The organism is Mesorhizobium sp. BAC0120 (genome assembly GCF_033542235.1).
Lineage (GTDB): Bacteria > Pseudomonadota > Alphaproteobacteria > Rhizobiales > Rhizobiaceae > JAWRCU01.
Map to the genome: position 1 here is coordinate 1 of NZ_JAWRCU010000001.1, position 113,564 is coordinate 113,564.

The following is a 113,564-nucleotide window of genomic DNA, read 5'->3' on the forward strand; positions in this document are numbered from 1 at the left end:
CTTCTCCTCAACCCTCCAGGTTCAGGTGGATGCGATCCGACGATCGGCGCCAATGGCCGGGTGGCCACCCGGCCATTGGCGTCCCTTGCGAGACCCGTCTTCGTACACAATTTCCAATGCAAGGTGGATCGGCGCTTTAGCGCCGAGACGGATGAGGGGTCCTCCAGCAGGCGTGTCGGATCGCGGACTAATGTCCACAGATCCTTACCCCAGGCGCTTGGCCAGCACCTGATAGGCCGCATCGATGTCGGCACGCACCGCGTTCCTGAGCGCTTCAGCGTCGCGGTCGCGCATCGCCTTGAACATCTTCTGATGGTGTTCGTTGGCGACCGTATACGAGCCATGCAGCATGTTGAAATAGGGGCTGATCTGAAGCCACAGATTCTCGATGATCTTGAGCAGATTTTCCGATCCGGCGGCACGGTAGATCGCGAAATGGAACGCGTGATTTCCGCGTAGATAAGCCTTCACATCGCCGGCCGCGATCGAGTTCTCCATATCGTTGAGGTGTCCGGCGAGTACTGTGATGATCTCATCATCGCGCCGTTCCGCCGCCCAGCCTGCGGCGATCGCCTCGATTTCGATCCGAACATTACGAAGATCCACCAGCCGCGTTAGATTTAGCGGCGGTATTCCGATCGAGCGCCCTGAAACGACGGTCAGCGCATTGGCCGCGGTCAGGCGACCCAAAGCCTCGCGCACAGGCATGGGACTCACCCCGAAGAGATTTGCGAGACTTTGCACCGTGACCATCTCTCCGGGCACGATCGTGCCGTCCAGGATCAACTCGGTGACGCGCCGAAAGACCTGTTCCTGAAGGGTCTCCCTGGTGAGTTGGGGGATCTGCAGCCCCCGTTTGTCAAATGCAGCTGCGGACATCGAGCGTCCCTGTGAATGTGTCGGCCCCACGCACATGGAAGCTTACCACTTTTGCCGTCAAGCGTCAGGTGAATGATCTTCAATCATTGATCTTCGATCAAATCGTCCATAAGGTCGACATGCCGATTGGAGGAAGCCTGCCGGGCATGCAGCGGCGTAAATTTGGGAGGAAAGCTATGAGCATCGGAATCCGACGCGCAGTGCTATTGGCTGGAATGGCCGTAAGCATACTCTGCGCGGTCTCTGCCGCGCAGGCGGAGGGCAAACACAAGATCTTTCTGAGCATGAGCTACATCGGCAACGACTGGCAGGCCGAAGCGGCTAACATGGTCAAGGCCATCGCCGCTCACAAAAGTCTTGCCGACAAGGTCGACCTGCAGGTGCAGGTGGCCGGCCCCAACGCCCAGCGCCAGATCCAGCAGGTAAATGCCAGGCAAGCCCTGGTATCGGCGACGACTACCCGCTGCCTTTCATCGCCGTTGTCGTAGTCAGCAGCGCGCTGATCGCCGGCGGCCGGGGTCACTATCTCGGTATGCTTGGGGGCGTGCTGCTCTTGACCGCTGCAGATGCTGCTCCCCTGCACCACCCTGCCCTATGCGGCACGGGCAATCCTCTACGGTCTTGTCGTTCTCGGCGCCGTCATGGCGCTACCCGAACGGCGCTGGCAATGAAGGAAATGACGGAATGAGTACACGCGCGCCGAACTCGGCGGAAGACTTTCTGGGCGGCCTGAAGGGCCAGCGAGTGGTGATCACCGCAGGCGCCGGAGGCATCGGGCTGGCGATCGCCGACACGCTGGCGAAGCTCGGCGCTCGCCTGGTCATTTGCGACGTGTCGGACGAAGCCCTGAGCTCGGTCGGCGGCAAGGTCCGGATCGAAGCAGGGGTGAAGGCCGACGTGTCCAGCGAAACCGATGTCGAGCGCCTGTTCGAGACTGCCCAATCGGTGCTGGGGGGCCTCGACGCGCTGATCAACAATGCCGGTATTGCCGGCCCGACCGGCGGGGTCGACGAGATCTCGCCGGAAGATTGGCGCCGCTGCATCGACGTCTGCCTGACTGGGCAATTCCTCTGCGCCCGCCGCGCCGTGCCGATGATCAAGGCTGCCGGCGGCGGCTCGATCGTGTCCATGTCCTCGGCCGCCGGGCGGCACGGCTATGCCTTCCGCACTCCGTACTCCGCCGCGAAGTTCGGTGTTGTCGGCTTCACCCAGAGCCTCGCCAAGGAGCTCGGGCCGCACGGCATCCGAGTCAATGCCATCCTGCCTGGCATCATCGAGGGTCCGCGCATCGAGGCCGTGATCGCGGCGCGCGCTGGGCAGCTTGGCATCAGTCACGAGGAGATGACCGGGCGCTATCTGCAGAACATCTCGCTGCGCCGCATGACCAGCCCATATGACGTCGCTGCCATGGTGGCGTTCCTGCTGTCCGACGCCGGAGTAAACATCTCCGGCCAGTCGCTGGGCGTAGACGGAAATGTCGAGACTTTGTGAGGGGCTATGTCCGAGGTAGCCATTGTCGGTAGCGGTTTCATTGGCCGGGCTTGGGCGATCAGCTTCGCTCGTGCGGGTCACGAGGTGCGCCTGTGGGACCACCTGCCAGAGGCCACGCGAGGCGCTCGCGCCTACATAGCCGGCGTGCTCGGCGACCTTGCCGTCAACGGCCTGCTGCGCGGCGAGACACCGGATGAGGTGCTTTCGCGCATCTCGGTCGCCGCCGATATCGAGAAGGCGCTCGACGGCGCGGTGCACATCCAGGAGAACACGCCAGAGAAGCTCGAGATCAAGCGCGATGTCTTCTCCCGCATCGACGCCGCCGCGGGGCCGGCCGCCATTATTGCCAGCTCGACCTCGGCGCTGCTTCCCTCCACATTCACCGAGCACCTCAAAGGTCGGCATCGCTGCCTCGTCATTCATCCGATCAACCCGCCTTATCTCGTCCCGGCCGCCGAGGTCGTGCCGGCGCCCTGGACATCGCCGGAGACCGTGGAACGAACACGTGCCTTCCTGGTGTCAGCCGGTCACGCGCCGCTGGTGATGAAGCGTGAGCTTGACGGCTTCATCATGAACCGCATGCAGGGCGCTCTCCTCGAAGAGGCCTTCCGTCTCGTTGCCGACGGCTATGCCACGGTCGAAGACGTCGACATCGGCATCCGTGACGGTCTTGCGCTGCGCTGGTCCTTCATGGGGCCGTTCGAGACGATCGACCTCAACGCGCCGGGCGGCGTGCGCGACTATGTCGAGCGCTACCAGGGCATCTATTCCAACATCTTCCCGCAGATGCTGCGACGGGTCGACTGGGCCGGCGAAGTCATGGAGGCGGTCGAGTCCAGCCGGCGCGAGCGTCTTCCGAAGGAAAAGCTTGCCGAGCGCCAGGTCTGGCGCGACCGCCGCATGATGGCGCTCGCCGCCCACAAAAGGAAATCGGACGAGGAGTTTGGCAAATGAGCGAGACCACCCGCAAGTCTAGCGGCACGACGTCCAAGGGCAAGGTCATCATCACCTGCGCGGTGACCGGCGCGATCCACACGCCGACCATGTCTCCCTATCTGCCGATCACGCCCGACCAGATCGCCTCCGAGGCGATTGCGGCGGCGGAAGCCGGGGCCGCGATCCTGCATCTGCACGCCCGGGACCCCGAGACCGGCAAGCCCGACCAGACGCCGGAGGCCTTTGCCCGCTTCCTGCCGCGCATCAAGCAGGGCACCAGCGCGGCGATCAACATCACCACGGGCGGCAGTCCGTATATGAAAGTCGAGGAGCGCGTGAAGCCGGCCGCCCAGTTCAAGCCGGAGGTCGCCTCGCTCAATATGGGCTCGATCAATTTCGGCCTCTATCACCTCGTCGACAAATACGAGAGCTTCAAATTCGACTGGGAGAGGCCGCATCTCGAAGCCACGCGCGACCTGATTTTTCACAACTCATTCAAGGACATCGAGTATATTCTTTCGACTTGCTATGACAACGGCACCCGGTTCGAGTTCGAGTGCTACGACATCGCCCACCTCTATAACCTGGCCCATTTCGCCGACCGCGGCCTGGTGAAGCCGCCTTTTTTCGTCCAATCGGTATTCGGGCTGCTGGGCGGCATCGGTACACATCCGGAAGACGTGGCGCATATGAAGCGCACGGCCGATCGGCTGTTCGGCGCCAATTTCCGCTGGTCCGTTCTTGGTGCCGGCGCAAGCCAGCTGCGCATCGCGGCCCAGGCCGCTGCGCTCGGCGGCAACATCCGCGTCGGACTTGAGGACAGCCTCTGGGCGGGGCGCGGCAGGCTCGCAAAATCGAATGCCGAACAGGTGACAATGGCCCGCAAGATCATCGAAGGGCTGGGGCTCGAAGTCGCCACGCCCGACGAGGCCCGCGCCATCCTGGAGCTGAAGGGAGGCGACAAGGTCGCATTCTGAGGTTGTCGGTGTTGCCTGGGCCTCGCGGCCGAGGCGGCAGCACGCCCGCTCAATCCGTCTCGATCTGGACCGTCGCCGTCATGCCGGCGACCAGGCGGACGCCGTCCGGCACGTAGTCGATATGGATACGGACTGGCACCCGCTGGGCGAGCCGCACCCAGGCGAAGATCGGGTTCACTTCAGCGAGCCCCGAGGCGCCGGGCTGCGCGTTCGGCACTACGATACCGCGAGCGATGCTTTCGACATGGCCCCGCAACACCTCTCTCGACCCCATCAGCTTGACGGTCGCCGGGCTGCCCTCGCGGATGCGCCCGAGCGCGGTCTCCTCGAAATAGCCATCGACCCAGAACGTTTCGGCGTTTACCAGCGCCATGACCTTGTCACCGACATTGACGTAGGCCCCGCGCTGCACCAGCAGGTTGGTCACATAGCAGTTGCACGGCGCGACGATGCGCGTGCGCTCCAGGTTCACACGCGCCTGGTCGCGAGCCGCCTGCGCCTGCTGCTTCTGGGCCTGGGCTGCGAGCGCGGTTGCATCGAAGGTCTGCCGCTCCTCCTGGGTCACCGTCAGTTCGCTAAGCCGATGCCGGCGTTCCGCCTCGGCCTGCGCGTTCTCTGCGTTTGCGTCGGCCTGCTTCACCGACGCCTCGGCAAGGCCGAGGGCAAGCTTGAAGTTGGTGGGGTCGATGACCATCAGCAGGTCGCCCTCGCGCACGAGCTGGTTATCCACGACCGGCAGTTCGACGATGCGCCCGGCGACCTCGGGCGCCATCGTCACGACGTAGCTGCGCACAGTACCGTCGCGCGTCCACGGCGCCGCCATATAGGTCTGCCACATCCACCAGCACAGCGGCGCCGCCACGGCGATGGCGACAAGCGTTACGAGCACCGGCACCACGCGGGCGGCGAGCCGTCTGCGGACGCGCGGCTCGGCCGCCGCCAGCGGCGGAATCTCGACGTCCTTGGATTTCCCGACGTCCTGGTCGGGATTTTCGGGCTCGGTTTTGGCGATGGACATCGACGATCTCCGAGACAGTCTCGAGATACATAGGGCGGGCGATGACGGTTACTGCGCCCGCATCTTCGATCCCACCTGTCCTAACAGGCCGGTCGAGCAAAGCTAGATCAGCACGACTGGAATCGAAGGATGGCTCCAGTTCATCCTGCTCTGGCGGCAACGAGCAGAACGATGGAGGACAGCAGCATTAGGAATATGGCGAACCAGAACAGCGCCGGGTGCCAGATGCGGCGCGAGAGCAGGAGGAAGTGATCGTCCACGCGGCGCAAGACGACGAGCAGCAGCCATGCGCCGAGCAGCATCGGCACCATCGGCGAGATGTAGACGCCCAGAATGTCGATTTCGGTGAACCTCATCTTGTATCAGCTCCCCCGAAGAAGTCGGCATGCCGGGCGAGCGCGTCCGAGATGTGACGGACACCACCTCTGGCGCGTATCCCGATCGAACTGTCCGGCTCCCCGGCGGCACGGTTGACGAGTTCGCGATCGAGTGCGGCGAGCCCGCGGATGGCACCGGCGCAGTCGCCCACGGCGACGGCGTGAAGCGCGGCATTGGCATCCGGCTCCAGCCCGAGGCGACGCGCCCAGGGGCGCAGCCGAATGATTTCCGATCCGACGCCAAGGGCAGTGACCAAATGTGAGAGCTGCATAGGCGTCGCGGCGCCCGGCAGCACGCGCAAACGGGCGTAGATACGCCCCTCCCAATGCTCGGTCGTGGGCGACCTCTCGCCAGCTGCGATGCGGCGCAAATCGCGCAAGGTAAGCGAGAGCAACCGCCGGGCGGTCTGCTCCGGCGAAAGCGGCGGTATCAGCGCGAATGCCAGAATCGCAGCGATGACGCCTGCCACCATTGCCAGCAGGTTGTTATAGAACTGCTGCGGGTCGTAGGTCATCGGATTAGCTGGTGCAACCAGCACGATCGAGTAGACCGACATGGTGAGCAGCATCGGCCCGAGGCGGGGGTGGGTCGCCAACGTACCGAGCGGCAAGAGAACCAGGCCGAGAGCGAGGCTGAGGCCGACGAAGCCGTGCATGACGGGCAGCACCGTAAAAGCGACGATTCCCGCTACCACCGCGCTAATGCAGATACCCAGCAGCAGCGTTCTCGTCGCACTTGCCGCGCGGTCTCCTCGTGGCGACATCAGGATCACCGCGATGGCGCCGAACAGCATGGCCAGCCCGCCGCTCGGCCATGCGGTCACGACCCAAAAGACCTGGAGCGCCGCGACGGTGATAAAGACGCGCACTGCGTTGATCCAGGCCGGAAGCAGGTCGGGGACATGGATCCCGGCGATATGCGGAGCGGGAAGTAAGCCCTGCGAATGGCCGCCGAGCAGCGCCAGCGCATCGAAGACGCGCTGCAGTGCCAGCATCACCTCTGCCAGGGTGGTGGCCATGAGCTGCAGCGAGGCCGAGCGCACCGGCAGGGCGGTCAGCGAACGCACCCCGGCCCGAGAAAGACGATGCAGGCTGAGTGGGTCGTTGACCCAGGCACCCGCTCCGCCCTCGCTCGCCGTCTCGTGCAGCTGCCGCGGAATGCTGTCGAGGATGAGCTTCGCCTCGCGCCGGCGCTGCTCGTCGGGCAGCTGCTCCAGGCAGTCGGCAATCGTGCGCCAGCCGGAGAGCATGGCGAAGAGCCCGTCCATCGCCGCCTGCAGCGCCCCGGCTCGGTAGCGCAGGCCGGAGCTTTCGCCGATCGCTTCATCAACGACCGGGTCGAGGGCGATGATGCGGGCGAATAGTCCGCGCCCAATCAAGCGCCTAGCTGCCCGATCCTGCCCGAGTTGCGCGAAGGTCAGGGCGAGCTGCATGGAGATCTCGGCCGCGATAGCGGCCAGCTGCGGCCCGAGCCGGCGCGCGGCGTTACCGAGATCGGTTCCGGCGAGCACGATCCCGGCGCAGACGATGCCCACGCAGATCTCGCTGACGCGATTTACGGCGAGCATGAACACCTCGTCGCTGGCGCCGCCGGTCGCGCCGAGCACGTCGCTGGCGATGATGAACGCGGTATAGCCTGCCAGCGCCGCTCCATACGAGGCGAAATTGTGCAGGATGGTAGCGGCGAAGCCGCATGCGGCGCCCCACAGCGCGAGGCCGAGGAGGAAACCGACGCGGTGCTGCGGGAACAGAGCGGTCAGCACCACGATCATCACCGCGCCGACGACGGTGCCGATGATGCGGAACGAGCTCTTGCGCAGCGTCGCCCCGAGGCGCGGCTGGCAAACGATCGCAGCGCTGCTCCCCGCCCATTGCGGAATGTCGAGCTGCAGCCAGAAGGCAACGTACAGCGCCAGGCAGACGGCCGCCCACAGCCGCAGGCCGAAGAGCAATCCGGGAAGTGCCGCCCTGAGCCAGCCCGGCAGCAATGCGGCGTCCGGCCGGCGTCCAGTGTTGCCGGCGGACTGGCGTGAGAAGTCTCCAGACGTCATACGCGTTGCTCAGCGCTGCCCCGCCGGATGATACATTTGAGCAACCGCCACTGCCACGCTGGCGCGCTCATGGAGGCTCGATGCCGGTGGGCTGCCGCCGGTCCGAAATTCGATCTATTGCGCAGCGTATGGTGTTGGGCCGCCTTCGGGAAGGCAGCACCTCCCCTGGCCAGTCGCATGCCTGCGATGCTCGCCGGTGCGCGACAGCGGTACCTTCGCGATCCCGGGGCTGCGCATCAAGGGAATTGCCGAGCCGCGCTTCGGCATATAAGAGGCAGCCAGGCAGCATCCAGGCTTGTTACGCCTCCTATCCTTTGTCGAAATCCCATGAGCACTGTCCTTATCCTTGGCGCAGGCATGGTCGGGGTGTCCACCGCGTTGGCCCTTCGCGCGGACGGACACGACGTCGTGCTGATCGATCGCAGAGAACCGGGCCGCGAGACGAGCTACGGCAACGCCGGCATCATCCAGGCCGAGGCCGTCGAGCCATATGCCCTGCCGCGGGATATTCCGAGCCTTGTCCGCATCGCGCTAGGACGCGGCAACGATGTGCGCTATCAGCTCGCCGCGCTGCCTGGTCAGGCGCAGGCGCTGTGGGGCTACTTCCGCGCTTCGCGCCGCGACCGTCACCGCGCAATCTCGGCGGCTTATGCGCCGATGATCCGCCGCTCAACCACCGATCATCAGGCGCTGATCGCGGAAGCCGGGGCCGAACGATTGATCCGCCGCGATGGGTTCTATCAGATATATCGCAGCGCCGCCGCTCTCGACGCCTCTAGCCGGGAGGTCGAGCGGCTTGCCACTACCTACGGCGTAGGGGCAGAGACTCTGGACGCCCGTCAATTGGAGCGCAGGGAGCCCGCGCTCCGGCCCGGCCTTGCGGGTGCCGTGCGCTGGGCGGATCCCTGGACCTGCCGCGACCCCGGCGGCCTGGTGACCGCCTATGCCGAGCTGTTCCAAAGGCGCGGGGGCCGCTGCGAAGTCGGCGATGCGACGACGCTGCAACCTGCAGGTGCGGGTTGGTCGGTATCGACGCAGTCCGGCCGAATAGAAGCCGAACATGCGGTGATCGCGCTCGGCCCCTGGTCGCCCGATCTTCTGCGCCGTTTTGGCTACCGTTTCCCGATGGTCTACAAACGAGGCTACCATCGGCATTTCGCAAACACCGGCGGCCTTGCGATCACCCTGCACGATCCCGACTACGGCATGGTCGTGTCGCCTATGGAGGCTGGTGTGCGCGTGGCGACCGGGGCCGAGCTTGCGCGGCGCGATGCGCCGGCAACTCCGCGGCAGCTGGACCGGGCGGCCGCCATGGCACGGCAGCTCACCGAGCTTGGCGATCCGGTTGAAGCGGAAGCGTGGATGGGGCGTCGGCCCTGCCTTCCCGGCATGTTGCCCTTCGTCGGCTTGCTACCGAGGCACCGCACGCTGTGGGGCAATTTCGGCCACGGGCATCAAGGCTTCACACTAGGCCCGACCACCGGGCGGCTGCTCGCGGATCGGATGGCGGGTAAACCCTGAGGTCGGGATTAAGCGCCGCAGCCGGGTGCCAGCACCGAGAGACTGAATCCCCATTGAACTCGCAGATCAGGGCAGCGCGGTCTGCCGGACGAAATGCGTGGGCGAGACGGTGTTCATCGGCAGGCGTACCGGGACGAAATCCGGGCTACGCACGGCACTGGGGATTTCATCCGACATCGGCTCGCGGCCGACGGGCCGCTTTGCGGGATCAGCGACCGGAACCGTCGAGAGCAGCTTGCGAGTATAGGGATGCTGCGGGTTGCCGAACACCGAATGCCGGTCCCCCATTTCGACGATTTCTCCCAGATACATTACGGCTACGCGATGTGCCATGCGTTCGACCACGGCCATGTCATGGCTGATGAACAGGATCGCAATTCCCATGTCGCGCTGCAGATCCATCAACAGATTGATGACTTGCGCCTGGATCGTCACGTCCAATGAAGCAACAGCTTCATCAGCAATGATGAGGCGCGGGTCGAGCGCCAGCGCTCGGGCAATGCATATCCGCTGACGCTGGCCACCGGAAAAGGCGTGCGGATAACGTTCGAGATATTCAGCCGGCAGGTCCACCTTTGCCAGCAAGTCGGCTGCTCGCTTCCGGAGCTGCGCGCGCGAGCCGACATGGTGCACCCGCATGGGATCCGTCAGAGCCTGCGCAACCGTCATGCGCGGGTTGAGCGAAGAGAACGGATCCTGGAAGACCATCTGCACTTCGCGCCGGAACTTTGCGAGAGTCTTGCGCGACGCACCGATCATCTCGTTGCCGTCGTAGCGGATTGAGCCCGATTGCGGCTTGTCGAGTTGCATGATGCTGCGCGCGACCGTCGATTTGCCGCAGCCGGATTCGCCAACCAGCGCCAGCGTTTCACCCGGAAATATCTCGAACGATACATTCTCCACCGCATGCACACGCCCGGCGACGCGGCCGAACACTCCGCCTTTCAGTTCGAACCGGGTGACGAGGTCGCGAACCTCGACCAGGGGCTTCGTGTCCGCCAGTCGCTTGCTTCCGGTCATTGTTGGGCGGCCTCCGGCATCGCAGTTTCTGCATCGTAGACGACGAGCGGGAATTTTTCCGGCGAGTCTCTGCCGGCCATGCTGCCGAGCCGTGGCACTGCGGAGATCAGGGCCCTAGTGTAGCCGTGCCTCGGCTCGTCGAAAATCTGATTCACGGGACCGGTTTCGACGATTTCTCCCTTGAGCATCACGCAGACACGATCCGCGACCTCGGCGACCACCCCCATGTCATGAGTGATGAACAGAACCGACATGCCGATTTCTTTCTGCAGCGCCCGCACAAGGTCCAGGATCTGAGCCTGAATGGTGACATCGAGCGCAGTGGTCGGCTCATCAAGGATCATCAGCGACGGCCTGCAAGCCAGCGCCATTGCGATCATCACGCGCTGGCGCATGCCACCGGAGAGCTGATGCGCATATTGATCGAGCCGCCGCTCGGCGTTCGGGACGCGGACGAGCTTCAACACGTTCATGGCAATGTCGCGGGCTTCGCGGGGAGACTTGCCCTGGTGCCGGATCACCGCTTCGGCAATCTGGTCCCCTACCGTGAAGACCGGATTGAGGCTCGACATCGGATCCTGAAAGACGATGGAGAATTCGAAGCCGCGAAGGGCCTCCACCCGCTTTTCCGGAAGTTTGATCAGGTCGGTGACCGCGCCGTTCTTGAGGCGCATCAGAATTCGCCCACCCGTTATCCTGGCGCCGTCATATTCGGTAAGCCGCATGACCGTCATCGCCGTCACCGATTTGCCCGAGCCCGACTCGCCGACAAGCGCCAGCGTTTCGCCCCGCCTGATCTGGAAGGAGACGCCGCGAACCGCGCGGATTGGTTTTGCCGCTTCGCTCGCGAAGCTGACTTCGAGATTCTCGACGGACAGGATCACATCGGCAGGGAGGTCGAGCACACTGGCGCCTACAGCGGTCAAAACGAACTCCCTCTGCGCAAGGATTGATCGGGTGACATCGAACGCAATGAGCCGGCAAGCTGTCAATAGCGTGCATCTGGTCAAAGCTGACAGCAGCCGCACGGTTCGGCTGCGATTGCCGCCCCCGCCTCAGCGTAAGCCCGAGAAACCGCCGCTATGAAGGATCGGCAGCGGCGTTATGCGAATCCTGCATCGCCATCTTCCTTTTTGCATGGGGTGGCTGGCGATATGTCAGCGCATGGTCAGCGTCGAATCGACCATGCCGCGTCCGCGAATGTGTTCGGCTCTCTGGCAAAGATATTTCCACAGCGCCTCGCCCTCGCGGTTGCGCGTGCCCAGCCGCCGGAAGATCCTGATCTCAATTTCCAGAGACATTTGCTGTCCCCCTATCTGGACAAGTTCGCCTTGCGCGATCGACTTCTGGACACAGATTTGCGGCAGCCACGCCACCCCCCGTCCGGCGACCGCCATCTGTTTGAGGCCTTCCGCGAGCGACGACTGGAAGACGGTGTTGAGATTGAGCGGACGCCGCCCGCGCGACTGGATGAGTGAGATCAGCTTGCCCAGATAGCCGTCATTCCAGGAGTACGACAAATAGGGGATTCTTGTGCCTTCCGGCACGTCGATATCGAAGAGCGGACGACCTTCCGGACCGGCGCCCGACACCAGAACAAGCCGATCCTTGCCGATCTGCAGGGATTCGAACGGGCCTGCTTCCAGCACCGGTGGCCCATCCGGATGGTCATAGGTGATCGCGAAGTCGCATTTACCCGAGGAAAGATGCTCCACGCATTCGAGGAAATCGGCCGTGTGCATGCTGCTGCGGACGGGCGCGTTGGGCATGTCCGGGCTGCTGATCCATATGGGGAAGAAGTAGATCGCCAGTGTGTGCAAGGCGGCGAAAGTAAGCGGCCGAGACGTCTCGCCGGCCGAGTTTCGGCAGTCGGTCCTCAGGCGATACATGTCGCGGACCATTTCCTGGCAACGCCCAAAGAACATGTGCCCGGCAGCGGTAGGGTGGACCGGGTAAGTGCTGCGATCGATGAGGTCGGCGCCGACCCACGCCTCGAGCGATTTGATGCGCCGGCTGAATGCCGGTTGCGAGATGTTTCGCGATGCCGCCGCAGTCGAGAAGTTCCGCGTTGCGACGAGCTCCAGGAAATCCTCGAGCCAAGCCAGCTCCATTCGTCACCTCATGCATCCCCTGCATAACCGATCCTATCTACGCATTGGACGCCGAGGCAAGCATCCCCCTAGCTTTCGAGACAAGAAGAAGATCGAGCATGTAACTGCAGGGGAATATTAATGAAACGTACATTAGCATTGGCCCTATGCATGGGCCTTGGCCTGGCGATCATGCCTGCCACCGCCGAAACAAAGAACCCGGGAACATTCGTGTTTCTGTGGACCGATGACGTCCTATCATTCGATCCCGCCTATATCGCGAATACTCCGAGCAGCTACGGGGTGCTCAACGTCTACAGCCGCCTTCTGAACTACAACGGCTCCGAGATCTCGCAGTTCGTGCCCGCCATCTCCACCGAGGTTCCGAGCCTCGAGAACGGGCTGATCAAGCAGGATAGCGACGGATCGATCAGCTACACGTTTCCGATCCGCAAGGGCGTCCACGCCCACAAGGTCGGCATCAAGGGAGACGACGGCAAGATCAAGTGGGAGTATTACGACGGCCTGACAGACGAACAGAAGGCCAAGATCGAACCCGGCTACGGCGAGATCACTCCTGAGGACGTGCGTTATTCCCTGTTGCGCGCGATCCTCATGGGACAATCCTGGATGTCGAACGCGATCACCGAGGTGGTGACGGGAAGCAAGTACACCGACATCGCCAAATGGGCCGAAACGGAAGGCAACGTAAAGAGCATCAACGACGCCAGCCCCGAGACGCTGCGCAAGGTCTATGACGAGCTCGCATCGCAGATCACCGTCGACGGCGACAAGGTGACCCTGAAACTGCCCAAATCCTTCCCGGCCACGCTTGGCGTTCTGGCGTTGCCTTTCGGGGCATCGATCGTCGACAAGGAGTGGGTTGCCTCGGTCGGTGGATGGGATGGCGACGGCGACACATGGAAGAAATACTATCGTCCCGAGCTCGGTGACGATCCGCTTTTCGCGCAGGAGAACGGCACGGGTCCTTTCATGCTCGAAGAATGGGACCGCACCGACCGCCGCATCACGCTCAAGCGTTTCGACAACTATTTCATGGGCCCGGCCTCGCTCGAGCGCGTCGTCATGCGCACCGTGCCGGAGTGGACCACGCGTCGTCTCCAGCTTCTGTCGGGCGATGCCGATTTCGTCTGGGCGCCAGTCGAATTCCTCGACGAACTGAGCAAGACGGAAGGGGTGAAGGTCATTGACGGCCTGCCGAAGGTCTTCGGCCGCGGGCTCTACTTCGCCTGGCCGCTGGACGACGCAGACAACCCGGCAATCGGCAGCGGAAAATTGGACGGAAACGGCATCCCGCCCGACTTCTTCGCCGATATCGACGTGCGCAAAGGCTTCAACTATGCGCAGAACTACGATGCCTTGATAAAGCAGGTCCTGCTCGGCAAGACCGTCCAGTCGCGCGGACCGACGGTGCGCGGCATCATGGGCTATCGTCCCGACTCGCCGATCTATACCTATGATCCGAAGAAGGCCGCGGAGCATTTCAAGAAGGCGTTCGGAGGCAAGCTGTGGGATACCGGCTTCACCTTTACGGCCTATGTGCAGGAAGGCACGCCGCACGGCACCGCCGCGCTGTCCGCTCTCCAGCAGGGGCTGCAGCGCATCAACCCCAAATTCAAGATGAAGATCCAGTCCCTGCCCTGGGCGTCGATTTCTGACAAGCTGAACAATCGTGAAAAGCCTGCATCGCCACTGACCTACATGGGATGGGGACCGGATTATTCCGATCCGGGTGGCCCGCTGGGCGCCGCGACCTACTACCTGTCTCCGACCGGCCTCGTCGGCGGGATGATGGGGCAAGGTTATCGCGACCTGATGGCCGAGAAGTTCAAGCCGTTGCTGGATGAGGCCTGGGCCTCGAGCGATCCAGCAGTGCGCGAGCCCATCTACGCCAAGCTGCAGGACATGTCCTACGAATATGCAACCACCCAGTTCCTGTGGGAGGATTTCGGCTACATCGTCACCCGCAGCAACATCGACGGCTACGTCCACAACATGATCCTCTATGGCGCCTGGGACTTTTACCCGATCAAGAAAGGCAACTGAGCGATCCATGGACTTGCCGGGCGGCATTGCCGCCCCGCTGACTTCACCTCCCATGCAGCAGGCCTGAATGTGCTGAACTACGCCTTGCGGCGGTTGCTGATGCTGCCCGTCGTTCTCTTCGCCTTGTCGCTGATGCTTTTTGCGCTGCAAATGTCGCTGTCTCCGACGCAGCGCCTGGCCGCCTACGCACCATCACCCGACTTTCTGAAGGGTGGACAGGACAGCATTCGCAGGATGATCGAGCAGTATGGGCTGAACGATCCTTTCTACGTTCAGTACGGCCACTGGATCGGCAATATCCTGTCGGGCAACCTTGGATGGTCGGAGACGGCGCGCCAGCCGGTCGCGCACGCCCTCGCCTCGCTCCTGCCGGCGACGATGGAATTGGTGTTCCTGTCATTCATTCCGGGCTTCCTGCTCGCCGTCTACCTGGGCACCCGCGCAGGCATCCACGCCAATCGCTGGCCGGACCATGTGGTCCGCATTTTCACCATCCTCGGTTGGTCCTTCCCGGTATATGTCTTCGGCCTGCTGATGCTGCTGGTCTTCTATTCAGCCCTCGACTGGTTCCCGCCGGGACGTCTCAGCCAGTGGGCGCAGGCCGCCGTCACTTCCCCCGGCTTCATCAGATACACCGGCGCGAACACGATCGATTCCCTGCTCAACGGCGATCTGTCGATCTTCGTGGACTCGCTGCGCCACCTTGCGGCTCCGGTGATAACGCTGACCTATGTCAATCTCGCCAACATGACGCGCGTGATGCGCACATCCATGCTGGAGACGCTGCGTCAGGATTACGTGCGGACGGCTCGCGCCAAGGGCATGCCGAAGCGCGTGGTCGAACTGCGCCATGCCCGCCGCAATGCTCTTCTGCCGATAACGACGATCGCCGGAATGGAGCTGGCCACGATGATGGGAGGCGTCGTCATCACCGAAACGATTTTCGACTATGCGGGCCTCGGCCAATTTGCCGCAAAGTCTGCATCCAACCTGGACTTCCCGGCGGTGCTCGGCTTCGGCATGTACTTCGCAGTCGTGCTCGTGGTGCTCAATCTCATCGTCGACATGCTCTATCCGCTCCTCGATCCGAGGGTGAAGACGCGATGAAGGTCATTCGATACTTGCGGCGCAATCCGATGTCCGTCATCGGGATCCTGCTGCTTCTGGCATTCGTGCTGGTTGCCATATTCGCGCCCGTCCTCGCGCCTCCCCAGGAATTTCAGATGTCGGCCTACGACACGCCGCGAGCGGGCTTCCTGGCCACCCCGCAACCGCCTTCGGCGGACGCCATATTCGGGACAACCGAAGGCCAGTACGACATCTACTATGCCGTCGTCTGGGGAACGCGCACCGCCTTCAAGATCGGACTTGGCGTCGTCGCGATTTCCGTGCTGATCGGCACGATAGTCGGATCGGTTGCGGCCTATTATGGCGGGCTGGTGGACGAGGTGCTCATGCGCATCGTCGACGTCTTCATGGCCGTGCCTTTCCTGATTGCGGCCATGGTGCTGACGGCGCTGCTCGGCAAGGGAATAGGCCCGATCACCGTTGCGCTGACAGCCTTTGGATGGATGGCGTATGCCCGTGTCGTACGCAGCGAAATCCTGCGGATTCGCGAGATGGATTACGTGCATGCGGCAAGAAGCTACGGCGCGGGCGACCTTCGGCTGATCGTGCTGCATATCCTGCCCAACGCCTTCTTCCCCGTCCTGGTTCTGGCCACGATGGCAACCGGGTCGATGGTGCTCACCGCTTCCGCCCTGAGCTTTCTCGGCGTCGGCACCGAGGAAGGCTATGCCGATTGGGGGCAGTTCATCAATTATTCGCGTAACTGGATTGTCGGTCAGCCCGGCAATCCGTTCGAATACTGGTACACGCTCGCCTTCCCGGGCGCAGCGATTTTCCTATTCGTGCTGGCGTGGAATCTCGTCGGCGACACTTTGCGCGACATCCTCGATCCGCGCCACACAAGCTGAACCTCAAAGGGGGGATCGCCATGCCTTCGCTTTCACATGAAGCTGTCGAGCTATTGGAAGACCTCATCCGCTACGAGGTGGAAGACAAGGCCATTCCGTCCATTTCCTACGCACTCGTCGACAGGGATGGTCTCCTGGCTCAGGGACACATCCAGCGCCACGATCGCCGCTTCGATATGAAAGCGGACACCTGCTTCCGCATTGGTTCAATCACGAAGACATTCACTTCGGTCGCGATCATGCAGCTGGTCGAAAAAGGGCTGGTCGACCTCGACCTGGACGTTTCCGAATATCTGCCCGGCTTCCAGCCGCTCAATCCATTCGCGGGGCGTGAGAGCGGGCCGTATGGATCGCAGATAAGCCTGCGCAAGCTGATGAGTCATACGGCCGGCATTGTACGTGAGCCGAAGAGCGGACACTATCTCGATGCGCACAGGCCGCCTCTGGCCGATACCGTCGCCGAGCTCGCCACCTCCACGCTCAAACAGGATCCCAGCGCCGGCATCATGCACTATTCCAACGCGGGCATCGCTGTCGTCGGCATGGTCATCGAGCGGATGACGCGCAAGAGCTACGCCGACTACATCACCGAAAACATCCTGAAGCCGCTAGGCATGCACGACACCTCCGCCGGCATGGCGCCGGGCATTCGTGAAAGGCTGGCTCCGGCGGACATGTGGACACTGGAGGGCGACAGCCCGGCACCGGTGTTCAGCCTTGGCGGCTCGCCAGCCGGCAACATCTTCTCGACCACCAGCGACATGGCCAGCTACGCGCAATGCCTCCTCAGAGGAGGTTTCGCGCCCAAAGGCGACACCATCGTCAGCCCTGCTTCCCTGCGCGAGATGTGGACCCCCATCGGCAAGCGGCCCGCCGGCCATGACAAGGCGTTGAACGGTTATGGCCTATGCTTCGGCGTCGGCGACATGGACGGATGGACATCTGTCGGGCATGGCGGCGCGGTCTATGGCTATGCATCCCAGATGATGCTGTTGCCGCAGGCCGGTTTCGGCGTTCTGATCTTCGCTACCCTGGATTTTGCCAACCAGATCGCCTCCCGCCTCGCGGGGGACGGCCTGCGCATCGCTCTCGCGGAACGAGGCATGGGCAGGCTTCCACTCCGCACGCAGATCCCTCCTCCCATCAGCGAAGACCAGCTCGCGAAATTGCCTGGCCTCTACCGGCATGAAGCGAGCGGCGAGGTCGTGGAAGTGAAGAAGAAGGACGAGAAGCTCTATCTCATGGGCGATGGCGTGCCCCTGCAGATCCGGCCGGTATTGGGTGACGATTTCGTCATCGACGGACGCATCTATGGCCGCGGAGCAGACTACCCGCACATGCACGTCTCTTTCCCGGCGTCCGGCGGATTGGTCTGGAACGACCAGGACTGGTCACGCGTCGAATCCCTGGCCGCGGAACGGGTTCCCCCGGAAATTGCTCCGCATCTCGGCGAGTACGGCCCCGACTTCAACATCACCTACCTGACCTACAGCCATGGCGAACTGAAATGCCTTATCGAGTATTTCTGCACGCACAAATGCGAGCCGATTGACGCCTTGCGCTTCCGCATGCGTGGTCTGCTCTACGAAGAGGAGGTCCTCGAGCTCGACGCGGTCGATGACACCGGGCGGCGCGGCATCAGGGTAGGTCCGATGTTCCTCGAGCGTCGCCGCACCCAGGCTGCGGCTTGAACAAGCGGAATGAGGCTATGGCCACGCCTGTCTCGATGGAAAGCCCACTGGGCGCACGCATGCGGGTCAATGGCCGCGACGTCGACTACTTCTGCGGGACGAGCTATTTTTGCCTGCACGGACATCCGCAGGTGATCGAAGCCGCATGTGAGGCGACGCGGCAATTCGGCCTCGGTCCCGGAACGCTGGCGCACATGCCGGTCTACGGCGATCTGCAGCAGCAGCTCTGTGACTGGTTCGGGACCGAGCAGGTCGTGACAATGATCTCGGGCTATACCAGCCCCATGGCGCTGTTGCAGGGCTTGCGTGACAGCTTCGAGCTCATCTTCATTGACGAGGCCACCCATTACAGCGCGCGCGACGCGATACCTACGATCGACAAACCGGTCCATCGCTTCCGCCATCTCGACGCCGACAGCCTCGCCGATCAGCTCTCGCGTCACATGGCCTCGCACCAACGTGCGGCAGTGATAACGGACGGCGTTTTCCCGTCGACCGGCAGCCTTGCTCCGCTGGCGGATTACAGAAAAGTCATGGAGCCGTATGACGGCTCCATATTGTGCGTGGACGATTCGCACGGGGTGGGCGTTTTGGGGAGCAGCGGGCGCGGTTCCCTGCAGCATGCCGGATTAGAAGGCGAGGCAAACTTCTTTGCCGGGACCCTGAGCAAGGCGTTTGGCGCGCTCGGCGGCATAGTTCCGGCAAACGCGTCGCTTGCCGAAAAAATCCGAAGCAACGCGATGATCCTGCGCGGTGCTTCGCTGCCTCCGCCCGGAGCAGCGGCCGCCGCCATAACAGCGATGCGTCTGTTGCAGACGACACCGCAGATGCGCACCGACCTCGAACGCAATGTCAGGCATGCGCGCGAAGGGTTGCGCAATCTCGGCTTCGAAATCGAGGATACGCCGGTTCCCATCATTTCGATCCGCGGCAACGTCGATTTCGAGCACGTGCGCGCCGAACTCGACAAGCGCGACATCATCGTGAAAGTCACGCCCGCCTCGGGATATTCCGATGCGCCGGACGTGCCGACGATTCGCCTGGCCGTTTTTTCGCAACATACTCCGGAGCAGATCGACCGGCTGCTGTCGTCGATAGGCGCGGTCTTATAGGATTTGGAGGGACAAGGACATGAAGGTTTTCATCAGCGCCGACATCGAGGGCACAGCCGGTATCACCAACTGGGACGAGGCGAGGAAAGGCAATCCTGACTATGCCGAATTCCGGGAATACATGACCGACGAACTGGTCGCAGCCTGTGAGGGAGCAAAGGCGGCTGGAGCCGACGAGGTGGTTGTCAAGGATGCACACTCGACGGCGCGCAACCTCATCCTCTCCAAGCTCCCTGATTATGTGCGCATCGTGCGTGGCTGGAGCGGGCATCCGGATGCGATGATGTTCGGCATAGACGAAACCTTCGATGCCGCTCTCTATACCGGCTATCACAACAAGGCCGGTTCCGACACCAACCCGCTTGCGCATACGTTGACGGGCACCGTCTCCAGAATGCTGATCAATGGCGAGGTCGCGTCCGAATACACGCTGAACGCTCATTGCGCGGCCCGCTATGGCGTGCCCTCGGTCTTCCTGTCGGGCGATGCCGGCATGTGCGCTGAGGCAAAAGCCCTGGTACCGGAAATCGAGACCGTCGCCACCAGCGAAGGTTTCGGCCCTGCCACGCTTTCCCTCTCGCCCCAAGGCGCCGTCAAGGCAATCCGCGAAAGGGTGGAAGCAGCACTCTCCCGGGACCTGTCGAACTGCCTGCCAAAACTGGCCGACACGTTCGAGCTGGTCGTCGAGTACACCACGCCCATCGAGGCCTACCGCGGCGGCTGGTATCCAGGCATTGAGCACCCTGCCCCGCGCACGCTTCGGTTCAAGGCCGACAATTTCTTCGACATCCAGCGCGCGATACGATTTGTCGTCTGAGTAGAGGAGATTTTTGCATTGGTCCGGGGTGCGCATTGCGGCAACCGTGGCAGTAGCCGCTCATGAGGGCGGACTATGTTTGCGGCTGCGTCCGGCCCCGGTCTTCCAGCCTGCCGAGATGATCGTCCAGCCAGGCTCGGAACCGCGTCATAAGCTGGTCTTCTCTGCGGGACGGTGAAATGACGAGGTAATAGCCTCCCAGGCGGATATCGGTATCGAGTAGTTCCACGAGCTGATTATGGGCCAGATATCCGCTGGCCATCGGATAGAGAGCCAACGCGATTCCCTGCCCCGCCAGCGCGGCCTCAAGGCAAAGATCCGCGTTCCCAAGGTGCGGGCCTCTTAGCCTTGGGGTGTGCGCAAGGCCTGCCGCGGCGAGCCATTCCTGCCATTGCTTGTGACTTCCCTCGTGGATGAGCGGTCCGGCCGGCAGGTCCTGAAGGCTGAGAGGCGGTTCGTTCCTGGAGAGCCAGGCGGGGCTAGCCACCGGAAACATCCGAGGACTGGCCAGCAGCAATGCGCCCGCGGGCAGCTCACTCTGTCTTGCATAGACAATCGTCGCGTCAGCTTCCTGACGCGCGAAATCCGGTATCTGATCGATCGCCCGAATGACGATCTCCGTGCCCGGCAAACTTTGCTCGAGGTCGGACAATCTGGAGGTGAGCCATTGGGAAGCCAGTCCCGCCATGCACCACAGCCGTAGGCGGTCCTTCGTGGCGCGCGCCCGGATCCGTTCCGAAGCGGCGGCGATCTCACCGAATGCCTTGGAGACAGTTTCGAAAAAGTCGCGCCCTTCCTCGTTCAGCCTCGTTCCGGCAGCGCTTCGAAGAAGAAGCCGCGTGCCGAGCCATGCCTCCAGATTGCGAATGTGGTAGCTGATCACATTGTGGCTGACGCCGAGATCGTCGGCGGCCTTACGCATGCTTCCTGTGCGTGCGACGGCCTCGAACGCCCTAACCATCTGGAGCGGCGGCATATGCACTTTCGTCTGCCCGGACCATTTCGATGCGGTCCGGCCGTCCGACAACGGGTCTCTTGAATAATTGGTCACGACAGGTCGACCTCTGTGGAACATGCAATGTACCACAGCGACGGAAACAATCGACTGTCGGACGACCGGGGTTACAGCTAGAAATCGCGGGGATTTCAGAGGAAAGGTCTGCCCGATCGGGCGGAATGACGATCATGACCAACGCCACAATATCGTCACGCAAGAACGAGTCGATCGCACGCGGCGTCGGCATGACGACCCAGATCTATGCCGATCGCGCCGAAAATTCGGAGATTTGGGACGTCGAAGGACGCCGCTATATCGACTTCTCCTCCGGGATCGCCGTGGTCAACACCGGCCACCGGCATCCGAAGGTCATCGAGGCGGTCAAGGCGCAGCTCGACCGTTTCACCCATACCTGCCATCAGGTCGTTCCCTACGAAAGCTATGTGCGGTTGGCCGAGCGGCTGAACGGCATGCTGCCGGGAGCGTTCGAGAAGAAGACCATCTTCGTCACCACCGGCGCGGAGGCCGTGGAGAACGCGGTCAAGATCGCGAGGCACGCGACCGGCAGGCAGGCGATCATCGCCTTTTCAGGTGGCTTTCACGGCCGCACCTTCATGGGCATGGCGCTGACCGGCAAGGTGGTGCCTTACAAAGTCGGCTTCGGCGCCATGCCGGGCGATGTCTTCCATGCGCCCTTCCCGGTCGCGCTGCACGGTGTTTCGGTGGCGGACTCGCTCGCCGCCCTTGATAGGCTTTTCAAGGCCGATGTCGATCCGGCCCGCGTCGCCGCCATCATCATCGAGCCGGTGCAGGGTGAAGGCGGCTTCTACGAGGCGCCGCGTGAATTCGTATCGGCGCTGCGCAAGATTTGCGACCAGCACGGTATCCTCCTGATTGCCGACGAGGTGCAGACCGGCTTTGCGCGCACCGGCAAGATGTTCGCCATGGAACATCATGACGTCGCGCCCGACATCACGACCATGGCGAAGAGCCTGGCTGGCGGCTTTCCACTGTCGGCAGTCACTGGGCGCGCCGAAATCATGGACGCACCGGGGCCCGGCGGGCTGGGCGGCACCTATGGCGGAAGCCCGATCGGCGTGGCCGCAGCCAACGCCGTCCTCGACGTGATCGAAGAGGAAGGGCTGTGCGACCGCGCTAACGCGCTCGGCGCACGGCTGAAGCAGCGGCTGGAATCGTTGCGGGACGACGTGCAGGAGATCGTTGACATTCGCGGCCCGGGCTTCATGAACGCAGTCGAGTTCAACCATGCAAAAAAGGGCGTGCCCTCTGCCGAATTCGCCAATGCCGTCAGGCTGAACGCGCTCGACAAGGGCCTCATCCTGCTCACCTGCGGCGTCTATTCGAACGTTATCCGCTTCCTGTCGCCGATCACGATCCAGGACAATGTCATGACGGAGGCGCTCGACATCCTGGAGAGCGCCATCCGGGACGCGCGGGCCGGCTAAAGCTTTCAGATCGAGGAAATCGAGATGACCGCCATGACCATGAATGTGGATCTTCCGGCGCGCCTCAAGGATCCGACGCTGCTGCGCGAGGCGGCCTATATTGACGGCGAATGGTTGGACAGCACGGCTAGCCGCGGCTCCTTCGCGGTGACCAACCCGTCCACCGGAGATACGATCGCGACGCTTCCCGACCTCGGCGCCAGTGAGACCGCACGCGCCATCGAAGCAGCCTTCGCCGCGCAAAAACCGTGGGCCGCTCTTGCCGCGAGGGAACGCAGCATCCTGCTACGGCGTTGGCACGATCTGATCATCGCCAATGCCGACGACCTTGCGGCCATACTGACCGGGGAGATGGGTAAGCCATTCGCCGAAGCGCGCGGCGAGGTGCTCTACGGAGCGGCCTATATCGAATGGTTCGCGGAAGAGGCCAAGCGCATCTATGGCGATGTCATTCCCGGCCATCAGCGGGACAAACGCATAGTTGTGCTGAAGCAGCCTGTTGGTGTGGTCGGCACCATCACGCCGTGGAACTTTCCCAACGCGATGATCGCACGCAAGCTGGCGCCTGCGCTGGCAGTTGGGTGCACCGTAGTGTCGAAGCCAGCGGAACAGACGCCGCTTTCTGCTATCGCGCTCGCCGTCCTTGCCGAACGTGCCGGCATTCCGGCCGGTGTCGTCAACATCATCGTCGGTACAGACGGTCCTGCTATCGGCAAGGAGCTTTGCGGCAACGACAAAGTGCGCAAGATCAGCTTCACCGGCTCAACGGAAGTCGGCCGCATCCTGATGCGGCAATCGGCCGACCAGATCAAGAAACTCAGCCTCGAACTAGGCGGCAATGCGCCGTTCATCGTGTTCGACGACGCCGATATCGACGCGGCGGTCGAGGGCGCCATGATCTCGAAGTTTCGCAACGCTGGTCAAACCTGTGTTTGCGCCAATCGCATCTATGTGCAGTCGACGGTCTACGATGCCTTCGCCGAAAAGCTCACCAGGCGCGTAGCCTCGCTTAAGGTCGGCGACGGCTTTCTCGATGGCGTCACCACCGGGCCTCTCATCGACGAGGCGGCAATGGCCAAAGTGCACGACCATCTCAGCGACGCCGTCGCCAAGGGTGCCACCATTGTCGCCGGTGGTAAGCCGCATGAGCTCGGCGGGACCTTTTTCCAGCCGACCGTTCTCACCAACGTCGAGGCTGACATGAAAGTGGCACGGGAGGAGACCTTCGGCCCGGTGGCACCATTGTTCCGCTTCGACACCGTCGAGGACGTGATCCGCCAGGCCAACGACACGGAATTCGGCCTGGCCGCCTATTTCTATGCCAGGGATACTTCCAAGATCTGGATGGCGGCGGAAGCACTTGAATATGGAATGGTGGGCATCAATACCGGCCTCATTTCGACCGAGGTCGCGCCATTCGGCGGCGTCAAGCAGTCGGGGCTCGGGCGCGAAGGCTCGAAATACGGCGCCGAGGACTATCTTGAGATGAAGTATCTCTGCCTCTCGACGTGATTCCGGGCATTGGTCAGTCGCTCTTGTTCGAGGCTCGGCCATTCCAGATGCAAGTCGCCGAGATGAGCCGCCAGTCCGATGCGCCGCGGCGGTTTCAAGCCCGAAAGTGGCGGCAAAATTCAGCGACCGACAAGGCGAAGGTCGGCGGACAAATTCAAGCTGGCCGTCTGAAGACGTTCTCCCACCAATTTGCGGAGATGTGCGGAAGTTCCACCTCCGGTTCCCGCCCCAGGATCAGGCCGAGCACGCGAGGCGGCGTGAGCGGCGTCTGTTGCACCCGGCATCCGGTTGCGTTGGCGACGGCACAGGCGATGGCTGCCGGCGGGTTCATGATGGGGATTTCGCCGGCGCCCTTGACGCCCAGCGGGCCGATGGAAGGCGCGCCTTCGTAAAGCTCGATCTCGACCGGCAAGGTATCCTGCGCAAGCGGCACGCGATAGGTTTCGAGACTGTTCTGGCGGATGCAGCCGTCCTCGCCGATCGTGTGTTCCTCGTGAAGGGCGTAGCCGATGCCTTGCGTGACGCCGCCCTGGATCTGGCCCGCGATGGCGCGCGGATTGAGCGCCCGGCCGACATCCTGCACCACCTTGTAGCTCAGGATATCGACATGGCCGGTGTCCGGATCCACCGCGACTTCGCAGTCATGAACGTTGAAGACCGGAATATCGATGGCGTCGATGAAATGACCCGCGGCGCAGCCAGGGAGCGACGGCACGCCCGGATTGGTAAAGGAGCCGGAGCCGACGACAGGGCCGGCCGTCCTATGAAGGTGCTGCACGACCTCAGCGATGGTCATGCCCGATCCTTCCCTTCCTTCGATCTCCACGCGGCCGTTGCGCAAGACGAGCTTGTCGGGCTCGGTTTGCAGCAGTTCTCCGGCAGCGTTCAGGATCTTGCCTCGAATGTCCGCGGCGGCGGCGCGGCTGGCCGCGCCGACAGAGACGGTCGTGCGTCCGCCGCCGACGCCGAGGTCGAAGCCGGCCGCATCCGTGTCGGCTGGGCGGACGATGACATTGTTCGGATGAATGCCAAGCTCGTAGCCGACGATCTGCGGCAAGGCCTGCACCATCGTACCCTGGCCGAGTTCGACGCCTGCGGTGATGAGCGTTGCGCTGCCATCGGCATTGAGGTTGATCGTCGCCGACGACGGGCCGACAAAGATGAACCAGGTGCCTACCACGGTCGCGCGCCCATAGAGCCGGTTGCCGGCCAGATGCTCCTTCGAAGGCGACGCATCGCGCATCTCAGCCATGCGATCCAGCATGGGGCCGAGCACGTCGCCTTCGAAGACCTGGCCCGTTGCGCCGAGGTCCCCGTCCCCCAATACATTCAGCCGCCTGAATTCAAGCGGATCCATGCCGATCGCCTGGCAGATCTCGTCCGTGTGCCGCTCCAGCGCGAAAGTGTTGTAGACGCCGTTGCAGGCGCGGAAGGCGCCGTTGGGCGCTGTGTTGGTGTAGACGGCTCGGCTCGCCAGTTTGATGGAGCCGAGCTTGTAGTTGCCGCCGAGCGTGTGTGCGGTCATTGTCGTCAGGAATATCTGCTCGCCGCCATAGGCTCCGCAATCCATCAGCACCACCGCCTCGCGGCCGGCGATCTCGCCGCCGCGCGTGACCGCCGAACGGATCTTGATCTCGGCGTTCTCGCGGCACAGGCAGGTCAGCATCTCTTCCTGCCGTGAATAGACCAGCCGCACCGGCTGGCCGGCCTTGCGCGCCAGGATCGCCGCGTAGGGCTCGAGCGTGCAGTCGAACTTCTGGCCGAACCCACCGCCCACCGGAGGCACGGTGACATGCACCTGCGATGGCGGAACGCCAAGCAGTTTGGAAGTCTGGTTGCGGACCGTCCAGGGAACCTGGGTGGATGTTTCGATATGGTAGCGTCCATCCTCGTAAGCGGCGATCACCGCCCTGGGCTCCAGGGACACGTGGTTCTGCCTGCCGACCCGGAAGCAGCTTTCCACCACCACGACATCGTCGCGGGCAAAGGCTGCGTCCGTATCGCCGCGCACCACCGTCGCTTCCCAGGCCACGTTGCCGCCGCGCGCCCCGCCTTCGAACAGCACTTCGTAACTCTTCCAATCGGGATGGATCAGCGGCGCGCCGGGGGCCAGCGCCGCGGCCATGGTGAGCACGGGCGGCAAGGGTTCCAGTTCGACCTCGATAGCACGGACAGCGGCCTCAGCCTGCTCGTAGGTGTCAGCTGCGACCGCCGCGATCTGTTCGCCATGGAAGCGGATCACGCCGGAGGCGAAAAGCGGATGATCGGCTATGCCGATGCCATGCATGCCCGGTGCATCTTCGGCCGTCGCAATGGCGCGGACGCCCGGCATCTGCCGGGCGCGCGTCGTGTCGAGCCTCATGATGCGCGCCGATGCCACCTCAGCGCGCAGGATCGCGGCATGCAACATGCGCGGCAGCAGACGGTCGACCGTATAGCGCGTGCGGCCGAGCAGCTTGTCTCGCGCATCGCGCCGCGGAAGGTTCATGGTGACGGTCGAGGGATCTGGGCGCGCCATCGCTCAACTCCGCCTAGAGCAGGATGAATTGAATTTGAGTCATTGATCCTGCTCTACCCCTCTGTTTTTGCAGCATGATCTTATCCAAAAAGTCTGCAACTTTTTGGGATCATGCTCTAGCAAGGGCGACTGCCGCATCGACCAGCCGTTCGTAGCCGGTGCAGCGGCAGACGTTGCCGGCCAACGCCGCCTTGATTTCATCCCTGTCGGCATGCGGGCGCTCGCGCAGGAAGCCCGTGAGAACCATCAGGATGCCTGGGAAGCACATGCCGCACTGGACGACGTCGTGCTCCTCCATGACCTGCTGCAGGGGGGACGGCTCGCCGGCGGCCGCAAGCGACTCCACGGTGCATATCTCCCGCTCGCCGATGGTGCCGATCGGCACCAGGCAGGACACGACCGGCTGGCCGTCGAGATGGACCGTGCAGGCGCCGCAAACGCCTTCGCGGCACACCGACTTGGCGCCGGTAAGGAAGAACTCGTCGCGCAGCACGTCGACGAGGGGTGTCATCGGACCCCGCGAGGATACGCGCTGTTCGCCATTTATCGTCAGTATCGTCGGCATGCCTGCTCCCGGCTCGTCCTCAGGATCGACTGCGCAGGGCGGCCTGGGCCGCGCGGCGGACCAGGGCCGGCAGGACCTGCACGCGATACCATCCAGGCGCTTCGACGCCATCGCGCCCGGTGAAGGCGCCAAGCTCCGCCTCGGCCAACGCTTCGGCCTGCCGCGGGTCGAGCGGATGGCCCACCAGCTTTCTCTCAAGCCCAGGCCAGCGCCGGGCAGAAGATTCCACAGAACCCACGGCCACCCTCCCGTCTTCGACCACCCCGTTCTGGTTCAGCTGGACCGCAAGGCTTACGATCGCGACGGGATAGTCTCCGGCCTTGCGCAGCGGCAGTCTTGCGTGGCCGGTCAGGACCGGCCTGCGCAATATGGTGACTCCGGTCACCAGCGTTCCCGGATCGAGGTCGCGGCGTGTCGCGAGAAAACGTTCGAGCGGCAGGTTTTCGCGCCCGCCGGTCGTGGCGAGTTCGACCTCCGCGTCGAGGCACAGCAGAGCGGGTGGCAGATCGGCAGCGGAGAAATCCGAGGTGGACAGGTTTCCCCCGACGGTCGCCATTTCCCGTATCGCCGGGTTCGCGGCGCTGCCGGCTGCGGTGGCGAGGCCATGACATGGCGCGACCCCGGCCAGCTGTGCAGCCAGTCGGGCATGGGTGACGCTGGCGCCGATATGGATCCGGTCGGCGGCGACGTCGATCGCGTTCAGTTCGGGGATGCGACCCACGCCGACGTAGAAGGGAGCCTGCGCTTCACGCCTGATCGGCGCGCGCATGATCCATGTCCCGCCGGCAAATGGGGCGCCCTCGGATCCACGCTCGGCAAGAGCGGCGAGCGCATCGGCGACCGTGCCGGCCATGAAAAGCCTGTCATCGCCGGTGGCCGGCATGGATCTCTCCTTCTTCGGCTATGATTCCGGGTTGGCAGGTTCAGCGGTTGCCCATCAGCATGCGGTAGCGCACCTGGTCGAAGATGACGGCCAGGATCAGGAGCGAGCCGAGCAGGATCATCTGCAGGTAGGACCCGATCTGCGCCATGTTCATGCCGTTCTGCAGCAGCGTGATGAAGAAGGCGCCTAGCACCACGTTCTCGACACGGCCTATCCCGCCTCGCAGCGAAACCCCGGCGATGACACAGGCAGCAATCGATTCCAGCGCGATGGTGCCGCCGAGGTTGGTCTCGCCGGACTCGACGCGCGCCGTCATCAGAACGCCGGCGATCGAGGCGAGCAGCGCACAGGCGACATAGGCGAGAAACAATGTGCGCCTCGTGTGGACGCCGGACAGGTTGGCGGCCTTGAGATTGCCGCCGACGGCATAGAGATGGGCGCCGAAACGCGTACGGTTCATCAGCAGCCAGATGATCACGATCGCGGCGAGGGCGAAGAGGACGGGCACCGGCACGCCGAAAATCTTGCCGAAACCGAAGAAGTCGCCGAACTCGAAGGGAAGACCGGAAACCGGAACGCCGCCGGTCAGGAACAGCGCGATGCCCGCGCCGACGGACTGCACGCCGAGCGTCATGATGAAGGGCGAGACGCCGAACTGGGCGACGCCGAGGCCGTTCAGGGCGCCGATCAGCAATGCGGAACCAAAACCCGCAAGGGCGCCGAGCAGGATCGCGACCCAGACCATATCCGGCATCCACGCTGCAAGCGCCACCATGGCCATGGCCGATACGACCGATGTCACGGCGATTGCGGTTCCGACCGCCAGGTCGAAGCCGCCCGATATCAGGACCAGCATCTGCCCAAGCGACACGAGAACGAGATAGACGGACTGCCTGGCGACATTGGTGAGGTTCTGCAGCGACAGGAATTGCGTCGACACCAGCGCGAACACGATCAGCGCCGCGACAAGGAAGAACGGCAGGACGCCCAGCCTGAGGAACAATGCCTTCAGCAGGCTTGCCACGCCGCCAGGCTTGCCCGCGGACTGGTCTCCCATGGCCGTGTCGCCCCCTGAAACAGTCATGCCGAATCCCTCGCGTCTGTGAAGAAGTGCTTCAGCACGTTCTCCTCGGTTATCGATGGCCCTTCCAGCTCGGCCGAAATGCGTCCCTGCGAGAACACCAGCAGGCGGTGCGCGAGGTTCATGACTTCGGGCAAATCCGAGGATATCAGGACGACGGCCTTGCCTGCCTCGGCGATCTCCTTGATGAGCCGGTAGAGTGCCGCCCGCGTCCCCATGTCGACGCCGACCGTCGGCTCGTCGAAGATGTAGACGTCCTGGTCGCGGCCGAAGCCTTTGCCGAAGAGAACCTTCTGCTGGTTGCCGCCGGACAGGTTGACGACGGCACGCTTCATATACGCCGGCGAAATATCGACGCGCTGGCCAATATCGGAAGACAGCTGCTTTATCCGCCGGGGCGAAACGAAGCCGAGAGATCGCGATATGTCGGGGCGGTCGAGCAGCGACAATGCAATGTTGTCGCGCGCCGACGCCGTCAGCTGAAGACCCTCGTTCTTGCGATCGGGGGAAAGGTAGAAGACGCCGTCGCGCAGCAGCTTGCGGGTCGGCGACCCAGTGACGTCGCGCCCCCTGATGCTGACCTCGCCGGCGATGAGCGGCTGCAGTCCCAGTGCGCCACGCCACACGCGCGACTTGCCGCTGCCGACCAGGCCGGCGACGCCAAGCACCTCTCCCGCCCGTACCTCGACCGAGGTGCCGCGCACGCCCCAGGTCTGAATGTTGCGCAGCGACATCACCGTGGCGCCGCCCGGCTTGCGGGATATCTCCGGGTAAATCCGATCGATCGAGCGGCCGGTCATCAATTCCACCAGCTCACGCTCGCTGGTGCCGCGCGCCGCGACGGTTCCGATGAGCCTCCCGTCCCGCAGCACGCTGATCCGGTCGGCGATCTCAGCGAATTCCTGGATGCGATGCGAAATGTAGACGATGCCGACGCCGTTGGCCTTCGCCTTGACGATAAAGTCAAAGAGCTTGCGGGTTTCCTTTTCCGTCAGCGACGCCGTCGGCTCGTCGAGAATGAGCACGCGCGTCCTTGCCAGGAAGACCTTGGCTATTTCGACCATCTGCTGCTCGGCGCGCGACAGGCTGGAAACGCGGCGCCCGATGTCGACGTCGAAGCCAAGCTCCCTGAACACGCGGGCTGCTTCCCGGCGCATGGTCGCGCGGTCTATGAACAGGCCCTTGCGCGGCTCGCGGCCGAGAAACATGTTCTCGTAGACGCGCAGCGTCGGCACCAGCGAGAATTCCTGGAACACCGTGCCGATCCCGTGGGCGGCAGCGTCGTGGACCGAATGCAGGTCCACCTCGCCGCCGTCGAGCTTGAGCGTGCCGGACGTCTGCCTGAAGACACCCGACAGGATCGAGATCAGTGTCGACTTGCCGGCGCCATTCTCACCGAACAGCACATGCACTTCACCGGGTTCGAGGCGGAAATCGACGCCCGAAAGCGCCTTCACGCCAGCGAACTCCTTGGTGATGCCGGTCATTTCGACCAGAGGCGCCATAGCCGGATCCCAGTCCCTTGAGCGCGCGCCGGCTCACATGCGGAGCCGGCGCGTACCAATGCTAGTTAGTTGACCTTGAATACCGGCTTGTAGTTGTCCGGCGGCAGGATCGTGTCGTGTTCGACCGAGCCCACATTGCTGGGGTCGACGACGAAGATCTTCGGGCCTACGTGCTTGATATAGTCCTTGCCCTCGAGGATGCGCACGGCCTGGTCGATGGCGATACGGCCCTGGATGACCATGGAGTCGGCCGGCGACGCCAGGATGAAACCGCGCTTGATGCCCTCGTAGACGCCCGGCGTCATATAGAACGCCAGCAGATCGACCTTGCCCTGCAGGTCGCGCTCGCGGATCAGGCCCTGCGCAGCCTCGGCGGTCACGGCGGTGCCGACGACGTAGCGCATGTCCGGATTGGCCTGCAGCTCGTCCTCGACCAGCTTCAGCTGCACCTCCTTGCCGGTGTCGCCGTATTTGGGTTCCAGCACCTTCAGGGCGGAGCCTTTCACCGCATCGAGGAAGCCCTTGTTGGCGGCTTCGACCCATCCGGCTCCCGCCGGGCCCGGGAACCAGCCCACCTTCACTTCATCGCTGCCGGCGGGATGCTTCTTGGCCAGGTACTCACCCGCCGAATGGCCCATCGTGTAGAAGGAGACCAGCGACTTGGCGGACACCTGCGGTGAAGAAATCCCGTTGATGACGTCGATGACAGGAATGTTTTTCTTGCGGATCTCGGCCACCAGATTGTTCAGGCCGTCGAAGGAGATGGCACCGATGACCACGGCCTGGGCACCGTTGGCCACGCAGTCCTCGATCTGGGAGATCTGCGTGTTGAGTTCGGTATAGCCGCCCGCATCGAGCAGGTTCATCGACACGGCGAGACGCTTCGCCTCCTCGGCCACGCCGTAGTCGACGCCGAGCCAGTAGGCATCCTTCATGTGCGGGAAGGAGACGCAGATCTTCCACGGCTGGCTGGCCTTTTCGAGCGGCACGTAAGACACGTCCTCCGACTTTCCGTCCGCTGCGAAGGGCGGCTCGATCTTGGCCGCATCGTAAGGAAACCAGTCTTTCGCATATGCGGCGCCGGTCATGGCCAGGACCGAACCGGCAAGCAGCAATTTCACTAGCGTTTTCATTTCTTTCCCCTTTTGATGTTGGATTTCTTCCCGCGGGACACCCCGACGCGCCTGCACGCGCCTAGTGAAGCGCCTCGCGGACTCTGTTGAGCAATGCAGCCCGATCGGCGCGCGCCTGCAGCGCGGCGGCCATATCGATCCTGACGAATCGAGTAGGCGTGTTCGGCTGCAACTGGCCGATCAGGTCCATATCGGCGGACACCACCGTACCGACCATAAAGTAACCGCCGCCGGAGACAGCGTCGCGGTGCAGGATGATGGGCTCGGTGCCTCCCGGAACCTGAATCGAGCCATAGGGGTAGCAGCTGTCGACGATGTTGGACGGATCCGATCCCGCGCCGAAGGGCTGCTGGCGCTCGACGAATTCGAGCGGCGAGCCGCCGCGGAAGCGATAGCCCATGCGATCGGCCTCGGGCGCCACCTTCCAGGTGTCCTCGAAGAAGCTGCGATGCGAGTCCTCGACGATACGGTGCCAGTAAAGGCCCGGTAGCACACGCAGTTCCGCCGGCATGCCGGGACGGCGGCGCAGCGGCTCGGGCACGCTCCTGCCTTCGCGGGCGGACGACGCCTTGCCAACGGGGAGCGCGTCGCCCTTGGCGAGGGGACGTCCGTTGAAGCCGCCGAGCGCGCCGATGGGGTATGTGGAGCGGCTGCCCAGCACTTGCGGGACATCGATGCCGCCGGCAATGGCGATGTAGATGCGGGCACCGGCCTTGAGGAAGTCAAAGCTCAACACCTGTCCTGCCTTGACGCGTAGCGCCGTCCAGGAGGGCTGCTCCTGTCCGTCGATCTTGATCGGCATATCGGCGCCGGTGATGGCGATGAGCGCCTCGGCGGTGAACTCCAGTTCAGGGCCGATGAAGACCGCCTCGAGGCCGGCCGCGCTCTCGTCGTTGCCGACCAGGAGGTTGGCGGCGCGCAGCGCCAGATTGTCCATCGCACCGCCGATCGGGATGCCGAGATGGAAATAGCCGGGCCGGCCGAGATCCTGCACGGTGGTGGAAAGCCCCGGATTGAGAACCTTAACGGTCATTGAGCTTGTCCTCCAGGCTGCGGTTGTAACCGTCCTTGTCCTTGGTGAATTCGCGCAGATCGAAGGTCACGTCGCGCATCCGCGGCGCAAAGCGGCCGGCGTCGACGTCGGCGACGATTGCGTCATATTCGTCGCGGCCGACGGGCTTGAACTTCACGATGTCGCCGGGGCGGAAGAACACCATGAAATCGCGCAGATAGCTGGTCGTCTGGGTCGGGTCGTAGATCGGCATCGGCGTGATGCCGAACATCTGGTAACCGCCGGCGCCGCGCACAGAATAGATGCAGCCGAAGCAGCCGCCGTGCCCGACGGTCAGTTTCGGCGTGTCGGTCCGTGGTCTGAGATATTTCGGCACCTCGATCTGCCGCTGCCGCTCGACCATCTGATACATGAATGGCAGGCCGGCGACGAAGCCGACCATGGAGACGAACCAGGGCGAGCCGCTGTGGGCGGCAACGAAATCGTCGACGCCGGCAAAGCTGTTGATGTGGGCGGCATATTCCAGATCCGTCGAGCCCGGGTCCTGGTGGCGGTCGCGGAAACGCATCAGCGTCTCTTGCGTCCAGGGGTCCTGGTAGAAAACCGGAATCTCGACGATGCGTGTGCCGATGACCGGGTCGGACTTCTCTGCGTCGCGCTCGATCGCCTTGACTTCGCCAAGGAGGTCGTCGGGGGCGATGACATCGGGATCGAACTTCACCTGGAACGAGGCGTTGGCCGGGCAGATTTCGGTCACGCCCGCGATCCTGCTCTCGCGGATCGCGGTGGTCATGGAGAGGCTCTTGAAAAAGCTCTCGAGCGACATGCTCTCGTCGCATTCGACGAACAGGTGCTCGTCGCCACCGAACGCGTAGCGGTTCATCGCGCCACCTCCTTGCTGCCTTGCGCCGGGGCGAAGGCGGTCTGAAGCCAATGTTCCAGGAAACGGGTGTGATAGCGGCTCGCCGCCACGTCGGGATCGGCTGCGAGGCCCTGATGCAGCGGCACGGTGGTAGGAATGCCGACGATCTTCAACGCGGCCAGCGCATCGCGCAGCCTGTCGAGGCAATCGGTCCTGTCCTTGCCATGGACGATGAGCTTGCCGAGCAGGGAATCGTAGAAGGGCGAAACCTCGTAGCCGGCATAGAGCAGCGTGTCGAAGCGGATCCGGTCGCCGTTCGGCACCTCCAGCTCGTGCACAGGGCCCGGCGCCGGCATGAAGTCGCGATAAGGGTCCTCGGCGTTGATCCGGCACTCGATGGCGTGGCCGGACACCCGCACGTCCTCCTGCCGGATCGACAGCGGTTCGCCCCCGGCGATACGCAGCATCTCCTGAACGAGATCGATGCCGGTGATCATTTCGGTGACGGGATGCTCGACCTGGATGCGGGTGTTGACCTCGATGAAATAGAACTCTTCGCTGGCATCGTCGTAGAGATATTCCACCGTGCCCGCGCCACGGTAGGAAACGGCCTTCGCCAAAGCGACGGCGCTGGCGCAGAGCCTTTCGCGGACGTGCGGCTTGAGCGAGACCGAAGGCGCCTCTTCCCAGACCTTCTGCCGCCGCCGCTGGAGCGAACACTCGCGTTCGAAGCAGTGCACGAAGTTCTTGCCGTCGCCCAGGATCTGCACCTCGATGTGGCGCGCCCGTTCGATGACCTTCTCGATGTAGAGGCCGCCATCGCCGAAGGCTGCCGCCGCCTCGGCCGATGCTTGCGGAAACTGGCGCTCGAATTCCTCCATCGACGACACGATGCGGATTCCGCGGCCACCGCCTCCGGCCGCGGCCTTGATCATCAACGGGAACCCGATGCCGGCAGCCATGCCGCGCGCCTCTCCGATATCGGCGACGCGTCCGGCGCTACCCGGCACCGTAGGAACGCCCGCTTCGGCGGCGACGCGCCGCGCCGTCACCTTGTCTCCCAGCAGTCGGATCGCCTCGGCGGAGGGGCCGACGAAGGCGATGCCCGCTGCCGCCACTGCTTCGGCGAAATCCGCATTCTCGGACAGGAAGCCGTAGCCGGGATGCACGGCATCCACCTTCGCTGCCTTGGCGGCCGCAATGACCGCGTCGATGTTCAGATAGGATTTCCTGGCGGCCGGCGGTCCAATCTCGATCGCCTCGTCAGCTAACCGCACGGCAAGCGAGTTGACGTCCGCCTGGCTATAGACCTGCACGGTCCGCATTCCCAAAGCCTTCGCGGCGCGATTGACGCGAACGGCAATCTCGCCGCGATTGGCTATCAGCAGCGAGCGGATGGTCACTGCTCGACCTCCGCCAGCACCTGTCCTGCCATGACGGCGTCGCCGTCCTCCACGAGGAAGGAGACTGCCCGCCCTTCAACGCCAGCCTGAATCTCGTGGAAGGACTTCATCACCTCGATCAGGCCGACCACATCTGAAGTCGCCACCGTATCTCCGTCCTGCTTGAACGGCGGGCTGTCGGGCGAGGGCTTGCGATAGAATGTCCCTGGAAGCGGTGACCTGATTTCTGCCTTGCTCATCTTCTCGTCCCTCGCTTGACTGCGCGCCCTAAAGCTGGATTTCCGACAAAGGCGCGATCCGGATTCCATGCGCGATCAGTTCGCCGCGCATCCTGTCCACCAGATCCGCGGCGCCAGGCGTGTCGGAATGGAAGCAGATCGATTCGAACTCGATATCGATCCTGTCACCCTCGATGGTGTTCACCTTGTTCTCGAGGCAGGCACGGAGCAACTTGTCCGCTACTGCCTGTGGGTCGAGCTTCTGTGCCCGTCGGGTGAAGACGATGGAGCCGCTGTTGTCGTAGTCGCGGTCGGCGTAGAACTCCCGCGCGACAGGCTGGCCCGCCTCCTTGGCGATGCGGTAGGTCTGCGAAGCGCCCATGCACAAGAGCGCCGCGTCGGGCGCGATCACGCGCATTGCCTGCACCAGGGAGCGCGACAGCGGCTCGCTCGCGGCTATGTCCATATACATGGCGCCATGCGGCTTCACGTGCTGAATGCGAGCCGCATGGCGCCGCGCGAATTCGCGCAGGGCGCCCACCTGATAGACGATGTCGTTGATGACCTCCTCGCTGCTGGCGCTCATACGGCGACGCCCGAAGCCCTGGAGGTCACGATAGCCGGGGTGGGCGCCGATGCCGACACCACGCTCGGCGGCAAGGCGCACGGTAAGGTCCATCAGGTTGGGGTCGCCGGCATGGAAGCCGGTAGCGATATTGGCGGAACTGATGAATTCCAGCAGACGGCCGTCATCGGCGTCGGCAAGGCGCCATTGGCCGAAACCTTCTCCCATGTCGCAATTGATATCGACGATAGAAACCGCCACGCCGTTCCCCTGCGCTGTTCCCCGGCTGTTGGCCAGCCATTTGAAGCCATGCTAGCGCAGCGTTTTTGCATTGAATAATTCAATTACCGCAATTTGCTACTTCTGTTTTTCATATACCTCTGTAAACGAATGTAACGCGGCAGCAGCCTGACAATGCTGAAGAAGTGCCCGCGTGCGGTGCAATATCCGCAGCTGACTCAGTCGTAAGGGGTAATGCTGATATTGTTTTTTCAGATTGAGGGTGCGATTCACTATAGAAAAATGGATATCGGAAAATGATCCCGACCATTCGCCAGATACGCTACTTCGTCTCGACGGCGGAGCACGGACAGATTTCTCAGGCCGCGATCGATCTTGCGATCTCTCAATCCGCGATAACGACGGCAATCAAGGAGCTGGAGAACGCGACAGGGGTAGACCTGTTCACGCGCACCGCGCACGGGATGGAGCTCACTCCGGCAGGCCGCGAATTCCTTTTCCACGCCTACGACATCCTGAACAAGATATCTGAAGCCATGACGGTGAAGGTGCCGTCGGGCGACCTGGAAGGCCAGCTCAACGTGGCCGCCACCTATACGGTCCTCGGCTATTTCCTGCCTCACCACATCGACAGATTGTCACGCAGCTATCCGAAGTTGCAGATCCAGCTTTTCGAGCTGACCCGCGACGCCATCGAGGAAGGACTGCTGTCGAACCGCTACGACCTGGCGGTCATCCTGACGTCGAACAACGTCAATCCGGACCTCTCCACCGAAACGCTGCTCAGTTCGCGGCGCCGGCTGTGGGTCCCTTCCAAACATCCGTTGCTTTCGCGTGACAGCGTCGGACTGAAGGAAATATCCGAGGAGCCCTACATTATGCTGACGGTCGATGAGGCCGCGCACACGGCGCTCAGATACTGGAGCCAGACGCCCTATCGTCCGCGGGTCAAGCTGAGGACGTCCTCCACCGAAGCGGTACGCTCGATGGTCGCCAACGGCCACGGCGTAGCGATCCTGTCCGATATGGTGCATAGGCCCTGGTCGCTGGAAGGCAAGCGCATCGAGACCATTATTCCGCAGGACCCGGTCCCATCCATGGACATAGGATTGGCATGGCGCCGAAACGTGGATTTCACGCCGTCGATGATCGCATTCAGGGACTATTTCCGCCGGGCGTTCTCGATCGGACAGCATGCGCCGACATGAACATTCCGCCGACCAAGGCCGGCGGAATGTCGTGATTTCAAGTTGCAGGTTCCGGGCGGTCAGGATTTCCCGTTCTGCGAGACCGGCGCGATCCGGATCCCATTTTCCTCTAGCGCTTGGCGGATTGCCTGGACCAGTTCGGGAGCGCCCGGCGTGTCCGAATGAATGCAGATGGATTCGAAGCCGATGTCGATGTCGTCGCCCTCGACGGTCAGCACCTTGCCTGCCCGGCATGCCCGCACAACCTTGTCGGCGACAGCCTTGTTGTCGAAACGATCGACCTTCCTGGCGAACACGATCTTCCCGTCCCGGTGATAATCGCGGTCCGCGTAGAACTCGCGCACGACCGGCTGCCCCATCTCCTTGGCTATCCGATAGGTCACCGATGCTCCCATGCAGTAAATGAAGGCGTCGGGCGCGATGACCCGCATCAGGTCGACGAAGGCCCGTGACAATGGCTCGTTGTCGGCAAGCTCCATGTAGAGAGCTCCGTGTGGCTTGACATGCTGGAGGCTGCCGCCATGCCGGCGCGCGAATTCGCGCACGGCCCCGACCTGGTAGACGATATCGTTGACGAGTTCCTCGTTGCTGCCGGCGATCCGCCGCCGGCCGAAGCCTTGCAGGTCGCGATAGCCCGGATGCACGCCGATGCCGACCTTATGGGCGACGGCAAGCTGGATGGTCTGGTCGATGAGATTGGGATCTCCCGCATGGAAACCGGCGGCTATATTGGCGGAGCTGATCAGCGCCATCAGCCGAGCATCGTCCGTCTCGCCCAGCTTCCATTGGCCGAAGCCCTCGCCCATATCGCAGCTGATATCAATTCGCGACATCGCCATGTGCTGTCCTCTCCCTTGCAAGACAAGGGGAAGGATAGCCACCGGTGACGGGCTTGGAAAATTCTATTATCCCCGGTGATGTTTCTGAAAATCCGATAGCTCTACCGACGGCCGGGCATGAGCCTTCGGGGGTAGAACTGGCGGGATTCACTCTCGCCAGATGCTCAGGCAGCGACGTACACCTTTGATACAATCCGCCAGCCATCGGCACCGCGTATCAATCCGAGATGATCCTTGAACCTTTTGTCATGAACCCGCACGCTGACGGCGATGAGCGCGGCCTCGGCGGAAAGCGTCAAGATGTTGTCCAGCCTTTCCTCGCGGGGCTGACCGACACTAGCCGGGGACTGCCGCGCCGCGATGATTTCGCGATAGCGGGGCAGCGGCAACACGGTCTCTACGCCATCCCGCACCGTGAACAGGTGGCAGGATGGATGAAAAAGGGCGTCGAACTTCTCGAGGTTACATTCGTAGAGCACATCGAAATACAGTTGCGCTGCCTTTTCCAGTTCCGAAATCGTGCTCATGAGGACGTGCTTCCCAGCATTTGTGAACGAAGGGTGGAGCGATCACCGGCAGCACCTGGCAGGACGTCGTAGGGCCTGCTCGCCATCAGCGACGGTCGCGTCGTTTCGTTTTCAAGCCAGCGCGCGAGGCGAGGAGCTGTGTCGCGCCAATCGATGACGCCACGAAAATCGATGTATTCCAGCACCACAGCCGTCGCCAGGCGGTCGATCCGGGCTCTTCCGTCGCATATTTCCTCCGCCTGGGCTTCCAGCGCAGCGATGACTCTCGGTATCCGCTGGTCGTGCTTGGCCACCGCCGGCGTGTTGCGTTCCGACGCTTGTCGACGCATTTCCATCGTCCGAGCGACACTCGCTTCCATCAGCCCGACCGCCAGACTCCATCGCGTCTGGACCGCCCAATCAGACATCGGGATGATTTCAGCTTCGGGGCGGAGCGAATGGAAGTAGGTACAGATCACGCGGCTGTCGAAAAGGGCATGGTTCCCATCCAGGACCAGCGTCGGAATCTGGCGAAGCGGATTGAGGGCATCGAGGAAACCGGCGGAGTAAACGTCGATCACCCTGTTCTCGACTTCTATCCCGAGCTGCAGCGCCGTCACCCAAGCCAGGCGACCAAAGGGCGTGTTTGGGCCATTGAGCAGGGTCATCATGGAAACGCGCGGCCTCGACTTGGTTTCCAAAAAGCTACGAAGTCGGCCCTACCCTGTCCAATAGATTCACTGCCCGTTAGATTATCGAAATTTCTATGGCTGCAATGCATGCCGGGGTTGAGCCTATCGCCATATAGCTGCCACCGAGGCCGGGTGAGAATGATGGCGATGAAGAAGGCTACCTGGTCTCGAGCATGCCGCGCATTCACGCACCGCTTGCGCAGCGCGCCAGAGGGATTGTCCAACCGCTACTCGACAGGTCAGCAAGCACGCCTGCCATCATGGCCGAGACCGAGGCTAATGCTGCGGAGCTCGCTAGAACAGCGCCCACGCGGCTTCAAGGTTTAAGATTCGGATGCCTGGGGCCAGAGATTGCACGCAGAAAGCCGCGCTCAATGATCGAGACGCGAATCGTCAAACTCACGTCGGTGCTTACAGGAATGCGAATTGCAATCGCAGGGATGCTTTCACAGGCGAGTGCCGCTGCCAGGGCGTCGCTTTCGACGATACTAGAACCGTTGAACGCCGCGCTCGAACGAGGCAGCTCCTCGGCTCCACCTCTGTGCAGGAATGGCTCCCCGGGCCGGATTCGAACCAGCGACCAACCGGTTAACAGCCGGTTGCTCTACCGCTGAGCTACCGGGGAATGGCCTGCTCGCGCAAAACGTGGCGTGCCTATAGCAAACCCGTTTCGGCTTTGCAAAGACGCAATTCGAACATTTAGGCAGGTAATTTTTGCCGCCCTCGCGGATGCTGTAGATAGTCCAAAACCCGCATTCGCCCAGAGCGGGTGAAACTGCTCGCCCATTGCGCGAAATCAGGGCAGCCCTTAGCGTTCAGGCATGGCCGCGTCGAATATCCGTACCTATCGTCAGAAGCGCGACTTTTCCAGGACACCCGAGCCGGCCGGCAGCACTGCGCTAGCTGGCGCCGAGGGCAACCGATTCGTCATCCACAAGCATCACGCCACATCGGATCATTACGATCTGAGGCTGCAGGTCGGCGATGTGCTGAAGAGCTGGGCCGTCCCCAAGGGTCCGTCGCTCAATCCGGCGGACAAGCGGCTGGCGGTCCAGACCGAGGATCATCCGCTCGAATATATCGACTTCGAGGGCGTGATCCCCAAGGGCGAATATGGGGGCGGTCCGATGATCGTGTGGGACACTGGAGTGTGGGCACCGATGGAGGACCTCGAGAAAAGCCTCAGGACGGGCTCGTTCAAGTTTCGCCTCTCGGGCGAGAAGCTCAATGGCGGCTGGATGCTGACCCGCCTAAAGAAGTCGGACGAGAAGAAGCAGAACTGGCTGCTTTTCAAGGAAAAGGACCTCGCAGCCGATGACAGGATCGACATCCTCGAGACACGCCCGGAAAGCGTGAAGTCGGGCCGGCTGATCGAGGAGCTGGTCGAAAAGCCTAAGCCGGCGCGCAACGCCGTCAAACTGCGACCTGGCGCCCTCCCCGGCGCGATCAAGGCGCCGATGCCGGAACGCGTCGCGCCGCAGCTTGCCACCTCGTCGAGCGCTCCGCCCAAGGACACGGAGCGTGAGCACTGGCTGCACGAGATCAAGTTCGACGGCTACCGCACCATGGCGCATGTCTCCGGCGGCAAAGTCAGGCTCATCACCCGGGCCGGTCTCGACTGGACGAAGCGTTACGGCAGCCTCGGCCAGGCGTTCGAAGCGCTTCCTTGCCGTGAGGCTGTTATCGATGGCGAGATCGTCGTCCTGGACGAGAAGGGCATCAGCCGCTTCGCGGCCCTGCAGGACGCACTCGCCGAAGGGCAGCAGCACAAGCTGGTCTTCTATGCCTTCGACCTTCTCTATCTCGATGGCTGGGACCTGAGAAAAGTCCCGGTGGAGAAGCGCAAGGGTCTGCTCGCGCAATTCCTCGCGGGGCATCTCACCGGTCGCTCCGCCATTCAGGTCAGCGACCACATCGCCGGCGAGGGCCAAGCGCTTTACGACCGCGCATCGGAAATGGGCCTGGAAGGGATCATCTCGAAGCGCGCCTCGGGCGCTTACGAGGAAGGGCGCACGCAGAGCTGGATGAAGATCAAGGCCAAGAAGGTCGAGGACTTCGTTATCGTCGGCTACACCACCTCCGAAGCCGCCGAGGGACTCGCCTCGCTTGCGTTCGGCGAATGGGTGGACGGCGAGCTGCAATATCGAGGCAAATGCGGCACCGGCTTCGATGCGCAAATGCTGCATGACCTGCTCTTGCGTCTCGAGCCGCTGCGAGCCGGCGCAGCCAAGCTTGACGGCGCGCCCAAGGATATCATCTTCGTTCGGCCGGTGCTCTGGGCCCGTATCCACTACGCCAACCGCACCAACGACAAGCTGCTGCGCTTCGCCGTGTTCAAGGGATTGCGGGAACCGGAGCTGTCCGCCACTGCCGCAGCGCCCGTGAAGCGGCTGATCTCCGACGCCGATCTCGCGGCGATTTGGGTCACCAATCCGACGCGACGGATGTTCGGCAAATTGGGTCCCACCAAGCTCGACATTGCCGTCTACTATGCAGCCGTCGGCGATTTCATGCTCCCGCATATCATCGGCCGGCCTGTGTCGCTGGTGCGTTGCCCGACGGCAAAGCTCGAGGACTGCTTCTTCCAGCGCCACGCCTTCAAGGGAATGCCGCCGACGGTCACCTCTTTCGAGACCAAGAATTCCGAAGGCGAGATCAAGACCTACATCTCGGTCGAGGATGGCAAGGGATATCTGGCGCTGGCCCAGTTCGGCGTCGTCGAGTTCCACATCTGGGGCACGCTGCGCCAGCATCTCGAAAAGCCCGATCGGGTCGTCTTCGACCTCGACCCGGGCGAAGGCATCGCCTGGCGCGAGGTCGTGGAGGCAGCCGTCCATGTCAGGACCGAGTTGCAAAAGCTCGGGCTTGAGCCCTTCGTGAAGACGTCCGGAGGCCGGGGGATCCATGTAGTCGTCCCGGTCACGCACAAGCTGGGCTGGAAACAGTTCCATCGCGCAGCCGGAGAGATCGCCAAACGCATTGCTGCGACTGCCCAGGACACGTTCACGACCATCATGGGAAAGCAAAATCGCAAGCGGCGGATCTTTATCGATATCCACCGGAATGCGCGCAGCGCGACGGCGGTGGCGCCCTACTCGCTTCGCTCGCGCACCCACATGCCGGCCTCGACCCCGTTGAGCTGGACGGACCTCGAGTCCATCGACGCTCCGGAAGATTTGAATTATTCTTCGCTCCCGGGTCTTTTGGCGGCGTCCGGCGATCCCTGGATCGACATTAACGATTTTGCTCGGGATTTGCCGGTATTGTCGCCTTCCAGAAAGTAGTTGTGTGGTCGCGTAGGAGACGGAAATGGCGCCCAGGGCGAGCTGGAAAGGTTACCTCAAGCTGAGTCTGGTGAGCTGTCCGGTCCGGCTCTATCCGGCCACCAGTAGCAGCGAGCGGATCACCTTCAACCAGCTTCACAAGAAGACGCATAACCGGATCAACATGAAGCCGGTCGATCCGGAACTCGGCCTTGTCGAACGTTCCGACCTCGTCAAGGGCTATGAATACGAGCCCAAGCAGTATGTCATCATCGAGGATACTGACCTTGAAAGCGTCAGGATCGAGTCCAACCACACGATGAACATCGAGGCCTTCGTTGATGCGGGTGCGGTGGATGTGATCTATCAGGACTCGCCTTACTACCTCGCGCCGGACGGGGCGATGGCGGAAGAGACATTCGTGGTTTTGCGCGAGGCGATGCGCAGGGCCGGCAAGCTCGCTATCGCCCGCCTGGTGCTGTCGAGCCGCGAGCGCGTCGTCACGATCGGGCCCCGCGAGAACGGCATGTTCGTGTGCACGCTGAGGAACCCCAACGAGGTCAGGAGCACTGCCGAGTATTTCAACACGATCCCGGGCGGAAATCCCGACCCGGAAATGCTGCAGCTCGCAGAGGCGCTCATCCAGCAGAAGCAGACCGAGTTCGATCCGAAGAACTATGAAGATCGCTACGAGCTCGCGCTGATGAACATGATCAAGGAGAAGCTCAAGGGCCACAAGCCGATCGTCGCAGCGGCTCCGGAGCGCGGCAACGTCATCAATCTCATGGACGCCTTGAAGGCGAGCCTGTCGCAGGCGAAGCCACCGGCAAAGAGCAAGAGCAAGGTCGAGCCTGCGGCCAAGCCGGTCGCGAAGGTTGCCGCCGGCGGGAAAGTTGCCGCGGCCGGCGGCAAATCCGCCAGGGCCAAGAAGTGACCGAAGTTTCCGGCAAGCGATTTGGCATTATCGGACCGCTTGCCGCGTTTCCGCGGCGCATCGCGGCGCGCGAGGTGGAGCGCCGGAATGGACTGATGCGGCGCGGCGTTACGCGCCGAACCTCACATGTCGTGTTCGGTCGCGGGCTCATCGAAAAGGCAAGCCCGCAGGAAATCGAGACCCGCCTCATGCAAGAACTCCAGGCCGGTCGGCGCATTCTCAGTGAGAACGGGTTCCTGCGGCTGCTAGGGCTGCTTGAAATACCGGCGGCTCCCGCGATGACGGGAGAGGCGCTGCTGGAACAATCGCGGCTATCTCCTCGCGATCTCACGCTTTTGTCATTGTTCGATGCGTTCGAGCACGATGCCGAGCCTTACTCCTTCCGCGACCTGATCCTTTCCAGGAAGTATGCCGGGCTCATTGCCGGCGGCGCGACCTGGAACGCGATCGCGAAGTCGATCCACCGCTCCGGGCCGGTCGCTTCGCTCACCGCCCTGTCACTTCATGCCGAAGGTGCAGACGCGATCTATGCGCGCCACGACCAGGGCCTCAGCGAGCTCGACGGCCAGATCCTCCTTCCCCTGCCCCGTCCGGAAGATGCCGAGCTCGAGGACCTCTTCGTGCTCGCCGACGCCTTCGAGCATGAAAGGCGATATGCGGAGGCAGCCGCTCTTTACCAGCGCTGCCTCAGCCTCGACCCCAGCGACTCCGTGGCCGCGTTCAACCGTGCCAACTGTCTGAGGGCCACCGGCAAGCTCGACGAAGCCGCGCATGCCTATATGCTCGCCATCAAGCTCGACGCAGGCTTCGTGGAGGCGTGGTTCAACTTCGCCGGGCTAATGACGGAGCGGGGGCAGATCGACACCGCACGCAGATATCTGGAGAAGGCGGTCGCGCTCGATCGCGACTACGCCGATGCCATCTACAATCTCGCAACGCTCGAATATGACGCCGGCAAACTCGCGGAAGCGCGCCGCTGGTGGGTGAGATATCTGGAGCTCGACAATCGCTCCGAATGGGCCAGGAAAGCGTTGCGGGGCGTGCACTACATCGATCTTCAGCTCAACCGGAAAACCGCGGGCTGATGAACTTCCTCCATGACGGCCCTGAAGATGCCCGCGTGACCGTCCTTCTCGGCCACGGCGCCGGCGCACCGATGGATTCCCAATCGATGAACGCCACGGCCAAGGCGCTCGCCGCCGCAGGCCTGCACGTCGTCCGCTTCGAATTCGGCTACATGGCGGGCCGCCGCACTGCTGAAGGCCGCAAGCCTCCGCCGCGAGCCGAGACGCTCAATCCGGAATACATCGCCGCGGTCGAAGAGCTGGGTCCGACCCCGGGTCCGCTGGTGATCGGCGGCAAGTCGATGGGCGGACGCGTCGCCAGCATGGTCGCCGACGAGCTGTTCGCCGCCGGCCGGATAGCGGGGCTCATTTGCCTCGGCTATCCTTTCCACCCGCCCGGCAGGCCGACGCAGCTTCGCACCAGGCATCTTGCCGGCCTCGAAACACCGACGCTGATCTGCCAGGGAACGCGCGACGAATTCGGCACGCTAGACGAGGTCAAGGGCTACACGCTTTCTGACAACATCGAGATCCTCTGGCTCGAGGACGGCGACCACGACCTCAAGCCTCGCAAGAGCGTGTCCGGCTTCTCGGCCGCCGACCATCTGAAGACGGTCGCGAACGCCGTTTCCGCATGGGCGGCACGCATTGCCCCGTGAAGATCGCGACCTTCAACATCAACAACGTCAACAAGCGGCTGCCGAACCTGCTTGCCTGGCTGCGGAGCGCAGAGCCCGACATCGTTTGCCTGCAGGAGTTGAAAGCAACTGACAGGCAGTTTCCCCGCTCCGCGATAGAAAGAGAGGGATACGGCGCGGTCTGGCGCGGGCAGTCCGCATGGAACGGTGTCGCCATCCTTGCGCGCGGCACAGAGCCGATCCTCACCCGAAACGAGCTGCCGGGCGACGCCTCGGACACGCAGAGCCGCTACATCGAGGCGGCGGTCAACGGCATCATCGTCGCCTCGCTCTATGCGCCGAACGGAAATCCGCAGCCTGGCCCGAAATTCGCCTACAAGCTCGCCTGGTGCGACCGGCTGATCGCTCATGCGGCCGAGCTTTTCGCAACGGGTCTCCCCGTGGTTCTTGCCGGTGACTACAATATCGTGCCCGAGCCGCGGGACATCTATGCGACCGGATCGTATGACGACAACGCCCTGGTGCAGCCCAAAAGCCGGGCAGCGTTCCAGCGGTTGCTGGATCAGGGCTGGGTGGACGCCCTCCGCAGGCTCCACCCGAGTGAGACGATCTACACCTTCTGGGATTACATGCGGAACCGCTGGCCGCGAAACGCCGGGCTGCGGCTCGATCATATCCTGCTCAGCAGGAAGGTGGCGCGCCGCCTGATCGAAGCAGGGGTCGACAAGGAAACGCGCGGGGTGGAAGGCGCCAGCGACCATGCGCCTGCATGGGTGAGGCTTCGCGACTGACACCAGCAGGACATGGAACCGGCAATGCGCGTTTGCCGTTTCGCTCGTAAGTTGAAGCTAAAGAGGCTCCCATGCGCCCCAGTCGACTTCTCTGGTCAGGTTTTGCGGCCGTGCTGCTGTGCGCCCCGGCCTTCGCACAGACCACCACGACGGGATCTCCGATCCCGCCTCCCAATGCAATGAAGCTTTCCGAGATCATCGCCAAGGTCGAGCAGCGGGACCAGTTCGCTTATGTCAGCGAGATCGACTGGAGCGAAGAGGGCTACTACGACATAACCTACTTCACCACGGATAAGGCAAAGGTGGAGATCAAGGCCGACCCCGTGACGGGCAAGCCGAAATAGGAGCTAGCCCTTTACGGGCGCCCTGCCGAACGCCTTGCGCAATTCGTCCTTAGCCTTCTCCAGCGTCCTCTTGCGCTTTGCGGGCAGGTTCTTTCCGGCCCTGTTGATGTAAAAGGTAAGCATCGACATCGCCGAGCGGAACGGGTCCGCCTTTCGACGCCGGCTTTGCTCGGCGGATCGCTTCAGCGAGAGGGCGATCTTATGCGGATCATCGTTCTCGAAGACGTTCTGCTCGAGGTCGAGAGCATCGCTGTGGCGGGTGACCTCGGCCGACCATTTCTTGGATTCGGGCACGGCGACCTCCGCTGGATTTTCGTCTGGTACCGAGAAAGGAATGTACGTCGGCGCGAACCGTTCCGCTCGGCGCAATCCGTTTGGAACCGCAGCCGATGCTCCTCGTTCTCGACAGGGACGAGCAATCTCAAGGCGGGCAATCTTAATCAGGAAATCCCAATCGAATGAAAATGCCGACAAACCCAGATGCCGGTCGCCGGAGGTTTCTAGCTCTGGCGACGGACTATGACGAGACGCTTGCCACCGACAGCATGGTTTCGGATGCGACCTTCGCGGCCTTGGAGCGGCTGAGAGCAAGCGGCCGCAAGCTGCTATTGGTAACCGGACGCGAGCTGACGGACGTCCAGCGGATATTCCCGAGATGCGATATCTTCGACAAGATCGTCGCCGAGAATGGCGCGTTTTTATACACGCCGGCCACCGGCAAGGAGCGGCCCCTTGGCCCGGCGCCGTCGCCCGATTTGGTGCAGAGACTAAGAGAGCAAGGTGTGAAGCCGCTCTTTGTAGGGCGTTCGGTCATTTCGACCCACGAACCCCATGAAGTCGCCGCCCTTGAAACCATAAAAGAGCTGGGACTGGAGTTGGAGATCATCTTCAACAAAGGCTCGGTGATGATCGTTCCGAGCGGCATCAACAAGGCGACTGGCCTTGCCGCGGCCCTCGAAGAGATGGGGCTCTCGGCCGAGAACGTAGTGGGTATCGGCGATGCGGAGAATGATCATGCCTTCCTGGCGGCTGTCGGCTACGGCGTCGCCGTCGCCAACGCGCTGCCGAAGTTGAAGGAGGCTGCAGACCATGTGACCAGGGGGAGCCGGAGCGCAGGCGTGGTCGAGTTCATCGATGAGCTCATCTCGCAAGATGCGGCGATTCCCGATAGCGCCGACCCGCACGCCGAATCCGGCGCGGACAGCAGCGAAGCTCCGGCCTATTCTGCCAGACAGTCGATCGCGCGTTGAGCCAAGCTTTATTATGTCGGTTTCTCGGCGTAGCGTGTCAAACCTATGGTGCGGCGAGGTCTGCCGCGGGAGGAAAGCGATGAATGTAGCCAATCTCCAGCTTGAAGGCCTGCTCATGGCCATCGCATCCATCAACAACGTCCTGGTCCAAAAGGGTCTGCTGACGGTCGACGAGGTCGATGTCGCCCTGCGCAAGGCAGAAGCCTCACTTGCCGGAGATCAGCGACTTGTCGAGGACATGTCGCCAGCAAACCGGGATGCCGTCTGTTTTCCCCTCCGCTTCCTGCAGCTTGCCAATCGATCGCAGGCGGAGCCTAACGTGGTGCCGTTCGCTGAGCTTACCCGGATGGTTGGCCGCACCAAGGCTCCTTATAACGACCAGATGTAGCCGGTCCCGCTGAAGGACGGCGCAAGCGCGAGCTATCGTCTCGGCCCTGGATTGCCCGCCATCAGCTGCCACGCCGCATTGCCGCCGCGGGTGATTGGAGAAATGGCGGAACCAAATTTGCTTCCATGTGTTTGCCGAATATGGCTCGGGCGGAGGCGCTGGCGAGGTGTTGAGACTGTGGGTACTTTTGGAGAGCTTTTGCGCGAGATAATGCCGACATGGCTCAGCCGGCCGAATAAGGGTGCCGCGAGCCGGAACTTGGCGCGTCATGGCCGCAGGACTCGTCAGAACCCTACGGCGGGCGGATCCGGGGACGATCCTCGGATGTTGTCGAGGCAGGCGGACGCCGTTTGGCAGGAATGTATAGACGAGGACAGGCACGGCGAGGCTTACCCTGACCCTGTTGGCGACGAGCGGGCGGCAGCCTTGAGCAAGCGAAAACCCCGGAACGCTCGCCGGAAACCCGTCCAGCCGTCCCGCAAACAGTAGCTCGCACATGAGAATCGCCCAGATTTCGCCCCTATTCGAGGCTGTTCCGCCGCGTCTCTACGGCGGTACCGAGCGCATCATCTCCTATCTCACGGAGGAGCTGGTCGCGCGTGGCCATGACGTGACGCTCTTTGCGAGCGGCGAAGCCCGCACCAGCGCAAAGCTCGTCGCCACGCGCGAGCGGGCGCTCAGGCTCGATCCGGCTCCATTGAAGTCGGCGATTGCCGCGCATCTGACCATGCTGGACGAAGTACGACGGCGCGCTGCCGATTTCGACGTGATGCACTTTCACCTCAGCCATTTCCAGCATTTTCCGCTGTTCGAGCATATGGCGGAGCGAACGGTTACGACGCCGCATGGCAGATTGGACTACGTCGACTTGCCGGATGCGTATGCGCGCTGGCCGAATTTCCCGATGATCTCGATCTCGATGCGGCAGCGCCGGCCGCTCGCCATGGCTAACTGGCTTGCCAATATCTATCACGGGTTGCCGCTGGATATGTATGTACCCTTGCCGGATAGCGAGCGGGGCGGAGAACCTTATCTCGCCTTCCTCGGCCGGCTGTCCCGCACGAAGCGCCCCGACCGCGCGATCGAGATCGCCAGGAAGAGCGGGATGAAGCTCAAGATCGCCGCAAAGATCGACGAAGATGATCCGGCCTATTTCCACGACGAGATCGAGCCCTTGGTCGACGGGAACGAGATCGAATATCTCGGCGAGATCAACGAGCGCGAGAAGCCAGCCTTCCTCGGCAACGCGGCCGCGCTGCTTCTCCCGATCGACTGGCCCGAACCGTTCGGCCTGGTCGTGATCGAGGCTATGGCCTTCGGCACGCCCGTGATCGCCTGGAATGAAGGGGCGATGCCGGAAATCATCGACAGCGGCGTGACAGGCTACGTCGTCGACTCGATCGAAGAAGCGGCTCTTCGTGTCGGCGACATCGGCAGCCTCGATCGCGGCGAGGTACGCGCGACCTTCGAAAAACGTTTTTCGGTGAAGCGTATGGCAGCCGACTATGAGGCTGCCTACATAAAGCTGACCGGCGAAAAAATGCAGGAGAAAGGCGGGGGACGCACGAAACCGAGCGCCTCCTGCTCTAGGGTGATTTTCACGTCAGGCGAAACCTGAATAGAAAATGGGCGCCAAGCGAGCAGCATGCTGGAATTCGAGAATGGAGCGTAGGCTCTGGTGCGTCAGCACCGGCCTGCGGCGGCCTTAGACATTCTGGCACCGCAACCGCCTCGGCAGCTTCGGCCGCCGAACGCCATCGACCTGTCTTTTGCAGACCGTCATCACCTGAAACTCAACACAGTCTGATCATATGCTATTATATCTCCCGATTGTCCTGTCGAACGGAGGGTCGCCATGACAACGCAATTGAATGAACGACAGCTGGACCCGGCCGTGGCGCTTGCCGCGCTGGACGAGGCTGCCCCGCGCGAGCCGCACCGGCAATTCGCGCTCAAGCACGAGGATTGCTTCGTCGTTGCCGACAGCTATGGCGACATCCGCGGCACGGGCGATGGATTCTTCCGGGACGATACACGTGTCCTCTCCCGTTTCCGTCTGTTCATCGGCGGCAGAATGCCCTCGCTGCTCGGAGCTTCGCTGTCCCAGGACAACATCATCTTCACCGCAAACTTCACCAATCTGGCGATCGTCTCGCCGGACGGGACCGAGACCGCGCAGGGCGTCGTTCACATCGAGCGCACGCGCTTCGTCTGGCAGAACCGGATGTTCGAGCGCCTCGCCTTCACCAACTACTCCGCGCGCGACATCGTCATGCCCGTTCGGCTCGATTTCGGCGTGGATTTCCGCGACATGTTCGAGGTTCGCGGGACAACGCGCAGCCGCAGGGGCCGTTCGCACGAGGCTTTGGTCGGAGAAGACAACGTCACCTTCCAGTACGAAGGATTGGACAACGTCATCCGCAAGTCCACGATATCTTTTTCGCGGGCGCCGGAGGTGCTGCGCCCCGACTATGCCGAATTCCTGGTCGCCGTGCCCAAGCGCGATCGCAAATCGCTGTTCCTGGAGGTCGGCGACGAGTACGCCGTGCCGAACCGTGAGCGCTTCCGCGCTTCCGCGGCGCGCGCCCGGTTTGCAATGCGCGACAAGCGCCGCCATGGCGCTACGGTCCACAGCTCGGGCCGCGTGTTCAACGATTGGCTGCTGCGTGCCCGCGCCGATATCGCCCTTTTGACGACCGACCTCGAAACCGGGCCGTATCCCTACGCCGGAATACCCTGGTTCTCGACCGCATTCGGCCGGGATGGTGTCATCTCGGCCTTGCAGATGTTGTGGCTGAACCCTGCCCTGGCGCGTGGGGTCTTGTCCTTTCTCGCCAGCCATCAATCGACCGAAACTTCCCCCTTTGGCGATTCAGAGCCGGGCAAGATCATGCATGAGACGCGCAAGGGCGAAATGGCCATTTTGCGCGAGCTGCCCTTCGGGCGCTACTATGGCGGCGTCGATACGACTCCCCTCTACATCTATCTGGCCGCTCGTTATGCGGATCGAACCGGCGACATGGAATTCGTCAATGCGATGTGGCCATCGCTCTGCGCGGCAGCCGGTTGGATGGAGGACGTCGGCAAACGCAACGGGCACGGTTTCGTCACATATAGTCGTGCCGCAAGCTCGGGCCTTTCCAACCAGGGATGGAAGGACAGCGCAGACGCCGTTTTTCATGCGGACGGCCGGATTCCGCCTGGGCCGATCGCGCTGGTCGAGGTGCAAGGCTACGTATTTGCGGCCTATCGGGGCCTGGCTGATCTCGCGAGAAGGCGCGGAGAGGAGGAGCGTGCGGCCCATTGGACGGCCATGGCTGAGAAGCTTCGCGCGGCCGTCGAGGAACACTTCTGGATGGAGGATCTCGGCTTCTACGCCCTGGCGATCGACGGAAACGGCGAGCAATGCGCGGTGCGAGCATCGAATGCAGGCCACCTTCTCTATGTCGGTTTGCCATCGCCGGAACGGGCCAAGAGCGTCGCCGGCAATCTGCTTGCCGGGTCGTTTCACAGCGGCTGGGGTGTGCGCACGTTGGCCGACGGTGAAGTTCCGTTCAACCCGATGTCCTATCACAACGGGTCGGTCTGGCCGCACGACACTGCGATATGCGCGGCCGGGCTCGCGCGCTACCACGAGCGCGAAAGCGTCGTCAAATTAATGAGCGGCATGTTCGAGGCCGCCGTCCATTTCAATATGCGGTTGCCGGAGCTGTTTTGCGGCTTCGTACGCTCGACTGGCGAGGCGCCTGTTGCCTATCCCGTCGCCTGCCTGCCTCAGGCCTGGTCGGCAGGCTCGGCTTTCATGCTTATGCAAGCCTGCCTCGGCATCCATGTGGACGGCTGGAAGAAAGAGATCACGGTCGAGCGGCCGCGCCTGCCACATGGCATCGACAACCTGTCGATCCGCCACATTCAGGTGGGCGACGTCAGGGTCGACATCATGTTCGAGCGCGTCCGCGACAGGGTCGCCTGCTACCTTGACGATCGCTCCGAAGGCCTCGCCCCGCTCGTCGTTCGCTCGTGAGATCAGCCGAACCGAAGGACACGCAGCTGAAAGTTGCATGCCGCTTGGACAAGATCCCGGCGTGAACAGATAGCATCTCCACGGCTCGGCCAAAGCGTGGCGAAAATGTGGAACCGACCCGAGCCTTCGGAGTTTCCCAGACGTGCCGGCCGTTGCTGCCTGCCAGCGGCTCGGCACGAATAACGGGACCGCCGTCGCACCAATGTCCGTGCGGCGGCCAAATTCAGAAAAATGACGCCTGAGCCTATAAACCCGATACTTGCCCCCACCCTGTTCTGGACCATCATAGCCGCAAGCCTCATCCTGTCGGTAGTTGCGGTCAGCTTCTGCATCTACCTGATGCGGAGAACGTCTCGACGGGCGGCGCCGCCTCCCCCGGTGCAGACCCAGGCAAGACCGCTGCTGCGCGAGACCGAGAGAAACGGCAACTCCACCGATGACGCGTTGATCCACTGGTCGCCGGAAATGCTGAAGCAGATTCTCGCTTCGGAGCTCCCCGATACGGAACTGATCGTGGTGTCCAACCGCGAGCCCTACATCCATGAGCTCGTCAACGGTAAGATCGAGCTGCAGGTGCCGGCCAGCGGCCTGGTTTCGGCCTTGGAGCCCGTTACGCGCACTTGCGCGGGCACCTGGATCGCACATGGCAGCGGCTCGGCGGACCGGCTCACCGTCGATCCCGACGATCGGATCGCCGTCCCGCCTGACAAGCCGGCCTATACGCTGCGCAGGGTCTGGCTGACGGAAGAGGAATACAAGGGCTACTATTATGGCTTTGCCAATGAAGGTCTTTGGCCGCTATGCCACATCGCCTTCACGCGGCCGATCTTCCGCGCCGCCGATTGGGAATGCTATCAGGCGGTCAACCGCAAGTTCGCCGACGTGGTGATCGAGGAGGCCAAGAGCGAAAGGCCGATCGTCCTGATCCAGGATTATCATTTCGCGTTGCTGCCGCGGCTGATCCGCGAGAAGCTGCCCGAGGCGATCATCATCACCTTCTGGCATATTCCGTGGCCGAACTCGGAAGTCTTCAGCGTCTGCCCGTGGCGGGACCAGATCCTGGAAGGGCTGCTCGGCAGCTCGATCCTCGGCTTCCACATCCAGCTTCATTGCAACAACTTCACCGAAAGCGTCGACCGTTTCCTGGAATCGCGGATCGACCGCGAGGGCCCGGCCATCTCCTATGGCGGCCAGACGACACTGGTGCACTCCTATCCGATCTCGATCGAATGGCCCGACCGTCCCGCCGACCCGCAAGCCATCCAGGACGCCCGCGCCCGGATCTTCAAGCGCTACGGGCTGAGCGCCGACATCAAGCTTGCGGTCGGCGTCGAGAGGCTCGATTACACCAAGGGGATTCTCGACCGGTTCCGGGCGTTGGACGAGTTCTTCCATCAGCATTCGGACTGGATCGGGCAGCTGACGTTCATCCAGGTGGCAGCACCGAGCCGGAGTAACCTGCGCGCCTACAGGCAACTGCACCAAGAATGTCTCGACCTGGCGGCCGATATCAACGAGCGCTATGGCCGTGAGGGCTATCAGCCGATCGTCCTGCTCGATCAGCACCAGAACCATGAGCAACTGGTCGAGCTTTTCCGGGCAGCCGATATCTGCGTCGTCAGCAGCCTGCACGACGGCATGAACCTGGTGGCTAAGGAATTCGTCGCCGCTCGCGACGACGAATCCGGCGTCCTGGTGCTCAGCGCTTTCGCAGGCGCCTCGCGGGAGCTTCTCGAAGCGCTGATCGTCAACCCGTTCGATCCAAGCGCGCTCGGCGAGGCATTCTTCCAGGCGCTGACGATGCCGATCGAAGAGCAGCGCGAGCGCATGCGCCGCATGCGCGAAGTGGTGCGCAACAACAATGTCTACCGCTGGGCGGGCAGCATGCTGCTCGATGCCGCGCGGCTGCGCAAGCGCGTCATGCTGCACGACGTTTCCACAAAGAGCACCGATCTGTACGCGACTTCCCCGGGCAGGGCTGCAAGCGCCGAGACATATGCCGGCTGAGCTGCTGCACTCTATCGCGGTCGCGGTCGGCCGATGTCGTTGCCTCTTGTGGAACCCCGATGGCATACTATCGTTCTTGCCTGACCCGGAGAGACACCCATGAGCAGGATCACCTACGAGATTGTCGAGCATGACGGCGGCTGGGCTTACAAGGTCGGCGGCACCTACTCGGAGACTTTTGCGACCCACTCGGACGCATTGGCTGCAGCGAGAATTGCTGCTGCCGAGCAGCAGGTCGCCGGAAGCACGGAAGGCATCGAATACGAGGATACCACCGGCAAATGGCACAATGAGCTGTCGGAAGGCACTGATCGGCCGGAAGCCGGCGTGGAAGAAAAATGACGGCCAGGCGCGCTGTCAATTGTTGAGCGCCACCCCAATTCTGCCGGTTGGCCTCTTTGAAATCAGGCGCGCCGCGAAACGAAATCTGCAGAATAACGCAATTCGCGCAATGGGCGAACGGTCCTGGTCGTCTCGGCATAGATCGGATCGGCCTTCCAGCTTCTCAATGCCGCCTCGTCTCTGAACTCGGCATAGACGACGACGTCGATCTCGTCCGAAATCGGATCGATCTTCGCGTTCGGCGCCACTTCGAAGAAATCGGCGCCCGGAATCCGGCCCAGCGCATTGAGGCCGTTGATAACCGCGTTGAGGTCGGCATCGTGTTTGGCGCTGAAGAAAACAATATGACGGATCACGAGTGGCTCCTTGGAACCCAGCGTCCCCATTCTGCGAGCGAATGTCGAAATGAGGAACACGGGCAACGTATTGATTCCTGCTGCGGCCGCCTTTCCAAGTTCGCCCGAGCCTGAACTTCGTAGTCACGACCGGCGGGCCTTTTCAACCGGCTGTAGGGGCCGGTCAAGTGCACTTGGCGCTTCCGCGCCTAGGGGCGAAGGCGGCTCCATACCGCGCCCCTAGAAAGGCACTGCGTTATTTCGCCCACCGCTATTGCGAAGCGGGCTTGCCGACCGAATATAAGGACATGCGGCGGATGATCGGCCGCACCCAGTGCCGGCGGGCATGACCGGCAACGAGGAAGGTAATGCCCCTGAGGACGAAGATGGCTGTGCTGGCATTCGCCGTAGCAACGGCTGTCTGCGCCAGCAGTGGCGCTGCCTCCGCCGAAGAAGCTGACTATCTGCGGCTCCGTCCACTGAAGGAGCCGACCGGCTGCGCCCGGGCGTCGAGCGGCAACGTCAATTGCCCGGCCGTTTCCACGCCTCGGATCAATAGGCGCCATTCTACAATCCCCGGTATCCAGCATCCGGATCGTGGACGTCCTCCAGTCCCGATTTTGGGCCCGCCGAGCCCGCGGGCCACAACGGGTGGGTTCCGCTCGATTGGGGGCAATCCGGGTATTGTCGGCGAGTAGGATTGCGGCTGAACCAAACCGGCCTTTGATCGTTGCTTATGGATCGTGTCCGCGCATCGGACCGAACCGCGTCAGCAAAAATTGAACAGCGGTTTTCGGGCAAATCCGATGCGGAAACCAAGAGATGAGCGGCGTGGCGATCCGACGTGAACCCATGCCGCTGCAGAGCATCGGACCGAACGGCAGGACCGCGCCAGCTGCGCGGCGATTTTCGGACAGATTCGGTGCGCAAATACAAAGGTCAGGAGGATTCCATGATCAAGACATGTCTCGCGGCAACAGCAGTCCTGCTTGCCAGCGCCGGTGCGGCATCATCACAGTCCCTTATTGAATGCCTCGATCCGACCGGCCTGACCTGCGGAGGCGGATTCGGTTCCGGAGGCAGCCTCGGCACCTCTGGATCAGGTTCTGGAAGCAGTCTGAGGGGGCCTGCGACATCTGGCGCCCGAACCAATCTCGGCACGGCTGGAATTACCGCGACGATCACGCCCCCCACCTTGGGCGGCACCATCACGTTCAGCCCAGGCACTTTCCAGAACCAGGACACCACCTCCGCAATTCCCCAACCGCCCACCGCGCAAGGGATGCCAGCGCTGGTCATACCGAATGACCCGTTCGGCATAAGCGTCGGCCAAAGTCCGTTCACCGGCAGCAGTTCCATAGGCGCATTCCAGAACTCGTTCGGCAACGGCGGGATAAGGGCTACGGGGATTCGGTAGCAATTTGCGGCGTTCGAGATTTGCCACAGTCTGAATGCTATCGGCACATCGCCTGACGCAGGCGCAGGCGCTGCCCCTCACCCTCTCCCCGCGAAAGACGAGGAAAAGGTAAGGGTGAGGGGCGGCGCCAACCTGAAAACAGAAAGCTGTAAATGCCACTCTCCCCTTCCCTCGGGGAGCATGAGAGACGCCAGTCGGGGCGTGCCTTATCCCTCCCAAGCCTGTTCAAAGCGTGATGCGAAACTTTGCAAAGCCACCCTCGCCCTCGCCAGCGGGTTCGATCTTCAGGCCCTTGAGATCCGCCATATAATCCTTCGCCTTCGGTCCCGTCTCGAAGATGACGGTTGCGCCCGACAGCGGCGCGAACGACCAGTTGGCATCGGCGGAGGGATTGATGGTCTTCTGCTCGACGATATAGCGTACGATCACGTCGCGGTTGGTGTCCGGCGCTTCGAAGATGATCTTTGAGCTGTTGATCTCGGGGAAATTGCCGCCGCCGCCGGCCCGGTAGTTGTTGGTCGCCACCACGAATTTCTGCGCGGGATCGATCGGCTTGCCGTCAAACATCAGCTCGACGATGCGGCCCGAGGACGGGTTGAGCACTCCGCCTTTGGGATTGTATTTCGGTGGCTGCGACAGGTCTATTTTATACGTGACCCCGTCGATCACGTCGTAATTGTAGGACGGGAAGTCCAGGTTGATCAGCGCCTGGTCTGGCTTGCCCGGTTCGATCCTGTTGAAGATGCCGGCCGACATCTCCAGCCATTCCTTGACCTGCGCTCCGGTGATTTCGACCGCGCGCACCGTGTTCGGATAGAGGTAGAGATCGGCGACGTTCTTGATCGCCACGTCGCCTGCCGGAACGTCGGTGTAGTAGTCCGCCCCGCCGCGCCCACCGGCCTTGAAGGGCGCTGCCGCCGAAAGGATCGGCAGGTCCTTCCACTTGCTCTCCTTCAGCATCTGCTTGATGTACCAGGCCTGTGCCTGCGAAACGATCTGAACCGAAGGATCGTCTGCGACCAGCGCGAAATAGGAATAGAGCGGCGCGGTGGTTTTGCCGACTGGCCGGCGGACATAGGCGAGCGTCGCCTCATGATCGGCCTTCAGCGCCTCGACGATCCTCCGGTCATCGCCGACGGTCGCCTTGTTCTTGTTGTCGGCGCGCTCGTAGATCGGCCGCGCCTCGGAGGTCGCGGAGACGACCCGCCACTTGTTGCCGTCCTCTTCGAGCAGAAGGTCGATCAGGCCCATATGCGAGCCCCAGAAGCCGCCCATGACGGCCGGCTTGCCTTGCAGGGTGCCGGCCTTGGTATCAACGCCTTCGAGCTCCTGGAAATCCTTCTTGCCGGGAAAGACGAGATGCTGGTGGCCGGTGAAGACCGCATCGATGCCCTCGACGCCCGCGACAAAGAAGGAGGCATTTTCCATCATGTCGCTTTCCTTCACATCGATGCCCGAATGCGAGAGCGCGATCACGATATCCGCGCCCTCCTCCTTCATCTGCGGCACCCACGCCTTGGCGGCCTCGACGATATCGCGGGTCCTGACATTGCCTTCGAGGTTCTTGGCGTCCCAGATCATGATCTGCGGCGGTACGAAGCCGATTATGCCGATCCTTATTGGCTTCTCCGCGCCGGAGCCGTCCTTGAGCTTCTTGTCCAAGATCACATAAGGCTTCAGGTAGAGCTTGTCGTCGCGTGGACCAGCGGCGAGTTCCGTGCCGCGGATCAGGTTCGCGCAGACGAACGGAAAGTTGGCACCCGCCAGCACCTTGTCCAGGAAGGACAGCCCGTAGTTGAACTCGTGATTGCCGAGCGTCGAGCACTCGTAGCTAAGGAGGTTCATGCCCTTCATGATCGGATGCAGGTCGCCGTCCTTCATGCCCTTCTCATAGGCGATGTAGTCGCCCATCGGATTGCCCTGCAGGAGGTCCCCATTGTCGATCAGCATCGAGTTGGTCGCTTCCTTGCGCACCGCCTCAATCAGCGATGCCGTGCGTGACAGCCCCATCGTGTCGTTCGGCTTGTCGGCGTAATAGTCGTAAGGCAGCGCGTTCACATGGATGTCGGTCGTCTCCATGATCCTGAGATGCGCCTGATTGGCCTCAGCTCGCGCCGAGAAGGGATGCAGCATGATGAAGCCACCTGCTGCCGCGGACCCTGCCAGGAACGAGCGACGCGTTATCGAGCTGGAAAATTCGGACATGGATGTTACCTCACGAATAGCCGACGAGAGTCCCACCTTCCCAGTTTGGACATTTGCTTTGCCACAGTCCAGCAGTCCTGTGTTTCGCCGGGACGACGGTAGAGGGGTGGTGGGTAACCCCTGAGCAGGAGCCTTGCCGCGTGCGCTGCCTGCTTGGCGCGTGTCGCAGAAATGCAAGGCCTGCACGGCGGGTACGCTTACGATTGGGCCATGAGCGCAGGGAGTTGCCAGTGACTGCCGATGACGAAAACAGCCGACCCACGGACCCCGCGGATCCCGAGGACTTCGGCGGGCCGCTTCAGTGGCCGGACATCGCGCGCTGGCGCAAGGCCGAACGCGAACGGCTGATCGCGGCGCGCCTCGCAGTTCCGCCAGAGGAGCGCGCGAGAATGTCTACCACGATCGCTGCCGGCTTGGACGTCCTGATCGGCGATCCCAAGGGCCGCGTCGTCACCCTCTATTGGCCCTTCCGCGGCGAACCCGATTTGCGCGGCTGGCTTGCTTCGATCGTCGAGCGGGGCGCGACCGCTGCCCTCCCCGTCGTGATCGAGAAAGGCCGGCCGCTCGCGATGCGCGCCTACCGCCCCGGCGACCGCCTGGAGAAAGGCGTCTGGAATATTCCTGTCCCGGCTGATGGCGCATCGGTCCTCCCCGATGTCGTCATTTCTCCTCTAGTCGGCTTCGATCCGCAGAACTACCGACTCGGCTATGGCGGCGGATTCTTCGACCGTACGCTCGCCGAGCTGCCAAAAAAACCTCTGGTGATTGGCGTCGGCTATGCCTTGCAGGCCATTGCGACAATCCATCCGCAGCCACACGACATCCCGATGGACCGGATCGTGACGGAGGCGACGGCGGACGATGAGTTGGGTTAGCTCAGAAGCAGGACGATATTAGATCAGCGATCTTGTCGGAGTCACTTTGGTGCGTTCTGCCAATCACTAAGCTGACGGCAATTCGCTCGGCTCACCTACCCCACCCTCCCCACCAACCACGAAAGCGCATAGAGCCAGGCGAGTAGCGTTGCGACCGACAGCAGCGTCGTAACCGAGACGGTGGCCGCGATCAGCGCTTCCTCCGTCTTGTACTCGCCCGCGAGAATATAGACCGTCTTTGCGGTCGGCACGGCGGCGCAGATAACGGCGGCGATCGTGTAGAGCGAGTTGAGGCCCGATACCACGCAAAGAACATAGGTGACGAGCGGCATGATCACGAGCTTCACGGCGGCGAGCGCAACGGATGGGGTAATGTTCGAGCGCAGCCCTTCGGCCGATAGGCCAAGCCCTATGGCGAAGAGCGCGCATGGCGTGAGCGCACCGGCGAAGATGTTCATATAGGCCGCGACAGGGCCGGGAATCTGCAGGCCAGTGACCGCCCACGCCAGCCCGATCAGCGTGGACAGCATCATCGGATTGAGCACGATCCGCTTCAGGAGGATGGCCGATCCGGTCGACCGGGTGCCGCGCGCCTTGCTTTCGAGCAGGATGACCGCAGCAGGGAACATCACCGCCGCCACGAACACGGTGGCGACCGCGGCGGGCAGGACGGCCGGACGGCCGTAGATGGCGTGTAGTATCGGCAGCGCGACGAAGCCGGTGTTGGTCATCGCCGCGGCCGTTCCAAACATGGTGCTGCTGCCAAGATCGCGGCCCCACACCGTGTGAACGGCCAGGAACACCAGCGCGAAACACAAGACAGAGCCACCTCCGAATGCCAGCAGGAAGCGCCATTCCAGAAGATTGCGCGCCGGTTCCTGCGCGATGGTGACGATCAGCAGCGCGGGCATCGCGACATTGTAGGCGAAATGCACGAGCCCGTCGGCGAGCAACCGCGAAATGTAGCCGGACCACCCGGCCAGCCAGCCGGTCACGATGATCGCAAAGACAGGAAGGACCAGATCGGCGACTTCCATCCTTGTGTTCCCCTGGCAATGCCCTGAGCGGGAGCATTATACACGCTGCGAAGCATTTGCGCCGGGCATGTTTGCCGGTGTGGCGCACCGCCTGATACCGGCTGATGGGCCCCCGCGCCCTGGATGCTGAAAGCCTCTGTCAACTCAATGCTTGATGCCGCCAACATTTCATTCCACACCGGTCGCGATGAGCGAAGACATGCGGGATGAGCGCCGGGTGTTCAGGTGGGCCATGCCCGCCTCGTTCGTCGTTCATCTGGTCATCGCCGCGCTTTTGATATTCGGGCTGCCGGTTTCGCTCTCCGAGCCGCAGAAGGATGAGGCCATAGCGGTCGATCTGGTGCCGCCGCCGAAGCCGCCGGAGAGGCCCAAAACCGAACCGCCGCCGAAGCCGCAGGACAAAGCCAAAGTCGAACCGGCGCCGTCTGCCCAAGCACCCAAACCGGAAAAGCAGCAGGAAGCGAAGGTCAAGACACCGCCGCCAACCAGCAATGCCCCCTCCCCGCCTCCGCCCTCCCCTGCTGTGAGGTCCGTGTACCAGTTTGGCGAGAAGGACGCCGGCCCCCGAGAGTCCCTAGACGGCAACAGCGCGGAAGAGGGTCCGGAGTCGCCTGAGCCGGCGCCCGATCCGGAGAAACAAGATGTAGCAGAACCGCACGTTTTAACAGCGGTTGGGGTGATGAACCGAGCTTCGCAAGCCGGCGCGCCTGAGGCGCCCACACCGAAATCGGCAGACGCCGTCAAAATGCGGCAAGCCGTAAAGCTTGAAAAAGCGAAGAAATTATTTTCGCGCACAGCCACCGGCGATCCGACTGGAGCGACCGCGATCGGGAATTTGTCGCGTGGCAAGCGGGCCAGTCAGCTTTGCCACACGGAGCTGAAATATCAATTACTCAACACCTCACCGCCCTATTTTCCGGAGCTTTTACCTACCTACCAACCAAAGGACGGGACGGTCATTGAGATCACCAGGGGCGCCTTTAGCGCCCAGGGACAGTGGTACGAGGTCAGCTATCGTTGCGAGGTTGACATGGATGCGACGAAGGTCATCTCCTTCGCCTTCCACGTCGGCGATCCGATCCCGCGCAGCGAATGGAAGAGCCGAAGGCTGCCCTCGCCATAGGTAAACCACTCTCGACTGAGCAAAGCCACCGAACTCCGACGTTGTACCCTTTGATACGGCTGCCGCGTATGATGCACGCCACGTGATGTGGTCCGGTCTTCAAATGCCAGACTCAACGTCCGCGAACGGCGGCGCTATCCGACTCCTGCACCAAAAAGCGCGCCCAATATTTGATCCGGGTCGACGGGTTTTTCGCAGCGGGTTACCGTCGAAAACCGATCGGGCAGTGTCGATTTGTCGTAACCGGTCGTAAACACGAAAGGCACGCCGCGCTGGGCAAGTTCGTCAGCGACCGGAAAGACCATTTCCCCATGCAGGCAGATGTCGAGCACCGCTCCGTGCAGGGCCTCACCATCCATTACCAGGGCCAGGGCATCTCCGACCGTCTGCGCCGGCCCGATGACACTGGCACCGGCCGTCTTGAACATCTCGACGATCTCTTCGGCAATGAAATACTCGTCTTCGGCGACCAGGATCCGAAGCCCCTCAAGGCGATGGGAATTGTTCGACATGACACTCCTTGCCAGCGGGAGCTCAGCAGAAGGTTCAGAGAATAACGCGCGATGGCTCTGTTGGTTCGAAATCGCACACGCCAAGCACCCCGACACAGGATTGTTTTCGGACCGCATGGAACGCGATCTCGGACCACTCCCGTTTGAGCAAGGATGAAGGGGCTTGAGCACCTTCGAGAATCGTCAGGCCGCCAATGGGAGGAACTTTCGCCTGAAGGGCAGCACCGCAGCCTGCGTTGGTGAGGCACTATGCTATAACGGCAGTCGCGGACTGCTCTTCCGGGTCGGCCTTGTCTAGCCTCACCCAATGGCATCTGTTCCCGCTCCCCCCATTTTACCCCCTTCCGAAAAGAGCTAGAGTAGGCCATGACAGCCAGGCGGAGGGCTGCCCTTGCAGGCTCATTCCACTCGCTAATCGCCTGCACAGCGTCGAGGCATCAGAGGGCTTTGCGAGATGACGCCACAATGGGGAGCCGCCGCAGCAAAGGCCGAAATTGCGCGGGACCTCGATGCTCATCCGCTTACCCGCAAGCTTTCCCAATTTACGCAGCTGTCTGCGGAAGAGCGCAGCGCCATTGTTGCTGCAACGGGAAAGCTGCGCGACTACGCACCCGGCGATGACATCGTTCGGAGGGGCGATCTAACGGGCGGTATGAAGCTGATCGTTCAAGGGTTTGCGTGCAGATACAAGCTCCTCGACGACGGCCGCCGCCAGAATCTGGCGTACCTCATCCCAGGCGATTTTTGCGATCTCAACCTGTTCCTTCTCGATCGGGTCGACCACTCCACTGCCGCCATGACGCGCACCAAGGTGGCGATAATCTCGCAAAGTGACGTACTTGCCCTCACCGAGCATTTCCCGAACCTGACGCGCGCCCTATGGCGGTCGACGCTGCTCGACGAAGCGATTACGCGCGAGTGGGTGGTCAATCTCGGCCAGCGGACAGCCTACGAGCGGATGGCGCATCTGTTTTGCGAGCTTTTCTATCGCATGCGCTCGATTGGCGGCGTGACCGGCTCCAGCTATCCGCTGCCCATCACGCAGGCAGCGCTCGGCGAAACGCTCGGGTTGTCTAACGTTCATGTCAACCGCACGATTCAGGAACTCAGAGCCCAGGGGCTGATCTCCTTCAAAGGCGGCACCGTGACCGTGAACGATCTTCCCGCGCTGGAACGGGTGGGGTTCTTCACTGCCGATTATCTCCATCTCGGCGACGGCCCAAAATAGGATCGCGACGGAACTCGTCGGTAAACGGAGAGTTTCCTTCAAAGGTCATCGGAGCCCCGACCATGTCCAATCGAGATCTGGTGGTGATTGGAGGCTCGGCGGGCGCGGTCGAACCTCTGAAGACAATTCTTGCGAACCTGCCGGCGGACCTGCCCGCCACCGTGATTATAGTTCTTCACGTGCCCGCAGCGAGCACTGGCATCCATACGACCGTTGCCGCTCATGCCGGACCGTTGCCGGTGGAAACGGCAAGCGACGGCGCGGCGCTTGCACATGGCAAAGTCTACATCGCGCCGCCCAACCATCATCTGCTGATCAGTGACAGCCATCTTATGCTGGGCGACGGTCCCCGCGAAAATATGGTTCGACCCAGCATCGATCCACTGTTTCGTTCCGCTGCCGCCGTTTTCGGGCCGCGGACGATCGGCGTGATCCTCAGCGGGATGCTGAATGACGGAGCGTCCGGGCTGCAAGCCGTCAAGCGATGCGGCGGCATAGCCCTGGTCCAGGCCCCGCACGAAGCGCGCGCTACCGATATGCCGCTGGCAGCTCTCGAGGCAACATCGGTCGACATGAGTGCTGAAGCCGCGCTTCTCGCTCAGGCGATCAGACGTCACGTCGCCGAAAACGCGCCCCCACCTGCCCATGTTCCGGACGACATCATGCTCGAGATCGAAATAGCGGCCGGTCAGCAAAGCGGCAGCAGGACGACCGGCCAGATCGCAAAGCCGGTAGCCCTGACCTGCCCCGATTGCGGCGGCACGCTCTCGGAGGTCAACGGGCGGCCTCCTCTCCGCTACCGTTGCCAGGTCGGGCATGCCTACACCTCGAAGACACTTCTCCATGAGCAGGAGGCGCAGGTGGACGAGGCGATGCGGATAGCGCTGCGCATCATCGAGGAACGTGCAGAGCTGGTCGCCCGCATGGGCCGGGATGCAACCGAACTAGGCCGGGCGAGCACTGCCGACATGTACGCCAGGCGCGCCGCCGAATATCGCAGCCAGGCCGAAGCCATACGCAAGGCCGTTTTGCATAGCCTGCGTTCACGCTCGGAACTGCAGGTTGATGATGAGCTTCCTACGCTGGAAGTGCTTGGCCCCGACTAGGCTCCTGCAGTAGTATTTGACTGCAATCCCGTTAGCGACGAGCACGCAATTGGCAACGAAGAAACCAAGCAAAGGGCGCAAAGCCGGGACCGCCGATTCAGGCGAGACACCGCAGGTCGAACAGCCTCCGAGTGGAGCCGGCAACCCGCTCCTTGTAGGGCTGTGCGCGTCCAGCACTGCCACCTCGGGCCTCGAACGCTATCTCGCGTCGGCCAAGGCTTTGCCCGAGGTCGCATCGGTTGTCATACTGCAATATCGCGAGGCCCGCGACGACGAGCAGCTGATGTCGCGCCTCGCTGCCGCTTGGGGCCTTCCCCTCCACACGATTTCCAACGGACTTACCGTCGAGCCGGGTAACCTGTACCTCGCACCGTCCGACGTCACGGTCAGCCTCGACAATGGCCGCTTCAAGACGAAGCGATCAGGGGAGCAGCCCGGGCAGCGGGCTTCGATCGACAGCTTCCTGATTTCGCTGGCCTCGGAGTACAGCGAGCACGCGGTCGGCATCATCTTTTCCGAAACCGGCAGCGATGGCACGCTCGGGGTCGCCGCTCTCAAGGAACATGGCGGATTGACGCTCGCCGAGCCACCGGCGCCGGGAACCGGCGAGGGCCTGCAGAACCATCTCGGCAAGGATGCCGCGAGCATCGCCGATTTCGTCCTGCCGGTCGAGGATATGGCAACCCGTATCGCCGCGCATATCAAGTCGATCGAACGGTCGCGGAATGCCCAAAATTTCGACCAGTTGGTCGCCCAGCTCACTCCTCAGCTGACCCGTGTGGCGACGGTTCTTCGCAACCGGACGGGCCATGATTTCCACGGCTACAAGCGAAACACCTTCTTGAGACGGGTCCAACGACGCATCCAGGTCACGCAGACCGAGACCATCGAGCACTATCTCGAGTTCCTGCGCACCGATCCGGAGGAACCTCAGCATCTGTTCAACGACCTCTTGATTGGTGTCACCCAGTTCTTCCGAGACCCGAAGGAGTTCGAGTTCCTGGAAACGGAAGTGCTGCCCAAGCTCTTCGAGAAGAAGGGCGCCGGCGACCAGTTGCGCATCTGGGTGCTGGGTTGCGCGACGGGCGAAGAGGCCTACTCGATCGCCATCCTCTTGCGCGAGCAGATGGCGCGCCTCGATTCCGTGCCGCATGTCCAGATCTTCGCGACAGACATCGACGGCAAAGCCCTGGCACAGGCACGCATTGGCCGCTACGCGGAATCCGCGATCCGCAATGTGTCGCCCGAAAGGATTGCGCGCTGGTTCGTGAAGGAGGGCGAGACCTACTGCGTGGTCAAGGAGCTCAGGGAGATGTGCATCTTCTCCCAGCACAACATCATCAAGGATGCTCCGTTCTCGCGTCTCGACATGATCTCGTGCCGCAACCTCCTGATCTATCTCAACGCCGAGCTCCAGGACCGGGTCATCCCGCTGTTCCATTTTGCGCTGAGGCCCGGCGGCGTGCTCTTCCTCGGCAACTCCGAGAATGTGACGCGGCAGTCCAAGCTTTTCACCCAGATCGACAGGCGCTTCCGCATCTTTCGGCAGGTGGAAGGCCTCGTGCGGGTGCTGCCCGAATTTCCTTTGACGGCGACGGCCGACCGGCGACCGGTCGAAACACCAGGAGTTCCGCGGCCGCCCTTTGGCAGCGCAGCAGCGCTCTCCAAACAGGCCGAGCGTATCCTCGAGCGTTACGCTCCAGCCTACATGATCATCGATGAGAGCCACGAAATCCTGCACTTCTCCGGTCGCACCGGGAGGTTCATCGACCCTCCGACCGGAATGGCCAGCCTCAACGTTCTGAACCTTATCCACCGCGATCTCAGGATGGATGTCAGGGCTGCGCTCCACAAGGTCGAGACGGAGAAGACCCCGGTCCAGGTCCGTGGACTGACGGTCGGCCAGAACGGCCACAGCATCGTGGTGACATTGACCGTGGAGCCGATCGAACCGGCGCCCGGCCAGCCGATGCGCTACGCATTGATCCTGCAGGACGGCTATTCCACCGCGGATGGGAGCGATGCCGTCGCCAGTATGCACAGCCCCCCGAGCGGCGTGCGCGATGATCACGTCAATAGGCTGGAGGTCGAGCTGCAGCATACGCGCGATCGCCTGCAGGCGACAATTGAGGAGCTGGAAAGCACCAACGAAGAACTGAAGGCCTCGAACGAAGAGTACCAGTCGGTCAACGAAGAGCTACAGTCCTCGAACGAGGAGCTCGAAACGTCCAAGGAGGAGCTGCAGTCGCTGAACGAAGAACTGCAGACGGTGAATGGCGAGCTTGCGCATCGCGTGGAGGAGCTTGGCCGTGCCAATTCCGACCTGAAGAATCTGCTGGAAAGCACGCAGATCGCCACCGTGTTCCTGGACAACGATCTCAGGATCAAGACCTTCACGCCGGCGATGACGGATCTCTTCCACCTCGTCGAGACGGACCTCGGCAGGCCGATCAGCCATATTGCGGCACGCATCAACTATGCGGATCTAGAGAGCGACCTTCGTAAAGTGCTGCGGACGCTGGGCACGATCGAGCGTGAAACGCGCAATATCGAGAACGGCGCCCGCTATCTCACACGCGTCCTGCCCTACCGCAGCATCGACAACGTGATCGAAGGTGTCGTGCTGACCTTCCTCGACGTGACGCCGATCGTCCGGGCCGAAGAGCGGTTGCGCGAAAGCGAGTCACGGCTTCGCTCCGTCGTGGAGGGAATTCCGCAGCTCGTGTGGCGCGCGAGCGACGGCGGCGAGTGGTCCTGGTCGAGCCCGCAATGGACATCGTTCACCGGGCAAAGCGAGCCGGCAGCGGCCGGTCGAGGTTGGCTGGAGCCGATCCATCCGGACGATCGGAAGCGTGTGCTCGAAGCCTGGGCCAACGCAAAGGAGAAGGGCGATCTCGAAGTCGACCTCCGCCTGTGGAGCAAAAACCAGGGCGAATACCGCAACGTCCATATGCGTGCGATTCCCGTCAAGGACGGTTCCGGCCAGCCCATCGAGTGGTTCGGCTCGGTGACGGACGTCCACGAGATGCTGCAACTGCAGGAACGGCAGCAGATCCTGCTCGCCGAGCTGCAGCACCGGGTCCGCAACACGCTGGGCGTCATCCGTTCGATCGCGCGACGTTCCGCCGATACGAACGAAACCGTGGAGGACTACGCCGCTCATCTGGAAGGCAGGATCAACGCGCTCGCTCGCATCCAGAACGCACTCACTCGTGCGCCCAATGCGAAAGTCGACTTGCACGCGCTGATTCTTGACGAGCTCGCGGCTCAAGGCGGACGCGAGGACGGCCAGTTCAACGTTTCGGGGCCGAACGTTTCGCTGAGCGGAAAGGCGGCGGAAACGCTTAGCCTTGCCATTCACGAGCTCGCCACCAATGCCGTGAAGTACGGCGCCTTGTCTGAAAGAGGCGGGACTATAGAGGTCCGATGGGCGACCGGCCAGAACGGTGACGAAAAGGAACTGCGTATCAGGTGGGAGGAGAAGCTGGCCGCTCCCCTCGACGCTGCCCCTTCTCTGCGCGGCTTTGGCTCCGAATTGATCGAGAAGGTTGTCCCCTACGACCTGAAGGGTCGCGGTAAGCTTCGCTTTGGATCCGATGGCCTGCTCTCGCTGATCGAGGTTCCGCTGTCCGATCAGGTACGCGTTGGCGGACCTGAGCTCGATTCTATGGAAGGCTCCAACGATTGAGGACAGTCCAATGTTGTCTGATCAAAGTTGACATGCAGCCGCTCTGCATTCGTGTTAAAATACGTCATGGTGGAGTTCTTCGGGGAGCGTCTGAAAAACCTGCAACGTGAGTTGTGGGTTGTCCAGCGTCGCCAGGAACGGCTTAGAGCTCAGGCTCGCAAATCGACACTCCGGCGCGAAGCCGCTCGCAGCATCGACTACAACGCCAAATTAATCACCCAAAGCCGCGAGGTCTTGAAACACTCGTACGACCTGCTGGCGGAGACGGCCAAGGCGGTGCGTGACGTGAGGTCCCCCCCCGCTGAATTGAGCTGAGCTATCGGCGCATTTGGCCGAGCCGAAGCACCGCGGCAGTGAAAATGCGCAGCTATCTTCGGACAAATCCGATGCGAAAACGAAGTGGCTGAACGGCGTTCGCAATCCTTGTTTCACGCAAACCACCCCAACGCAGGCAAAAGTTTGCTATCGACCGGCATTGGAAACCGCTATGGTGCGGTGTGACCACTAGCGAGACCGAGCTGGAAATGGTGGAGCGGCACATCCGCGAGGCCGAAAGGCACGTCTTGCGCCAACGCCAGATCATCGAAGAGCTGTACGAGGGACATCACTCCACCGCGCTTGCAGAGCAGCTCCTGACAGAATTCGAGCAGAACTTGCGTGATCACCGCGCGCATCTCGCACGGCTGACCGGAAAGCCCGCCTCACATTCGGATTGACTACGCGCTCACATGCGCGAAGCCCGCCGTCTGGGGTGGAGCCAGAACGGCGGGCCCGTGCCGGTCGCCGGCTTGGGCGGGGGCTTGTGGGGGGTAGCCGGTGACCACACTGATGCCGGGCTGTATCGCTATCTCCAATGTCGGCGAACGCGACTCGCCACCATGTTCTGACGACAACCCTTCGCCGACCGGGGACCCGCGCGGCGGTGACGACCATGGGCTGGCACTTCTCATGCTCAAAAGCGGGTCGAAGAATCTCTGGCTCGCACCACTGTCGTAGTTGCCCTTCGATGCAGCGCTGACATCAACAGCAGAGACACTGCCGCAAGGATTGTATGCAGTGCCTGACAATCTCATCCAGACCTTGATCCGGATCGAGCCAGCTTCTCTTAGCGCTTCTTCTATTTCGGATCGTCAAAATAGCCGCAACAAGCCGTCGGCGGCATTAACCAATGAGAAGTTTCCACGGAAAAAGCGGCGGAGCGATGGTGATTCAACAGGTTTGGCGCCGGGTCGGTGGCAGGATTCGTTCGCCCAAGGTGCAGCGCTCCCCCTCGTCTCCGCCAATCTCCGCCGCTCGAGATTCGCGGCGACATAAACGCCCGTCTCCAATATCGGCGTTTTCGAGTGGAGCAAACTGGCCCTTGTCTCGGTAAGGTTCCAGGGCGAAACGCGTGCCCACCTATCTGGCGCAAAACCCGGACTGAGACTAGCGTGCCGTGTGATCCAGAGGTCGACGATGTCTTTCGCAGATGTGAACGGCAAACCGCGCTCCGCGCGCTGGGGCTTGGCCGCAAAGCTGTTCACGACACTCGTCCTGCTCGGTGCGGTCGGCGTCATAATCACAGCGGTGCTGGGTTATATCCGGGCCAGGGACGCCCTCGAAAAGAGCGTCTTCGACCAGCTTACGACCGCCCGCCAGACCAAGGCACGCCAGATCGAGACCTATTTCAGGACGATCCGGGCCGAGCTGCATCTACTTGCCACCTCGAAGATGGTCGTCGAATCGACACGCGAATTCCGGGCTGCAGTCGCCGAACTCGACCGCGGCGCGCAACCCGGGCTGCAGCAGAAGCTCAACGACTGGTATGCCGCGAATTTCATCCCCCAAATGGCGAAGGTCCTGGGGAAGCAGCCAGCCTTGACCGACTATGCGCCGGCGACCCCTTCCCCTATTTACCTTCAGTACCACTATATCGTGGCCAATCCGAACCCGGGCGCGCGGCGCAAGCTGCTCGATGACGCCGGCGATGGCAGCTACTACAGCAAGCTGCACGCCCTCTATCATCCGATGATGCGGGCCGCAGCCGACACTGTCGGGTTCTTCGACTTCATGGTGGCCGACCCCAAGACCGGTCGCCTCATCTATTCCGTCCAGAAGGAGGCGGATTTTGCCACCTCTCTTCAGTTCGGCCCCTACCGGGCCTCCAACGTCGCGGCCGCCGTCGCGCGCTGCTCCGAGAATGCCGACCCGTCGGCAATCTGCCTGGAGGACTTCGCACCTTACGCGCCTTCGGGCGGCGCTCCGATCGCCTTCATGGGCGCTCCGATAATCGACAAAGGCGTCGTCATCGGTGTCCTGATTGCGCAATTGTCGAACGAGGAAATTGATGACGTCGTGACCGGCGACCGCCATTGGCGGCAGGAGGGTTTCGGCGCCACCGGCGAAGCCTATCTCGTCGGGCCCGGCTATCTGGTGCGCTCCGCCCCGCGCGCCTTCTATGAAAACCGTGACGTCTATTTCGCCGAACTCAAATCCGTCGGCACGTCGGACGAAGAGATAGCGGCAATCCAGCGCTACGGCACGCCGGTGCTCCATCAGCGCATCGAGACCGAGGCCACCCGGGCTGGGCTCGCTGGCGTCGAGGGCACGGGCGAGATCATCGGCTACCGTGGCGCTCCGACGCTCGCCTCGTGGGGGCCGCTCGATATCCCCGACGTGCACTGGGCGCTCGTCGCCAAGATCGACACCGCGGAGGCCTTTGCGCCGGTCTACCAGCTGCGCCGGAACCTGATGGCGGTCGGAGGGCTGGCGCTGCTCGTGGTGATCGGCACGTCGGCCTGGCTGTCGCGAGCGCTGCTCGGCCCACTGCGCGAGCTTACGGCCGGCGTGAAACGCTTCGCCGCCGGCGACTATTCGGCCAACGTGCCAGTTCGCACCAGCGATGAGATCGGCCAGCTCTGCGCCGCCTTCAACGACATGGTCGATGAACTGCACCAGAAGAACATCGTGATCGAGAGCAAGAATCGCGAAAATGAGGAGTTGCTGCTGAACGTGCTGCCGGCTCCGATCGCCAACCGGCTGCGCGGCGGTGAGGTGTCGATAGCGGACGGATTCGCCGAGGTCACGGTCGCCTTCGCCGATATCGTGGGCTTCACGGCGCTGACCTCGGACATGCCCCCGCACGATGTCGTGACGCTGCTGAACGGGCTATTCACACGCTTCGACGCGGCCGCCAACGAGCTCGGCATCGAGAAGATCAAGACCGTGGGCGACGCCTATATGGCAGTGTGCGGACTGCCAATGCCTACAGCCGATCACACCGAGCGCATGCTGCGCATGGCTATCCGCATGGTCCACATCACCCGCGAGCACGCCATGGAACACAACACTCCGCTGAGGATCAGGGTGGGCATCAACAGCGGCCCGGTGGTGGCGGGTGTCATCGGCAAGAGCAAATACATTTACGATCTGTGGGGCGACACCGTGAACCTCGCGAGCCGGATGGAAGCGGGCGGCATTCCAGATTCGATTCAGGTGACACGGGCAGTCTACGAAAGGCTGAAGGACCGCTTCATCTTCGAGCCGCGCGGTGCCATTGAGGTCAAGGGCAAGGGGAAGATAGAGGCCTGGGTGCTAAGGCTGTAGTCGGTGGGGTCTCCAGGCAAGAGATCAAATAGGCTGACGTTGAGAACACGGCCTGCTATCATGCCCAACAAGTTTGCTTGTATTTGAAGCAATGGGGATTGCTGCAGCCAACTCTGGGGCTTGGGGTCGCATAGCTTAGCTTATGGACTCGTTGTCAAAACGGAGGAGGAATGCGAATGACCAAGTTTGCTCAAGCTGGTGCTGCTCTGGCGGTCATAGCTCTGGCCGTGACGGGCGCGAACGCGCAAACCAAAAAATACGGCTCGGAAGCCGGTTGGGACATCTTCGTCAACGACAAGCTGGGACCGGGCTGCCTGATCGCCAAGAAGCTCTCGCCTGAGGTGCAGCTCCTGATGGGCATCGATGCGAGCGCCGCCCAGAAGGTCGGCTATATGTCGCTTTATACGAAGGCCGATGCGAGCGTAACCGAAGGCCAGCAGCTCTCGGTGAGCTTCGATGTCGATGGGCAGAAATTTTCCGGAACGGCGACAGGGCAACAGTTGCCGGGCTTCCGGGGCGGGACGGTCCCGGTCAACAACGTCGACTTCATCTACGATCTGGCCAAGAAACACACGCTGACAATCACCCCTGAGGGCCGCCAGCCGATCGTGGTCAGCCTCGCCGGCACCGATGCAGCGTTCAAGGCTCTGCGTTCCTGCCAGGAGACGCAGAAGCCCTCATAGCAGGAGCATGATCCCGCACCGGAGGTCGGCGCAGCACAAAACGTTGCAGACTTTCGGGTAGGCTTACCCTCCAAAAGAAGAGCTAGCGCGGAACGAAAGGCTCCACCTCAAGTCATTCCGCGCTGGACCCCGTCCGCAGCTTCACGCCGACCTTGACCATTTAGTGCCCCTGAGGCGCCGACTCGTCGCGGATCGAAGCCCTCCACCAGCCGCGCAGGGTTGTGCACGTTGGCGCGAGACCAGCGACGAATACCAGCAGGCCAGCGCCCCGTTGGAGGGTTAACGGTCGGCATTCCCCCATGACCGGAGGTTGCATTCGCAGAGACTAATAAAATCGGAACATTGAATACTCTGGCGAGTTCGGACTGGTCCATGGATCAACCGGGATCGAAGGGAGCCCCACAATGGCCGACGATCATCATCCCGACACGCCGCGCAACCGCGGCGACTACGATGCCCCTCATACCAGCCCGATCACGCCGGGCGAGGATGCACGCACCGTCATGATAAACAGGGTTGCTTGGGGTGCGGTTTTCGCCGGCGCCGTCCTGGCGCTGGTCATTCAGATCATCCTCAATATGATTGGCATTGGCGTCGGCGCCGCGACTCTCGACGCCGGTTCAGCCAACAACCCAGCGGCTTCGACGTTCTCCATCGGCGCCGGCATCTGGTTCGCTATATCGGGTATTTTGGCGGCACTTGCGGGAGGCTATGCCGCTGGGCGATTAGCTGGCATGCCAAGGGAATCCACCGCGGGCTGGCATGGATTGACGGCTTGGGCCGTTTCCACGTTGGTTATTGTCTATCTTCTGACCACGACGATCGGGGGAATACTAGGCGGCACGTTGAGCTCACTCGGCAACATTGCGGGCACTGTTGGACAAACGGCTGCCCAGGCTGCCAGGCAGCCCGGCGGGTCTGACGCATTCTCGGCAATCCAGCAGGCACTACAAGCCAGTGGTGCTGACAATGCAGCAATTGCTGCCATGCGCGCCGCCATTACCGGCGACCCGGGCCAGGCCCAACAGGCGCGGGAGCAAGCGGCACAGGCGCTCGCGCATTCGCGAAATATCCCGATCGAAGAAGCCCGTAACCAAGTCTCGCAATATCAGCAACAGTTTCAGGATACCGCACGGAACGTTGCGCATACCACCGCAACCGCTACTTCAACCGGTGCGTTGCTTGGCGCGGTCGGCCTGATCCTGGGAGCGATAGCAGCCTGGTTCGGCGGACGCATGGGCGCGGTCGATCCCACAATGACCGCCGGTTTGCCGCTGCCGACCAGGCCGTCGCGTTCCAGCGAACCTGCCGGCGCCGTGGCGCGCAGGGACGGCGAAGCTATCCGCCCCGAGCAACGGCCACACTGAACGGGTTGGCTCAATGACCGGAACGGCGCCAGCGGTTAAGTCCTGGCCGATGCCGTTGCGCCGTCCCCGGATCAATTGGCTTTGCGGGAGAGGACTGCCTCAACCGAATTGCAATGTCCTAAGCCCCAGCCAACGCCTTGAGCCGGTCGAGCGCCGCGGCCAGGCCCTTCAGCGAGACAGACAATGCGAGTTCCTTCTTGTCCATGCTCTGGACCTTGATCTTCAGCGCCGTGCCCGCGCGCAGCACTGCGACCGTCTTGGCATCCAAGCCAAGCGGCACGATGCAGCCTCCGGGCAGGCAGGTCACAAAGCTTAAAGGCGCGCGCGGTTGGCCGTCATCAACCTGGAGCGTGGCGCCTGATTCGAGCAACAACCCGAAGGGAAGCACGAGATTGCCGGAAACGCCGCCGTCTGCACCCTTGCCCAGCTCAATCGCGAGCAGCCTCTGCCCATTCTGCTGCGTCTGCTGCTGAGACACTGCGCAAACCGCCTTGGGCACGCCCTGGCAGGTCAGGCTCCAGTCCTGATAGGTTTCCTGCAAGGAAGATGCACCACCGGGTAGCGTTGAACCGGCATCCTGCGCCGCCGCTGGCACAGACGCCATTATCAAAGCCGCCGCGGCTGTCGTGCAAGCACGAAACCAACTGAACATCAGCACCTATCGATCCTCTTCTGGTTGAGCTGGCAGAGCCACTGTTTAGCTCAGGTAGCAGCAATGCATGCAGGCTGTCGAGGAGGTCGTCGAGGTTTCATCCCGCGCTGGGCAGGACGCCGCTGTTCTTCTCCGGCCATTGGGTTTTTGGCTTGAAGCAGCTTATCGGATTGGACGCCTCGACCTCACGCCATCTCCGGCCGCAACCCAAGCGCGGTCCGATCGATCACCTCGCGCAACGCGAAGGACGAGTTGATCTTGGTCACGTGCGGCATGGCCGAAAGCCATTGCTTGTGGATGCGCTCGTAGTCGGCCAGGTCTTTTGCGGCAATACGCAGAATGTAGTCGTACTCACCCGACATTAGGTGGCAGGAGAGCACGTTCGGGCAGCGCTTGATCGCCGCCTCGAATTCGGTGAGCGTCTTCTCAAACTGCCCGGATAGCGAGATATGCACGATCGCCGTCATCTGATGGCCGAGCGCGGCATTGGAAAGCCGCGCGTGATAGCCCTGGATCACCCCTGATTTCTCGAGATTGTCGAGGCGCCGCGAGCAGGCCGACTGCGAAAGCCCGACCGCCTCGGCCAGCGAGGCGTTCGAGATGCGGCCGTCCTTCTGAAGAGTCTCCAAAATGGCGATATCGATCCTGTCGAGGGGCATTTCTCGTGAATCCTTCGAAGCCAATGCGAAAACGCGCAACGAATATCCATTTCAGCCCAGTTTCGCAAACGATTTCGCAAATACATTCGGACGATTTGATGGGATACTTTCCCTAACCAGAAGACGAGGAGGCCTGGAATGCGCGTCGGTTGCCCGAAAGAAATCAAGAATCACGAATATCGCGTCGGGCTCACCCCGGGCTCGGTCCGGGAATATGTCGCGCACGGACATGACGTAGTGGTCGAGGCCGGCGCAGGCGCAGGCATCGGTGCCGACGACAATGCCTATCGTGCCGCTGGCGCGACGATTGCCAAGACCGCCGAAGAAGTCTTCGCCAAGGCGGACATGGTCGTCAAGGTAAAGGAGCCGCAGCCCAACGAGTGGGTGCAACTGCGCGAAGGCCAGATCCTCTACACCTACCTCCACCTTGCGCCCGACCCGGAGCAGACCAAGGGCTTGCTTGCCTCCGGCGTAACAGCGGTTGCTTACGAGACGGTCACGGACGACCGCGGCGGCTTGCCGCTGCTCGCGCCGATGTCTGAAGTGGCGGGCCGCCTGTCGATCCAGGCCGGCGCAACGGCGCTGCAGAAGGCCAATGGCGGACGTGGCGTGCTGCTGGGCGGCGTGCCTGGCGTGCTGCCGGGCAAGGTCGCCGTCATCGGCGGCGGTGTGGTCGGCCTCCACGCGGCAAAGATGGCCGTCGGTCTTGGCGCCGACGTCACCATCATCGACCGCTCGATCCCTCGCCTCAGGCAACTCGACGACATCTTCAACGGCCGCGTCCATACCCGCTATTCGACTGTCGAGGCGCTCGAGGAAGAATGCTTCTCGGCCGACATCGTCATCGGCGCCGTGCTGATCCCCGGTGCGGCCGCTCCCAAGCTGGTCACCCGCGAGATGCTGTCGGGGATGAAAAAGGGCTCGGTCCTAGTCGATGTCGCAATCGACCAGGGCGGCTGCTTCGAGACCTCCCATGCGACAACCCATGCCGAGCCGACTTATGAGGTTGACGGCATCATTCATTACTGCGTCGCCAACATGCCGGGCGCCGTGCCGGTCACCTCCGCGCATGCGCTGAACAACGCGACGCTGCATTACGGCCTGCAGCTCGCCGACAAGGGTCTGAAGGCGATCATCGACGACCAGCACCTGAGGAATGGCCTGAACGTTCACAGGGGCAAGATCACCAACCGCGCCGTCGCCGAGTCGCTCGGCTACGAAATGGCCGAACCGAAGGCCGTCCTCGCGGCCTGACCAGCGTCGGCAACGTCTTAGAATCCGCTCTCCCCGTCCTTTACGGTCCTTTACGGGGAGAGGGTAAGGATGAGGGGCGGCGCCTGCGTCAGGCGAATTGCGGAACGCTATCTAGACCAGCCGCGGGCACTCACATAGCCCACGATGACGTGTAGGTGCCGTATTCCAATCCGTGCGCGTGCTGTTGAAGCCAGAACAGGTACACGCGGAGAGACCAAGTCTGCTGGTCACCATAGGCAGCGTGTACGACTGAGGAACCAATAGTGCTGCTCTCGATAAGCCTGGACACGTGTTCTATTTCTTTCGTCGCCTCTTCGACGGTCATGTTGGCGACGTTTCCAAGATAGCCACCGGCAATGCCGAACAGTGCGGGATTCGAGGCTACCCCGTTCGCATGTGGCTTGAGGATTTCTCCTTCTGCGTCGCCAGCCTCCACTTCGGACGCATGCTCGTCAGGCAACTCACCCACCTTCGAACCGGTAACGTCCTTAGCGTCAGAAGAAAGCTTTACTGGCGCGTGGTACCAAGCCCGGCCTGAGACCGATGAAATATCCATGTCGCCGCCAGCCCTCCAGCTGAACCCCCAATTGAACGGGATTTCCAGAGGCTTGGTTTGCGACGGCAACCTTGCGCCATGCTGTATTGGGCGGCTCGTGTTGAGAGGGCCTTCGCGCCGGCTCTCGCCTAAAGTTTTGCTGGCGGGGTTTGGTCGCGCTCGATCCGGCATTGATAGCAATTATTCCGCGCAGAGCGCACATGCACATAAGCGATGTCGTCGCGCTCCAAGAGCGCCTCGGCGCGCGAGATGATCGCTTGCGTCGGCACCACGGCACCAGTGCCGTAGACGATGCGATTATCCCTGTCGTAGCCGCGCACGATATAGTCGACACTGGTCAGCATCTCGGGAAGTTCCTCGCCTTCTTCCGCCCGCTCGCATTCCTTGGCATGCAGAAAGATCGGTCCTGTTTCCGCATAGGGTTGCAACGCCGGGAAGGGCCGATAGGCGAGGATGAGATACCCCTCCCCTTCGGCAATGTCCTTGAGGCAATGACGGCAAGGCACACCGTCGCCGTCTGAGATGCGGCGTTCGGGCGTGAAGCCGTAAGCGTCGGGTCCGCCGAGCTGCAGGGCACGCACATCCTGGGTCGGCAAAGCTGTGAAACGGATAGTCATCGTGAAGCTCCGTCACTCCTGATCGATAGTCATCAGCTACCGACAGGAGCGGCGTCGAGCCACCCGATTCCTGCGATCCTTCGGGCTGAGTTGAGATACAGGTGGAACCACCTGCATCTCCATGCACCTAATCTCGCATCACGCTCCCTGCACGCTCGTCAAAGCTCATGGGCCGCACCAACTCGTGCGATTGCCCCACCGGCGAGAAACCGAGCTTCTGATAGAGCGGCAGTGCTGCCGGATGATCGAGAGTGCAGGTCTGGACGGTGATGAATGTCGGCGACGCCGACCACGCAGCCTCGATCGCCGCGCCCAGGAACCAGCGGCCCATCCCCTGTCCCATCGCCTGCTCCATCATGCCGAAATAGGCGAGCTCGACACTCTCGGGCAGATGCGGCTTCAGATCGAAGAACCCGGCCGGCACGCCGTCGAGATAGAGAACTCGGATGTCTCTGCCCGGCGCTGCGAGCCCTTCCGCAAGCTCATCGTCGGAGAGCCGTAACGCATTGACCCAGTGCCATTTGCGGCCAACCCGGTCCATGAGGTAGCGGTAATAGTGCAGCGGGATGTTACGCGCCTTCAGAAGCGCGATCTGCCGGCCGACGGGCAAAGGTGGATAGTGAGCGGGCGGCGCCGTCATCTCGAGGAAGGTGACGGTGACTGGGATTCTCTGATCATCGACTCTTTCTGCCATCGACCGCCTCAATCCTTTCCGGTGACCACAGGCGTGTCGCTGCGGCCTCCCCATTCCGTCCACGAGCCGTCATAGAGCCGGTTTGCCGTGTGTCCCAGCGACTCGAGCGCAAGCGTGATCACGGCCGCGGTGACGCCAGAGCCGCAGGAAGTGACGACGGTTTTCGTAAGGTCGATGCCGGCCTGCTCGATGGCCGCTCTGAGTTCGTCGAGCGGCAGCAACGATCCCTCATGCGATAGCGCCGTGGCCGGCAGGCTTTTCGCGCCCGGCATATGCCCCGCGCGAATGCCGGGTCGCGGCTCGGGCTCGGTGCCGGCGAAGCGGCCCGCGGGCCGTGCATCAGCCACCTCCGCGCTCTGCTCGGCAACGATGGACTTCATCTCATCAAGCGAGACCACGCGCCTTGCGTCGAAATTGGCATGGAACACGCAGGGTGCGATCCTTGTCTGCTCGGCGGTCAGCGGCCGCCCTTCCCGCTTCCAGCGGTCGAGCCCACCGTCGAGAATATAGACCTGGAAAACACCCATCACGCGGAACATCCACCAGACGCGCGGCGCCGAAAATACACCCGGGCCGTCATAGACCACGATCGTGTCGTCCGCCGACACGCCCATCGAGCCGGCGTAGCGCGCGAACACTTGAGGACGGGGCAGCGTATGCGGCAGCTTCGAATCGGGGTCGACGACCTCGTCCTGGTTGAAGAAGACGGCGCCGGGAATATGCCCCGCATCATACTCAGCGCGCGCATTGCGACCCTGCGTCGGCAGGTACCACGAAGCATCGACGATCGACACGCCCGGCGTGCCGATCCGGCTTTGCAGCCAATCGGCGTCGATTATGAACGGACTTTTGTCGGCCATGTCCTTCCCTCCGACCATGTGGTGTCACGATCCGAAGTCCACGCTGACCCGACACCAGACTCGTTCGAACTCGAAATCACGACGCTCGCCGAATCTTGCATATTCGCTTCACGCTCAAAAGGCCCAGGCCACTGTAAACTTGAGAACAGCACACCCCATATAGCTTGCCGATAGGGCGGAATTGGTGCGGATACCAGCCGTTGGAGCGGTCAGCGCAAGGACGGCTGATAGGAGGCGAGGATCTAGGGAGCACCGCAATGATCAAGCGAATCTGGCACGGCTACACAACACTGGCAAATGCCGATGCCTATGAGCGCCTGCTCGACACCGTCATTTTCCCAGGTATCGAGGCCAAGAAGATTCCCGGCTATAGATCGATCGAGTTGTTCAGGCGTGAGCTCTCCGACGAGGTCCAGTTCACGACGGTCATGACCTTCGATTCGGTCGACAACGTCATCGCCTTTCAGGGGCCCGACTACGATCTGGCCTATGTGCCGGAAGAAGCCCGCAGGGTGCTGAAGCGCTGGGACCAACGCGCGGCCCATCACGAGCTCCGCCAGACCCGGCTGTACGATTGAGCCCGTGTATTGCTCTATTGCGGCAGAGGCCCGAAGCGGATGCGGAACCGGCGGTTCTCGCGCCCCTTCTTCTCGATCTTGCCGATATGGATTTCCCCGACCTCGCCGGTCGCCCTCACATGCGTGCCGCCGCAGGGCTGACTGTCGACCACCGCGTTGTCGCCGATGCAGACCAGCCGGATACGGCCGGTGCCTGACGGCGGACGGACGTTCTTCGACTTCACCAGTCCCGGATTCGCCGCGAGTTCCTCGTCGGTGATCCAGCGCGTGAAGATGGGATGGTCGGCCGCGACAAGATCGGCGAGCGCCTTTGTCACGTCCTCCTTGTTGTAACCGGCCTCCGGAATGTCGAAATCAACACGCGAGTCATCCTCTGCCACAGCCGCCCCGGTGATTGGGAACGGACAAACGACCGTGAGCAGATGGCACGCTGTGTGCATGCGCATCAGCCGGTAGCGACGCTCCCAGTCGATCGCAAGCCTGAGCGGCTCCCCGGGCTCGGGAACCGAAACTCCCGCCGCCGGAATGTGGATGATCTCTTCCTTGCTCTCGCCGGTTACCGTGCCGGCGATGGCGATGCGTTCGCCACCAGCGCGCTCGAAATGGCCGGTGTCGCCGGGTTGGCCGCCCGAGGTCGCGTAGAAGATCGTGCGGTCGAGGATAATCCCGCCGCGTTCGTTGACGCGCACAACCGCCGCTTGCGTGTCGCTGAGATACGCATCCTCGCGGAAAAGCGCTTCGGTTTCGGCCATTACGGCACCGCCTCATAAGGAACTGGGATCGCGGGCGCCTCTTCCATCCAGCCCGGTACAGGAAGGTTCTTGGAGCGCAGAAATTCAGGGTTGAACAACTTGGACTGATAGCGGTTGCCGTAGTCGGCGAGGATCGTCACAATGGTATGACCGGGGCCGAGCTCCTTGGCCAGCCGGATTGCGCCAGCGATGTTGATGCCGGTCGAGCCGCCGAGGCAGAGCCCCTCCTCCTGCACCAGGTCGAATACGATCGGCAGCGCCTCCTCGTCGGTAATCTGCCAGGAGAAATCGGGCGTGAAGCCTTCGAGATTTGCGGTGATCCGCCCTTGGCCGATGCCTTCGGTGATCGAGCTGCCCTCGGCCTTCAAGACCCCTTCGGTGTAGAAGCTGTGGAGCGCGGCGCCGAGAGGATCGGCAAGCCCGATCTTCACGTCCGGCTTCTTTGCTTTGAGCCCGATGGCCACTCCGGCAAGCGTTCCTCCTGTTCCGACCGCCGACACGAAGCCGTCCACCTTGCCGCCAGTCTGCTCCCAGATCTCCTGGGCAGTGGTACGGATATGGCCGTCGCGATTGGCGACATTGTCGAATTGGTTCGCCCAGATCGCGCCGTTCGGGTCGGTGCGGCCGAGCTGCTCGGCGAGCCGGCCGGAAATCTTCACGTAGTTGTTCGGGTTCTTGTACGGCACGGCCGGCACTTCGATGAGCTCGGCGCCGAGCACGCGCAATGCGTCCTTCTTTTCCTGGCTCTGCGTGTCCGGGATGACGATCACGGTGCGGTAGCCAAGCGCCTTGGCGACCACAGTGAGGCCTATACCGGTGTTGCCGGCCGTCCCTTCGACGATCACGCCCCCGGGCTTGAGCAGCCCCTTTTGTTCCGCGTCGCGTATGATGAAGAGACCGGCGCGGTCCTTCACCGATTGGCCGGGGTTCATGAATTCTGCTTTGCCGAGGATGTCGCAGCCTGTCTCCTCGGAAGCGCGCCTAAGGCGGATCAGCGGCGTATTGCCGATCGCGTCGATAACCGAGTTGAGCATGGAATTTCCCTTGGTCGAGAGTCGGGGGACCCTAAGAATGCCGGACGCTGCTTTCAAGGGCGGATTTTGCGCGGCCGCGCAGCGAAAGAGACGAAAATACCCGAAACCATCATTGATATGACCAGCAGACGCCGCCTTCCGACCCATGTCTGGAACTTCAGCGTATCCGCGCGATGATGTGGTTGGCGAGCGCGACATAGTCGCCGTCGAAATGATGGTCGCCTGCGGTCCTGATAAGCTCCGCGCCGCTGCCGGCGAGCTGATCGCAAACGCTGTCGTCATCGTCAGCGCCATAGATGCATTGCACGATCGAGGGCGGAATCCTGGTGACGTCCAGAAGCGTGGGATGCGACGTATCACCCTCCATCCCGAACCAGCCCGTGACGTCGAATTCGAATGTCGCCCAGCGGCCCAACCCCAATAGCGAAAGGAGGGACACACGAGCTTTCACGTCGGGCGGCAGCTTGTTGTAGGCGGCCGGGAGCACGTCCGCGCCGAACGAATAGCCGATCAGCACAACGCGATGCACGTTCCAAGCCTTGGAATAGTGCTTCATGATGGCCGCCAGGTCTGCCGCTATCGTCTCGGGCGACCTTTTCGTCCAGAAATAGCGAAGCGAGTCGATACCCACTGTCGGCACGCCTGCTTGCGCAAGCGTTTCTCCCACCTGCCGGTCGATGTCGCGCCAGCCACCATCACCGGACACCACGATTGCCATCGTGTCGTAGCGCGCCGTGGAGGGAAGGACTGCCAGAGGCAAGCCTGCCAACGGATTGTCTGCCGGTGCGGCAGTCTGCGCCAAAACAGTCTCAAGTGCGGCCGTCAACGCGTCTGTTTTCTCGCCGGTCGCCATCTTGCGGTCAATCGCAAATCCTTGGGCGATCAGCTCGGACACGTGCGCTGCGCCCGCCTGATCTGCCCCTGGGGTTTCAACCACGGTTACCTGGCCAGGCAGCGCACCCGCCTGCATGCCATAGATCCAACCTTTCCCGTCGGGCGTCTTGTGATGCGGCGCACCGCTGCAGAGCTCGCGACGCAAAGGCAGGTCTCCGGTCGGATCGACCGCGATGAACCGGCCGATTGTCTGGAGGGGTGATTGCCCCGCCAGCGCCAGCACCATCGAGCCGCCGCCCCCTGCACCTGCGAGCATAGGATCCATATAAGCCTCCGAGCCCACCGACCGTTGGATCAGCTGGCTCAGTTTCTCGATATCGCTGATGAAATAGACGCAATCTTCGCCGGACTCTGCCTTGGCAAGCGTCTTGCGCAGATCTATCCCGACCACCAGCGCTCCGGACGCTGCGAGTTTCCGTGCGGCCACCCAGTCACGATTTGTATACCCGCCTATGTCCGAGAACAGGAAAACGATGCCCTTTGCCGGAACGGTCGGCCGAACCAGTTCGGCGACGGAGAGCGTGTCAGTGTAAGGCAGCGGCTCAGGACGCATCCAGTAGACTGTGAACGCAGTCGCAGCGATCACCGCCGCCACGCTGAGACGGAAAAGAATTCTGCGCCTCACTTCGCAATCACCCCCCGAATTCCGCCACTGATGAGCACGGTGACGTCGGCGATCGCAAGCAGCGGGTTGAGACCACCGGCCACCGCCATATAGCGGGGCGACCACACTGGGTCGAACTTGTTCTTGAAGGCGCGCAGCCCCCGAAAATTGTAGAACGCCTCGCCGTGGTCGAATGCCGCGCGGCCGACGCGGTGCCACATAGGTGCGGCAGGGTTCTCGGAGAGGCCGGCCAGTGGCGCCATACCAAGCGTGAACCATTGGTAGCCCTCCTGCTTGAAGTGCAGCAGCAGGCGGGCGAACAGCACCTCCATGCTTCCCTTCGGCGCGTCCGGGTGGAAGCGCATGAGGTCGACTGTCGCCTCTTCCTTCAGCGCCGTGATCAGAATGTTGGCAAAAGCAAGAATGCGGCCGTTCTGCTTGAGCACGGCCACGGGCTGCGCGGTGATATAGCCTCGCTCGAATGCGCCGAGCGAAAAACCCTTCTCGCGCACCGCATGTTCGGCCAGCCACGCGCTCGAAACGCGTTCCAATTGGTCGAGCACATTGCCAACTTGCTCGGCCGACAGGACTTCGAAGACGATGCCGTCGCGATCGGCCTTGTTGAGAGCCGTGCGGATCGAGGCGCGTTTCGAGCCCTTGAGGTCAAAGGTTTCGAGCCTGACCCTCGCCTCCTCTCCAAGCTTGAAGGCCGAAAGCCCGGCGTCGGCATACATCGCGAGGCTCTCGGCCGGCACCTCGTAGAAGACGGCCCGTCCGCCATGCCGCCGTGCGAGCTCGACGAAGCGCCAGACCAGTTCCTCATGAGCGTCGGGATTGCCGATCGGATCATAGAGCGCAATCCACGAGCGGCCGCGCTTGCCGTACATCAGGAAAGCGTCGCGGCCGGCGGAAAAGAGCAGGCTCTTGTCTCCCATTCGCACGAGATTCGCATCGGCTATGGGCTGGTTTTCGACGACAGCAACTGCGTCGCAGAGTTCGTCGGCTCCCGGCCGTGAGCTTTTGCCCGTCGGCGGACGCGTCAGCAGCCACACGGAAACGGCGCCCGCAGTCAGCCCGACTCCGAGCGCTGCCCGGAGGCTGCGCGGCGCTGTCGCGCCGAATTCGAACTGCCACCACAGCTCGTGCGAATAATCGACTTCCTTGTAGACGAAGAACAGTATCGCCAGCCCAAGAGCCAGGATGACACCGATACAGAGCCACCATCCCGGCGACAACCTGTCCTGGGTGAGCGCGGCAGGCCGATTGAAGATGTTGCGGGTCAGCAGCAGTGCTCCAACCAGCACCGAAAGCAACAGTGCCTCGCCGACTTCGAAGCCCTTAATGAAAGCAAGGACGATCGAAATCCCGGCAAGCACGATCGTCATCCACCAGGCGCCGTCGAGGCGGTGCACGAGACCCCTTCCCGCGAAAATCATAAGCAAGCCGATGATGCTGGCGATGAAGTGGCCGGCTTCTACGACAGGAAGCGGAATTGCCGCCTGCAACCAGTCCAGCTTTTCATTCAGCGTCGGCGTGACGCCGGAGAAGACGAGCATGGCGCCGAGCACGACGGCAAAGGTCGAGAGCACGACGGGGACCAGCGCTATCGTGCCTCGCGCAAGCGCCACATTTGCGGCGGCCGCTCGCCTCAACTCGGCGACGGTGAGCGCGATCACCGCCACGACCAGCGGCACGACATAATAGATGACACGGTAGAGCAGCAGTGCGCCGACCAGCCCGTCAAGCGGCACCTTGCTGCCAAGCGCGCCTAGGATGACGGTCTCGAATATTCCGACGCCGCCAGGCACGTGGCTCAGTATACCGAGTCCGACGGCGACGGCGTAGACCGAGAGCATGGTTGGGAAATCTACGGAACCTGGAGGGAGCAGCACCCAGAGCACCAGCGCGGAAGCGATCAGGTCCACGAGCGTGGCGCCGAGCTGCAACGCGAGCGCTCCCGGTCCGGGGAGAGCTATGCTGCGCCCGAACAAGGTGACCTGTCGCGGCGCCACTGCCGCCGCGATGAACGTCGCGCCGACGAGCGCAAGGATCAGGATCGCCACTGCCCGGACCGAGAAAGCTGGCAGACCCACAAGGGCTGCGAGCCTGGCGTCCGCAGCTGCAAGGCCGAGCCCGCCGACGAACAAAAGGCCAAAGCCGAATGCCGCGGTCACATATGCGATGATACGGGCGATGTCTTCGGGAGATACGCCGAGTGGCGAATAGAAGCGGTAGCGGATGGTTCCGCCGGTCAGAGGGCCAAACCCGGCAATGTTGCCGACCGCGTAGGCGCAGAAGCTGGTGAGGGCGATTTGGCTGTACGGCGCCTTGCGGCCGACCAGTGCGAGCGCCTGGCGATCGTAGATCGAGAGTGCCGCGAAACTCACGGCGGTGAAGGCCAGCGCCAGGACGACGTCCTTCCAGGAGGTGGTTTCGATGACTGCCACGAGGTCGTCGAAGACCACGTCGTCGAGCATGCGGCTCAGCGCCAGCGCCGAAAGCGCAACAACCGTAAGTATAGCCACCGCGAAAATGCGTGCACGATTGCGCTCCCAGAAGCTCCCGTTTTCCGTTTCGGCAGCGCTCTCTGCGGTGTTTTCGATGTCAAGGCTCATGAGCTATGGCCCGAGTTTGTCATATGCGCATCCAGCCTTCGGATTTGATGCAAATTTGCACGCCGGCGCCAGGGGCGGTGACGTTCCAAGCCTCGCAATAGAGAAAGCATGCCGCAAAGAATCCATTTTAGCGTGTCTGCGGCTAACCTCCAATTGTGGCGGACGCACTGCACGACAGACCGGACGAGCACGCTAATTCAGACTGTGACCATCTGTCGCTGGCCCTGCGATGCGGCTGTCGGCGGGAAGTCTGGGTCCAACGTCGGTGATGCCTCCATGGTTGCAACGCAAGGCTCCCGGTTGTGTGATCAATCCCACATCCAGCGAACCGCGGTCGATCTAAGCTGAACACGTTTCAGGGTTGGGCTGGGGCAGGTCACGCGGGAGGAGCATCGTGTCCATTCCGACCATGCGATCCATATTGCGATTCTACCGAAACCGCCGGGCGCGCCAGCTGGAAGCCCGGACCATCGCCGAGATGGATGCCTCCTTTCTGAAGGACATCGGAATGAGTGGGGCTCCCCCATGGACCTTGATCGATATGGGTAAGCGCCCGCGCAAATAGCTGTCGCAGGAAGCTTGGCGCACCTCGAGATCGAGGCTGGAGCGGCGTGCACTCCGATGACAACGCGACGCCGCTCCAAGTTCACGGATCGGATCTATCCGAAAATGTCATGCCTTTCGGTCCGAATGCTCGAGCTTAAGCCGCCCGCGCAGCTGGCTTCCTGCCGAAGCGGCGCTTGCCACGGAACGGCTTGCGCTCTTGGCGGGGTCCGCGTGCGTCGCCATGCGCCGGCTTCCCGCCGCCATGGGCTCGATGTGGCTTGGCCTCGGCCTGTCGCAGCGCATCCTTCTGTTCGCGACCGGGCTCTCTCAACCGGGCTGCATTGCCCTCGCGCGGCACAGGTCTTGGGTCGGGCTCACCTGTGTGGTCGGCAACGACGGTCAGCCGCTTGCGGATGACGCGCTCGACGGCGCGCAGCTTGGCGCTCTCCGCGGGATCGCAGAGCGTGATTGCGACGCCAGAAGCCCCATTTCGGCCGGTGCGGCCGATTCGATGGACATAGCTCTCGGCCTCATCCGGCAGGTCGAAATTGATGACGTGGCTGATGCCCGGCACGTCGATGCCGCGCGCGGCGATGTCGGTTGCGACCAGGATCCGCACAGAGCCGTCGCGGAAGCCGTTGAGCGCCCGCTGGCGGGCATTCTGCGATTTGTTACCGTGAATGACCGCCGCCTCGAAGCCGTCGCGCTCGAGGTCGCGCGCAACGCGGTCGGCGCCATGCTTGGTGCGGGCGAAGATCATGACAGATGTGATCGCCGGATCGGCGAGCATGTTGGCCAGCACTTGTCGCTTCTGCTTCAGCCGCGCCATGATCAGCTTCTGCTCGATTTCCTGAGCCGTCGTGCCTTGCGGCGCGACTTCGACGCGAACGGGATCGCGAAGCAGGCTTTGGGCGAGTTCTTCGATTTCCTTCGGCATGGTTGCCGAGAACAGCGCCGTCTGGCGCGCGGGATGCGTCGCCTTCGAGAGCCGCCGGACATCGTTGATGAAGCCCATGTCGAGCATGCGGTCGGCCTCGTCGAGTACCAGCCAGGTCGTCTCCGAAAGGATCACGTCCTTTTCCCGAACGAGGTCCATCAGCCGACCGGGTGTGGCAATCAGTACGTCGATGCCCGGAGCGATCCTCCTCACCTGGCTGTTGCGCGACACACCGCCAAGCACCAGCGCGGTCGAGATGTGGGCGCCCTTCGCCAGCAGGCGGAAGGTCTCGTCGATCTGGACGGCGAGCTCGCGCGTCGGCACCAGCACCAGCGCACGCGCTGTCTTCGGCCGGCGTTTCGTGCCGAGCCCGATGATTTTTGACAGGATCGGCAGCGCGAAGGCCGCCGTCTTGCCCGAGCCGGTCTGGGCGATGCCGAGGATGTCGCGACCCGCGAGCTGCGCAGGGATAGCGCCAGCCTGGATCGGCTTCGGTTCGATGAAGCCGGCTCCGATGGTCGCCTTGAGCAGACCTCCGGAAATGCCGAGCGCTTCAAAATTGCCCGTCAGGGCATTGTTTTCGTTGTTCAATCTATTCTTCTTTCAACGGCCCTCGCGGCCGCAAGCCTTTTGTGGCAGGGCGCAACCTGCCGACATGATCATTCATTGGAAACGACAAGGCGGCGGGCGGCCTGCCCGCGCGGCTGCGCTGTCGTGCCCGCTGCCTCATGCCGCGGGGCTCTTTCGCCGCCACCGAAGAATCCGGGAGGGGAAAGCAGACGCAACCAAGTCCTATTCGAAAGGAAAGCCGGAAGCCCGGCCCAAGCGCCTATGAGGCGGCATATGGAGGAGTTCGGCCGAGAACGCAAGCAAATTGATGCTGCAGTGCAAAATCAAGCCGGAATAGCCATTCCCCACATCAGCTATTGCTCGCGTTCTCCGCCAGCTCGAGCAGCTTCAGAACCGTGTTCCAGTTGCGCGCCGTATTGCCGACGCCAATGCCTTTGTCGAATTTTACCGCAAGTTTCGACGTGCCGAAGCCGTGCGGCGTATGCAGATAAGCCACCTTGTCAACGATCTCGATCCGCTCGCCGTCACGCGCGCAGGTGCGCAGCGCCTCGATCCTGCCCGGCTCGGGCTTCGCCTCCAACACCGCTGCGTGCAGGAATTTCGGAACCTTTACAGCATCGGGAAACGGGTTCTGCTCGACAAGCTTGCGCCATTCGGCAAGCGATGGCGCATAGATGGCCTTGGTGAAGCGGAACTTGTCCTCGCAGATTTCCGCGACGGTCTTCAGCATTTTGTCGCGCGGCATGGCCGTCTTCAAGAAGGCGTTGCCGCTGTTGATGTAGGTGCCGACGCTGTGGAACCCGGCCGCGGTCAGCGCCTCGCGCAGCGGTTTGGTCGGCAGCTGCGTCGCACCGCCGACGCCGCGAAAGAGGATGATGTATACGGTCACAGCTGCTGCTTGCTCACTTCGCCGTCACAGACCACTTGCCCTGACGCGCCACTCTCGTTCGAGGTCACCGGCGCTCCCTCTCCTCGCAAATACGGCGAACTATTTCGCCCTCTTTCACCCATTTGGGTAATGCGGTGAATTCCGGTCTCGGGCAAAATCACTGCCCTCGAAGACTCTGTTTTCGTGACCAACGGCAATTTCCGCCGGAGTTCGCACCAGCCGGAGACGCCCTTCCGGCTTGCCCCCGGACGAGTTGCGGCGGAGCGGTCGGCATTGACCACGACAATGCCGACCGTTTTTTTGATGGGATCCCGGCCACATTCTTGATGAGGCGGGATTCTAAACAAAAAGATCGACCTTTTCGAACTTCGTCACGTCGATCAGGCCGACGTCCGAAATCCTGAGTTCCGGGATGACCACCAGGGCCAGCAATGAGTGTTGCATGTAGGCATTGTTGAGCGAGCAGCCCAGCCTGCGCATCGCCTCCGTCAGCTTCTCCGCTTTGGCCGCGACAATCTCGGCGCGCTCGTCCGACATCAGCCCGGCGATCGGCATCTCGACCAGCGCAAGCTGCTGGCCTCTCGAGAAGATCACCACCCCGCCACCGACCTCGGCAAGGCGGTTCGCTGCGAGCGCCATGTCCTCCTTGTTCGTGCCGACCACGATCATGTGGTGGGAATCATGCGCGACCGTCGAGGCGATGGCGCAATCCTCGACATAGCCGAACCCGGAGACGAACCCGTTGACCACCGCGCCGGTGCCGCGATGTCGCTCGACGAGCCCGATCTGGCATACGTCGTTCTCACGATCCATTGCGACCAGCCCGTCCTCGACCGCGAGGTCGGCTTCGAGAGCGCGCGTCGGCGCCTGGTTCTCGATGACGCCGATCACGCGGGCACGGACCTCGTTCGCGCCCTTCGGAGCAACGATATCGAAATCCTTGGCCGCGAGCCTCTTACCGAGCTTCACCGTGTTCTTGGCGCTCTCGGGATAGTCGTAGGCCGCGATCTCGATTCCGAGCTTGCCGCCTTGCGCCAGCCTGACGCCGTGACCATAGACCTCGTCGATGCCGAGCGTCGGCAGGTCGGAAACGATCAGGAAATCGGCGAGCCGGCCCGGCGCGATCGAGCCCAGCTCGCGCTCCAGCCGAAAATGCTGCGCCGTGTTGATCGTCGCCATCTGGATCGCGGTCACAGGCTTCAGCCCTTGCGCGATGGCGTGGCGCACGACGCGATCCATGTGCCCCTCGTTGACGAGCGTGCCGGAATGGCTGTCGTCGGTGCACAGGATGAAGTTGCGTGGGTCTATGCCTGCCTCGGTCACCGCCTTGATCTGGGTTGCGACGTCGTACCAGGCCGAGCCCAGTCTCAGCATCGCCTTCATGCCTTGGCGCACACGGGCGATCGCATCCTCGACGCGCGTGCCCTCGTGATCATCCTCGGGCCCGCCGGCAACATAGCCATGGAAAGCCAGGCCGAGATCGCGCGAGGCGTAGTGCCCGCCGATCGTCTTGCCGGCCTTCGCCGTCGCAGCGATCTCGCCCGCCATCACCGGGTCGTTTGCGGCAACGCCGGGAAAGTTCATCACCTCGCCAAGCCCGATGATGTTCGGCCAGGTCATCGCCTCGGCGACGTCCTCGACGCTGAGTTGGGCGCCGGCATTCTCCAGCCCCGGCGCCGAGGGCACGCAGGAGGGCATTTGCACATGCACGTTGATGGGCATGGCGGCAGCCTCGTCGTGCATCAGGCGCACACCTGCGAGGCCGAGCACATTCGCGATCTCGTGCGGGTCGATGAACATCGATGTCGTGCCGTGCGGGATCACCGCGCGGCAGAACTCGGTGACCGTCACCATGCCGCTTTCGACATGCATATGGCCGTCACAGAGGCCGGGCACGAGATAGCGGCCGCCGGCATCGACCACCTTAGTCTCCGGACCGATCGCGCCGCTGGCGTCGGGCCCGCAATAAGCGAAGCGGCCGGCCGCGATCGCGAGATCCGTCGCGGGGATGATCTCCCCGGAATGGACGTTCACCCAGCGGCCGTTCTTGACGACGAGGTCGGCTGGGTTCCTTCCCATCGCGACGTCGACGAGCAGCGTTGCCACCTCGGTCCATGGCTTCGGTTTCTCCGTCATCAAGTCTCGCATGCTGGTCATCCTGGAACCATGATCCCGGAGAGCGGGATGAATGACTGCTCGCCAAACCCGACCTCCGATTCCGGCGAATGTGCCAAGACCCGATCGTCTTGACCAGTCGTCGCTCGTCAGGATCGGCAAAAAGCCTCGCGCTCAGGCATCTAGCCAGATGCCTACCCCAAAAAGCGGTAGCTCCTACCGCGAATGGCCTACCCTACTGACCGATGATGATGTTGGTTGAGATGGCCGCGCCTTCCGTATGGTAATTTGACGATCGAGAGGGGTGTCATGTCGCTGATGCGTCGTGCCGCAATCATGGCGGCGACCGTGGCTTTGTGCGGTCCGGTCGCAGCAATTGCGACCGAGCAGGTTGGCGAGGCGGTTCTGATCAAAACCTCCGTCACCGGCCAGGGTGGTCCGCTGGTCGCCAAGGATCCTGTTCACAGAGACGAGCGGATCCAGACCTCCAATTCGGGGCTCGGCCAGTTCGTATTCAGGGACGGCACAAAGCTGGCCGTCGGTTGGGGCTCGTCCGTCGTCATCGATAAATTCGTGTTCGACGACTCGAACTCCGTGAAGAAGCTGTCGATCAAGGCGGCGAAGGGGACGTTTCGCTGGATCAGCGGAAACTCGAAGTCCTCGGCCTACCAGATATTGACACCTGCCGGCACCATCGGGGTCCGCGGAACCGTCTTCGACTTCTATGTCGGCCGAGACGGGACGACTGCCGTCGTCCTGTTGAGCGGCCAGGCCCAGTTCTGCGGGGCCAATGGCTGCAGGCAGTTGAAGCAGCACTGCGACTGCGTGGTCGCCACGCCGGGCAGCGGCGTCAGCGACACCCGGCGAGTCAACCGAAGCATCTTCGCTACGCTTGGCAACCAGCGCGCCCTGTCCTTCCTGACGGGCACGCAGCGGCTCTCGACGGGTTTTGGCACGATGGGAACCAGCTGCGGCCTTTCGATGGCGGCGGCTGGGTCTTCCGACCCGTCACGCAACCCTGACAGCAGGGCAGAGACTCCTGCCAGGCCCAACAATCCAAATACCCCTGGCAAGCCGGATAGCCCAGCCAAGCCAGACAGCCCAGGCAAACCAAATAACACCGGCAAGCCAAATAACCCTGGCACCCCAAACCCGCCCGACAGGCCGAGCACACCGGATCGGCCGAGTACGCCCGACAAACCCGGCGGCCCAGATAAGCCCGACACGCCGGATACTCCCAATCAACCCGACAAGCCTGACAGCCCTGATACGGACAGGCATCACCACGATAGAGGCAGAGGCCATCACGATCATGGGCATGGCAGGGGCAACGGGCACTCAGACGATGACTCCGACAGCGACCATGGTGAACACGGCCATGGGCCTAATCGAAGATAAGAGCAGGCAATAGGGGCAGTAAGGCAAAGTACGAACAGCCCCGCCCTGCCCTACTGCCCTGCCTCCACATAGCCGGCCGCCTTCTCGACAGGCTTGGCGACAAAATGATCGTGCCTCCGCGATATCCGGCCATAGAATTCGTCCAGCGCGCCCAAAACTCCTTTGGCTTTCAGCCTTGCCACGCTGATCAAATTTCGGCTGCCGCCCGAGCGCGTGCGCAGGGCCTCGACAAGCTGTCGGTGAGCAAGCCTCAGCTCGACAAATTCCGCCGAACCGGCAACGAGCTCGTCGCCGACCAGCGCAAACAGCCTGGTCCGGCTGCTCTTCCCCTTCAGGGGCAGATCGCCTGCGTCGAGCAAGGCTGAGTTCGCAAGCGAATTTGCCGTGCCCTCGGACACCAGAATGTCGAAGCCGACCTCCTTGCAGGCGGATTCGATGCGCGCCGCGATGTTCACGGCGTCGCCGACGGCCGAATAGTTGAAGCGCGTCTCGGCACCCATGTTGCCCACGCAGGCAAGCCCCGTATGGATGCCGATCCCGATGCCGACCTTCTGCTCGGGGCCGAAGCCGAAGGCGTCGTCGGCATTGAGTCGGGCAAGCGTCTCGCGCATGCCCAAGGCTGCGCGAGCAGCTTTTTTGGGGTGATCGGCTACATCGACAGGGGCGTTCCAGAAAGCCATGATGGAGTCGCCGATGAACTTGTCGAGAGTGCCTTCGTTCGCCGTGACGTGCTGGCTGAGCGCGTCGAGCAGCGTGTTCAGGAAGCGCACAAGCTCTGTTGGAGAGAGTCGCTCGCTGAGCGCGGTAAAATTGCGCACGTCGACGAACATCACCGTCAATTCGCGTTCGTCTCCGCCGAGGCGCAGCGCATTTCGCGTGTGCTCGATGCGGTGGAGCAGCGAGGGCGAGAGATACTGGCTGAAGGCACGCCTTATCTCGTGGCGTTCCCGATCGGTCACCAGGAAGCGATATGCGGTTGCCGCGAAATGGGTGATCGTCCCCGCCACGATCGGAAACAGCGGGTCGAAGAGAAGCCCCGCATAGAAGAAGGCAAGCCATTACGCCAGGAGCGCAAGAACGGTGATTGCAAGGCCGCAGGCGAGCGCGACGGCCGGGCTGACGAAGAAGGTCAGCAGCACGAGAAGCCCGCCGATGACTGCGATGGAAAGGATCTCCAGGCCATTCGCCCAGTCCGGCCGAGAGAGGAAGTGGCCGGACAGGATCTGCTCGACGGTCTGCGCGTGCAGCGAGACACCGGGAACATTCTCCCCAAGCGCATCCGTTCGGATGTCCTGCAGCCCGGCAGCCGAGGTGCCGACAAAGACGATGCTGCCTTCGAGCGCGGCCTTCACCTCATCGGACATGCCGCCGGCCGCGAGCACCTTGCTGGCCGAGATGTATCGTTCGGCCCTGTCCGGACTGACATAGAGCCACAGCTCGCCCGCGGCGGTTACGGGAACGACGAACTCCCCGATCTTGACCAGGGTGATGGTATCGGGCGTGTCAGTGGCGCCGGCCAGCACATAGGTGGAGGCGCCCTGGGCGACACGCAGCGCTTCGATCGCGAGGTTCGGATAAAGCTGCTCGCCGTCGCTCAGGAACAGCGGAACTGCGCGAACGACCGCCGAGGGGTCGCCGGGGTTGAGGCTGATGTGCCCGATGCCCGCGGCATTGGCCGCGAGCTCGGGGCGCAGCGGTGTCGCTGCCTGCATATGCGGCGGCGCACCGGCGGGACTCTCGCCTGTATAGGCAAAGCCGGCCTTCACCCCGGGGTGATGGTCTCCCTGGTTGGACAGGCCGAAGCCGAGGACGACCGGCTTGTCGGCAAGCGAGCGAGCGAAGATCTCGTCATTGTCGGGCAGTCGATTGACGAGCGCCGGGTCGATCCCGGGAATTTCGCGAACGATCGCGCGAGGCGAAAGGCGGTCGGGCTCGGAAAAGAGGATGTCGAACGCGATTGCCGACGCCCCGGCATCCGCCAGCCTGTCGACCAGCTCTGCCATTCTGTCTCGAGGCCAGGGCCACTGGCCGAATTCCCTGAGCGAGGCCTCGTCTATGTCGACGACGCGAACCGGCATGTTCTCGAACGTACGCGGGGCGAGGCGCTGATACTCGTCGAAGGTCGCATCGCGGGCGAGCTTCAGCGGCTCGGGATTGCTGGCGCGCAGGATCGTGAGCCCCGCCACGATGAGGAGGCCTGCGACGACACCAACCTGCCGGGCGCGCGCCATGGCTGGAAACACCCTCTAGCCGAGCGGCCCGAGACCCCGATCGCTGGCAAGCAGACGGACAGCTGGGCGCGACGGCGCCTTACGCTGCATTTTTCCCGGCATCCGCGCAACGACAAACGTAACGCTGATCCAGACCGCCAAGTCGGTGAAGTCGAGAACAAAATAGGAACAAACGCCTTACTCCCTCGATTGAGGGGTCGTAAGTTCGCGGCCATATTGAACGAGGCCAGACGTGACCAGCCCCTGCCAGCCCGCGGGAGGGCGAAGCTTTTCCCGAGCGCTCCGCCGTAGACATTGCGATCGAAGAAGCCGGCGGCGACCCGCGCCGTGCGATCGAGGCGCTCCTTGGCGAGGTCGACCGGCTGAACCGGCGCCTGGCGCTGGTGAAGGGCGCCACCTCCTACGGCTTCTCGCGCGGCTGGGCTCGCCGGGAGGACTGATCGATGCCCGGGAGACGGATGGGTGAGCTATCCTATTCGGCGATCGACCGCGCCTACCCGTATCAGGTGGCGCTGCCCGAAGACATCTGCTGCATGCATAACCACACGCTGATCATGGAGTTCTGCCGGGCCCACGCCCTGGATTACAGGACGCGCCGTGTCACGGCGATCTGGTCTCCGATCAGGCAGGAGAAATTTCGACTCCACTGCTTCGCCGACCCTGCATCCGCCAGGGGTTTCAAGGATCATTTCGGCGGGGTGATGTTCGATCCGAAGCGCGATCGGGAAAATGCGAGGGCACAGGGAGCCTGGCATCGCAAGGACGAGTACGAACGGGTTCTCGAAAGTGGGCCGCTGAGTGTGCCCGATCTCTTGCGGAACTAGATGATCTTCGGCGACCGATCATTTTTCCCGACAAGCCACCCGCGCTGGCCGGCGTGCCGGCTCACAAAAGCTGGCGGGCGGTGACAGATGCGCGCTGTTGTCCAGCAACCGAATGATGTCATCCCGCAACACAAAGCAATGACCTCGTCAATAACTTACATCGAAGTATCGCTTGCCGGATTGAGAGGGATCCTCGAAGAGGATAGATCTTTCGATGCTTCGGGTGAACCATGGTGCCTTGGGGATAGGCCTTCACTCGACCAGGAGGGGATAAGCATGATTGCTTCGCGACGTGGTTTCTTGTCATTCACGATCATCGGTATTGTTACGGCAGCCTCTATCGGCACCGCGCTTGCAGGCCGTGGTGGCGGTGGCGGCGGCGGTGGCGGTGGCGGTGGTGGCGGTGGCGGTGGTGGCGGCGGCGGTGGTGGCGGCGGCGGTGGCGGTGGTGGCGGAAAAGGCGGTGGCGGCGGTGGTGGCGGAAAGGGCGGTGGCGGCGGCGGAAAAGGTGGCGGTGGCGGAAAAGGCGGCGGCGGACGTGGCGGCGCTGGCGGGCGCAGCAGCCATGGCGGACGAGGATACGGTGCCGCGGAAGACGCAAAAACCGTTTGCAAGGCCGGAAACTCGAAATGCTGAGAACGGCAACCTTGGTGCAGCCTCGCCGGCAGCCTATGGAAGCTGATCTGTGCCGCTCGCTTTGGAGCGGTCCGAAATCGTGGTCCAGGCATAAGCTTGGCCGCGCGCCGGCCTGTTCGATGATCAGCCCGGTACGATAGCCTTCATATTTGACCTGGTGCAGCCGGTCGCGGGCGACCGGCGGCTCCACGACCAAGGCCGCAACTGCGCCTCCAGGGATCTGAGCTCAGCGGCCTTGGCCGGCATATCGCCTCCGCATCCGCGCGCCGAACGTACCCGCAGGCCATGTTCCGGAACCAACCGGCCGGCCATTGCTTTCCCTTCGGAAGCGAAAGGAGGCCCACATGGCTGACGACAAGACGAAGAAGGACAGGCGCGACCGCGACCGGGTTGCCGCGGACGAGGATTATGAACTGCGCTACTTTGCCGAATCGACCGGCATCTCGGTAGATCAGGCGCGGCAGCTGATCCAAAAGCACGGCAACGACCGGGCGACGCTTGAGCGCGAGGCGAAGAGGCTGACCTCGTGACCATATCCTCAGTGCAGACGACGCTAACCCGAAATGCCCCGCCGGATTTGCTCCCCTAGGGATCTGAAGGCCAGCGACAGCGCATGTGCCTCGGCACCCGAACGATTACACTAGGAAGCCATTTCGAACACCTCGTCGACCTGCCTTTTGGCTTCAAGATAGACGTTGGATTTCTTCAGCCGCCAGCCCTTCGCCGTCCAGAGCGCCCCGTTCTCTGAGAAGTCGTAGTCGGCGAGCTGGCGGGGCATGCCCGCGATTTTCAGGCCGGGCATCGCTTCGATCAGATAGTGAGCTACGATCTGATCAATATGGTGATTCGGCCGGATTGCCAGGATCGATGCTAGCGCCCGAGAGAAATTGGAAGCGAAGCGGAGGCCGTCCGCCGTTGGATTCAAACCGGCAGCACTGATCAGAACCTTGCGCAGCGGTGACCTTTCTTCCTGGCGACGAATTAGTGCCACGTCCCCTTGGCCGATCGCAGGCTCATAGACCGGCCACACCGGTCTGACTGCAATGCTGTCGACATCGAGACAGAGCACGGGCACGCGCGCCATATGAAGAATTCGCGTGGCAATCAGAAAGCGCGCGCAGGTATAATAAACGCTCCGGTAACGGAGCCGATCGGATAGCGGAGACCGGTCGACTGTCCAGGTCAACGATATATAGCGGAACCGACTGGCAAGCCCCTCAATGTGTTGTAGAGTTTCAAGACTCGGCCGGTAGAGGTGCAGGTGAACCTGTTGTGGCTGCTCTTGGCGCTCCAGGGAACCAAGGAATGTTCCCGCGAACTGCCGGTAGTAGACATCGTCGGCCGCCGCTAGGATTACTCCGCTGCCCGCATTGGGCAGGTGTCCTGAAACACCTTCGTCGAACAGATTGAGTTCGACCAACCCCGACGAGCGGTTTGCCACGACCTTGCTCACGCGATGCCGCATGCGCCACCGGAACATACGCGGGTGCCTTCCGTGCTCGATGATCTCCGGTTCCAACAAAGGCTGCCCCCTTCATTCAACCACAGGCCGTTAACACACTTATCGAAACCAGTTAACAGAAATAGAAAGGGCCCCGCCAGCCCAAGCCAGGGGGGCAGTTGAACAGGGAAGCCGCCACGGATGGCTCACTACTGGTCACGTTCCCATAATCGCGACCCAAATTTTCTTTCCAAACGCGACGAGAAGCCCGCCGATCGACGCGGCTACGAAACTGACCAGCATGATTGCCCCGATACCGCGCTCTCGCCAACGGGAGAATTCGGCTACAGGCTCCTCGACTTTCTCAAGGCGTTGGTCGATGCTCTGGACCTTGGTGTCCGTGGCATCGACCTTGCGATTGAGGGTGTCCAGCTTTTCATAGGTCTGCTTGCGGGCTTCGGCTGCCGCAGCCTGCTCCGCTATGATGAGGTCTAGCTTGCCCTCGATACGGCCGATGGCCCGTTCCTGGCTTGCTTCCGTCATTTTGTCCCCGGACTCTTTCATGCGCTTGGTAACGGATAGGGAACGGATGACGTGCATGTTCGCGTCAGCCGTCCGGTCATCACGGTTGATCGGATGGTTAGGGTCGCAGAGCTGTTAGCGCAGCGCGGCGACCCGTCCGCTAGTTCAGTTCGCGGGATTCCAGCTGCAGAGAGCCGCGCCCTTGCGGTTATGGGCCAGTGCGGCGGCTACTTCCTGATCGGTCATTGCGTCGATTGTCGCGCCTGACAGCCGGATCGGCCTGGCGATGTCGCAGAAGGAGCCGCGCGCGGTGGGCGAGCAGCCGGCCACGACGATGAGCGTTACGAGAGCGGCCGTCACGAGCAGGATATGCCAAGGCTTTACCCGTTCCATGTCTTCAGCTCCTTCCGGGCCGTGGCGGGAGGAACGGCGCCAAGGTCGTTGTCAACTTGGTCCGCGATATCGCGAGCCTTCTTCTCGGATTCAGCCCGCTTTGCCCGCTCAAGCTTCGCGCCGTCCATGCGGCCCTTAAGGAACGCCACGATCACGGCAATGAGCGCAGCGCCGAGCGCGTAGAGGATAGCTGTCATAGCCTCACCATGATGTTGATGAGCATGCCGAGCGCAGCCATGAACAGCGTCGGCACGAGTATGGAGCCGATGAGCAGGGTCATAGGTCGGTCGCCCGCCGGCGCCGCAGATATTCCATGGCGATCCCGTTCGCGACGAGGAACAGCGGGAACCATGCCGTGGGGATGACCGGCGCAAGCACCTGCGGATCGACATAAGTCATGACAGCGGCCGCGATGCCAGCTGCGGCCTGAAGACGGGCGAAGAAAATCGTCTCACTGTCCGAGAAAAACGCTTTAATGCGCTGCCACATGGTTCAAGCCTTTCGGGTGACGAAGGAGAGGAGGAAGTTGATAATGGCCGTCAGCGAGCCGCAGCGAACGCCTGATGCTGTTAGCGTGGTCTGGGCGGGGGCAGACTGCGGCGCGGGGGGCCGATCGCGCTGTACTGGTTCGGCAGGCGGCGCGGTGGGCGTAGCTGGCGCGCGGGCCTTCAGCTTCGCAATGTCGTCCGCGATCAGCGCCAGCGTCTTCCGCCCGGCATAGCCGTCATCCTTCAGGAACTTCGCCCGCTGGAACGCGAGAACGGCCGCTTCGGTGCCGTAGCCGAATACATCGTCCTGGGTGCCGTGGTAGTACCCAAGCGCGGTAAGATCGCGGATCAGGGCCGCAACAGCCGCGCCGCGCTCGCCGCGGATCAGGATGCCATCGGCCATCGGGTCTGGCGTGGCCGGCTTCGAGCTCGTCGCCACGCCGGTATAGACAGCCTTCTCGATGAGCAGGCCTTCCTCGCGGCGACGGCGCACCAGCCCGGCGATGCGCTTGCCCTTGGCCGTGATGCGCGTCGTTTCCAGGTACATTGCCGCTGCGTGATAGTCGCCGCGCTTTGCCGCGGTCGCCCAGCGGTCCGCGAGCGTGTCGGCGCCGCAGTTGTAGACGGGCGAGACCATGCCGTCGAAGACGTGCTGAGGCACGGCATGGCCGAGGAAGTCATTGACGGCCTTGCCGTATTCGGCCCGGCAGAGATAGGTCAGCGCGTCATCAGCTTCAGCCCGTGTCATCTTCGCGCCCGGCCCGAAGCTCTCCCCCGGCCTGTTCTTGGCCCACCAGTCGCGGAATGAGGTCGAGCGCCAGGTGAAGCCGACGCCGATCGTGCCGACTCCTGCGACATCCGCATACCAATGGTCGACGAAGCCCTCCTGCAGGCGCAGGAAGGCCGCCCCGTTCGGCGACAGGTCCATGATTTTGCTTCCTTCAGGAAAATGCCCGCCGGCGACGGGCTGACCAGTTAGGCCGGCTGCTCAGAGGCTAGCGAGTCATGCCAAGCCTGAATGACCTCGGGCGTCCAAACAATCTGCGCCACCGCGACCACCTTCGAGTCTTCATTGTCGAGCGGGTCGCCCGGAGCAAGGACATGCCGATGGTATTCCTGCGATATCGTCACCCCGTCCCTAAGCACCTTGTCCACGCGGCGGATCTCAAGCACACCGAGTTCGGCTACTCGAATGGTGTCAACGGCAGATTCTTCAGTGAACGTGGCCATCTTTAACTCGACGTTGGGTAGGTTGCCCCGAAAATAATGAAGTTGCCGGTCGCGGTGTTCATTGCCGCTGACGGGGCAACGTTAGTGGAGCCGCCGCCGAGAGCCGCTCGGGTATACAGAGCCACAGTAGTTGCGCCCGGGCCGATAAGTCCGCTCCACGGCGCACCACCGGCAGCGAAGTTGGCGGAATAGCCGATGTGCACGGGTGCGTAATCGGGCGTCGAATTCACGAAGGGGAGCCCGCCGACATACAGGCTGGTTGCTCCGGTCCCGACCGCGAAAGCGTCTGTGGTAATGCAAGCGACGACGGAAACCCAACTACCGATCTTTACGTATCGGCCATATCGCCGCGAACCATAGGTGATTGCGCCCAAAGCGCCCGAGGAGGCCCCGTAAACGGGTGTCCAGCTTCCTTCCTCGTAGTCGTCGAGAGTGTTGGGATCGGAAGATGGGTTCTGAGTTGCCGGAAAACCGAGTTGTCCAGCACTGAGAGACACACGTCCGGCGGTATCGATGAGGAGGCGATCGGCCGCCGCGGTATCGTCCCGGATCGCGAAGCCCGCCCCCGAAAGGGAACGATCCCAGCGAATCCTGGCGTTCGTGCCCGCTGCCGGCTTGAGACTGAGGTTTGCGACATCCAGGCTGGATGACGTGCCTGCTAAAGATGGGTTGTTGACCGCAATGGATGGCCCGATGATTGTCCCCGTGGTGCCTAACAGGTTCAAGCTGCCCCGCTCGGCGACGACGTGCAGATCCTGATTGGATGCGCTGGCAGCGCCGACGTATCCTGTGCGGGCATTATCCGCCTGCCGGAACTCTATGTAAGATACTGCCGCGTTCCCCGAATTGGCTGGGTCGCGAAGCGTTAAGGCAGCATCCGCATCCGAGTCGATTCGCAGCGGGCCAGTTACTGTCTTGTCGCTGAAGTCCGGGCTGTTGATCTGGTCAGCTATGTCCGGCCGCCAAGTGACGGAAAAGGGAGAGACCTTCATTTGCTGATCAGCCGCGGCGCATCAGCCGGCAACGGCGGCAAGCTCGAGGCGAGCTGACGAAACAACGTCTGCTGCGTCGCCTCGTTCGCCTTCACCATCTCATTTCGGAAGCTCTCGACCGCCGCACCGGTCTGGCGCTGCTGGCCGGAGTTCTCGACAAGCAGGAGAGGGAGGAAACTGATCGCGCAACCCCACTCTTCCACGTCCTTGCCGGTGTTCATGTCCTTGCCCTGCACCTTGGTGAACCACGAGCATTGAAGGCCGACGCAATCCTTTTTCAGGAGCGGGCAGAAACTACCGGGTTTGAGCTGCATGTCAGGCCTTCTCGCAAACGATCACGTCGACGTACTTCACGGCGAGATTGACGGTGTGGCTATGAGCCGGGCTCGATGCCGTATGCGCGTGGGTGTCACCGCTACCGACAGAGGTGGTTGCGCCGGAATTAACGTCGACCGTGTGGGTGTGGGCGCCGGCCGAAGCGGTCGCGCCCGCAGTCACGCTGACGCTGTGCGAGTGGTTACCATCGGTCGACACAGAAATGGTAGGTCCAAGTCCGCCGCCGTCACCTTGGCCCGCAGCAGCTGGCCCTCCGCCGCCACCAGTGACGCGAGTGGGGAAAGAGTGGCTGTGGGAACCCGCCGCTCCGGTTGCCCCCGTCAACGTACCGGGGCCATGGATGTGTGCGCCCGCCGATGCGGCGGAGCCCGCCAACGTGCCCGAGGCGTGCGTATGCGCCGGCAGCTGGGCAACGGTCAGCGCCGTGCCGGCAACGCTGACGGTTACGGCTGTGGAACTAGTAGGTGTTGCGCTTTGAAAGGCCGTCGCAAATGCCACCGAGCCGGCCGTACCGCCGCCCGTGCCAGTCACAACGCGCAATGCCGCGTCATTGTACGCTGTGTCGGTGAGCTTCGTCCAGCCGAGCGGTGCAGCTGCCTGGTGAAAGGCCCACCGCGTGCCAGCTGCGAATCCGGCAGAGGACGCGGTCGGGTTTTGTAAGATCCACGCGCCGGCAGTCGCGTTAGCCGCTGCAGAATAGACCAGGTGGTAAACCTGCCCCGCGATGATGTCCCCGGCCGCAATCGCGACATCGGCCACTGCTCCCGCCTTCCTGATCGCCTTCGCGCCCATGCTGTTGACGTTGATGGTCGTCGCGCCTGTGTTCGAAACGTTGGCCGTAAACGAGACACGTAGGCCGGTCTGCAGCGCTGAGAATTGCGAATTGGCAGTGAGGGTCAACGCAGCGGCCGTGCCGCCAGTGATCAAGGAGCCGCCGAGGTCTTTCAGTAGCGCCGCGACACGCTGCATCATCATGCGGGCCGAATCGTTCACGACGTCGGGGAACATTCCCTCGCGCCAGTCGATATCGGGGTCAGCAGTGTCGTTGCTGGAAGCCGTGAGGTCCCAGTACCAAATTGATCCGGTCATATGAGGCTTTCCTTAGACCTATCGTGAGGCCAGCTACCCTGGACGATCTTCAGCAGCGGCGGGATCGCCGTTTGTGCGGCAGGCATCGGCGCTCCGGGATCGGCTCCACGTTCGGTCGTCTGCTCGGGCAGAATGCCGCCGATACTGAACCTGCCGCGCGGCCGATCCTTGTTCGCCGCCGCCCGGCCGAAACGCTCCGGAATCGGCTCCGGCATAGCCATTCCAGGCTGAACGCCTCCGATAGAGACGCCGCCGAGAAGAAATCAAGACGCCCTAACATGAAGCGCTCCCCTTATTTAAACATCATACCTAACAGCGACGTGCCGCCAGAAATTGGCGCGGTAAGGAGGGAGCCCAGCGCGCCAAGGACGTTAATCGGCTGCGTCGCCTTGCTCGTCTGCGTGCCCCAGGAGCCGGCCGAATTGACCCCAGCCGAGAGCAGACCGCCGAGGCGCGCCCACGGTTCCATGTCGCTCTGCGTCCACTGGTTGATGAGCTCGTTGAGCTGGTTCTGGGTCTTGGTGTCGAGCTGGTTGCCGATGCCCATCTGCTGGTTGGCGTCGAAGACCTTGTTGTTCTGGATCGTCGGCAACTGCCCGATCATACCCAGCATGTTTTGGAATCCCTGGTTTTCGAGCCCGGCGGCACCGAGCAGCGACTGCATCTGATTGCCGAATGCACTCTGCCCGAGGCTGCCGAGCTGCCCGGCCGCACCGAGCTGGTTGCCGATGTTTTGCCCCTGCACGCCGGCCAGGCCGGAGGCCGCGTTGAGGCTGAGCCCCATGCGGCCCTGCTGCGCGGATTCCAACGCGTTCGTAGCATTGAGCTGGTTCTGCTGCTGTTGGTTGTAGTTGTTGTAGAGGAGATTCGACGTGTTCTGAGCAATGGAATCGGCCAGCACGCCCTGATTGGTGCCGGAGCCCAGGCGCCCGCCGGCGGCGAACATCTGGTTCACCTGATCCGCGGTCTTCTGGTTCGTCTGGTTGATGATGTTATCAAGCTGGGGCGAGCCATTCAGATAATCGCCGCGCGCATAGCCAGTGAGATACTGCTCGGCTGCGCCCGGCTGGCCGGCCTGACCCATCATCTGACGATAAGGGTCCTCGCTGATCTGGCCGACGTTCTGGAACGAGTTTGCCGCCTGGTTCATCCAGTTGTTGGAGCCGCCCATATTGCCGAGCTGGTTAATGGCGTTCTGGCCTGCCTGGCCCACGCCGCCCTGTGCAAATGTTTGGGTAGCGGCAGCCATCGGCGCCGTCTTCAGGTAGGAGTTCATGTTTTTGTAGGCGTCAGAGCCCACCTGTCCCCATGCAGGCATGCCGGTTGACTGATTGGTCGCCGAGCCTTTGCCCTGAGAGGTGTTGATCGAGTTTCCCAATTTTACCTCCCACCCCTGAACATGGTGTTGTTACGGATGTTGTTTGCTTGAGCCTGCCTCGGGTCCATCGGAACGGCCCGCTCATATTGCCCATTCACCAGCACCCAAAGCGGTTGTGATTTCTGGTCTGGCTGCGCCGCCCGCGTCTGCTGCGATGATTTGGCTGCGGCCTGCTGCGTCAGCAATTGCTGCGCTGCTTGGATTTCCGGCGTGTTCTGCCAGCTCTGGTTCGTGACCTTCGGCCCTGAATAGCCGGTCGCCGCGAGAAGTGAGTTCATGCCGGATAGCGTCGGGTCCGAATAGCCTGCCTGCGTCGGACCGGTATAGGTGTGATAGCCGACACCCTGGTTGTAGAGATTCTGCGCGTCGCCGGCCGCCTGCTTCAGGAGGGGTTCCGCCCAAGCCGGTGGTTTGTTCTCCTGTGTCGTCTTCGTGCTTTTGCCCATGTGCGGCCTCCTTCTTCGATGGGAATTGAGGGAATAGGGCAGAAGGGAAAAGGCCCCAGGGCGGCAGCAGGCGCGTTGAGGACTAAGCAGGGACCGCATTCACAAGCAGGACGGGGCTGAACCGCCTTGGCGGGTGAAATCACCCTACTGCCCTATTCCCTTCCCAATTCCTTCTGCCAAATCACGGCCGTCGGCCTATACCCGAGCGGCTCGAGGAGCCGCTTCCAGCCCTTGCGGCCGGTAAGAGCCGCCCTTTTCGCGCCGTGCTCGCGACGCGCCCATTCCTCGATTTGTTCGAGCAGCGGCATGCATTCGCCGAGACGCTCGCCACCGACCTCGGCGAGGTTGAGCCGCGTCTCCCCCGTCGCGTCGATCGACACGATCTCCGTGATCGGCGTCAGGATCACGCGCCGCGCTTCATCCTGCACGATCCAGAGCTGGCGCCGCCCCTCCGCGCATTGCTTCAGGATGTTGGACACCGTTTCCTCGTCGCCGAAACGGCGGCAGTATTTTTCGAGGCAGGCGACGATGTCGGGCCAAAACGGAGCCATCTCCTCGGCCGACATCGAGGAGGTCAGACGGATCGAGAGCTTCATCGGTCTGCCGCCTACCCCGATCTTCCAGGTATTTCGCTGATTGCAAGGATGACATCGATCGCATTGGCGGTTCCCGCCTGCACCCTGATCTGGTCGCTCTGGTTGAGCGAGAAGGCTTCGAGCGGAAGCCAGATCTGCCCGTTCGCGGGTACCGAGTGCTGAAAGAGCAGCCTGAAGTCTGAATTCTGGCTGGCGCTGAACCAGGCGACCGTGGCTGTGGCGGCGGCCCCCGTGACATTGGCGAGCCTGATCCCGATCGCCTGCACATAGCCGGCCGCCGTGAAGACGGTTGTGTTGCTGGTCGTGGTAAGGCGCGCGCCGATCAGGCGGCAGCTGTTGCTGACGAAATTGCCGCTCATTACCGGCCTCTTGGTAGTTGGGAATGGGAGTGCCGCCTTGCCCGCTCGCCCCGGGGACCAGGCTTGCGGGATTGGTCGGCGAGCAAAAAACCAAGGGCTCAGAGCTAACCGTCGGTGCTGCCCCTCACCGCCTTCCCGTCCTCCGCAGCGACCGGGAGCAGCAGCTCCAAATCTGGCCTGGTCGCCGCCAATTTGCGGCTGCGGAGTGGACCGGCATCCCGTTGAGGATAATCAGAAGGGCGTCGGCCGCTCTCTTTCGCCCATCAACAGCGTCCGAGAATGAGCGCCCGCCTTGCGACCGCCGCTCCTTCTCCCGATCGTTGACAGGGAGGAGGTCCCAGGGGGGCGGATGAAGGGCAGCGCCAACAATCAAAGTCTAAATTCGGGTATAAAACGGCCGCGCCGTGGTCTGCGTCACGGCCTGTCTTGCCAGGCATCTCGCAAGGAAAAATTAAAGCTCGACGGTGGCGGGGCCCAATCGTCAAGGTCGCGGCCGTTGCCCTTGAAATATACGACCGGCGATGTCCATCCTCGCCCGTCGATATAGTTATTTTTCGCGGAAGCCAGAATGACTGTTAGCCTATTCAGTACTTCGGAAATTTGGAGCGAGACGGAAGGTCTTTCACGACAGTGCCTGCAATTGGGAGCGCGGTCCCATCGTTGGTCGCCAGCCGGTCGGCAAGATACTCGAGCAGCCCGCCAGGAGGTGTTGCCCTTGCTCGAAAGCTTTTGAGGACTTGCCCAAGAAGCCCGGTCGCCGCCTTCGGCGTTGCATCCACAGCCTGGCTCGAGTCGGCGAAGCGAAAAGTTTCTGCAGTCGGCTCGCGATCTCCGTACTCGATGTCGTTGGATGACATCGGCGCCACCTTACGAAAGGTGAAAGGATAATTTATATCTGTAGAAGCACGTTTAGGTAGATCAAGATCTGAATTGATGTAAGGGCCGTATTCCTGACGGTTTACCTTAGGGTCATTTCCGTATGGGGCGTCAAATTCAGAGTACCTCAGTGCATCCATCAACGCTTTTGTAGCATCAGGAATACCGGCGACCTCGTTCTCAAGAGCGTCCCTGCCGGGAGACGGAGGAATTCTCGCTGCCAGAGCAGATAATTTCTCGCGAATCCCGTATAGACTCTCAATGCGATCGTCAAAGTCTTTGATCCGACCATCCGAGTGATACGCTGATTGACCCGACCAAGCGGCACGGAGCAGGTCATAAGCATACGCTCGGGCGTCCTCCGGACTGATCGACACCGGCTTGCCGATCGGCCCCAATGGCCTCCGTTCTATCTCGCTCATTTTTTCTCCTAACCGGGTGGCCACTTTTACTTCTCAAGTATTACGTACATTCTTCCGTATTTTGGCATTATGTGATAAGCTAAATCATCTGGAGTTGCATAGTACAAATCTCCAACGAACCTCTTTTCGTCATCATAAATATAAACGTAGCCATGAGAAGATCCAGATGCGTTGAGATAACCCGTCTCCTCTCCATATATACTTATTTTGTAAAACTTTTTGCCATCGGGATCATTGTACCATCTGCGCTTTTCTGTATTTATGTATGCGAAAAAATTCCCCCCAACTCGAACAGTGCACTCCTTATCAACATCGCAAACCTGGCTACCCTCCGCCACCAGTGCGGCTGGTCCAGTTATTAACAGATGTATTTTGTAGCTTTCCGCTCCCGCCGGCGAACTTCTTAGCCCAAGAGTGAGCAGCACCGTTGTCAGAACGAAAGAGAATACAAATTTCCGCTTCAACGCACTCCAGCCGAACGCCTGCATTAACCCCCCAATATCCCCACTAGACCGACTAACGAATTCGTCAGCGCACGCGAGTAAACGATCAAAATGGTCATTTTGCGAAGGCGCGCAGCCGCATTCGGGGCGAGAGCGCCCGGAGCCCGTGCTCTATCAGCCCCAGGGCCTTCTCAGTCATAGGCGGAGCATCGAGAGTTTTTTTTACTGCTGCCCCTCCTCTCCGCCGTCTGGATCGACGCCGTGCACCGCCGTCCATATCGTGCCGGCTGGTATCGTGACCTCGAAACGATGGAAGCGGCCGCTCGCACGAGCTGGAATGAGCCCGGTGCGTGCGCTGGTGTCGGCCTCGGGAAGCCATGTGCGCGCAGCGCCAGCCGAATCCTTCACGGCGACACGCCCTTTGATGGCCGGCGCATCGGCCAGGGGGCGGAAGCCACGGACGAAGCTGCGCCGGCCCGTCGTCAGCTCGCCATCACCCGTCTGCAACACGGCCTGAAGGGGATCGCCGCTGAAAAAGCCAAGCCTGAAATCGGTATCGAAGGCGGCGATTGCCGGCGTGCCGCCCGACCAGGCGCGTGAATCCAGCGAATAGGGCAGTTGATCAAGCGGAATGCCAAGCGATGAGAGGCTGTCCAGCGTGAACGGTGCAGCCGTCGCTTCCACCAGGCCGGTCATGATCGTGCCCGGCTTGATCAGCGACCAGCGATTGATGCCATAGTGATAGAGCAGCACCTTGTCGTAGGAGTTGTTCTTCGGGTTCTCGAGGCTTCGATAGGCCCAATAGACGATCTTCCGGTTCGGATCCTCCGAGCCATAGACGTTGTAGATCTCCTGCCTGGAAATATCGTTCAGGAAGGTGTTGTCGATGCGCTCGACGCCGATGCCGTCGGGAACCGGATTGTTGTACCGATAGAAGCCGTCGTCGGAGAGGTAGAATATGCCCGAGCCCGTCGCCACCACGCTCTGTGGCGCCATGCAGCCATGGTTGGTGATGGTCTGTTGAAACGTCATCACCATGGAGGTGTCGAGGGCAAGTCGACCTTCCCTCACAGACTCCGCATGAAAGATCACGCATCCGTTCACGCCGCCGGCAAAGCCCATGATCTCGCCGCCGTCTGGGAATTCCTGGAAATCGGAAGACCTTTGCCGCGGCTTCCAGAACTGCGGCTGGTTGAGCCCCGACCATTGCACCATGCGCTGGCTGGTGTTGAGATGCGCCAGCATCACGAAGTCGCCGATGGTGCCGACTTGGCGAGCGCGAGGGGCATCGGCGCTTAGATCGGCAAACTGAAGCGGTGTAGCGACATCGATATACTGGACCGGATCGACGCCGTTGGTAGCAATCAGCCATGATCCATATTGAACGAAAGACCACCGCTCGGACTCCGGTGTCGCATAGCCACCGGGCTTGGAGACATCGATCCACGCAAGCTGTGCACCGTCGAATTTGAAGAGTTTCGATTTCGTGCCGGCAAACAGTTGGTAATTGCCGTTGATGACGTAAGCGAGATAGCTTCCTTGCGGCCTCTCAGGCAGTGGCGCCGAGATCGGCGAGAATGCCGGAAACGGACCATAGCCGCCCGAAATCGGCAGGCAGTTCTCGATGCGATCGCAGAAATTCGCGTCGAAGGGCGAACGGTCGGGTGCATATTCAGCAAACTGGATCAGGGTCATGGGACGTGCAAGGAGTGGGAGGTGAATGGGGAGTGGTGATGCTACCGCGGGTAGAATCGACCGTTGGCGCTGCCCCTCCCTCATCGCGCGGTCGGGCACTTCCTCCCGCAATCGAGGAGAAGGCGCTAGCCGGTGTTGAAGGCGCCTACTCTGCAAGGCCGGCGATTGGCGAAATCAGGCCGCAGTTCTCCCTCTCCCTGTCCCGAGCTTGTCGAGGAAACGGAGGAGAGATGCCGTCCTTCGGCAGGCTCAGGAGCCAAGTGAGAGGCAGTGCCAACGGTCAAGGCTTCAAGCGGGTAGCAGGTGCAACGAGCAAGCCGGCCTTGACTTTTACACAATTTAAAGTTGCAATATGATAGATTCAAATCTCGCACATCGAGATTGATGGGGGCTAGCGATGTTTCACACCTATATCTGTGCTTCCTCCGGAAACGTCGTCGATTTCGACCGGGCGTCCTTCCTGATGGACCGGGATTTGTTGAACGAAGCCATGCAAACCTTGATGTGCGAGGGCGTCAGCGGGCGGGAGGATTTGGACAGGGACACTTTCAAGCCAACTGTCGGCGCTCATGAAGTACCGAACCGGCCCCCCACCGTGGATAGCCGCGCTCAGCTCGTCTGGAATAGATATTGCAAATTGCATGCAGAGAAGTACGGCAGCTCCTTCACGCCTGATGACGATCCTCATTGGGATTCGTCCTGAGAGCCTATCGAGAATTGAAAAATCCTATGACGAATAACGAATAGTGGAACAGCGAGCGCCGAAGCGTAACATTTCCATCATTCTAACGGCCGTATATACTTCAAAACCAATTCACTTCGAGAGCTGGGTAAATGGCCGGGAACTTCTATATCGACAAGGAGTACGGACCGGTATGGAACTACGAGATCGGCGATCAGCTAGTTCCCGCCATTCCTCGCGCCGCCCGACGAGTTGACAGGAATCGAAAGCCCGGCCCCAGCCAGGGTGGCTATAAACCCGCCGCTTGCCGCGTTATACGGGTCGATTTTCGTAGAGATAGAACGGATTTGCTCAAGTCGGACCTGCCATAGTTGCACAGGGAGGCGAGCTATGTTCCCAACCGATATCCGCACCTCGTCAGGAAACCTGCTCGATTTCGACCGCGCGTTGTTCCTGATGGACCGGGATTTATTGACGCAAGCTCTACGTTTCCTAATGCGCCGAAGCGCCAGGCATTGGGACGATTTCGACAAGGCAATTGCGAAGCGGTCATTTGGCATTGACGAACTATCGCGCCGGCTCTCTGACGTGTATTGGCGCGCTCAGCTTGTCTTGGATGAATATTGCGAACTGCATGAGGAGAAGCCCCTTCACGCCAGATGTCGATCCTCATTGGGGTTCGTCCTGAGGGGGCATCGTACCATACGGGATTAGCCCTGCTGCTGCGAGCCCGGCAAAAATGTTCGTGCTCTTGGCGCGCTTGGGATCGAAGCGCGCATCGACAGATCGTATGCCAGCGCCTGTCAGTTTCACGACATCTCTGCCGGTATCGATCTTATCGAAGCCGGCACGCTTCAAAATACCGGCCCCGCCAGTCTCGCCGAAATTCGCAGATAATGCCTGCCAGATAAGCGCAGGCGACGTGCCCTCGTCGCCGCGCCGATCTCCTTTGCAAGAGCTTGGTCCTTCTTGGCTACCTCGCCAACGATATCGTCGCGTTGCTGGGCGGACCATTTTTTGGCATAGAAGTCGAATGTATTGCCCATCTTGAGGCGGAATTCACGCGGCTCTTCATGGCCGCCGAGTTTTGCAAATTTCCCTGCGTATTCTGGATCTCGCGAGAAATATGCAGCCTCGCGATATTCGTCAGGAAAAATCCCTGTTCTCTCGCCGCGAAAGAATGGTTCCTCCGCATAGCCCATCGCCTTGGAGCGCGCCATTCGAGAGGCCTCGTGCCAAACCTTTGACGACCTTCCCACCCCTGCTAACCATTGGGATGCTGGCGGCGAACAGCTTCGCGAGCGGTTGCGGGCGAGCGCTTCGCGTTGCGCAGCGCGCTTACGCCGCAGTTCGGGCGAGAAGGCTATATCTTGCAAACTATCGACCGCAGGGCTGGTCGGCTTGATGCCAGCTCTTCGCAAAACGCCGGCCAGCCCTCCTCATCGCCATCGCTTCTGCCTAGTAAGATGTTCAACAGATTAGACATTGCTTCACCCTACAGCCCTGAATTTCGCTGATTGCCACAATCAGGTCCGTCGCGGCGCCTGTGCCGGCAACCACTCTGGTCCCGTCACTCCGAAGTCACGAGCAGCAGTGAGTAGTGGTGAAGCTCAACGGAATGCGATGCAGTCGATTTCTCACTATTCACTATTCACCCCTCACTTCACGGCCATTCAACCATGCCCGCATTGTACGTTCCGCGCTGCGCTTGCCCGAGCCGCTGCAGCATCGGCTCGACGGTGAGCAGCCCGCGCTTGCTTTGGGCGATGATGTTCTTCACCTCCGGCAGGCTGGCGTTGAGCACCGCCTGGAACTGTCCGGCATAGACATCGTCGCGGATGAAGAGGCCGCCCCAGGTGAGCACCGCCGCCAGATAGACGTCGGGATGATTGGCAAGCAGCCAGTTCACCGGCGCCTCGTCGGAGAGCGCGAATTTCTGTGAGAAGCGGAAGCGAAACGGGTAGTCGGCATCGAGCGCGCGATCGAAGCCGATCTTGTCACCGTCCTTCGCCCAGTAGCGCGGCCGCCCCGCAACTGCGGTGAGCGGGAACGTACCCGGCGCCTTCGGCGTCATCTCCGCTTCGTTGAGGCCGGCTTGAGCCAGGAACAGGGAGATGGGCCTGTCGCAGGAGAGCGAGACGATATCGATTTCCCGGCTGCCGGTCGTGCCGGCGATCATCGCATCGAGCTCGATCGGGTCGAGCTCACGGTTGAGCCGCGCCTCCGCAAGCATGATGAAGTCGGCCGCGTTGCCAGCAACATCGACACGCGCCATCCAGTTCGTGACGGCCGATTTCAGGTCGTCATAATTGCCGATCGGCATTGCGGTTCATCCCTAGGGAAATCGAAAGTAAGGCACTGGGGAAATAGAGGGCAGGCGGTGGGGGGCAGCGGACAGCAGGCAACAGGGATGTCTTCCGGCACCAGGCGATTAGACATCCCGTACTGCCCCACTGCCCTACTCCCTTACCTTGGCCGGAGAATCCTCATACTCGGCCGGGATTTCCTCGCCCAGTTTGAACAGGCGCGGGCCGGCGACCGAATACATCCACATGTCGGTCTCAGCCGCACGGACGGTCGAGACTGCATCCTGAGAGGGGCGGCCCGAAGGCCGCCCAGTTCTGCGCTTTTCCATCGTGTCAGCTCACCCTAGACGATCGGCAGCCCGCTGAGCCGCGTAGCAAGCCGCGGGTCGATGGCCTTGACGCCATAGAGCACGTCGAGGCGCCACTTGGAGATATCCTGAATGCCGTCATAGACAGGGATCACGCGTACCCGGCAGCCCTGGTAGGACTGCCGCCCGACCTCCACCGCGCCGGGCGGTTCCTGCAGGTCCACCATCACCAGCGAAAAGGCGTTCTTGTGGAACACCATGTTCTGGCGATAGCCGGTCGAGGCCGTGCCCTTCACGGTGATTGCGGCATTGTCGGCCGGCGCCGCGCTCACGGTCTGGAAAGCACCCGAGGTGATGATCGCCGGCGAGATGACGAGCGCCGCAGCACCCGAGCCGTCCGAGCTCGCATCGGACACCACGACGAACTCCCTGAGATAGGGCAGCGTCGCCTTGGTGACCGGATTGACCGCGAACACGCCGGCAATCGTGAAAATGTCGCCCGCCCTGAGAAGGCCGCTGATGGACGCCGTCCAGCCATCGGTGTTCAAGCTCTGCGTGTTGCTGTCCTTCACATTGTCATAGGTCGACACCTGGCCGGCGCCCGCAACAAGCGGCGTGCCGCCATAGGCGCCGACCGTATGGGTAGGCACGTTCTGGTCCATGTAGGTGTCGACACCGCCGATCATGCCGAGCGAACCCTGCCGATAGGCGCCGCGCGCCGCGTCCTGGATGAAGAGCGCGGTCTGCGAGCCGAGCAGGCCCCAGTGATCCGTGGGCGAGAGCACGGCCGAGCGCTCGTCGGTCGGCACCGCGCCCTCGTCGAGCCGCTCCGGCGCCTGCGCGAAATCCTTGTAGGACTTCACCACCTGCCCCGGCGTGCCGACCCAGGAGGGCACCGACGCATAGAGGCCCATCAGGTCGCGGTCGATCTGGTTGGCGAGTTGGACCATGGCCGGCTTGATGACCCGCTCGGAGAGTTGGTCGATCTTCAAGGTCAGGTCCTGCGACGTGAACTGGAAGTCGACGCCCTTGCGCTTGTTCACCGTGATCTGGGTAGTGCCCTCGATCACGTCTTGAACATTCATCGCCGCGCCGTCGCGGACGGTGAAGTCGGCCGGCTTGCGAATGGTCAGCGTGTCGCCGATCTTGTAGCCGTTGACGCGCTTGGCGAAGTCCTCTTCGTAACCGCGAAACACCTGCTTCGCCATCACCAGGTTGTTGTCGAGGATCATCACCGCTTCCTTGGCGATGATGTCCGCAGTCAATGTGGTATTTGCCATTTCTTCAAAGCTCCATCGGGTCTCCCGAAGCCCTGCGCGACGGAAGACGCTGGGACTGGACAGTCATCACGACGTTCAATCCGGTTGATTTTTGCGGTGGCCATGAGCGGGAGCACTGCCCCCTACTGCCCTACTGCCCTACTGCCCTACTGCCCTACTTGCTCCCCATCTGCCTTCGCCGATATTCGACATATTCATCCATCGACATTTCCGAGAGCGATTTCCCGGCCGATGGATTGGATTTGCCCCCGACTGTCGAGGTCGGCCTTGCGCGGGCGGAGTTGTTCGGGGCGGCGGGTTGTTTCTTCAGGGCCTGATCGCCGATCCTGGCGAGGTAGAGCATCTCGTAGACCATGGGGCTCATTGCCGAGAGAATGTTCTGCTCGGTTGCGCCTTTTGACATCGCCCAGTCGATGATCTCTCTGTCCAGCTCGGGCGACCAGCCCTTGATGTTCTTGCTCGCATAGTCCTGGGTTTGCTCGAAGCGCGATACAATCTCGTGCTGCGCTGCCTGAGACCTCAGGACCGATTTCTGCGCCAGATCCCTGCCGATCTGGTCCTTGACCTTCTCGAGCGCCTGGAAGCGCATGAACTCCCGGTTCGCTGCCAACGGGTCTTCAGCCGAAAGCTGATCCCAATTGAGCTTGGCGAACTGCTGGAGCTGCGCATCCAACGCCACGAGCGCCGCACGCTGGGTCATCTCCTCGTCCGCGGCCTGGGCATGCTGGGTCAGGTTTTCCCTGAAATGCTCCAGTTCCCGCCGCGCCCGAGCGACTTCCTGCGTCTTGCGCGTATAGTCGGCCTGCATCATGAACCCTGGCTTGAGGGCCTTGGGGATCTGATAGGCCTTGCCGTCGAGCTCGATCGTGTCGAGCTCGATTTCCTCTTGCGGGCCGTCCTCGCGAGGCTCGCCGCCTTCCGGCCGCTCGCCTT

The 113,564-nt window shown here is 62.2% G+C and carries 105 protein-coding genes, 1 tRNA gene and 3 pseudogenes (1 of these 109 running past the window's edge); 45 read left to right on the forward strand and 64 right to left on the reverse strand.

Features of this window, described 5'->3' with window-relative positions:
• Positions 1–204: 204 nt before the first annotated feature.
• Entirely contained in the window at positions 205–879 is a 675-nt protein-coding gene (locus SAZ10_RS00005; protein ID WP_318607103.1) for a GntR family transcriptional regulator, read from the reverse strand.
• Positions 880–890: 11 nt separating this feature from the next.
• Here SAZ10_RS00005 and SAZ10_RS00010 point away from each other — a divergent pair, with 11 nt between their 5' ends.
• The 5 genes and pseudogenes from SAZ10_RS00010 (at position 891) to SAZ10_RS00030 (ending at position 4,283) form a co-directional block, all read left to right on the forward strand.
• A complete protein-coding gene (locus SAZ10_RS00010; RefSeq protein WP_318607104.1) occupies positions 891–1,367 on the forward strand; it encodes a hypothetical protein in 477 nt (158 codons plus the stop codon).
• Positions 1,310–1,550, forward strand: a pseudogene (locus tag SAZ10_RS00015) (ABC transporter permease); the annotation flags it as partial. The gene SAZ10_RS00010 and the pseudogene SAZ10_RS00015, both read left to right, overlap by 58 nt.
• Before the next feature lie 13 nt (positions 1,551–1,563).
• Positions 1,564–2,370 (forward strand): SDR family oxidoreductase, encoded by an 807-nt coding sequence (locus SAZ10_RS00020; RefSeq protein WP_318607106.1) that lies wholly within the window; start codon positions 1,564–1,566, stop codon positions 2,368–2,370.
• A gap of 6 nt (positions 2,371–2,376) precedes the next feature.
• The gene (locus tag SAZ10_RS00025) at positions 2,377–3,324 is read left to right on the forward strand and encodes a 3-hydroxyacyl-CoA dehydrogenase (RefSeq protein WP_318607107.1); all 948 of its coding nucleotides are present in this window, start codon (positions 2,377–2,379) and stop codon (positions 3,322–3,324) included.
• On the forward strand, positions 3,321–4,283 hold the full coding sequence (locus SAZ10_RS00030; RefSeq protein WP_318607109.1) for a 3-keto-5-aminohexanoate cleavage protein: 963 nt from the start codon (positions 3,321–3,323) through the stop codon (positions 4,281–4,283). The genes SAZ10_RS00025 and SAZ10_RS00030 overlap by 4 nt, the downstream gene beginning before the upstream one ends.
• 49 nt (positions 4,284–4,332) lie before the next feature.
• Here SAZ10_RS00030 and SAZ10_RS00035 read toward each other — a convergent pair whose 3' ends face one another.
• The 3 genes from SAZ10_RS00035 to SAZ10_RS00045 form a co-directional block, all read right to left on the reverse strand.
• Positions 4,333–5,301, reverse strand: a complete 969-nt coding sequence (locus tag SAZ10_RS00035; RefSeq protein ID WP_318607110.1) for an HlyD family secretion protein — start codon at positions 5,299–5,301, stop codon at positions 4,333–4,335.
• Between the two features lie 140 nt (positions 5,302–5,441).
• Positions 5,442–5,657: a DUF1656 domain-containing protein gene (locus tag SAZ10_RS00040; RefSeq protein ID WP_318607111.1), complete on the reverse strand. Its 216-nt coding sequence runs from the start codon at positions 5,655–5,657 to the stop codon at positions 5,442–5,444.
• Positions 5,654–7,729, reverse strand: a complete 2,076-nt coding sequence (locus tag SAZ10_RS00045; protein ID WP_318607112.1) for an FUSC family protein — start codon at positions 7,727–7,729, stop codon at positions 5,654–5,656. The genes SAZ10_RS00040 and SAZ10_RS00045 overlap by 4 nt, the downstream gene beginning before the upstream one ends.
• A gap of 327 nt (positions 7,730–8,056) precedes the next feature.
• Between SAZ10_RS00045 and SAZ10_RS00050 the strand changes: the two genes are divergently transcribed.
• Complete coding sequence (locus SAZ10_RS00050; protein ID WP_318607113.1) at positions 8,057–9,250, forward strand: NAD(P)/FAD-dependent oxidoreductase; 1,194 nt, start codon at positions 8,057–8,059, stop codon at positions 9,248–9,250.
• A 66-nt stretch (positions 9,251–9,316) separates the two neighbouring features.
• On the opposite strand, the pseudogene SAZ10_RS33535 reads toward SAZ10_RS00050, so the two are convergent.
• Both SAZ10_RS33535 and SAZ10_RS00065 read right to left on the reverse strand, forming a co-directional pair.
• Positions 9,317–11,175 (reverse strand): annotated as a pseudogene (locus SAZ10_RS33535) (ABC transporter ATP-binding protein).
• A 252-nt stretch (positions 11,176–11,427) separates the two neighbouring features.
• Positions 11,428–12,381, reverse strand: coding sequence for a LysR substrate-binding domain-containing protein (locus tag SAZ10_RS00065; RefSeq protein ID WP_318607116.1), 954 nt, complete (start codon positions 12,379–12,381; stop codon positions 11,428–11,430).
• Positions 12,382–12,501: 120 nt separating this feature from the next.
• Between SAZ10_RS00065 and SAZ10_RS00070 the strand changes: the two genes are divergently transcribed.
• The 6 genes from SAZ10_RS00070 to SAZ10_RS00095 all read left to right on the forward strand — a co-directional run bounded on the left by SAZ10_RS00070 (position 12,502) and on the right by SAZ10_RS00095 (position 20,023).
• A complete protein-coding gene (locus SAZ10_RS00070; RefSeq protein ID WP_318607117.1) occupies positions 12,502–14,427 on the forward strand; it encodes an ABC transporter substrate-binding protein in 1,926 nt (641 codons plus the stop codon).
• Between the two features lie 99 nt (positions 14,428–14,526).
• Positions 14,527–15,534, forward strand: a complete 1,008-nt coding sequence (locus SAZ10_RS00075; protein WP_318607118.1) for an ABC transporter permease — start codon at positions 14,527–14,529, stop codon at positions 15,532–15,534.
• The gene (locus SAZ10_RS00080; protein WP_318607119.1) at positions 15,531–16,403 is read left to right on the forward strand and encodes an ABC transporter permease; all 873 of its coding nucleotides are present in this window, start codon (positions 15,531–15,533) and stop codon (positions 16,401–16,403) included. The genes SAZ10_RS00075 and SAZ10_RS00080 overlap by 4 nt, the downstream gene beginning before the upstream one ends.
• A gap of 20 nt (positions 16,404–16,423) precedes the next feature.
• Positions 16,424–18,094: a serine hydrolase domain-containing protein gene (locus tag SAZ10_RS00085; RefSeq protein WP_318607120.1), complete on the forward strand. Its 1,671-nt coding sequence runs from the start codon at positions 16,424–16,426 to the stop codon at positions 18,092–18,094.
• Positions 18,095–18,111: 17 nt separating this feature from the next.
• Complete coding sequence (locus tag SAZ10_RS00090) at positions 18,112–19,206, forward strand: pyridoxal phosphate-dependent aminotransferase family protein (protein WP_318607121.1); 1,095 nt, start codon at positions 18,112–18,114, stop codon at positions 19,204–19,206.
• Between the two features lie 19 nt (positions 19,207–19,225).
• A complete protein-coding gene (locus tag SAZ10_RS00095; RefSeq protein ID WP_318607122.1) occupies positions 19,226–20,023 on the forward strand; it encodes a M55 family metallopeptidase in 798 nt (265 codons plus the stop codon).
• Positions 20,024–20,096: 73 nt separating this feature from the next.
• On the opposite strand, the gene SAZ10_RS00100 is transcribed toward SAZ10_RS00095, so the two are convergent.
• A complete protein-coding gene (locus SAZ10_RS00100) occupies positions 20,097–20,999 on the reverse strand; it encodes a LysR substrate-binding domain-containing protein (RefSeq protein ID WP_412535126.1) in 903 nt (300 codons plus the stop codon).
• Between the two features lie 209 nt (positions 21,000–21,208).
• Between SAZ10_RS00100 and SAZ10_RS00105 the strand changes: the two genes are divergently transcribed.
• Both SAZ10_RS00105 and SAZ10_RS00110 read left to right on the forward strand, forming a co-directional pair.
• Entirely contained in the window at positions 21,209–22,486 is a 1,278-nt protein-coding gene (locus SAZ10_RS00105) for a 4-aminobutyrate--2-oxoglutarate transaminase (RefSeq protein WP_318607124.1), read from the forward strand.
• Positions 22,487–22,519: 33 nt separating this feature from the next.
• A complete protein-coding gene (locus SAZ10_RS00110) occupies positions 22,520–23,998 on the forward strand; it encodes an NAD-dependent succinate-semialdehyde dehydrogenase (protein WP_318607759.1) in 1,479 nt (492 codons plus the stop codon).
• 154 nt (positions 23,999–24,152) lie between these two features.
• Here SAZ10_RS00110 and SAZ10_RS00115 read toward each other — a convergent pair whose 3' ends face one another.
• From SAZ10_RS00115 to SAZ10_RS00165, 11 genes are all read right to left on the reverse strand, one after another.
• The gene (locus tag SAZ10_RS00115) at positions 24,153–26,516 is read right to left on the reverse strand and encodes a xanthine dehydrogenase family protein molybdopterin-binding subunit (protein WP_318607125.1); all 2,364 of its coding nucleotides are present in this window, start codon (positions 26,514–26,516) and stop codon (positions 24,153–24,155) included.
• Between the two features lie 109 nt (positions 26,517–26,625).
• Positions 26,626–27,081: a (2Fe-2S)-binding protein gene (locus tag SAZ10_RS00120; protein WP_318607126.1), complete on the reverse strand. Its 456-nt coding sequence runs from the start codon at positions 27,079–27,081 to the stop codon at positions 26,626–26,628.
• Positions 27,082–27,100: 19 nt separating this feature from the next.
• Positions 27,101–27,964, reverse strand: coding sequence for an FAD binding domain-containing protein (locus SAZ10_RS00125; protein WP_318607127.1), 864 nt, complete (start codon positions 27,962–27,964; stop codon positions 27,101–27,103).
• A 40-nt stretch (positions 27,965–28,004) separates the two neighbouring features.
• Positions 28,005–29,021 carry an ABC transporter permease gene (locus SAZ10_RS00130; RefSeq protein ID WP_318607760.1) on the reverse strand — a complete coding sequence of 339 codons (1,017 nt, stop codon included), beginning with the start codon at positions 29,019–29,021 and terminating at the stop codon, positions 28,005–28,007.
• A gap of 23 nt (positions 29,022–29,044) precedes the next feature.
• Complete coding sequence (locus SAZ10_RS00135; protein WP_318607128.1) at positions 29,045–30,550, reverse strand: sugar ABC transporter ATP-binding protein; 1,506 nt, start codon at positions 30,548–30,550, stop codon at positions 29,045–29,047.
• A gap of 65 nt (positions 30,551–30,615) precedes the next feature.
• Positions 30,616–31,683 carry a TMAO reductase system periplasmic protein TorT gene (torT, locus tag SAZ10_RS00140; protein ID WP_318607129.1) on the reverse strand — a complete coding sequence of 356 codons (1,068 nt, stop codon included), beginning with the start codon at positions 31,681–31,683 and terminating at the stop codon, positions 30,616–30,618.
• Between the two features lie 61 nt (positions 31,684–31,744).
• The gene (locus tag SAZ10_RS00145; RefSeq protein WP_318607130.1) at positions 31,745–32,716 is read right to left on the reverse strand and encodes a biotin-dependent carboxyltransferase family protein; all 972 of its coding nucleotides are present in this window, start codon (positions 32,714–32,716) and stop codon (positions 31,745–31,747) included.
• A complete protein-coding gene (locus SAZ10_RS00150) occupies positions 32,706–33,578 on the reverse strand; it encodes a 5-oxoprolinase subunit B family protein (protein WP_318607131.1) in 873 nt (290 codons plus the stop codon). Before SAZ10_RS00150 ends, SAZ10_RS00145 begins: the two co-directional genes overlap by 11 nt.
• A complete protein-coding gene (locus tag SAZ10_RS00155; protein WP_318607132.1) occupies positions 33,575–34,960 on the reverse strand; it encodes an acetyl-CoA carboxylase biotin carboxylase subunit in 1,386 nt (461 codons plus the stop codon). The genes SAZ10_RS00150 and SAZ10_RS00155 overlap by 4 nt, the downstream gene beginning before the upstream one ends.
• A complete protein-coding gene (locus tag SAZ10_RS00160; protein WP_318607133.1) occupies positions 34,957–35,199 on the reverse strand; it encodes an acetyl-CoA carboxylase in 243 nt (80 codons plus the stop codon). Before SAZ10_RS00160 ends, SAZ10_RS00155 begins: the two co-directional genes overlap by 4 nt.
• Before the next feature lie 28 nt (positions 35,200–35,227).
• Positions 35,228–36,004, reverse strand: coding sequence for a 5-oxoprolinase subunit PxpA (locus SAZ10_RS00165; RefSeq protein ID WP_318607134.1), 777 nt, complete (start codon positions 36,002–36,004; stop codon positions 35,228–35,230).
• 275 nt (positions 36,005–36,279) lie between these two features.
• On the opposite strand from SAZ10_RS00165, the gene SAZ10_RS00170 reads away from it, so the two are divergent.
• Positions 36,280–37,191 carry a LysR family transcriptional regulator gene (locus SAZ10_RS00170; protein ID WP_318607135.1) on the forward strand — a complete coding sequence of 304 codons (912 nt, stop codon included), beginning with the start codon at positions 36,280–36,282 and terminating at the stop codon, positions 37,189–37,191.
• A gap of 59 nt (positions 37,192–37,250) precedes the next feature.
• Here SAZ10_RS00170 and SAZ10_RS00175 read toward each other — a convergent pair whose 3' ends face one another.
• From SAZ10_RS00175 to SAZ10_RS00190, 4 genes are all read right to left on the reverse strand, one after another.
• Positions 37,251–38,030, reverse strand: coding sequence for a 5-oxoprolinase subunit PxpA (locus SAZ10_RS00175; protein ID WP_318607136.1), 780 nt, complete (start codon positions 38,028–38,030; stop codon positions 37,251–37,253).
• 164 nt (positions 38,031–38,194) lie between these two features.
• Complete coding sequence (locus SAZ10_RS00180; protein WP_318607137.1) at positions 38,195–38,557, reverse strand: AtzH-like domain-containing protein; 363 nt, start codon at positions 38,555–38,557, stop codon at positions 38,195–38,197.
• A complete protein-coding gene (locus SAZ10_RS00185) occupies positions 38,554–39,207 on the reverse strand; it encodes a glutathione S-transferase family protein (protein WP_318607138.1) in 654 nt (217 codons plus the stop codon). Before SAZ10_RS00185 ends, SAZ10_RS00180 begins: the two co-directional genes overlap by 4 nt.
• Before the next feature lie 571 nt (positions 39,208–39,778).
• A tRNA-Asn gene (locus SAZ10_RS00190) sits at positions 39,779–39,853 on the reverse strand.
• Between the two features lie 196 nt (positions 39,854–40,049).
• Between SAZ10_RS00190 and ligD the strand changes: the two genes are divergently transcribed.
• From ligD to SAZ10_RS00220, 6 genes are all read left to right on the forward strand, one after another.
• Positions 40,050–42,512, forward strand: a complete 2,463-nt coding sequence (gene ligD / locus SAZ10_RS00195) for a DNA ligase D (RefSeq protein ID WP_318607139.1) — start codon at positions 40,050–40,052, stop codon at positions 42,510–42,512.
• A 25-nt stretch (positions 42,513–42,537) separates the two neighbouring features.
• Positions 42,538–43,425 (forward strand): Ku protein, encoded by an 888-nt coding sequence (locus tag SAZ10_RS00200; RefSeq protein WP_318607140.1) that lies wholly within the window; start codon positions 42,538–42,540, stop codon positions 43,423–43,425.
• Positions 43,422–44,510, forward strand: coding sequence for a tetratricopeptide repeat protein (locus SAZ10_RS00205; protein WP_318607141.1), 1,089 nt, complete (start codon positions 43,422–43,424; stop codon positions 44,508–44,510). The genes SAZ10_RS00200 and SAZ10_RS00205 overlap by 4 nt, the downstream gene beginning before the upstream one ends.
• A complete protein-coding gene (locus tag SAZ10_RS00210) occupies positions 44,510–45,148 on the forward strand; it encodes an alpha/beta fold hydrolase (protein ID WP_318607142.1) in 639 nt (212 codons plus the stop codon). Before SAZ10_RS00205 ends, SAZ10_RS00210 begins: the two co-directional genes overlap by 1 nt.
• The gene (locus tag SAZ10_RS00215; RefSeq protein WP_318607143.1) at positions 45,145–45,918 is read left to right on the forward strand and encodes an exodeoxyribonuclease III; all 774 of its coding nucleotides are present in this window, start codon (positions 45,145–45,147) and stop codon (positions 45,916–45,918) included. The genes SAZ10_RS00210 and SAZ10_RS00215 overlap by 4 nt, the downstream gene beginning before the upstream one ends.
• A 71-nt stretch (positions 45,919–45,989) precedes the next feature.
• Positions 45,990–46,262, forward strand: coding sequence for a PepSY domain-containing protein (locus SAZ10_RS00220; RefSeq protein ID WP_318607144.1), 273 nt, complete (start codon positions 45,990–45,992; stop codon positions 46,260–46,262).
• 3 nt (positions 46,263–46,265) lie between these two features.
• Here SAZ10_RS00220 and SAZ10_RS00225 read toward each other — a convergent pair whose 3' ends face one another.
• A complete protein-coding gene (locus tag SAZ10_RS00225; protein WP_318607145.1) occupies positions 46,266–46,556 on the reverse strand; it encodes a DUF3175 domain-containing protein in 291 nt (96 codons plus the stop codon).
• Positions 46,557–46,720: 164 nt separating this feature from the next.
• Between SAZ10_RS00225 and SAZ10_RS00230 the strand changes: the two genes are divergently transcribed.
• The 6 genes from SAZ10_RS00230 to SAZ10_RS00255 all read left to right on the forward strand — a co-directional run bounded on the left by SAZ10_RS00230 (position 46,721) and on the right by SAZ10_RS00255 (position 54,273).
• Positions 46,721–47,512: an HAD family hydrolase gene (locus SAZ10_RS00230; protein WP_318607146.1), complete on the forward strand. Its 792-nt coding sequence runs from the start codon at positions 46,721–46,723 to the stop codon at positions 47,510–47,512.
• A gap of 79 nt (positions 47,513–47,591) precedes the next feature.
• A complete protein-coding gene (locus SAZ10_RS00235; protein WP_318607147.1) occupies positions 47,592–47,900 on the forward strand; it encodes a hypothetical protein in 309 nt (102 codons plus the stop codon).
• Positions 47,901–48,396: 496 nt separating this feature from the next.
• Entirely contained in the window at positions 48,397–49,518 is a 1,122-nt protein-coding gene (locus tag SAZ10_RS00240; protein WP_318607148.1) for a glycosyltransferase family 4 protein, read from the forward strand.
• Between the two features lie 237 nt (positions 49,519–49,755).
• A complete protein-coding gene (locus tag SAZ10_RS00245) occupies positions 49,756–51,924 on the forward strand; it encodes an amylo-alpha-1,6-glucosidase (RefSeq protein ID WP_318607149.1) in 2,169 nt (722 codons plus the stop codon).
• A gap of 231 nt (positions 51,925–52,155) precedes the next feature.
• A complete protein-coding gene (locus tag SAZ10_RS00250) occupies positions 52,156–53,931 on the forward strand; it encodes a trehalose-6-phosphate synthase (protein ID WP_318607150.1) in 1,776 nt (591 codons plus the stop codon).
• Positions 53,932–54,030: 99 nt separating this feature from the next.
• A complete protein-coding gene (locus SAZ10_RS00255) occupies positions 54,031–54,273 on the forward strand; it encodes a DUF2188 domain-containing protein (RefSeq protein WP_318607151.1) in 243 nt (80 codons plus the stop codon).
• A gap of 62 nt (positions 54,274–54,335) precedes the next feature.
• Here the strand turns inward: SAZ10_RS00255 and SAZ10_RS00260 are convergent, their stop codons facing one another.
• Positions 54,336–54,629 (reverse strand): Dabb family protein, encoded by a 294-nt coding sequence (locus tag SAZ10_RS00260; RefSeq protein WP_318607152.1) that lies wholly within the window; start codon positions 54,627–54,629, stop codon positions 54,336–54,338.
• A 931-nt stretch (positions 54,630–55,560) separates the two neighbouring features.
• On the opposite strand from SAZ10_RS00260, the gene SAZ10_RS00265 reads away from it, so the two are divergent.
• Positions 55,561–56,025, forward strand: a complete 465-nt coding sequence (locus SAZ10_RS00265; protein ID WP_318607153.1) for a hypothetical protein — start codon at positions 55,561–55,563, stop codon at positions 56,023–56,025.
• 225 nt (positions 56,026–56,250) lie between these two features.
• Here the strand turns inward: SAZ10_RS00265 and SAZ10_RS00270 are convergent, their stop codons facing one another.
• Entirely contained in the window at positions 56,251–58,230 is a 1,980-nt protein-coding gene (locus tag SAZ10_RS00270) for a bifunctional 2',3'-cyclic-nucleotide 2'-phosphodiesterase/3'-nucleotidase (protein ID WP_318607154.1), read from the reverse strand.
• Positions 58,231–58,460: 230 nt separating this feature from the next.
• On the opposite strand from SAZ10_RS00270, the gene SAZ10_RS00275 reads away from it, so the two are divergent.
• The gene (locus SAZ10_RS00275) at positions 58,461–59,105 is read left to right on the forward strand and encodes a 5-formyltetrahydrofolate cyclo-ligase (protein ID WP_412535127.1); all 645 of its coding nucleotides are present in this window, start codon (positions 58,461–58,463) and stop codon (positions 59,103–59,105) included.
• Positions 59,106–59,200: 95 nt separating this feature from the next.
• Here the strand turns inward: SAZ10_RS00275 and SAZ10_RS00280 are convergent, their stop codons facing one another.
• Complete coding sequence (locus SAZ10_RS00280) at positions 59,201–60,142, reverse strand: AEC family transporter (RefSeq protein WP_318607155.1); 942 nt, start codon at positions 60,140–60,142, stop codon at positions 59,201–59,203.
• Positions 60,143–60,296: 154 nt separating this feature from the next.
• On the opposite strand from SAZ10_RS00280, the gene SAZ10_RS00285 reads away from it, so the two are divergent.
• Positions 60,297–61,265 (forward strand): DUF930 domain-containing protein, encoded by a 969-nt coding sequence (locus SAZ10_RS00285; protein WP_318607156.1) that lies wholly within the window; start codon positions 60,297–60,299, stop codon positions 61,263–61,265.
• 134 nt (positions 61,266–61,399) lie between these two features.
• Here SAZ10_RS00285 and SAZ10_RS00290 read toward each other — a convergent pair whose 3' ends face one another.
• On the reverse strand, positions 61,400–61,777 hold the full coding sequence (locus tag SAZ10_RS00290) for a response regulator (RefSeq protein ID WP_318607158.1): 378 nt from the start codon (positions 61,775–61,777) through the stop codon (positions 61,400–61,402).
• A 454-nt stretch (positions 61,778–62,231) separates the two neighbouring features.
• Between SAZ10_RS00290 and SAZ10_RS00295 the strand changes: the two genes are divergently transcribed.
• The 8 genes from SAZ10_RS00295 to SAZ10_RS00330 all read left to right on the forward strand — a co-directional run bounded on the left by SAZ10_RS00295 (position 62,232) and on the right by SAZ10_RS00330 (position 73,434).
• Positions 62,232–63,005 (forward strand): Crp/Fnr family transcriptional regulator, encoded by a 774-nt coding sequence (locus SAZ10_RS00295; RefSeq protein WP_318607159.1) that lies wholly within the window; start codon positions 62,232–62,234, stop codon positions 63,003–63,005.
• 62 nt (positions 63,006–63,067) lie between these two features.
• Positions 63,068–64,111, forward strand: a complete 1,044-nt coding sequence (locus tag SAZ10_RS00300) for a chemotaxis protein CheB (protein WP_318607161.1) — start codon at positions 63,068–63,070, stop codon at positions 64,109–64,111.
• A 49-nt stretch (positions 64,112–64,160) separates the two neighbouring features.
• Positions 64,161–67,799: a CheR family methyltransferase gene (locus tag SAZ10_RS00305; RefSeq protein ID WP_318607163.1), complete on the forward strand. Its 3,639-nt coding sequence runs from the start codon at positions 64,161–64,163 to the stop codon at positions 67,797–67,799.
• 66 nt (positions 67,800–67,865) lie between these two features.
• The gene (locus SAZ10_RS00310) at positions 67,866–68,114 is read left to right on the forward strand and encodes a hypothetical protein (protein ID WP_318607164.1); all 249 of its coding nucleotides are present in this window, start codon (positions 67,866–67,868) and stop codon (positions 68,112–68,114) included.
• 182 nt (positions 68,115–68,296) lie between these two features.
• Positions 68,297–68,515, forward strand: a complete 219-nt coding sequence (locus tag SAZ10_RS00315) for a hypothetical protein (protein ID WP_318607165.1) — start codon at positions 68,297–68,299, stop codon at positions 68,513–68,515.
• A 739-nt stretch (positions 68,516–69,254) separates the two neighbouring features.
• Positions 69,255–71,384 carry an adenylate/guanylate cyclase domain-containing protein gene (locus SAZ10_RS00320; RefSeq protein WP_318607166.1) on the forward strand — a complete coding sequence of 710 codons (2,130 nt, stop codon included), beginning with the start codon at positions 69,255–69,257 and terminating at the stop codon, positions 71,382–71,384.
• Between the two features lie 170 nt (positions 71,385–71,554).
• The gene (locus SAZ10_RS00325; protein WP_318607167.1) at positions 71,555–72,067 is read left to right on the forward strand and encodes a hypothetical protein; all 513 of its coding nucleotides are present in this window, start codon (positions 71,555–71,557) and stop codon (positions 72,065–72,067) included.
• Between the two features lie 404 nt (positions 72,068–72,471).
• Positions 72,472–73,434: a PhnA-like protein gene (locus SAZ10_RS00330; RefSeq protein ID WP_318607168.1), complete on the forward strand. Its 963-nt coding sequence runs from the start codon at positions 72,472–72,474 to the stop codon at positions 73,432–73,434.
• 118 nt (positions 73,435–73,552) lie between these two features.
• Here SAZ10_RS00330 and SAZ10_RS00335 read toward each other — a convergent pair whose 3' ends face one another.
• Positions 73,553–74,038, reverse strand: a complete 486-nt coding sequence (locus tag SAZ10_RS00335; protein ID WP_318607169.1) for an invasion associated locus B family protein — start codon at positions 74,036–74,038, stop codon at positions 73,553–73,555.
• A 233-nt stretch (positions 74,039–74,271) separates the two neighbouring features.
• Positions 74,272–74,745: an Lrp/AsnC family transcriptional regulator gene (locus SAZ10_RS00340; RefSeq protein ID WP_318607170.1), complete on the reverse strand. Its 474-nt coding sequence runs from the start codon at positions 74,743–74,745 to the stop codon at positions 74,272–74,274.
• 138 nt (positions 74,746–74,883) lie between these two features.
• Between SAZ10_RS00340 and ald the strand changes: the two genes are divergently transcribed.
• The gene (gene ald / locus SAZ10_RS00345; protein WP_318607171.1) at positions 74,884–75,999 is read left to right on the forward strand and encodes an alanine dehydrogenase; all 1,116 of its coding nucleotides are present in this window, start codon (positions 74,884–74,886) and stop codon (positions 75,997–75,999) included.
• 130 nt (positions 76,000–76,129) lie between these two features.
• Here the strand turns inward: ald and SAZ10_RS00350 are convergent, their stop codons facing one another.
• The 4 genes from SAZ10_RS00350 to sseA all read right to left on the reverse strand — a co-directional run bounded on the left by SAZ10_RS00350 (position 76,130) and on the right by sseA (position 78,726).
• Positions 76,130–76,555, reverse strand: coding sequence for a hypothetical protein (locus SAZ10_RS00350; protein ID WP_318607172.1), 426 nt, complete (start codon positions 76,553–76,555; stop codon positions 76,130–76,132).
• A 128-nt stretch (positions 76,556–76,683) separates the two neighbouring features.
• Positions 76,684–77,172: a DUF1203 domain-containing protein gene (locus tag SAZ10_RS00355; RefSeq protein ID WP_318607173.1), complete on the reverse strand. Its 489-nt coding sequence runs from the start codon at positions 77,170–77,172 to the stop codon at positions 76,684–76,686.
• A 127-nt stretch (positions 77,173–77,299) separates the two neighbouring features.
• Positions 77,300–77,866, reverse strand: a complete 567-nt coding sequence (locus SAZ10_RS00360; RefSeq protein ID WP_318607174.1) for a GNAT family N-acetyltransferase — start codon at positions 77,864–77,866, stop codon at positions 77,300–77,302.
• An 8-nt stretch (positions 77,867–77,874) separates the two neighbouring features.
• Complete coding sequence (sseA, locus tag SAZ10_RS00365) at positions 77,875–78,726, reverse strand: 3-mercaptopyruvate sulfurtransferase (protein ID WP_318607175.1); 852 nt, start codon at positions 78,724–78,726, stop codon at positions 77,875–77,877.
• Between the two features lie 257 nt (positions 78,727–78,983).
• Between sseA and SAZ10_RS00370 the strand changes: the two genes are divergently transcribed.
• The gene (locus tag SAZ10_RS00370; protein WP_318607176.1) at positions 78,984–79,304 is read left to right on the forward strand and encodes an antibiotic biosynthesis monooxygenase; all 321 of its coding nucleotides are present in this window, start codon (positions 78,984–78,986) and stop codon (positions 79,302–79,304) included.
• Between the two features lie 14 nt (positions 79,305–79,318).
• Here the strand turns inward: SAZ10_RS00370 and SAZ10_RS00375 are convergent, their stop codons facing one another.
• The 7 genes from SAZ10_RS00375 to ade form a co-directional block, all read right to left on the reverse strand.
• Positions 79,319–80,056 (reverse strand): alanyl-tRNA editing protein, encoded by a 738-nt coding sequence (locus tag SAZ10_RS00375; protein WP_318607177.1) that lies wholly within the window; start codon positions 80,054–80,056, stop codon positions 79,319–79,321.
• On the reverse strand, positions 80,056–81,090 hold the full coding sequence (locus SAZ10_RS00380) for a cysteine synthase A (RefSeq protein WP_318607178.1): 1,035 nt from the start codon (positions 81,088–81,090) through the stop codon (positions 80,056–80,058). Before SAZ10_RS00380 ends, SAZ10_RS00375 begins: the two co-directional genes overlap by 1 nt.
• Before the next feature lie 157 nt (positions 81,091–81,247).
• The gene (locus tag SAZ10_RS00385) at positions 81,248–82,609 is read right to left on the reverse strand and encodes a virulence factor family protein (protein WP_318607179.1); all 1,362 of its coding nucleotides are present in this window, start codon (positions 82,607–82,609) and stop codon (positions 81,248–81,250) included.
• A complete protein-coding gene (gene mprF, locus SAZ10_RS00390) occupies positions 82,606–85,203 on the reverse strand; it encodes a bifunctional lysylphosphatidylglycerol flippase/synthetase MprF (protein ID WP_318607180.1) in 2,598 nt (865 codons plus the stop codon). The genes SAZ10_RS00385 and mprF overlap by 4 nt, the downstream gene beginning before the upstream one ends.
• Positions 85,204–85,903: 700 nt before the next feature.
• Positions 85,904–87,277 carry a DEAD/DEAH box helicase gene (locus tag SAZ10_RS00395; RefSeq protein ID WP_318607181.1) on the reverse strand — a complete coding sequence of 458 codons (1,374 nt, stop codon included), beginning with the start codon at positions 87,275–87,277 and terminating at the stop codon, positions 85,904–85,906.
• Between the two features lie 328 nt (positions 87,278–87,605).
• Positions 87,606–88,145, reverse strand: a complete 540-nt coding sequence (locus tag SAZ10_RS00400; protein ID WP_318607182.1) for a DUF1697 domain-containing protein — start codon at positions 88,143–88,145, stop codon at positions 87,606–87,608.
• A 339-nt stretch (positions 88,146–88,484) separates the two neighbouring features.
• Complete coding sequence (gene ade / locus SAZ10_RS00405) at positions 88,485–90,281, reverse strand: adenine deaminase (protein WP_412535128.1); 1,797 nt, start codon at positions 90,279–90,281, stop codon at positions 88,485–88,487.
• Between the two features lie 288 nt (positions 90,282–90,569).
• Here ade and SAZ10_RS00410 point away from each other — a divergent pair, with 288 nt between their 5' ends.
• Entirely contained in the window at positions 90,570–91,658 is a 1,089-nt protein-coding gene (locus SAZ10_RS00410; RefSeq protein ID WP_412535129.1) for a FecR domain-containing protein, read from the forward strand.
• Positions 91,659–91,708: 50 nt separating this feature from the next.
• Here SAZ10_RS00410 and SAZ10_RS00415 read toward each other — a convergent pair.
• Positions 91,709–93,889 (reverse strand): annotated as a pseudogene (locus tag SAZ10_RS00415) (CHASE2 domain-containing protein).
• 458 nt (positions 93,890–94,347) lie between these two features.
• Between SAZ10_RS00415 and SAZ10_RS00420 the strand changes: the two are divergent.
• The 3 genes from SAZ10_RS00420 to SAZ10_RS00430 all read left to right on the forward strand — a co-directional run bounded on the left by SAZ10_RS00420 (position 94,348) and on the right by SAZ10_RS00430 (position 95,879).
• Positions 94,348–94,713: a hypothetical protein gene (locus SAZ10_RS00420; protein ID WP_318607184.1), complete on the forward strand. Its 366-nt coding sequence runs from the start codon at positions 94,348–94,350 to the stop codon at positions 94,711–94,713.
• Positions 94,714–95,065: 352 nt separating this feature from the next.
• Entirely contained in the window at positions 95,066–95,395 is a 330-nt protein-coding gene (locus SAZ10_RS00425) for a hypothetical protein (protein WP_318607185.1), read from the forward strand.
• 298 nt (positions 95,396–95,693) lie between these two features.
• The gene (locus tag SAZ10_RS00430; RefSeq protein WP_318607186.1) at positions 95,694–95,879 is read left to right on the forward strand and encodes a DUF3606 domain-containing protein; all 186 of its coding nucleotides are present in this window, start codon (positions 95,694–95,696) and stop codon (positions 95,877–95,879) included.
• 110 nt (positions 95,880–95,989) lie between these two features.
• Here SAZ10_RS00430 and SAZ10_RS00435 read toward each other — a convergent pair whose 3' ends face one another.
• The 18 genes from SAZ10_RS00435 to SAZ10_RS00520 all read right to left on the reverse strand — a co-directional run bounded on the left by SAZ10_RS00435 (position 95,990) and on the right by SAZ10_RS00520 (position 108,055).
• A complete protein-coding gene (locus SAZ10_RS00435) occupies positions 95,990–96,802 on the reverse strand; it encodes a hypothetical protein (protein ID WP_318607187.1) in 813 nt (270 codons plus the stop codon).
• Between the two features lie 204 nt (positions 96,803–97,006).
• Positions 97,007–97,390 (reverse strand): hypothetical protein, encoded by a 384-nt coding sequence (locus SAZ10_RS00440; protein ID WP_318607188.1) that lies wholly within the window; start codon positions 97,388–97,390, stop codon positions 97,007–97,009.
• An 87-nt stretch (positions 97,391–97,477) separates the two neighbouring features.
• Positions 97,478–97,705, reverse strand: a complete 228-nt coding sequence (locus tag SAZ10_RS00445; protein WP_318607189.1) for a hypothetical protein — start codon at positions 97,703–97,705, stop codon at positions 97,478–97,480.
• Entirely contained in the window at positions 97,693–97,902 is a 210-nt protein-coding gene (locus SAZ10_RS00450; RefSeq protein WP_318607190.1) for a hypothetical protein, read from the reverse strand. The genes SAZ10_RS00445 and SAZ10_RS00450 overlap by 13 nt, the downstream gene beginning before the upstream one ends.
• 79 nt (positions 97,903–97,981) lie before the next feature.
• Positions 97,982–98,194 (reverse strand): hypothetical protein, encoded by a 213-nt coding sequence (locus SAZ10_RS00455; protein ID WP_318607191.1) that lies wholly within the window; start codon positions 98,192–98,194, stop codon positions 97,982–97,984.
• 3 nt (positions 98,195–98,197) lie between these two features.
• Complete coding sequence (locus tag SAZ10_RS00460) at positions 98,198–99,121, reverse strand: glycoside hydrolase family protein (protein ID WP_318607192.1); 924 nt, start codon at positions 99,119–99,121, stop codon at positions 98,198–98,200.
• 47 nt (positions 99,122–99,168) lie between these two features.
• Positions 99,169–99,423, reverse strand: coding sequence for a hypothetical protein (locus tag SAZ10_RS00465; RefSeq protein ID WP_318607193.1), 255 nt, complete (start codon positions 99,421–99,423; stop codon positions 99,169–99,171).
• Positions 99,424–99,425: 2 nt separating this feature from the next.
• Entirely contained in the window at positions 99,426–100,415 is a 990-nt protein-coding gene (locus SAZ10_RS00470) for a hypothetical protein (protein WP_318607194.1), read from the reverse strand.
• Positions 100,412–100,729: a hypothetical protein gene (locus SAZ10_RS00475; RefSeq protein WP_318607195.1), complete on the reverse strand. Its 318-nt coding sequence runs from the start codon at positions 100,727–100,729 to the stop codon at positions 100,412–100,414. The genes SAZ10_RS00470 and SAZ10_RS00475 overlap by 4 nt, the downstream gene beginning before the upstream one ends.
• A 1-nt stretch (position 100,730) precedes the next feature.
• Positions 100,731–101,840 (reverse strand): hypothetical protein, encoded by a 1,110-nt coding sequence (locus tag SAZ10_RS00480; RefSeq protein ID WP_318607196.1) that lies wholly within the window; start codon positions 101,838–101,840, stop codon positions 100,731–100,733.
• A complete protein-coding gene (locus SAZ10_RS00485) occupies positions 101,837–102,055 on the reverse strand; it encodes a hypothetical protein (protein WP_318607197.1) in 219 nt (72 codons plus the stop codon). Before SAZ10_RS00485 ends, SAZ10_RS00480 begins: the two co-directional genes overlap by 4 nt.
• Before the next feature lie 77 nt (positions 102,056–102,132).
• Positions 102,133–103,218, reverse strand: a complete 1,086-nt coding sequence (locus SAZ10_RS00490; protein WP_318607198.1) for a hypothetical protein — start codon at positions 103,216–103,218, stop codon at positions 102,133–102,135.
• A 2-nt stretch (positions 103,219–103,220) separates the two neighbouring features.
• Positions 103,221–103,664 (reverse strand): hypothetical protein, encoded by a 444-nt coding sequence (locus tag SAZ10_RS00495; protein ID WP_318607199.1) that lies wholly within the window; start codon positions 103,662–103,664, stop codon positions 103,221–103,223.
• A 152-nt stretch (positions 103,665–103,816) separates the two neighbouring features.
• The gene (locus tag SAZ10_RS00500; protein ID WP_318607200.1) at positions 103,817–104,260 is read right to left on the reverse strand and encodes a hypothetical protein; all 444 of its coding nucleotides are present in this window, start codon (positions 104,258–104,260) and stop codon (positions 103,817–103,819) included.
• Positions 104,261–104,271: 11 nt separating this feature from the next.
• Positions 104,272–104,619 carry a hypothetical protein gene (locus SAZ10_RS00505; RefSeq protein WP_318607201.1) on the reverse strand — a complete coding sequence of 116 codons (348 nt, stop codon included), beginning with the start codon at positions 104,617–104,619 and terminating at the stop codon, positions 104,272–104,274.
• Between the two features lie 584 nt (positions 104,620–105,203).
• Positions 105,204–105,917 (reverse strand): hypothetical protein, encoded by a 714-nt coding sequence (locus SAZ10_RS00510; RefSeq protein WP_318607202.1) that lies wholly within the window; start codon positions 105,915–105,917, stop codon positions 105,204–105,206.
• Positions 105,918–105,943: 26 nt separating this feature from the next.
• On the reverse strand, positions 105,944–106,405 hold the full coding sequence (locus SAZ10_RS00515; protein ID WP_318607203.1) for a hypothetical protein: 462 nt from the start codon (positions 106,403–106,405) through the stop codon (positions 105,944–105,946).
• A 177-nt stretch (positions 106,406–106,582) separates the two neighbouring features.
• Entirely contained in the window at positions 106,583–108,055 is a 1,473-nt protein-coding gene (locus SAZ10_RS00520; protein ID WP_318607204.1) for a hypothetical protein, read from the reverse strand.
• Between the two features lie 397 nt (positions 108,056–108,452).
• Between SAZ10_RS00520 and SAZ10_RS00525 the strand changes: the two genes are divergently transcribed.
• Positions 108,453–108,758 carry a hypothetical protein gene (locus SAZ10_RS00525; RefSeq protein WP_318607205.1) on the forward strand — a complete coding sequence of 102 codons (306 nt, stop codon included), beginning with the start codon at positions 108,453–108,455 and terminating at the stop codon, positions 108,756–108,758.
• 833 nt (positions 108,759–109,591) lie between these two features.
• Here SAZ10_RS00525 and SAZ10_RS00530 read toward each other — a convergent pair.
• The 5 genes from SAZ10_RS00530 to SAZ10_RS00550 all read right to left on the reverse strand — a co-directional run.
• Positions 109,592–109,957, reverse strand: a complete 366-nt coding sequence (locus SAZ10_RS00530; RefSeq protein ID WP_318607206.1) for a hypothetical protein — start codon at positions 109,955–109,957, stop codon at positions 109,592–109,594.
• A gap of 443 nt (positions 109,958–110,400) precedes the next feature.
• Positions 110,401–111,060: a hypothetical protein gene (locus SAZ10_RS00535; RefSeq protein WP_318607207.1), complete on the reverse strand. Its 660-nt coding sequence runs from the start codon at positions 111,058–111,060 to the stop codon at positions 110,401–110,403.
• 135 nt (positions 111,061–111,195) lie between these two features.
• Positions 111,196–111,372 carry a hypothetical protein gene (locus SAZ10_RS00540; RefSeq protein WP_318607208.1) on the reverse strand — a complete coding sequence of 59 codons (177 nt, stop codon included), beginning with the start codon at positions 111,370–111,372 and terminating at the stop codon, positions 111,196–111,198.
• Positions 111,373–111,386: 14 nt separating this feature from the next.
• A complete protein-coding gene (locus SAZ10_RS00545; protein WP_318607209.1) occupies positions 111,387–112,631 on the reverse strand; it encodes a P22 phage major capsid protein family protein in 1,245 nt (414 codons plus the stop codon).
• Between the two features lie 154 nt (positions 112,632–112,785).
• Positions 112,786–113,564 carry the 3' portion of a hypothetical protein gene (locus tag SAZ10_RS00550; protein WP_318607210.1) on the reverse strand. The gene runs 82 nt beyond the window's last position, so 779 of the gene's 861 nt are visible here — the last part of the coding sequence; its start codon lies off the right edge, out of view; it ends in the stop codon at positions 112,786–112,788.

What these genes read in the sequence shown, in the direction of transcription:
- SAZ10_RS00005 (WP_318607103.1), bottom strand. Translation starts at nt 879, where the DNA reads ATGTCCGCAGCTGCATTTGACAAACGGGGGCTGCAGATCCCCCAACTC.
- SAZ10_RS00020 (WP_318607106.1), top strand. Translation starts at nt 1,564, where the DNA reads ATGAGTACACGCGCGCCGAACTCGGCGGAAGACTTTCTGGGCGGCCTG.
- SAZ10_RS00025 (WP_318607107.1), top strand. Translation starts at nt 2,377, where the DNA reads ATGTCCGAGGTAGCCATTGTCGGTAGCGGTTTCATTGGCCGGGCTTGG.
- SAZ10_RS00030 (WP_318607109.1), top strand. Translation starts at nt 3,321, where the DNA reads ATGAGCGAGACCACCCGCAAGTCTAGCGGCACGACGTCCAAGGGCAAG.
- SAZ10_RS00035 (WP_318607110.1), bottom strand. Translation starts at nt 5,301, where the DNA reads ATGTCCATCGCCAAAACCGAGCCCGAAAATCCCGACCAGGACGTCGGG.
- SAZ10_RS00040 (WP_318607111.1), bottom strand. Translation starts at nt 5,657, where the DNA reads ATGAGGTTCACCGAAATCGACATTCTGGGCGTCTACATCTCGCCGATG.
- SAZ10_RS00045 (WP_318607112.1), bottom strand. Translation starts at nt 7,729, where the DNA reads ATGACGTCTGGAGACTTCTCACGCCAGTCCGCCGGCAACACTGGACGC.
- SAZ10_RS00050 (WP_318607113.1), top strand. Translation starts at nt 8,057, where the DNA reads ATGAGCACTGTCCTTATCCTTGGCGCAGGCATGGTCGGGGTGTCCACC.
- SAZ10_RS00065 (WP_318607116.1), bottom strand. Translation starts at nt 12,381, where the DNA reads ATGGAGCTGGCTTGGCTCGAGGATTTCCTGGAGCTCGTCGCAACGCGG.
- SAZ10_RS00070 (WP_318607117.1), top strand. Translation starts at nt 12,502, where the DNA reads ATGAAACGTACATTAGCATTGGCCCTATGCATGGGCCTTGGCCTGGCG.
- SAZ10_RS00075 (WP_318607118.1), top strand. Translation starts at nt 14,527, where the DNA reads ATGCTGCCCGTCGTTCTCTTCGCCTTGTCGCTGATGCTTTTTGCGCTG.
- SAZ10_RS00080 (WP_318607119.1), top strand. Translation starts at nt 15,531, where the DNA reads ATGAAGGTCATTCGATACTTGCGGCGCAATCCGATGTCCGTCATCGGG.
- SAZ10_RS00085 (WP_318607120.1), top strand. Translation starts at nt 16,424, where the DNA reads ATGCCTTCGCTTTCACATGAAGCTGTCGAGCTATTGGAAGACCTCATC.
- SAZ10_RS00090 (WP_318607121.1), top strand. Translation starts at nt 18,112, where the DNA reads ATGGCCACGCCTGTCTCGATGGAAAGCCCACTGGGCGCACGCATGCGG.
- SAZ10_RS00095 (WP_318607122.1), top strand. Translation starts at nt 19,226, where the DNA reads ATGAAGGTTTTCATCAGCGCCGACATCGAGGGCACAGCCGGTATCACC.
- SAZ10_RS00100 (WP_412535126.1), bottom strand. Translation starts at nt 20,999, where the DNA reads ATGCCGCCGCTCCAGATGGTTAGGGCGTTCGAGGCCGTCGCACGCACA.
- SAZ10_RS00105 (WP_318607124.1), top strand. Translation starts at nt 21,209, where the DNA reads ATGACCAACGCCACAATATCGTCACGCAAGAACGAGTCGATCGCACGC.
- SAZ10_RS00110 (WP_318607759.1), top strand. Translation starts at nt 22,520, where the DNA reads ATGACCATGAATGTGGATCTTCCGGCGCGCCTCAAGGATCCGACGCTG.
- SAZ10_RS00115 (WP_318607125.1), bottom strand. Translation starts at nt 26,516, where the DNA reads ATGGCGCGCCCAGATCCCTCGACCGTCACCATGAACCTTCCGCGGCGC.
- SAZ10_RS00120 (WP_318607126.1), bottom strand. Translation starts at nt 27,081, where the DNA reads ATGCCGACGATACTGACGATAAATGGCGAACAGCGCGTATCCTCGCGG.
- SAZ10_RS00125 (WP_318607127.1), bottom strand. Translation starts at nt 27,964, where the DNA reads ATGCCGGCCACCGGCGATGACAGGCTTTTCATGGCCGGCACGGTCGCC.
- SAZ10_RS00130 (WP_318607760.1), bottom strand. Translation starts at nt 29,021, where the DNA reads ATGGGAGACCAGTCCGCGGGCAAGCCTGGCGGCGTGGCAAGCCTGCTG.
- SAZ10_RS00135 (WP_318607128.1), bottom strand. Translation starts at nt 30,550, where the DNA reads ATGGCGCCTCTGGTCGAAATGACCGGCATCACCAAGGAGTTCGCTGGC.
- torT (WP_318607129.1), bottom strand. Translation starts at nt 31,683, where the DNA reads ATGAAAACGCTAGTGAAATTGCTGCTTGCCGGTTCGGTCCTGGCCATG.
- SAZ10_RS00145 (WP_318607130.1), bottom strand. Translation starts at nt 32,716, where the DNA reads ATGACCGTTAAGGTTCTCAATCCGGGGCTTTCCACCACCGTGCAGGAT.
- SAZ10_RS00150 (WP_318607131.1), bottom strand. Translation starts at nt 33,578, where the DNA reads ATGAACCGCTACGCGTTCGGTGGCGACGAGCACCTGTTCGTCGAATGC.
- SAZ10_RS00160 (WP_318607133.1), bottom strand. Translation starts at nt 35,199, where the DNA reads ATGAGCAAGGCAGAAATCAGGTCACCGCTTCCAGGGACATTCTATCGC.
- SAZ10_RS00170 (WP_318607135.1), top strand. Translation starts at nt 36,280, where the DNA reads ATGATCCCGACCATTCGCCAGATACGCTACTTCGTCTCGACGGCGGAG.
- SAZ10_RS00175 (WP_318607136.1), bottom strand. Translation starts at nt 38,030, where the DNA reads ATGGCGATGTCGCGAATTGATATCAGCTGCGATATGGGCGAGGGCTTC.
- SAZ10_RS00180 (WP_318607137.1), bottom strand. Translation starts at nt 38,557, where the DNA reads ATGAGCACGATTTCGGAACTGGAAAAGGCAGCGCAACTGTATTTCGAT.
- SAZ10_RS00185 (WP_318607138.1), bottom strand. Translation starts at nt 39,207, where the DNA reads ATGATGACCCTGCTCAATGGCCCAAACACGCCCTTTGGTCGCCTGGCT.
- ligD (WP_318607139.1), top strand. Translation starts at nt 40,050, where the DNA reads ATGGCCGCGTCGAATATCCGTACCTATCGTCAGAAGCGCGACTTTTCC.
- SAZ10_RS00200 (WP_318607140.1), top strand. Translation starts at nt 42,538, where the DNA reads ATGGCGCCCAGGGCGAGCTGGAAAGGTTACCTCAAGCTGAGTCTGGTG.
- SAZ10_RS00210 (WP_318607142.1), top strand. Translation starts at nt 44,510, where the DNA reads ATGAACTTCCTCCATGACGGCCCTGAAGATGCCCGCGTGACCGTCCTT.
- SAZ10_RS00220 (WP_318607144.1), top strand. Translation starts at nt 45,990, where the DNA reads ATGCGCCCCAGTCGACTTCTCTGGTCAGGTTTTGCGGCCGTGCTGCTG.
- SAZ10_RS00230 (WP_318607146.1), top strand. Translation starts at nt 46,721, where the DNA reads ATGAAAATGCCGACAAACCCAGATGCCGGTCGCCGGAGGTTTCTAGCT.
- SAZ10_RS00235 (WP_318607147.1), top strand. Translation starts at nt 47,592, where the DNA reads ATGAATGTAGCCAATCTCCAGCTTGAAGGCCTGCTCATGGCCATCGCA.
- SAZ10_RS00240 (WP_318607148.1), top strand. Translation starts at nt 48,397, where the DNA reads ATGAGAATCGCCCAGATTTCGCCCCTATTCGAGGCTGTTCCGCCGCGT.
- SAZ10_RS00245 (WP_318607149.1), top strand. Translation starts at nt 49,756, where the DNA reads ATGACAACGCAATTGAATGAACGACAGCTGGACCCGGCCGTGGCGCTT.
- SAZ10_RS00250 (WP_318607150.1), top strand. Translation starts at nt 52,156, where the DNA reads ATGACGCCTGAGCCTATAAACCCGATACTTGCCCCCACCCTGTTCTGG.
- SAZ10_RS00255 (WP_318607151.1), top strand. Translation starts at nt 54,031, where the DNA reads ATGAGCAGGATCACCTACGAGATTGTCGAGCATGACGGCGGCTGGGCT.
- SAZ10_RS00265 (WP_318607153.1), top strand. Translation starts at nt 55,561, where the DNA reads ATGATCAAGACATGTCTCGCGGCAACAGCAGTCCTGCTTGCCAGCGCC.
- SAZ10_RS00270 (WP_318607154.1), bottom strand. Translation starts at nt 58,230, where the DNA reads ATGTCCGAATTTTCCAGCTCGATAACGCGTCGCTCGTTCCTGGCAGGG.
- SAZ10_RS00280 (WP_318607155.1), bottom strand. Translation starts at nt 60,142, where the DNA reads ATGGAAGTCGCCGATCTGGTCCTTCCTGTCTTTGCGATCATCGTGACC.
- SAZ10_RS00285 (WP_318607156.1), top strand. Translation starts at nt 60,297, where the DNA reads ATGCCGCCAACATTTCATTCCACACCGGTCGCGATGAGCGAAGACATG.
- SAZ10_RS00290 (WP_318607158.1), bottom strand. Translation starts at nt 61,777, where the DNA reads ATGTCGAACAATTCCCATCGCCTTGAGGGGCTTCGGATCCTGGTCGCC.
- SAZ10_RS00295 (WP_318607159.1), top strand. Translation starts at nt 62,232, where the DNA reads ATGACGCCACAATGGGGAGCCGCCGCAGCAAAGGCCGAAATTGCGCGG.
- SAZ10_RS00300 (WP_318607161.1), top strand. Translation starts at nt 63,068, where the DNA reads ATGTCCAATCGAGATCTGGTGGTGATTGGAGGCTCGGCGGGCGCGGTC.
- SAZ10_RS00310 (WP_318607164.1), top strand. Translation starts at nt 67,866, where the DNA reads ATGGTGGAGTTCTTCGGGGAGCGTCTGAAAAACCTGCAACGTGAGTTG.
- SAZ10_RS00320 (WP_318607166.1), top strand. Translation starts at nt 69,255, where the DNA reads ATGTCTTTCGCAGATGTGAACGGCAAACCGCGCTCCGCGCGCTGGGGC.
- SAZ10_RS00325 (WP_318607167.1), top strand. Translation starts at nt 71,555, where the DNA reads ATGCGAATGACCAAGTTTGCTCAAGCTGGTGCTGCTCTGGCGGTCATA.
- SAZ10_RS00330 (WP_318607168.1), top strand. Translation starts at nt 72,472, where the DNA reads ATGGCCGACGATCATCATCCCGACACGCCGCGCAACCGCGGCGACTAC.
- SAZ10_RS00335 (WP_318607169.1), bottom strand. Translation starts at nt 74,038, where the DNA reads ATGGCGTCTGTGCCAGCGGCGGCGCAGGATGCCGGTTCAACGCTACCC.
- SAZ10_RS00340 (WP_318607170.1), bottom strand. Translation starts at nt 74,745, where the DNA reads ATGCCCCTCGACAGGATCGATATCGCCATTTTGGAGACTCTTCAGAAG.
- ald (WP_318607171.1), top strand. Translation starts at nt 74,884, where the DNA reads ATGCGCGTCGGTTGCCCGAAAGAAATCAAGAATCACGAATATCGCGTC.
- SAZ10_RS00350 (WP_318607172.1), bottom strand. Translation starts at nt 76,555, where the DNA reads ATGGATATTTCATCGGTCTCAGGCCGGGCTTGGTACCACGCGCCAGTA.
- SAZ10_RS00355 (WP_318607173.1), bottom strand. Translation starts at nt 77,172, where the DNA reads ATGACTATCCGTTTCACAGCTTTGCCGACCCAGGATGTGCGTGCCCTG.
- SAZ10_RS00360 (WP_318607174.1), bottom strand. Translation starts at nt 77,866, where the DNA reads ATGGCAGAAAGAGTCGATGATCAGAGAATCCCAGTCACCGTCACCTTC.
- sseA (WP_318607175.1), bottom strand. Translation starts at nt 78,726, where the DNA reads ATGGCCGACAAAAGTCCGTTCATAATCGACGCCGATTGGCTGCAAAGC.
- SAZ10_RS00370 (WP_318607176.1), top strand. Translation starts at nt 78,984, where the DNA reads ATGATCAAGCGAATCTGGCACGGCTACACAACACTGGCAAATGCCGAT.
- SAZ10_RS00375 (WP_318607177.1), bottom strand. Translation starts at nt 80,056, where the DNA reads ATGGCCGAAACCGAAGCGCTTTTCCGCGAGGATGCGTATCTCAGCGAC.
- SAZ10_RS00380 (WP_318607178.1), bottom strand. Translation starts at nt 81,090, where the DNA reads ATGCTCAACTCGGTTATCGACGCGATCGGCAATACGCCGCTGATCCGC.
- mprF (WP_318607180.1), bottom strand. Translation starts at nt 85,203, where the DNA reads ATGAGCCTTGACATCGAAAACACCGCAGAGAGCGCTGCCGAAACGGAA.
- ade (WP_412535128.1), bottom strand. Translation starts at nt 90,281, where the DNA reads ATGACGGAGAAACCGAAGCCATGGACCGAGGTGGCAACGCTGCTCGTC.
- SAZ10_RS00410 (WP_412535129.1), top strand. Translation starts at nt 90,570, where the DNA reads ATGTCGCTGATGCGTCGTGCCGCAATCATGGCGGCGACCGTGGCTTTG.
- SAZ10_RS00420 (WP_318607184.1), top strand. Translation starts at nt 94,348, where the DNA reads ATGGGTGAGCTATCCTATTCGGCGATCGACCGCGCCTACCCGTATCAG.
- SAZ10_RS00430 (WP_318607186.1), top strand. Translation starts at nt 95,694, where the DNA reads ATGGCTGACGACAAGACGAAGAAGGACAGGCGCGACCGCGACCGGGTT.
- SAZ10_RS00440 (WP_318607188.1), bottom strand. Translation starts at nt 97,390, where the DNA reads ATGCACGTCATCCGTTCCCTATCCGTTACCAAGCGCATGAAAGAGTCC.
- SAZ10_RS00445 (WP_318607189.1), bottom strand. Translation starts at nt 97,705, where the DNA reads ATGGAACGGGTAAAGCCTTGGCATATCCTGCTCGTGACGGCCGCTCTC.
- SAZ10_RS00450 (WP_318607190.1), bottom strand. Translation starts at nt 97,902, where the DNA reads ATGACAGCTATCCTCTACGCGCTCGGCGCTGCGCTCATTGCCGTGATC.
- SAZ10_RS00455 (WP_318607191.1), bottom strand. Translation starts at nt 98,194, where the DNA reads ATGTGGCAGCGCATTAAAGCGTTTTTCTCGGACAGTGAGACGATTTTC.
- SAZ10_RS00460 (WP_318607192.1), bottom strand. Translation starts at nt 99,121, where the DNA reads ATGGACCTGTCGCCGAACGGGGCGGCCTTCCTGCGCCTGCAGGAGGGC.
- SAZ10_RS00465 (WP_318607193.1), bottom strand. Translation starts at nt 99,423, where the DNA reads ATGGCCACGTTCACTGAAGAATCTGCCGTTGACACCATTCGAGTAGCC.
- SAZ10_RS00470 (WP_318607194.1), bottom strand. Translation starts at nt 100,415, where the DNA reads ATGAAGGTCTCTCCCTTTTCCGTCACTTGGCGGCCGGACATAGCTGAC.
- SAZ10_RS00475 (WP_318607195.1), bottom strand. Translation starts at nt 100,729, where the DNA reads ATGCAGCTCAAACCCGGTAGTTTCTGCCCGCTCCTGAAAAAGGATTGC.
- SAZ10_RS00480 (WP_318607196.1), bottom strand. Translation starts at nt 101,840, where the DNA reads ATGACCGGATCAATTTGGTACTGGGACCTCACGGCTTCCAGCAACGAC.
- SAZ10_RS00485 (WP_318607197.1), bottom strand. Translation starts at nt 102,055, where the DNA reads ATGCCGGAGCCGATTCCGGAGCGTTTCGGCCGGGCGGCGGCGAACAAG.
- SAZ10_RS00495 (WP_318607199.1), bottom strand. Translation starts at nt 103,664, where the DNA reads ATGGGCAAAAGCACGAAGACGACACAGGAGAACAAACCACCGGCTTGG.
- SAZ10_RS00500 (WP_318607200.1), bottom strand. Translation starts at nt 104,260, where the DNA reads ATGAAGCTCTCGATCCGTCTGACCTCCTCGATGTCGGCCGAGGAGATG.
- SAZ10_RS00505 (WP_318607201.1), bottom strand. Translation starts at nt 104,619, where the DNA reads ATGAGCGGCAATTTCGTCAGCAACAGCTGCCGCCTGATCGGCGCGCGC.
- SAZ10_RS00510 (WP_318607202.1), bottom strand. Translation starts at nt 105,917, where the DNA reads ATGAGCGAGATAGAACGGAGGCCATTGGGGCCGATCGGCAAGCCGGTG.
- SAZ10_RS00515 (WP_318607203.1), bottom strand. Translation starts at nt 106,405, where the DNA reads ATGCAGGCGTTCGGCTGGAGTGCGTTGAAGCGGAAATTTGTATTCTCT.
- SAZ10_RS00520 (WP_318607204.1), bottom strand. Translation starts at nt 108,055, where the DNA reads ATGACCCTGATCCAGTTTGCTGAATATGCACCCGACCGTTCGCCCTTC.
- SAZ10_RS00525 (WP_318607205.1), top strand. Translation starts at nt 108,453, where the DNA reads ATGTTTCACACCTATATCTGTGCTTCCTCCGGAAACGTCGTCGATTTC.
- SAZ10_RS00530 (WP_318607206.1), bottom strand. Translation starts at nt 109,957, where the DNA reads ATGGCGCGCTCCAAGGCGATGGGCTATGCGGAGGAACCATTCTTTCGC.
- SAZ10_RS00535 (WP_318607207.1), bottom strand. Translation starts at nt 111,060, where the DNA reads ATGCCGATCGGCAATTATGACGACCTGAAATCGGCCGTCACGAACTGG.
- SAZ10_RS00540 (WP_318607208.1), bottom strand. Translation starts at nt 111,372, where the DNA reads ATGGAAAAGCGCAGAACTGGGCGGCCTTCGGGCCGCCCCTCTCAGGAT.
- SAZ10_RS00545 (WP_318607209.1), bottom strand. Translation starts at nt 112,631, where the DNA reads ATGGCAAATACCACATTGACTGCGGACATCATCGCCAAGGAAGCGGTG.